Origin of the sequence: Actinoplanes hulinensis (assembly GCF_019429605.1) — a bacterium.
Taxonomy (GTDB): Bacteria; Actinomycetota; Actinomycetes; order Mycobacteriales; family Micromonosporaceae; genus Actinoplanes; species Actinoplanes campanulatus.
The window spans coordinates 1-110,990 of the sequence record NZ_JAHXZI010000028.1 but is presented as its reverse complement, the minus strand read 5'-3'; the positions used below and the strand labels follow the sequence as shown (position 1 = coordinate 110,990).

96 protein-coding genes and 1 riboswitch are annotated in these 110,990 nt (G+C 71.9%); of the genes, 23 read left to right on the top strand and 73 right to left on the bottom strand.

The window, feature by feature from the left end:
• Positions 1 to 474 precede the first annotated feature (474 nt).
• On the bottom strand, positions 475 to 1,731 hold the full coding sequence (gene tyrS, locus KZ829_RS38060; protein WP_220148680.1) for a tyrosine--tRNA ligase: 1,257 nt from the start codon (positions 1,729 to 1,731) through the stop codon (positions 475 to 477).
• A gap of 46 nt (positions 1,732 to 1,777) precedes the next feature.
• Between tyrS and KZ829_RS38055 the strand changes: the two genes are divergently transcribed.
• Both KZ829_RS38055 and KZ829_RS38050 read left to right on the top strand, forming a co-directional pair.
• Positions 1,778 to 2,560, top strand: coding sequence for a polyphosphate kinase 2 family protein (locus KZ829_RS38055; RefSeq protein WP_220148679.1), 783 nt, complete (start codon positions 1,778 to 1,780; stop codon positions 2,558 to 2,560).
• 49 nt (positions 2,561 to 2,609) lie between these two features.
• Positions 2,610 to 3,230 (top strand): hypothetical protein, encoded by a 621-nt coding sequence (locus tag KZ829_RS38050; RefSeq protein ID WP_220148678.1) that lies wholly within the window; start codon positions 2,610 to 2,612, stop codon positions 3,228 to 3,230.
• 31 nt (positions 3,231 to 3,261) lie between these two features.
• Here KZ829_RS38050 and ptsP read toward each other — a convergent pair whose 3' ends face one another.
• From ptsP to KZ829_RS37980, 14 genes are all read right to left on the bottom strand, one after another.
• Entirely contained in the window at positions 3,262 to 4,908 is a 1,647-nt protein-coding gene (gene ptsP, locus KZ829_RS38045; RefSeq protein WP_220148677.1) for a phosphoenolpyruvate--protein phosphotransferase, read from the bottom strand.
• Positions 4,901 to 5,176, bottom strand: coding sequence for an HPr family phosphocarrier protein (locus KZ829_RS38040; RefSeq protein ID WP_220148676.1), 276 nt, complete (start codon positions 5,174 to 5,176; stop codon positions 4,901 to 4,903). Before KZ829_RS38040 ends, ptsP begins: the two co-directional genes overlap by 8 nt.
• Positions 5,158 to 6,228 (bottom strand): zinc-dependent dehydrogenase, encoded by a 1,071-nt coding sequence (locus KZ829_RS38035; RefSeq protein WP_220148675.1) that lies wholly within the window; start codon positions 6,226 to 6,228, stop codon positions 5,158 to 5,160. The genes KZ829_RS38040 and KZ829_RS38035 overlap by 19 nt, the downstream gene beginning before the upstream one ends.
• The gene (locus KZ829_RS38030; RefSeq protein WP_220148674.1) at positions 6,225 to 6,671 is read right to left on the bottom strand and encodes a PTS mannitol transporter subunit IIA; all 447 of its coding nucleotides are present in this window, start codon (positions 6,669 to 6,671) and stop codon (positions 6,225 to 6,227) included. The genes KZ829_RS38035 and KZ829_RS38030 overlap by 4 nt, the downstream gene beginning before the upstream one ends.
• Positions 6,664 to 6,972, bottom strand: a complete 309-nt coding sequence (locus KZ829_RS38025) for a PTS sugar transporter subunit IIBC family protein (RefSeq protein ID WP_220148673.1) — start codon at positions 6,970 to 6,972, stop codon at positions 6,664 to 6,666. Before KZ829_RS38025 ends, KZ829_RS38030 begins: the two co-directional genes overlap by 8 nt.
• A 16-nt stretch (positions 6,973 to 6,988) precedes the next feature.
• Positions 6,989 to 8,092, bottom strand: coding sequence for a mannitol-specific PTS transporter subunit IIC (mtlA, locus tag KZ829_RS38020; protein ID WP_220148672.1), 1,104 nt, complete (start codon positions 8,090 to 8,092; stop codon positions 6,989 to 6,991).
• Between the two features lie 116 nt (positions 8,093 to 8,208).
• Positions 8,209 to 9,144, bottom strand: a complete 936-nt coding sequence (locus tag KZ829_RS38015; RefSeq protein ID WP_220148671.1) for a 1-phosphofructokinase family hexose kinase — start codon at positions 9,142 to 9,144, stop codon at positions 8,209 to 8,211.
• Positions 9,145 to 9,163: 19 nt separating this feature from the next.
• On the bottom strand, positions 9,164 to 9,925 hold the full coding sequence (locus KZ829_RS38010; protein ID WP_220148670.1) for a DeoR/GlpR family DNA-binding transcription regulator: 762 nt from the start codon (positions 9,923 to 9,925) through the stop codon (positions 9,164 to 9,166).
• A gap of 186 nt (positions 9,926 to 10,111) precedes the next feature.
• The gene (locus tag KZ829_RS38005) at positions 10,112 to 10,822 is read right to left on the bottom strand and encodes an NUDIX domain-containing protein (RefSeq protein ID WP_220148669.1); all 711 of its coding nucleotides are present in this window, start codon (positions 10,820 to 10,822) and stop codon (positions 10,112 to 10,114) included.
• A 52-nt stretch (positions 10,823 to 10,874) separates the two neighbouring features.
• Entirely contained in the window at positions 10,875 to 11,528 is a 654-nt protein-coding gene (locus tag KZ829_RS38000) for an adenylate kinase family protein (protein WP_220148668.1), read from the bottom strand.
• A gap of 17 nt (positions 11,529 to 11,545) precedes the next feature.
• Positions 11,546 to 12,127 carry a hypothetical protein gene (locus KZ829_RS37995; RefSeq protein WP_220148667.1) on the bottom strand — a complete coding sequence of 194 codons (582 nt, stop codon included), beginning with the start codon at positions 12,125 to 12,127 and terminating at the stop codon, positions 11,546 to 11,548.
• Positions 12,128 to 12,170: 43 nt separating this feature from the next.
• Positions 12,171 to 12,674 carry a type II toxin-antitoxin system PemK/MazF family toxin gene (locus tag KZ829_RS37990; RefSeq protein ID WP_220148666.1) on the bottom strand — a complete coding sequence of 168 codons (504 nt, stop codon included), beginning with the start codon at positions 12,672 to 12,674 and terminating at the stop codon, positions 12,171 to 12,173.
• Positions 12,675 to 12,725: 51 nt separating this feature from the next.
• Positions 12,726 to 13,478 carry a CAP domain-containing protein gene (locus tag KZ829_RS37985; RefSeq protein ID WP_220148665.1) on the bottom strand — a complete coding sequence of 251 codons (753 nt, stop codon included), beginning with the start codon at positions 13,476 to 13,478 and terminating at the stop codon, positions 12,726 to 12,728.
• Positions 13,479 to 13,606: 128 nt separating this feature from the next.
• The gene (locus tag KZ829_RS37980; protein ID WP_220148664.1) at positions 13,607 to 14,455 is read right to left on the bottom strand and encodes a hypothetical protein; all 849 of its coding nucleotides are present in this window, start codon (positions 14,453 to 14,455) and stop codon (positions 13,607 to 13,609) included.
• Positions 14,456 to 14,686: 231 nt separating this feature from the next.
• Between KZ829_RS37980 and KZ829_RS37975 the strand changes: the two genes are divergently transcribed.
• On the top strand, positions 14,687 to 15,280 hold the full coding sequence (locus KZ829_RS37975) for a DNA-3-methyladenine glycosylase (RefSeq protein ID WP_220148688.1): 594 nt from the start codon (positions 14,687 to 14,689) through the stop codon (positions 15,278 to 15,280).
• Here KZ829_RS37975 and KZ829_RS37970 read toward each other — a convergent pair.
• The 3 genes from KZ829_RS37970 to KZ829_RS37960 form a co-directional block, all read right to left on the bottom strand.
• Positions 15,231 to 17,462 (bottom strand): HelD family protein, encoded by a 2,232-nt coding sequence (locus KZ829_RS37970; protein WP_504739928.1) that lies wholly within the window; start codon positions 17,460 to 17,462, stop codon positions 15,231 to 15,233. The two genes, KZ829_RS37975 and KZ829_RS37970, sit on opposite strands and share 50 nt — an antisense overlap.
• Positions 17,463 to 17,551: 89 nt before the next feature.
• Positions 17,552 to 17,974 carry an HIT family protein gene (locus tag KZ829_RS37965; RefSeq protein ID WP_220148663.1) on the bottom strand — a complete coding sequence of 141 codons (423 nt, stop codon included), beginning with the start codon at positions 17,972 to 17,974 and terminating at the stop codon, positions 17,552 to 17,554.
• 51 nt (positions 17,975 to 18,025) lie between these two features.
• The gene (locus KZ829_RS37960) at positions 18,026 to 18,505 is read right to left on the bottom strand and encodes a ricin-type beta-trefoil lectin domain protein (protein WP_220148662.1); all 480 of its coding nucleotides are present in this window, start codon (positions 18,503 to 18,505) and stop codon (positions 18,026 to 18,028) included.
• Positions 18,506 to 18,653: 148 nt separating this feature from the next.
• Here KZ829_RS37960 and KZ829_RS37955 point away from each other — a divergent pair, with 148 nt between their 5' ends.
• Together KZ829_RS37955 and KZ829_RS37950 are read left to right on the top strand one after the other, a co-directional pair.
• Positions 18,654 to 19,169, top strand: a complete 516-nt coding sequence (locus KZ829_RS37955; RefSeq protein ID WP_220148661.1) for a type I-F CRISPR-associated protein Csy2 — start codon at positions 18,654 to 18,656, stop codon at positions 19,167 to 19,169.
• Between the two features lie 450 nt (positions 19,170 to 19,619).
• Entirely contained in the window at positions 19,620 to 21,041 is a 1,422-nt protein-coding gene (locus KZ829_RS37950) for a pyridoxal phosphate-dependent decarboxylase family protein (RefSeq protein WP_372453999.1), read from the top strand.
• 146 nt (positions 21,042 to 21,187) lie between these two features.
• On the opposite strand, the gene KZ829_RS37945 is transcribed toward KZ829_RS37950, so the two are convergent.
• Complete coding sequence (locus KZ829_RS37945; RefSeq protein ID WP_220148660.1) at positions 21,188 to 22,192, bottom strand: extracellular catalytic domain type 1 short-chain-length polyhydroxyalkanoate depolymerase; 1,005 nt, start codon at positions 22,190 to 22,192, stop codon at positions 21,188 to 21,190.
• 160 nt (positions 22,193 to 22,352) lie between these two features.
• Between KZ829_RS37945 and KZ829_RS37940 the strand changes: the two genes are divergently transcribed.
• Positions 22,353 to 23,387 (top strand): hypothetical protein, encoded by a 1,035-nt coding sequence (locus KZ829_RS37940; RefSeq protein ID WP_220148659.1) that lies wholly within the window; start codon positions 22,353 to 22,355, stop codon positions 23,385 to 23,387.
• Between the two features lie 8 nt (positions 23,388 to 23,395).
• On the opposite strand, the gene KZ829_RS37935 is transcribed toward KZ829_RS37940, so the two are convergent.
• Both KZ829_RS37935 and KZ829_RS37930 read right to left on the bottom strand, forming a co-directional pair.
• Entirely contained in the window at positions 23,396 to 24,241 is an 846-nt protein-coding gene (locus tag KZ829_RS37935; protein WP_220148658.1) for an NAD(P)H-hydrate dehydratase, read from the bottom strand.
• Positions 24,225 to 24,941: a histidine phosphatase family protein gene (locus KZ829_RS37930; protein ID WP_220148657.1), complete on the bottom strand. Its 717-nt coding sequence runs from the start codon at positions 24,939 to 24,941 to the stop codon at positions 24,225 to 24,227. The genes KZ829_RS37935 and KZ829_RS37930 overlap by 17 nt, the downstream gene beginning before the upstream one ends.
• Positions 24,942 to 25,139: 198 nt before the next feature.
• Here KZ829_RS37930 and KZ829_RS37925 point away from each other — a divergent pair, with 198 nt between their 5' ends.
• Positions 25,140 to 26,018: a sulfite exporter TauE/SafE family protein gene (locus KZ829_RS37925; protein WP_220148656.1), complete on the top strand. Its 879-nt coding sequence runs from the start codon at positions 25,140 to 25,142 to the stop codon at positions 26,016 to 26,018.
• A gap of 54 nt (positions 26,019 to 26,072) precedes the next feature.
• On the top strand, positions 26,073 to 28,484 hold the full coding sequence (locus tag KZ829_RS37920) for an EAL domain-containing protein (RefSeq protein ID WP_220148655.1): 2,412 nt from the start codon (positions 26,073 to 26,075) through the stop codon (positions 28,482 to 28,484).
• 117 nt (positions 28,485 to 28,601) lie between these two features.
• Here KZ829_RS37920 and pulA read toward each other — a convergent pair whose 3' ends face one another.
• Positions 28,602 to 33,977 (bottom strand): pullulanase-type alpha-1,6-glucosidase, encoded by a 5,376-nt coding sequence (gene pulA, locus KZ829_RS37915; protein ID WP_308285836.1) that lies wholly within the window; start codon positions 33,975 to 33,977, stop codon positions 28,602 to 28,604.
• Between the two features lie 321 nt (positions 33,978 to 34,298).
• On the opposite strand from pulA, the gene KZ829_RS37910 reads away from it, so the two are divergent.
• Positions 34,299 to 35,342 carry a LacI family DNA-binding transcriptional regulator gene (locus tag KZ829_RS37910; RefSeq protein WP_220148654.1) on the top strand — a complete coding sequence of 348 codons (1,044 nt, stop codon included), beginning with the start codon at positions 34,299 to 34,301 and terminating at the stop codon, positions 35,340 to 35,342.
• A 125-nt stretch (positions 35,343 to 35,467) separates the two neighbouring features.
• On the opposite strand, the gene KZ829_RS37905 is transcribed toward KZ829_RS37910, so the two are convergent.
• The 5 genes from KZ829_RS37905 to argH form a co-directional block, all read right to left on the bottom strand.
• The gene (locus KZ829_RS37905; protein WP_220148653.1) at positions 35,468 to 36,379 is read right to left on the bottom strand and encodes a sugar ABC transporter permease; all 912 of its coding nucleotides are present in this window, start codon (positions 36,377 to 36,379) and stop codon (positions 35,468 to 35,470) included.
• A 1-nt stretch (position 36,380) separates the two neighbouring features.
• Complete coding sequence (locus tag KZ829_RS37900) at positions 36,381 to 37,382, bottom strand: carbohydrate ABC transporter permease (RefSeq protein WP_220148652.1); 1,002 nt, start codon at positions 37,380 to 37,382, stop codon at positions 36,381 to 36,383.
• A gap of 66 nt (positions 37,383 to 37,448) precedes the next feature.
• The gene (locus tag KZ829_RS37895) at positions 37,449 to 38,750 is read right to left on the bottom strand and encodes an extracellular solute-binding protein (protein ID WP_220148651.1); all 1,302 of its coding nucleotides are present in this window, start codon (positions 38,748 to 38,750) and stop codon (positions 37,449 to 37,451) included.
• A gap of 400 nt (positions 38,751 to 39,150) precedes the next feature.
• Positions 39,151 to 42,519: a DUF4132 domain-containing protein gene (locus KZ829_RS37890; protein ID WP_220148650.1), complete on the bottom strand. Its 3,369-nt coding sequence runs from the start codon at positions 42,517 to 42,519 to the stop codon at positions 39,151 to 39,153.
• A 75-nt stretch (positions 42,520 to 42,594) separates the two neighbouring features.
• Positions 42,595 to 44,046, bottom strand: a complete 1,452-nt coding sequence (gene argH, locus KZ829_RS37885) for an argininosuccinate lyase (RefSeq protein WP_183226595.1) — start codon at positions 44,044 to 44,046, stop codon at positions 42,595 to 42,597.
• A 150-nt stretch (positions 44,047 to 44,196) separates the two neighbouring features.
• Here argH and dapE point away from each other — a divergent pair, with 150 nt between their 5' ends.
• On the top strand, positions 44,197 to 45,255 hold the full coding sequence (gene dapE / locus KZ829_RS37880) for a succinyl-diaminopimelate desuccinylase (protein WP_220148649.1): 1,059 nt from the start codon (positions 44,197 to 44,199) through the stop codon (positions 45,253 to 45,255).
• Between the two features lie 158 nt (positions 45,256 to 45,413).
• Here the strand turns inward: dapE and argG are convergent, their stop codons facing one another.
• The 8 genes from argG to argC are packed head-to-tail and all read right to left on the bottom strand — an operon-like array spanning position 45,414 to position 53,181.
• Complete coding sequence (gene argG, locus KZ829_RS37875; RefSeq protein ID WP_220148648.1) at positions 45,414 to 46,646, bottom strand: argininosuccinate synthase; 1,233 nt, start codon at positions 46,644 to 46,646, stop codon at positions 45,414 to 45,416.
• Entirely contained in the window at positions 46,643 to 47,536 is an 894-nt protein-coding gene (locus KZ829_RS37870) for a hypothetical protein (RefSeq protein WP_220148647.1), read from the bottom strand. The genes argG and KZ829_RS37870 overlap by 4 nt, the downstream gene beginning before the upstream one ends.
• A complete protein-coding gene (locus KZ829_RS37865; RefSeq protein ID WP_308285835.1) occupies positions 47,536 to 48,036 on the bottom strand; it encodes an arginine repressor in 501 nt (166 codons plus the stop codon). Before KZ829_RS37865 ends, KZ829_RS37870 begins: the two co-directional genes overlap by 1 nt.
• The gene (gene argF / locus KZ829_RS37860; RefSeq protein ID WP_220148645.1) at positions 48,033 to 48,962 is read right to left on the bottom strand and encodes an ornithine carbamoyltransferase; all 930 of its coding nucleotides are present in this window, start codon (positions 48,960 to 48,962) and stop codon (positions 48,033 to 48,035) included. Before argF ends, KZ829_RS37865 begins: the two co-directional genes overlap by 4 nt.
• Positions 48,959 to 50,107, bottom strand: a complete 1,149-nt coding sequence (locus tag KZ829_RS37855) for an acetylornithine transaminase (protein ID WP_220148644.1) — start codon at positions 50,105 to 50,107, stop codon at positions 48,959 to 48,961. Before KZ829_RS37855 ends, argF begins: the two co-directional genes overlap by 4 nt.
• A 4-nt stretch (positions 50,108 to 50,111) precedes the next feature.
• Positions 50,112 to 51,014 (bottom strand): acetylglutamate kinase, encoded by a 903-nt coding sequence (argB, locus tag KZ829_RS37850; RefSeq protein ID WP_308285834.1) that lies wholly within the window; start codon positions 51,012 to 51,014, stop codon positions 50,112 to 50,114.
• Positions 51,011 to 52,183, bottom strand: a complete 1,173-nt coding sequence (argJ, locus tag KZ829_RS37845) for a bifunctional glutamate N-acetyltransferase/amino-acid acetyltransferase ArgJ (RefSeq protein ID WP_220148643.1) — start codon at positions 52,181 to 52,183, stop codon at positions 51,011 to 51,013. The genes argB and argJ overlap by 4 nt, the downstream gene beginning before the upstream one ends.
• Complete coding sequence (argC, locus tag KZ829_RS37840) at positions 52,180 to 53,181, bottom strand: N-acetyl-gamma-glutamyl-phosphate reductase (protein WP_220148642.1); 1,002 nt, start codon at positions 53,179 to 53,181, stop codon at positions 52,180 to 52,182. Before argC ends, argJ begins: the two co-directional genes overlap by 4 nt.
• 445 nt (positions 53,182 to 53,626) lie before the next feature.
• Here argC and KZ829_RS37835 point away from each other — a divergent pair, with 445 nt between their 5' ends.
• Together KZ829_RS37835 and KZ829_RS37830 are read left to right on the top strand one after the other, a co-directional pair.
• Positions 53,627 to 55,210, top strand: coding sequence for a methyl-accepting chemotaxis protein (locus tag KZ829_RS37835; RefSeq protein WP_281428338.1), 1,584 nt, complete (start codon positions 53,627 to 53,629; stop codon positions 55,208 to 55,210).
• 42 nt (positions 55,211 to 55,252) lie between these two features.
• Positions 55,253 to 56,596 (top strand): ABC transporter substrate-binding protein, encoded by a 1,344-nt coding sequence (locus KZ829_RS37830; RefSeq protein WP_372453997.1) that lies wholly within the window; start codon positions 55,253 to 55,255, stop codon positions 56,594 to 56,596.
• Between the two features lie 144 nt (positions 56,597 to 56,740).
• Here the strand turns inward: KZ829_RS37830 and KZ829_RS37825 are convergent, their stop codons facing one another.
• The 5 genes from KZ829_RS37825 to KZ829_RS37805 all read right to left on the bottom strand — a co-directional run bounded on the left by KZ829_RS37825 (position 56,741) and on the right by KZ829_RS37805 (position 61,548).
• A complete protein-coding gene (locus KZ829_RS37825) occupies positions 56,741 to 57,199 on the bottom strand; it encodes a hypothetical protein (protein WP_220148639.1) in 459 nt (152 codons plus the stop codon).
• Positions 57,200 to 57,238: 39 nt separating this feature from the next.
• Positions 57,239 to 58,195 (bottom strand): L-histidine N(alpha)-methyltransferase, encoded by a 957-nt coding sequence (gene egtD, locus KZ829_RS37820; RefSeq protein WP_220148638.1) that lies wholly within the window; start codon positions 58,193 to 58,195, stop codon positions 57,239 to 57,241.
• Between the two features lie 8 nt (positions 58,196 to 58,203).
• A complete protein-coding gene (egtC, locus tag KZ829_RS37815) occupies positions 58,204 to 58,947 on the bottom strand; it encodes an ergothioneine biosynthesis protein EgtC (RefSeq protein WP_220148637.1) in 744 nt (247 codons plus the stop codon).
• The gene (gene egtB, locus KZ829_RS37810) at positions 58,947 to 60,239 is read right to left on the bottom strand and encodes an ergothioneine biosynthesis protein EgtB (protein WP_220148636.1); all 1,293 of its coding nucleotides are present in this window, start codon (positions 60,237 to 60,239) and stop codon (positions 58,947 to 58,949) included. Before egtB ends, egtC begins: the two co-directional genes overlap by 1 nt.
• An 85-nt stretch (positions 60,240 to 60,324) precedes the next feature.
• The gene (locus KZ829_RS37805) at positions 60,325 to 61,548 is read right to left on the bottom strand and encodes a glutamate-cysteine ligase family protein (protein WP_220148635.1); all 1,224 of its coding nucleotides are present in this window, start codon (positions 61,546 to 61,548) and stop codon (positions 60,325 to 60,327) included.
• A 205-nt stretch (positions 61,549 to 61,753) separates the two neighbouring features.
• On the opposite strand from KZ829_RS37805, the gene KZ829_RS37800 reads away from it, so the two are divergent.
• Both KZ829_RS37800 and KZ829_RS37795 read left to right on the top strand, forming a co-directional pair.
• Complete coding sequence (locus tag KZ829_RS37800) at positions 61,754 to 63,991, top strand: exo-beta-d-1,3/1,6-glucosidase (protein ID WP_220148634.1); 2,238 nt, start codon at positions 61,754 to 61,756, stop codon at positions 63,989 to 63,991.
• Between the two features lie 86 nt (positions 63,992 to 64,077).
• Entirely contained in the window at positions 64,078 to 64,887 is an 810-nt protein-coding gene (locus tag KZ829_RS37795) for a class I SAM-dependent methyltransferase (RefSeq protein WP_220148633.1), read from the top strand.
• On the opposite strand, the gene KZ829_RS37790 is transcribed toward KZ829_RS37795, so the two are convergent.
• Entirely contained in the window at positions 64,863 to 65,582 is a 720-nt protein-coding gene (locus tag KZ829_RS37790) for a GNAT family N-acetyltransferase (RefSeq protein WP_220148632.1), read from the bottom strand. The genes KZ829_RS37795 and KZ829_RS37790 overlap by 25 nt on opposite strands.
• Before the next feature lie 91 nt (positions 65,583 to 65,673).
• Here KZ829_RS37790 and KZ829_RS37785 point away from each other — a divergent pair, with 91 nt between their 5' ends.
• Positions 65,674 to 66,414: a SanA/YdcF family protein gene (locus KZ829_RS37785; protein ID WP_372453995.1), complete on the top strand. Its 741-nt coding sequence runs from the start codon at positions 65,674 to 65,676 to the stop codon at positions 66,412 to 66,414.
• Between the two features lie 115 nt (positions 66,415 to 66,529).
• Here the strand turns inward: KZ829_RS37785 and KZ829_RS37780 are convergent, their stop codons facing one another.
• The 8 genes from KZ829_RS37780 to KZ829_RS37745 all read right to left on the bottom strand — a co-directional run bounded on the left by KZ829_RS37780 (position 66,530) and on the right by KZ829_RS37745 (position 78,435).
• Positions 66,530 to 68,527 (bottom strand): YehQ family protein, encoded by a 1,998-nt coding sequence (locus tag KZ829_RS37780; protein ID WP_220148630.1) that lies wholly within the window; start codon positions 68,525 to 68,527, stop codon positions 66,530 to 66,532.
• Between the two features lie 150 nt (positions 68,528 to 68,677).
• On the bottom strand, positions 68,678 to 69,793 hold the full coding sequence (locus tag KZ829_RS37775) for a VWA domain-containing protein (protein WP_220148629.1): 1,116 nt from the start codon (positions 69,791 to 69,793) through the stop codon (positions 68,678 to 68,680).
• A complete protein-coding gene (locus KZ829_RS37770) occupies positions 69,790 to 72,072 on the bottom strand; it encodes a DUF5682 family protein (protein WP_220148628.1) in 2,283 nt (760 codons plus the stop codon). The genes KZ829_RS37775 and KZ829_RS37770 overlap by 4 nt, the downstream gene beginning before the upstream one ends.
• Positions 72,069 to 73,145, bottom strand: a complete 1,077-nt coding sequence (locus KZ829_RS37765) for an ATP-binding protein (RefSeq protein WP_220148684.1) — start codon at positions 73,143 to 73,145, stop codon at positions 72,069 to 72,071. The genes KZ829_RS37770 and KZ829_RS37765 overlap by 4 nt, the downstream gene beginning before the upstream one ends.
• A 29-nt stretch (positions 73,146 to 73,174) precedes the next feature.
• A complete protein-coding gene (locus tag KZ829_RS37760; RefSeq protein WP_246636949.1) occupies positions 73,175 to 76,462 on the bottom strand; it encodes a DUF4132 domain-containing protein in 3,288 nt (1,095 codons plus the stop codon).
• A gap of 231 nt (positions 76,463 to 76,693) precedes the next feature.
• The gene (locus KZ829_RS37755; protein WP_220148626.1) at positions 76,694 to 77,443 is read right to left on the bottom strand and encodes a GNAT family N-acetyltransferase; all 750 of its coding nucleotides are present in this window, start codon (positions 77,441 to 77,443) and stop codon (positions 76,694 to 76,696) included.
• A 179-nt stretch (positions 77,444 to 77,622) separates the two neighbouring features.
• Positions 77,623 to 77,838 carry a helix-turn-helix transcriptional regulator gene (locus KZ829_RS37750; protein ID WP_246636944.1) on the bottom strand — a complete coding sequence of 72 codons (216 nt, stop codon included), beginning with the start codon at positions 77,836 to 77,838 and terminating at the stop codon, positions 77,623 to 77,625.
• 36 nt (positions 77,839 to 77,874) lie between these two features.
• A complete protein-coding gene (locus KZ829_RS37745; protein ID WP_220148625.1) occupies positions 77,875 to 78,435 on the bottom strand; it encodes a TetR/AcrR family transcriptional regulator in 561 nt (186 codons plus the stop codon).
• A 106-nt stretch (positions 78,436 to 78,541) separates the two neighbouring features.
• Between KZ829_RS37745 and KZ829_RS37740 the strand changes: the two genes are divergently transcribed.
• The 3 genes from KZ829_RS37740 to KZ829_RS37730 all read left to right on the top strand — a co-directional run bounded on the left by KZ829_RS37740 (position 78,542) and on the right by KZ829_RS37730 (position 82,031).
• Entirely contained in the window at positions 78,542 to 79,918 is a 1,377-nt protein-coding gene (locus KZ829_RS37740; RefSeq protein ID WP_220148624.1) for an FAD-dependent monooxygenase, read from the top strand.
• A 113-nt stretch (positions 79,919 to 80,031) separates the two neighbouring features.
• Positions 80,032 to 81,093, top strand: a complete 1,062-nt coding sequence (locus KZ829_RS37735; protein ID WP_220148623.1) for a DUF3616 domain-containing protein — start codon at positions 80,032 to 80,034, stop codon at positions 81,091 to 81,093.
• A gap of 158 nt (positions 81,094 to 81,251) precedes the next feature.
• On the top strand, positions 81,252 to 82,031 hold the full coding sequence (locus tag KZ829_RS37730) for a DUF4253 domain-containing protein (protein WP_220148622.1): 780 nt from the start codon (positions 81,252 to 81,254) through the stop codon (positions 82,029 to 82,031).
• A 78-nt stretch (positions 82,032 to 82,109) separates the two neighbouring features.
• Here the strand turns inward: KZ829_RS37730 and pheT are convergent, their stop codons facing one another.
• The 9 genes from pheT to KZ829_RS37685 form a co-directional block, all read right to left on the bottom strand.
• Positions 82,110 to 84,587, bottom strand: coding sequence for a phenylalanine--tRNA ligase subunit beta (gene pheT, locus KZ829_RS37725; RefSeq protein ID WP_220148621.1), 2,478 nt, complete (start codon positions 84,585 to 84,587; stop codon positions 82,110 to 82,112).
• 4 nt (positions 84,588 to 84,591) lie between these two features.
• Positions 84,592 to 85,653 carry a phenylalanine--tRNA ligase subunit alpha gene (locus tag KZ829_RS37720; protein ID WP_204295437.1) on the bottom strand — a complete coding sequence of 354 codons (1,062 nt, stop codon included), beginning with the start codon at positions 85,651 to 85,653 and terminating at the stop codon, positions 84,592 to 84,594.
• 230 nt (positions 85,654 to 85,883) lie between these two features.
• Positions 85,884 to 86,657: a TrmH family RNA methyltransferase gene (locus KZ829_RS37715; RefSeq protein ID WP_220148620.1), complete on the bottom strand. Its 774-nt coding sequence runs from the start codon at positions 86,655 to 86,657 to the stop codon at positions 85,884 to 85,886.
• 69 nt (positions 86,658 to 86,726) lie between these two features.
• Positions 86,727 to 87,119: a 50S ribosomal protein L20 gene (gene rplT, locus KZ829_RS37710; RefSeq protein ID WP_183226626.1), complete on the bottom strand. Its 393-nt coding sequence runs from the start codon at positions 87,117 to 87,119 to the stop codon at positions 86,727 to 86,729.
• Positions 87,120 to 87,158: 39 nt separating this feature from the next.
• A complete protein-coding gene (rpmI, locus tag KZ829_RS37705; protein ID WP_043528306.1) occupies positions 87,159 to 87,353 on the bottom strand; it encodes a 50S ribosomal protein L35 in 195 nt (64 codons plus the stop codon).
• A 56-nt stretch (positions 87,354 to 87,409) separates the two neighbouring features.
• Positions 87,410 to 88,015, bottom strand: a complete 606-nt coding sequence (gene infC, locus KZ829_RS37700) for a translation initiation factor IF-3 (RefSeq protein WP_220148619.1) — start codon at positions 88,013 to 88,015, stop codon at positions 87,410 to 87,412.
• 326 nt (positions 88,016 to 88,341) lie between these two features.
• Positions 88,342 to 88,788 carry a PH domain-containing protein gene (locus tag KZ829_RS37695; RefSeq protein ID WP_220148618.1) on the bottom strand — a complete coding sequence of 149 codons (447 nt, stop codon included), beginning with the start codon at positions 88,786 to 88,788 and terminating at the stop codon, positions 88,342 to 88,344.
• Positions 88,788 to 89,630: an ATP phosphoribosyltransferase gene (gene hisG / locus KZ829_RS37690; RefSeq protein WP_220148617.1), complete on the bottom strand. Its 843-nt coding sequence runs from the start codon at positions 89,628 to 89,630 to the stop codon at positions 88,788 to 88,790. The genes KZ829_RS37695 and hisG overlap by 1 nt, the downstream gene beginning before the upstream one ends.
• A gap of 43 nt (positions 89,631 to 89,673) precedes the next feature.
• Positions 89,674 to 89,937, bottom strand: a complete 264-nt coding sequence (locus KZ829_RS37685) for a phosphoribosyl-ATP diphosphatase (protein ID WP_183226630.1) — start codon at positions 89,935 to 89,937, stop codon at positions 89,674 to 89,676.
• A gap of 77 nt (positions 89,938 to 90,014) precedes the next feature.
• On the opposite strand from KZ829_RS37685, the gene KZ829_RS37680 reads away from it, so the two are divergent.
• From KZ829_RS37680 to KZ829_RS37670, 3 genes are read left to right on the top strand one after another with little or no spacing between them, the layout of a single operon-like run.
• Positions 90,015 to 90,881: an ABC transporter substrate-binding protein gene (locus KZ829_RS37680; RefSeq protein WP_220148615.1), complete on the top strand. Its 867-nt coding sequence runs from the start codon at positions 90,015 to 90,017 to the stop codon at positions 90,879 to 90,881.
• On the top strand, positions 90,878 to 91,717 hold the full coding sequence (locus tag KZ829_RS37675) for an amino acid ABC transporter permease (RefSeq protein WP_220148614.1): 840 nt from the start codon (positions 90,878 to 90,880) through the stop codon (positions 91,715 to 91,717). The genes KZ829_RS37680 and KZ829_RS37675 overlap by 4 nt, the downstream gene beginning before the upstream one ends.
• Positions 91,717 to 92,457, top strand: a complete 741-nt coding sequence (locus KZ829_RS37670) for an amino acid ABC transporter ATP-binding protein (protein ID WP_281428337.1) — start codon at positions 91,717 to 91,719, stop codon at positions 92,455 to 92,457. Before KZ829_RS37675 ends, KZ829_RS37670 begins: the two co-directional genes overlap by 1 nt.
• On the opposite strand, the gene KZ829_RS37665 is transcribed toward KZ829_RS37670, so the two are convergent.
• From KZ829_RS37665 to ribD, 7 genes are all read right to left on the bottom strand, one after another.
• Positions 92,435 to 93,934, bottom strand: a complete 1,500-nt coding sequence (locus KZ829_RS37665) for a hypothetical protein (protein WP_220148613.1) — start codon at positions 93,932 to 93,934, stop codon at positions 92,435 to 92,437. The two genes, KZ829_RS37670 and KZ829_RS37665, sit on opposite strands and share 23 nt — an antisense overlap.
• The gene (locus KZ829_RS37660) at positions 93,927 to 94,769 is read right to left on the bottom strand and encodes a hypothetical protein (protein WP_220148612.1); all 843 of its coding nucleotides are present in this window, start codon (positions 94,767 to 94,769) and stop codon (positions 93,927 to 93,929) included. The genes KZ829_RS37665 and KZ829_RS37660 overlap by 8 nt, the downstream gene beginning before the upstream one ends.
• Before the next feature lie 5 nt (positions 94,770 to 94,774).
• A complete protein-coding gene (locus tag KZ829_RS37655; protein WP_220148611.1) occupies positions 94,775 to 96,982 on the bottom strand; it encodes a glycosyltransferase in 2,208 nt (735 codons plus the stop codon).
• 100 nt (positions 96,983 to 97,082) lie between these two features.
• Positions 97,083 to 97,559 carry a 6,7-dimethyl-8-ribityllumazine synthase gene (gene ribH / locus KZ829_RS37650; RefSeq protein ID WP_220148610.1) on the bottom strand — a complete coding sequence of 159 codons (477 nt, stop codon included), beginning with the start codon at positions 97,557 to 97,559 and terminating at the stop codon, positions 97,083 to 97,085.
• A 47-nt stretch (positions 97,560 to 97,606) separates the two neighbouring features.
• Entirely contained in the window at positions 97,607 to 98,815 is a 1,209-nt protein-coding gene (locus tag KZ829_RS37645; protein ID WP_220148609.1) for a bifunctional 3,4-dihydroxy-2-butanone-4-phosphate synthase/GTP cyclohydrolase II, read from the bottom strand.
• Positions 98,808 to 99,407 carry a riboflavin synthase gene (locus tag KZ829_RS37640; RefSeq protein WP_183226638.1) on the bottom strand — a complete coding sequence of 200 codons (600 nt, stop codon included), beginning with the start codon at positions 99,405 to 99,407 and terminating at the stop codon, positions 98,808 to 98,810. The genes KZ829_RS37645 and KZ829_RS37640 overlap by 8 nt, the downstream gene beginning before the upstream one ends.
• Positions 99,408 to 99,430: 23 nt before the next feature.
• Positions 99,431 to 100,507 (bottom strand): bifunctional diaminohydroxyphosphoribosylaminopyrimidine deaminase/5-amino-6-(5-phosphoribosylamino)uracil reductase RibD, encoded by a 1,077-nt coding sequence (ribD, locus tag KZ829_RS37635; protein WP_220148608.1) that lies wholly within the window; start codon positions 100,505 to 100,507, stop codon positions 99,431 to 99,433.
• A 131-nt stretch (positions 100,508 to 100,638) separates the two neighbouring features.
• Positions 100,639 to 100,812: riboswitch (FMN riboswitch) on the bottom strand.
• A 128-nt stretch (positions 100,813 to 100,940) separates the two neighbouring features.
• On the opposite strand from ribD, the gene KZ829_RS37630 reads away from it, so the two are divergent.
• Positions 100,941 to 101,534 (top strand): TetR/AcrR family transcriptional regulator, encoded by a 594-nt coding sequence (locus tag KZ829_RS37630; protein ID WP_220148607.1) that lies wholly within the window; start codon positions 100,941 to 100,943, stop codon positions 101,532 to 101,534.
• Positions 101,531 to 102,190, top strand: a complete 660-nt coding sequence (locus KZ829_RS37625) for a lysophospholipid acyltransferase family protein (RefSeq protein ID WP_220148606.1) — start codon at positions 101,531 to 101,533, stop codon at positions 102,188 to 102,190. Before KZ829_RS37630 ends, KZ829_RS37625 begins: the two co-directional genes overlap by 4 nt.
• A gap of 4 nt (positions 102,191 to 102,194) precedes the next feature.
• Here KZ829_RS37625 and KZ829_RS37620 read toward each other — a convergent pair whose 3' ends face one another.
• The 8 genes from KZ829_RS37620 to KZ829_RS37585 form a co-directional block, all read right to left on the bottom strand.
• Complete coding sequence (locus KZ829_RS37620; protein ID WP_220148605.1) at positions 102,195 to 103,199, bottom strand: GGDEF domain-containing response regulator; 1,005 nt, start codon at positions 103,197 to 103,199, stop codon at positions 102,195 to 102,197.
• A 122-nt stretch (positions 103,200 to 103,321) separates the two neighbouring features.
• Entirely contained in the window at positions 103,322 to 103,999 is a 678-nt protein-coding gene (gene rpe / locus KZ829_RS37615; protein ID WP_183226643.1) for a ribulose-phosphate 3-epimerase, read from the bottom strand.
• Between the two features lie 95 nt (positions 104,000 to 104,094).
• Entirely contained in the window at positions 104,095 to 105,564 is a 1,470-nt protein-coding gene (locus KZ829_RS37610; protein ID WP_220148604.1) for an RsmB/NOP family class I SAM-dependent RNA methyltransferase, read from the bottom strand.
• Between the two features lie 127 nt (positions 105,565 to 105,691).
• Entirely contained in the window at positions 105,692 to 106,618 is a 927-nt protein-coding gene (gene fmt, locus KZ829_RS37605) for a methionyl-tRNA formyltransferase (RefSeq protein ID WP_220148603.1), read from the bottom strand.
• Positions 106,619 to 106,622: 4 nt separating this feature from the next.
• Positions 106,623 to 107,195, bottom strand: a complete 573-nt coding sequence (gene def / locus KZ829_RS37600) for a peptide deformylase (protein ID WP_220148602.1) — start codon at positions 107,193 to 107,195, stop codon at positions 106,623 to 106,625.
• 120 nt (positions 107,196 to 107,315) lie between these two features.
• Complete coding sequence (locus KZ829_RS37595) at positions 107,316 to 109,604, bottom strand: primosomal protein N' (RefSeq protein ID WP_246636942.1); 2,289 nt, start codon at positions 109,602 to 109,604, stop codon at positions 107,316 to 107,318.
• 296 nt (positions 109,605 to 109,900) lie between these two features.
• Positions 109,901 to 110,464: a histidine phosphatase family protein gene (locus KZ829_RS37590; RefSeq protein WP_220148601.1), complete on the bottom strand. Its 564-nt coding sequence runs from the start codon at positions 110,462 to 110,464 to the stop codon at positions 109,901 to 109,903.
• 127 nt (positions 110,465 to 110,591) lie between these two features.
• Positions 110,592 to 110,990, bottom strand: a 399-nt coding sequence (locus KZ829_RS37585) for a methionine adenosyltransferase domain-containing protein (RefSeq protein ID WP_220148600.1), incomplete at its 5' end; no start/stop codon positions are given.

The window sequence follows — 110,990 nt, the reverse complement described above, 5'->3', positions numbered from 1 at the left end:
CGTCCCGGCAACATAAATGTTGCCAAAGGAATCTCCCACCCATCGCCTAAACGATGAGCCGGGGTATTGCCATAATTGGCACTGGCTTATCAAGCACCCTGTTGAGTTCTCAAAGAACAACCGCACACCTTCGAACCGCTCCGCTTTCGCGTCTCGGCCCCCCGGGGCACTCGCTCTACTTTACCCGCCGTTTCCGCCGTGTCAAATCCGCGTTTCGCAACCGAATTCGACAAACGGAAACACACCGAATCACACGACCTAGTAGATCGTTTGATCGAAGTTTGGGTTCCTCCAGGACGGCCGCGCCGGGCCCCTGATCGGGTCCCGCTCGCTCGCCCGTCTCCCTGGCGGCTCGGACAACATTACTCGCCGCCCCTCGCAACTCCAAATCGGGGTCCCGCGACGGCCGTCACAGCCTGGAAAGCTCGAGCCCCGGCCCTCGAACCGAGGACCGGGGCTTGGCGGATACGCAGGTCAGGGCAGCAGTTCCACGCCGGCGAAGGTGCGCTTGCCCCGGCGCAGGACCAGGAACCGGCCGTGCAGCAGGGCGGACGCCGGGATCACCGCCTCGCCGTCGGCGATGCGCTCGTTGTTGAGGTAGGCGCCGCCCTCGGTGATGGTCCGGCGGGCCTCGTTGGCGCTGGCCACCAGACCGGCCTCCTTGAGAAGGACGCCGACGGGCGGGAGCTCACCTCGTACCGGATGAAGACCGGCCTCGGCCAGCGCGGCGCGCAACGTGTCCGCGGAGAGTTCGTCCAACGAGCCCCGGCCGAAGAGGGCCTGGCTGGCCGCGACCGCCTGGCGTGCCTCCTCGGCGCCGTGCACCAGTGCGGTGAGCTCCTCGGCGAGGGCTCGCTGCGCGAGCCGGGCCTGCGGCCGCTCCGCGGTCGCCTTCTCCAGCTCCTCCAGCTCCTCGCGGGACTTGAAGCTGAAGTAGCGCAGGTACCGGTTGACGTCACGGTCGTCGCTGTTGATCCAGAACTGGTAGAAGGAGTACGGCGACGTCATGGTGGGGTCGAGCCAGACGGCGCCGCCCTCGGTCTTGCCGAACTTGGTGCCGTCGGCCTTGAGGACCAGCGGGGTGACGAAGGCCTGCACCGGGCCGGCGCCACGACGGCGGACGAAGTCGACGCCGGCGGTGATGTTGCCCCACTGGTCGGAGCCGCCGAACTGAAGCTGGCAGCCGTGCTGGACGTGCAACTGGTAGAAGTCGTTGGACTGGAGCAGCTGGTAGCTGAACTCGGTGAAGCTGATGCCGCTCTCCAGGCGGTTCCGCACGACGTCGCGGGCCAGCATCTTGTTGACCGGGAAGTGCTTGCCGACGTCGCGCAGGAAGTCGATCACCGACGTGGGGCCGGTCCAGTCCAGGTTGTTGACCAGGGTGGCGGCGTTGTGACCGTCGTAGGTGACGAACGGCGACAGCTGGGTGCGGATGCGCTGCACCCAGCTCTCGACCACCTCGGGCGGGTTGAGGCTGCGCTCGCTGGACTCCCGGGGGTCGCCGATCTGGCCGGTGGCGCCGCCGACGAGCAGCAGCGGCCGGTGGCCGGCGAGCTGGAGGCGGCGGGCGGTGCAGACCTGCATGAGGTGACCGACGTGCAGCGAGGCGGCGGTGGGGTCGAATCCCACATAGAACGTGAGCGATCCGCCGTCGAGCTTCTTGCGCAGCTCGTCGGGGTCGGTCGAGTCCTGGATGAGTCCGCGCCACAACAGGTCGTCTACGAGAGTCACGGTACGGATTGTCCCGCACGGCCGGTCGACAGGTGATGCTGGGTGGATGGGTCACCTTGGTAGGGCACATCCCCCGATCGACATCTCGAAGAAGAAGGCCGAGGCCCGGCTGGCGGCGGCGCAGGAGCGGCTGCTGCGGTTGCGGCTGATCCTGGGCGGGCAGATCGGGGCGAAGAAGATCGGTCCGCCGTTGTGCGTGCTGTTCGAGGGGTGGGACGCGTCCGGTAAGGGTGGGGCGATCAAGCGCCTGGTGGCGCCGCTGGACCCGAGACACGTCCGGGTGACGCAGTTCGCGGCCCCCACGTACGACGAGAAGCGGCACCACTACATGCAGCGGTTCTGGAAGGTGCTGCCGGGCCGTGGCGGGATGACCGTGCTGGACCGGTCCTGGTACGGGCGGGTGCTGGTGGAGCGGGTCGAGGGGTTCGCGACGCGTGAGCAGTGGCGGCGGGCGTACGACGAGATCGCGGAGTTCGAGCGGACGCTGGCCGCCGAGGGCATGATTCTGATGAAGTTCTGGATGAACGTGTCGGACGAGGAGCAGTTGCGCCGTTTCGAGAGCCGGCGGGACGATCCGCTGCGGTCGTGGAAGCTGACCGACGAGGACTGGCGGAACCGGGAGAAGCGGGCGGAGTACGCCGCGGCGGTCGAGGAGATGATCGACCGTACCGACCGGCCGCGGGCGCGCTGGCAGGTCATCCCGGGTGACGACAAGCAGTACGCCCGGTTCGCGGTGGTCGAGCACGTGTGCCGGGTGCTGGAGACGAAGCTGGCGAAGCGCGGCTATGACCTGGGGGCCGCGGACGCCCCCGGGAACCCGGAGGCATGATTCGGCGTTTTGGTAATATTGCCCGCGAATGTCCGTTATCGTCGGGATCATGACCAGACGCAGGAACGCTCAGTCCCGCCTGCTCCGCGCGACCGGCCTGCTCGTGAGTCTCGCCGGCATCACGGTGAGCACCGCCGGGCCGGCCGGCGCGGCGGCGGGCGAGGACGCACCGGGTGTGGGAGCCGAACCGGTCGCGGCCCGGACCATGACGACACCCACCATGACAGCACAGACGGCGGTGGACCCGGCGGTGCAGGACCAGACGACGTGGACCGCGACCGACACCCGGCCCGGGTACCGGGCCACCTCGGTGAGCCTGATCCGGAGCGGCGGCGGGCGCGGCCAGCTCTCGATCTCCCTCCAGGGCACCGGTAACGGACACATCGGGCGGATCTACCGTCTCGCCTCCAGCCCGTCCTTCCTGGCGCTGCGCCCGGCCTATGTGCCGGCCAGCAAGTCCGGGAAGGCCCGGTACGAACTGGAGGTCGGCTACCGCAACGGCCGGGAGAAGAAGGTCGTCACCTACACGAACACCCCGGCACCCCAGGTGCTGACCGACATGATCCGCCTGCTCGAGCACATGCCGCCGCCCAAGTTCCCGGCGGGCTTCCCCTTCAGCGGAGGGAACCCGTTCCACAAGGGCTTCCCCTTCGGCGACCGGGGATTCTGATCCAGCGGGCCTCCACGGAGGCCCGCTCTACTCATCCGGCCGCCTCGCGTGCCTCCGCCGGGCCCGGGGCGGCCACCGCCAGCGCCGCCAGCCGCCGGCAGTCCTCCGCGGTATGCGTGGACAGCGCCGCCCGGACCGCCGGGAGCGCCCGCGGCGACATCGACAGGCTGGTCACCCCGAGGCCGACCAGCACCGGCGCGAGCAGCGGATCGGCCGCCGCCTCGCCGCACACCCCGACCGGTCTGCCGGCCGCCCGGCCCGCCTCGCCGCAGAGGCCGATGAGCTGCAACAGCGCCGGCTGCCACGGATCCAGCAGATCGGCCAGGGGACCGCACATCCGGTCCGCGGCGAACGTGTACTGGCTCAGGTCGTTCGTACCGATGCTCAGGAAGTCGACGACCCGCAGCAGGTCGGCGGCCCGCAGCGCGGCGGCCGGCACCTCGATCATCACGCCCGCCCTCGGCAGGCCGGCCTCGTGCACGGCGGCCGCGAAGGCGCTCGCCTCGGCCACCGTGGAGACCATCGGGGCCATCACCCAGACGTCGGCGCCGGTCTCGGCGCGGGCTTCGGCGATCGCCGCGAGCTGGGTGGTGAGCACCTCCGGGCGCTGCCGCGCCACGCGCAGACCGCGCACCCCCAGGGCCGGATTGGGCTCACCCTCCTGGTTCAGGAACGGCAGCGGTTTGTCGGCGCCGGCATCGAGGGTACGGATGACGACCCGCCGCCCGGCCATGGCGCGGAACACGTCCCGGTAGGCCGCGACCTGCTCGCCGTGCCCGGGTTCGGTGGCCCGGTCGAGGAAGAGCAGCTCGGTGCGGAACAGCCCGATGCCCTCGGCGTGCGCCTCGTCGGCGGCCGGCACGTTCCGGGCGGACCCCACGTTGGCGAGCAGCTTGACGGCGTACCCGTCGGAGGTCCGGCCCGGCCCGGTGAGACCGGAGGCCGCCGCGGTGAGCCGGGCCGACGCCTCGATCGCGGCCTTGACCTCCACGTCGTCGACGCCGGTCGCCACCCGCCCGGTGGCGCCGTCGACCAGCACCCGGGCGCCGTCCGGGACGGCGAGCACCCCGGCGCAGGCGACCACCGCGGGCAGGCCCAGCGCCCGGGCCAGGATCGCGGTGTGGCTGGTCGGGCCGCCGATCTCGGTGACCAGGGCGATCACCTGGTCCGGGTCGAGGTCGGCGGTGTCGGCGGGGGCCAGGTCGTGGGCCGCCAGGACGTAGCGGTGGCCGGGCGACGGCACGCCCGGCATGGGCAGGCCGAGCAGCACCGCGACCGCGCGGTCCCGCAGGTCGTCGAGGTCGGCGACGCGCTCGGCGAGATAGCCGCCGGCCGCGGCGAAGATTTCCCGGAACGTCGCGAACGCGCCGTCGATCGCGTGCGGCGCGTCGTGGCCGGTCTCGATGAGCTCTCGTACGCCGTCGCGCAGTTCCTCGTCGCCGGCCATCAGCGCCTCGGATCGCAGCACCTCGGCCACCGTGGCGTCGGCGGCCCGGTCGGCGCGCCGCCCGAGTTCGGCGACCACCTCGGTGAGCGCCGCCCCGGCACGGGCGACCTCCGCCTCGATGTCGGTGACCGTGGTGGGGGCCGGCAGCGCCGGGGCCGCCGCGATCCGCAGCAGCGGGCCGGCGACGGTCCCGGGGCACACTCCGATCCCGGTGAGGACGGTGTCAGGCATGGTCGGCGTCCAGATCCTTCGCGAGCAGCGCGGCCAGGTCGTCCAGGGTCTCGTCGGCGCCGTCGCCCTCGGCTTCGAGGGTCACCTCGGTGCCCTTCTTCGCGCCGAGGGCGAGCACCGACAGCATGCTCCTGGCCGGCACCGGCTTCCGGTCACCGGATCGGATGGTGACCTTGACCGGCGCCTTCGCGGCGGCCTCCACGAAGATCTTGGCAGGCCGGGCGTGCAGGCCGCTCGCGGACCCGATCGTCACCGTGCGCGTGGGCATGGCGTCCCCCTCCAGGGCTCGATGGTGACCTTGATGGCCTCGCCGCGGGCGACGATCCCGAAGGCGTCGATGGCGCTCTCCAGCGGCAGGCGATGGGTGATCAGGTCGGCGACCGGCACCGCGCCGGAGGCGACCAGGTCGAGTGCCTCGGCGTTGTGCGCCGGGCTCGACCCGTTGGCGCCGACGATCGTCAGCTCCCGGTAGTGGACCAGGTTGGAGTCGCAGGTGATGGTCGGCTGGTCCTTGGGCAGGCCGCCGAAGAAGCTGATCCGGCCCTGCCGGGCGGCCATCCGGATGGCCTGCTCCTGCGCCCGGCCGGAGGCGGCCGCCGTGATGATGACGTCGGCGCCGCGGCCGCCGGTCAGCCTCAGGATCTCCTCGACCGGGCCGGTCTCCCCGGCGCGGATCGCGGCGTCCGGCTTGACCAGTTCGGCGGCCGTGTCCAGGCGCCGCCGGCTGAGTTCGACCAGGAACACCCGGGCGGCGCCGCGGGCGCGGGCCAGCCGGACGTGCAGGCAGCCGATCGGGCCGGAGCCGATCACCACCACGTCGTCGCCGGCGCCGACGCGGGCCAGGTTCTGGGCGTTGAGGGCGCAGGCCAGCGGCTCGGCGACGGAGGCCTCGGCGAACGAGACGCCCTCCGGGACGCGGTTGAGGCCGCCGACCCTGAGGACCTCCCGGGGGACCACCATGTACTGGGCGAAGCCGCCCTCGAAGTGGTAACCCATCGAGACCTGGTCGGGGCAGATCGTCATCCGGCCGCGCCGGCACTCGGCGCACTCTCCGCACGGGATGGCGGCGATCACCTGGACGCGGTCGCCTTCCGACCAGCCGTCGACGCCGTCGCCGACCTCGACGATCTCGCCGGCGATCTCGTGGCCCATCACCCGGGGCGGGTGGATGTGGTGGTGGCCGAACTTGGAGATCTTCACGTCGGTGCCGCAGGTGGAGCAGTTCCGGACCCGGATCTTCACCTCACCGGGACCGGCCCCGGGCTCGGGCGCGTCCTCGAAGCGGACGTCGCCGGGAGCGTGGAATCGGACGACCTTCATCGCTTCGTCTCCTCCTGGATCGACCCGAGCAGCCGGATCACGGCGCCGGGATCGGTGGCCTCGCGCAGTTCGCGGGCCCGGTCCTCGTCGAGCAGGATCTCGGCGAGGGAGGTGAGCAGCTCGACGTGCCCGTCGCCCCGGGCGGCGATGGCCACGCACACGGTGACCGGCTCGCCGCCCCAATCGACGCCGTCCGGGAAGCGCAGCACCGCGAGGGCGTCGCGCTCGACCAGGTCCTTGCCGGCGAGGGTGCCGTGCGGGATGGCGACCCCCTCGCCGACGTACGTGGAGATCGACCTCTCCCGGTCGAGCATCGTGTCGACGTAGCCCGGGTGGACGGCGCCGATCTCCACGAGGACCGCGCCGCAACGACGGATCGCGTCGTCGCGGCCGGCGGCGCTCTCGGCGAGCCGGACGGCCCGGGGGTCCAGCAGCTCAGACATTCAGATCGGTGCCCTGCTGGATGGCCTTGACCACGCGGGTCACGGCCGGGTCGCCCAGGAAGATCTGGAACGGCACGATCGGCTTGCCCGGGGCCGCCGAGCGGGCGCGGGCGGCGAGGCCGCTGTGGCAGACCACCACGTCGGCGTCGGCCGGGATCGAGTTCACCGGGGTGTGCTCCACGGTGACACCCGTCTTGCCGAGTTGTTTGCGCAGTGTGCCGGCCAGCATCACGCTGCTGCCCATGCCCGCGTCGCAGGCGACGACGAGCTTGTGGATGTCCTTGCCGTTGATGGTTGCCATCGCGGTCCTCCTGGACTCAGACGTTTTCCTTGCTGGTCTCCGGGGCGGGCTCCTCCTCCGGCTCCTGGTCGGACTTGAGCCTGCCGAACCCGAGCAGCAGCGACGCGACACCGAAGGTCACCGCGGCCGCGATCGTGACGCCGAGGATCATCCCGGCGTGGCTGCCCTTGGCGGTCACCGCGAAGAAGGCGAAGATGCTGCCCGGAGCGGGCGAGGCGACCGTGCCGGCGCCGGTGACCATGAAGGTGGCGACACCGGCCATGCCGCCAACGATCATCGCGAGGATCAGTCGGGGCTTCATCAGGACGTACGGGAAGTAGATCTCGTGGATGCCGCCGAAGAAGTGGATGATCATCGCGGCCGGGGTGCTGGGGCGCAGCGACCTCGGGCCGAAGAAGAGGTACGCCGCGAGCAGGCCGAGACCGGGGCCGGGGTTCGACTCGATCATGAACAGGATCGACCGGCCCTGCTCCGCCACCTGCTGCACGCCGAGCGGGCTGAGCACGCCGTGGTTGACGGCGTTGTTCAGGAACAGCACCTTGGCCGGTTCGACGAGCACCGAGACCAGCGGCATGAGGCTGTGGTCGAGCAGGAAGTCGACCGCGTCGCCGGCCGCCCGGCTGAGCCCGTCGACGACCGGGCCGACACCGACCTTGCCGAGGATCGCGAAGGCGCCGCCGACGATGCCGGCCGAGAAGTTGTCCACCAGCATCTCGAAGCCGGGCCGGATCCGGCCCTCGATCAGGCCGTCGAAGAGCTTCATGGCGTACGCGGCGAGCGGACCCATGATCATCGCGCCGAGGAACATCGGGACGTCCGCGCCGACCACCACACCGGCGGTGGCGACCGCGCCGACGACCGCGCCACGCCGGCCGTGCACCATCCGGCCGCCGGTGTAACCGATCAGGATGGGCAGCAGGTACTTGATCATCGGATCGACGAGTTCGGCCAGATTCTCGTTCGGCACCCAGCCGACCGGGATGAACAGGGCCGTGATCAGACCCCAGGCGATGAGCGCTCCGATGTTCGGCATGACCATGCCGGCGAGGTGTCCGCCGAGTCTCTGGACCCGGGCTCTGAAGCCGGCTCCGGCGACCTCGGGGGTGTACGAAGAGGCCATGAGGGGATCTCCATTTCGGTGACGGAGAGATAGCGAGGGTGTGTGTGGCCGCCTCCGGCTGTCGCGGGGTGGATCGGTGGGTTTCGTACCGGGGCGGGAGCTTGCCGGGGCGCCGGTCAGGTGAGCCGGCGGGCCGGATCGGGGTGGGGGGTCACGCGCACGCTCGTACGGTCGAGATCGGTGGGGCCGGGCATCCGGCTGCCCGGGAGGCTGACCGCGGCCGCGCCCCACGCCAGACCCTCCACCAGCGCGGCGGCGTCGCACACACCGGTCGAGAGGAATCCGGCGAGCAGCGCGTCGCCGGCGCCGACCGTGCTGCGCGGGACGCTGACCGGGGAGGCGCCGGCCAGCACGCCGTCCCCGTCGACCAGCACCGCGCCGTCGGCGCCGAGACTGGCCAGGACCGCGCCGGCGCCGGCGGCCCGCAGCCGGCGGCATCCCTCGACCACGTCGCCGAGGGTCGCGGGCATCCGGCCGACCGCCTCGGCCAGCTCCTCCCGGTTCGGTTTGACCAGGGCCGCGCCGGCCGCGACACCGGCCAGCAGCGCCGGTCCGCTGCTGTCCACCGCGAGCCGGGCGCCCGAGCCGACCAGCCGGGCGCAGAGGTCGCCGAACGCGGCGAGGCTGGGGCCGGGCGGCAGGCTGCCGCAGATGACCACCCAGTCGGCCGCCGGCGCGGCGGTCAGCACCGCGTCGCTGACCTCGGCGAACTCGTCGTCGGAGAGGACCGGGCCGGCTTCGTTGATTTTGGTGACCGTGCCGTCCGGCTCGGCCAGGGTGATGTTGGAACGGGTCCGGCCGGCGATCGGCACGGCCAGCATGTCGACCCCCTCGGCCTTGAGCAGGTCGACCAGTTGCTCGCCCTCGGCGCCGCCGGCCGGCACGACGGCGGTGGATCGCACACCGTTGGCGAGCAGCGCCCGGGAGACGTTGACGCCCTTGCCGCCCGGGTCGATGTGCGAGCCGCCGGCCCGCAGCACCTCGCCGCGGGTCAGCACGTCGACCTCGAGAGCCCGGTCGACGCTGGGGTTGAGGGTGACCGTGAGGATCACGTCTTCTCCCTCCGGTCGCTCACACCTTCACCATCCGGACTCCCGCAGCCTCGACCTCCCCGGCCAGGTCGTGGTCCAGGCCGTGGTCGGTGATCAGCAGGTCGAGATCGGTCAGGGCGCCGAACTTGGCCAGGTAGTCGTTGCCGATCTTGGTGTGATCGGCGAGCAGCACCACCCGGCGGGCCGCGGCGATCATCGCCCGCTTGACCGCCGCCTCGGCCGGGTCGGGAGTGGTCATGCCGCGCTCCACGGTGCATCCGTTCGTGCCCATGAAGGCGACGTCGACATACATGTCGGCGAGTGGGCGCAGCGCCCAGTCGTCCACGGTGGCCAGTGTCCGGCCGCGCACCCGGCCGCCGAGCAGCAGCACGGTCAGGTTCGGCTTGAGACCGAGGGTGGCGGCCAGCACCGGCGAGTTCACCACCACGGTGAGCTCACGGTCGGCGGGCAGCAGCTGGGAGAGGCGTGCCGTGGTGGTCCCGGCGTCCAGGATGATCGCCCCGTCCTCCGGCACCTCGGCGAGCGCCGCCTTGGCGATCCGCTCCTTCTCGCTGATCAGCACGGCGTCCCGAGTGGCCAGGGCCGGCTCGAAGCCGAGCCGCTCCACCGGGATGGCGCCGCCGTGGACCCGGCGCAGCACACCGGACCGCTCCAGCACCGTCAGGTCGCGGCGGATCGTCTCCGCGGTCACCCCGAAGGCCTCGGCCAGCGCGACGACGTCGACCCGGCCCTCGGCGCGGGCCCGTCGCACTATCTCCTGCTGGCGCTCCTCCGCGTACATCCCTGCTCACCCGCCTGGCTCGTTTTGGCTTTGTATTTGTTTACGCCCGGTTCTGCCCGAGCGCAATATGCCGAAGAGATTTCGGTCCCCTTTCAGGACGATGACCTCGACCCGATTTCCCAATGAATCCACTCAATACCGAAAAATTGTCCGCCGCTGGATGCCCGTTTGTGTGGGGTTGGCGGATCAGGCGAGGTGCCGCTCCACCACGACGATGCGGTCCCGCGTGCCGTGCAGCACGAGCAGACCGCCGTCCGGGACGGTCGCCTCCACCGGGACCGGCCCGAGCCGCCGCCGGCACAGTTCCCCGAACAGTTCCTGCACGATCTCGAGTTCGGCGCGGATCGCGGCCGGGCGGCCCGTCTCGAACGATTCCCCGGCGATCCGCAGACCCCATTCCCGGTCCGCGCCCCGCTCCTCGGCGATCCCATAGGCGGAGAGAATCGACCGGGTCGAATAGGACCCGTCACGGACCAGCAGGAAACAGCCGGCCCCGGATGCGGCCCGGCGTTCGAGTCCGTACAGGATCCGTACGTCATCGGGGCGGCTCAGCGCGTCGGCGGCCCGGCACGGGGCGAGCCACAGCAGGTCGTCACGGTCGGGGGCGCCGGAGTCCGCCTCGGCCGCGAAATAGTCGGCACGTTCCGGCCAGCCTTCCCGCGAATAGCTGGTGGAACCGAGCCACGGCCCGAGCCGGACCGCATGACCGGTGGATTCGGAAACCGCCCGCACGGCGGCCGCGGTCATGTGTTCCCCGGGCCGGATCCGCCCTTTCGGAAAACACCACTCACCGGCCGCCGCGCGTATCACGGCGACCTGCCGCGCCTCTCCCGTGCCACGCCACAGGACCGCGCCGGCCGCCATCACGGGCGCGGAGAACGACGGTCCGAGTTCCACCGGCCCACGGTAGGCCGCTGCCCGACTTGATCGGATTGCCCTGTTAGAGGGATCAGTCGTCCGCGCGATACCCCGACAGTCCGAGGGTCTTGCGGATGGCGCTCTGCACCTCGTCGACCGGCGGGCGGCCGTCCACGTCGTGCACGACCTCCTTGCGCCGGAACAGCTCCAGCACCGGGCGGGTCTTCTCGTGGTAGTCGGTCAGCCGGGCCTCCAGGGCCTCCGGCGTGTCGTCCGCCCGGGTGATCAGCCCGTGGCCGCAGATGTCGCAGCGACCCTCCACCTCGGGACGGTCGGCGATCAGGTTGTAGTCCATGCCGCAGTTCGGGCACAGACGGCGGCTGAGCACCCGGCGGCGCACCTCGTCGTCCGGCAGTTCGAGGTGGATCACCGCGTCGATGTCGTAGCTCTCCATGAAGAACTCGGCCTGCCGCCCGTTGCGCGGGAACCCGTCGATGATGAAGCCGTAGTTCCAGTCGTGGATGCCCAGCCGGCGGCGCACCACCTCCTCGACCAGGTCGTCGCCGACCAGCTCGCCGGCCGCCATGGCCCGCTTGACCTGGGCGCCGATCTTGGTGTGCTGACGCACGTGCCAGCGGAAGATGTCGCCGACGCTGATGTGCGCCAGGTCGAGGTCCTCGCGCAGCATCTTGGCCTGGGTGCCCTTGCCGCTGCCCTGAACGCCCATGATCACGTACTTGCGCATGTGCCCTCTCTCAATGATCAGCCGGTGTGGTCCGCCGCGCCGGCGCGCAGCGGGCCGGGCGCGCGCCCGGACAACGTGGTCGGATCGATGCTCCAGGCGCCGGCCACCCGGAAGACATCCCGTTCGGCGACCAGCACGGACGCTTCCGGGTCCAGCTCCCCCGGCAGGCCGGCGTCGCGCTCCGCCGGATCCGGCACGCCGAACCACGACGTCACCTCACCGGTATGCCCCACATATCCGAAGGCGCGCAGCAGGTCACCCTTCACCGCCCGCCGCCAGCGGTGCGACTCGGTGACCCGGTGGGTGGCGAAGAACTGCACCTCGGTGCCCAGCTCGGCGGAGAGGGCGACCACGTCCGGGTCGGAGCCCATCAGCCGGCGGCCGACGGCGAGCACCCAGCGGGTGTCCCGCGCGCCGGGCAGCGGCGGGGTGACCGCCACCCGGTCGTCGGTGAGGTGGGCCAGGTCCAGTCCGGACCGCCAGGGCACGGGGCCGAGGTCGCGGAGCCCGAGAGCGGCCAGGACCGCTTCCGGGTCGCCGCCGGCCACCGCCAGCCACGCCTGTTTGCCCCCGAACCCGGCCATGACATCGAGATCCATGGCAGTAACGCTAGCTTCAGCGCCGGAGGCGGCAACTCCGGCGTCAGGGCCACCCGTAGTTGCGGCGCAGGATGGCGGCGACCCGGTCGAAGCGGGGCCGGTCCAGGATCGCGCCCTCCCGGCGGATCCCGTCCTCCTCGACCTCCAGGACCCGGTCCAGCCGGATCCAGCTCGGACGGGCGGTGCGGTCCCAGTCGCCGGGCCCGAGAGCCATCCAGTGCCGCTGACCGTCACGGTCGCTCTGGCTGGAGAGCATCAGACCGAGCAGGGTACGCGCGTCGCGCCCCACCACCAGGACGGGACGGTCCTTGCCCTGGCTCGGGTCGTCCTCGTAGGGAACCCAGGTCCAGACGATCTCGCCCGGGTCGGCGTCACCGTCCAGATCGGGCGAATAGGCGAGGTGGCGTCCCTGTTGGGGAGCCGGGACGGGACGCGCGGGCCTCGGGGGGCGGGGCGCCGGGGTCTCGACGGGCGGAGCGGTCTCCACCGGCTGCCGTTCCGGCGCGCCCGCGATCTGCCGGAGCCAGGTTCTGAGCAATTCGAGCACCGCGACACCTTACGGCCGAAGGACCTCGGCCGGACAGGGCCATGATCCTCACTATCCTACGAAGTCCTGGGTCATCCAGGTGACGCCTTCGGCGTCGCGCACGATGCTCAGCCCGATACGGGTGAAGGACTTGTTGAGCAGGTTCTTGCGGTGCCCGTCGTTCGGCGGCACCTCGGCCAGCATGGCGTCGGTGAGCCCGTTGGCCGCCCGGACCATCGCCGCGTCGCTGCTGCCACTGGATCCGTAGCCGATGTTCTCCCCGGCCGTGCCCCAGGAGACGCCCTGCGCGCTGAACCGCTCGCCCAGCCCGGCCTCGCCGGAGCACTGGTGCGACAGCCCGCAGCCGTCGATCATCAGCTGGGTGTGCAGGGCCGCGGCCCTGGAGAGTTTCGTGGTCAGGGTGAGCGGCTCGAGCCCCTCGGCGGCCCGGGCCTCGTTGATGTGGGCGAGCACCTGCTCGGCCACCGTCCCGGAGGTCGCGGGCGCGCTGGTCCTCTTCGCCGTGCTCGCCGTCGGGTCACTCGTCCTGCTGCTCGTCTTCTTGACCGTCACCTTGGGACTCGCTTTCCGGGAAGCGGAGGCGGACGGGATGGCAGAAGTGCCGGGAACGGCGCTCGCCGAGGAGGCGGCCGAGGGATCGGGGGATCCGGCGGCGGCGAGTGGGGTGTTCAACGACCGGGGGGCGGGGGCCGGACCGGTGCCACCGTGCGCCAGTCCCGCCACCAGGAAGCCGGCTCCGATCACCACCGCTGTCGATCCCGCTGCCAGGGTGTACCGGAATCGGGCGGCGGCGGAGAGGGGCACGGTGAATTCACCTCGGTGAGCGGGGACGGGACGGACGCCCCCTCACTATGCGGCGGGCACCCGCCCCGAGCGGCCCGGGAAAGGATTCCTTAAGGATCGGCTCACCGACTCCTAAGACACGCCCGGCCTCAGCCCTCCACCCGCGTGCGCAGCACGTCGTACAGTTGCTGGTCCTTGACCGCGCTGTAGAGCGTCGGCCCGGCGCTGGTCAGGATCACGAAGGGGCAGGCCCGGTCACCACCGGTCAGCGCCGCCTCGGCCACCTTGCGGCGGGTGGCCACCTCGTAGACGGTCAGCCGGTACTTCCCCTCCACCAGCGACAGCTTCTCGTCACCCGACTTGCAGGCGCGGATCGGCTTCCCCGGGCCGGTCAGATCGAGGCAGGCCACCAACTGCGCCCGCTGCGGCTCCGGCGCCCACGCCCGGCGCAGCGCGGCGGATCCGCTGTAGGCGATGCGGTTCAGCGTCCGGGTGAACCGGTTCTCCGCGGTCAGCGACTCCCGCACGCTGATCATCGTCGGGTGCGGGCTGTCGCCCCGGTGCTTCGGCGCCGCCGGGAAGAAGGTGCCGCCGCAGACCTGGTCCAGGTCGTCGTCGGCACGCACCGGCTGGTCACTCGCCAGCGGCCCGGTCGCGGCCGGCGCCGGGGCACTCGCCGGCGGGGTGGCCCGCGGCGCCGGCTGCGCGGACCGCGCCGGGCCGGAGAAATCCACGAACCGCAGAACCGCCGCGCCCAGGCAGCCCACCAGAACCACCGCGACCGCCGACGGGATCACCCAACCGCCGCGCCACCAGGCCGTTCTGCCCTTGTCCACCCCATCATCGGTACGCGTGCCGCCCGGCCCGCCGTCGAAGGGCGCCTCCGGACCGGCCGGGATCGCGTCGGCCCGCCCGACGCCGGCCGCGGCCAGTCGCGCGCCCAGCCCCGAGCTCTCCCCCGCCACCGCCGAGTCCGGTGTTTCCCCTGCATGTTGCATCGTTCGCTCCCCGCCCGCTCCCAGGACGACGAACTATATCGATGGAAACCGGAATGCGCACCGCCGCGGCCCGAATCTCCTCCGGGCGACCACCAGGAGGCCCCCGATAGTCTTGACCTCGGTCGACCCGGCCGGTGCCGGACCCACCGATCCGGTGACGGCGCGCGTCGCCCGTACCCCCGAATCGAGATCGAAAGCCACTGGTGAGGCGCTGCCGTGAGCACCGACTGGATGGATCTTCCGGCGTCCGCCGTCGACGAGGCCGCGCGGCGGCTGCTCGGCTGGCGGATCACCGCGAACGGGGTGACCGCGCGGCTCACCGAGGTGGAGGCCTACAGCGGGCTCGGCGAGGACCCGGCCAGCCACGCCCATCGCGGCCGGACCGGCCGGAACGCGGTGATGTTCGGCCCGGCCGGACGGCTGTACGTCTACCAGATCTACGGCATGCACTTCTGCGCCAACGTGGTCTGCGGCGAGGCCGGGCAGGCGGCGGCCGTGCTGCTGCGGGCCGGCGAGGTGGTCGACGGGATCGAGATGGCGCGAGCCCGGCGCCCGGCCGCCCGGCGCGACACCGACCTGGCCGCCGGCCCGGCCAAGCTGATGCAGGTGCTGGCGCTGACCCGGGCGGCCGACGACACGCCGCTGTTCGGCGCGGGCCCGGCCGTGCTGGCCCCACCGGACGCGCCGGTGGGGCCGATCTCGGCCGGGCCGCGGGTCGGGGTGACCTCCGCGCACGACGTGCCGTGGCGCTTCTGGATCACCGGCGATCCGACCGTCAGCGGGTACCGCCGGCACACTCCGCGGGCCCGGTCCGGTAGATCGTGAGCCGCTGGGTGGCGCGGGTCAGGGCCACGTAGAGGTCGTTGACGCCGCGCCGCGACCCGGCCCGGATCTCCTCCGGGTCGACCAGCACCACATGGTCGAACTCCAGGCCCTTGGCCTGCGTCACGGTCAGCAGGACGGCCGGCTCCTCCACGTCCTGGCCCAGGTCCGGGAGCACCGCCGCGACCTCGGCGAACCCTCCGGCTCCGGCGATCACGGCGAGACTGCCGCCGCCGGCCTCCGCGGCCACGATCGCGGCCAGGCCGGACAGGTCGCCGGTCAGCTCACGGGGCTCCACACCGGACGAGCGGACCGGGCGCGGCAGCTCGACCTGGGGGATCATCCGGCCGGCGTACGCCATGATCTCGGCCGGGGTGCGGTAGCTGACGGTCAGCTCGGCCAGCCGCCAGCGGTCCGCCACGTACGGGGACAGCACCTCCGACCACGACTCGGCGCCGGCCCCCGCGCCGGTCTGGGCCAGGTCGCCGACCACCGTCATGGACCGGCTCGGGCAACGGCGCATCAGCATCCGCCACGCCATCGGGCTGACCTCCTGCGCCTCGTCGACGATCACGTGACCGTACGCCCACGACCGGTCCGCCACCGCCCGCTCGGCCGCCGAACGCCACTGCCGGTCGGCCAGGCGCTCGGCGAGCATGTCGGCCTCCATCACGTCGGCGATGTTCGGGATCTCGGCCTCGTCGTCGGCTTCCGCCTCGTACGACTTGGAGCCGGCCGTGATGTCCAGGACCCCCTGCGCGTAGTCGAGCCGGGTCCGCAGCACCCGGGCGGCGGCCGCCCGGGCCGCGCTGTCGTCCGCACCGAGCAGTTCGGCGGCCTCGTCGAGCAGCGGCACGTCGGCCGGGGTCCAGCCGCCGCCCGGCGCCCGGCGCAGATCCGGGTGGTCCGTGGTGGCGTACAGGTCGCCGAGGAACCGCTGCGGGGTGAGGACCGGCCACAACTCGTCGAGCACCGCCCGTACGCCCGGGTCGGCGGCCAGGTCGTCGCGGATGTCGGCCAGGTCCGCGGCGTTCAGCAGGTTCCGTTCGCCGGGCGCGTCGTCCTCGCCCAGCGGGTCGTCCCAGAACGGGTCGTCACCGATCCGCTCGGCGATCTGCGCGGCCAGCACGTCGAGGATCCCGTCGGTGAAGATCGGCCGGGCCAGGTTGTGCAGCCGCCCGGAGGCCCGCGCCCGCCGCCGGGCCGGCTCGCAGGAGGCGGCGTCCAGCCGCAGCACGTGCCGGTCCACCACGATCTCGATCGGCGCCGCCGGCACCCGCTGCCGGTCCCGGACCGCCTCGGCCAGGAACTCCACCATCGCGGCGCGGCCCTTCACCTCGGCCACCGCCGCCGGCTCGGCCCGTCGCGCGGCCACCCCCGGGAACAGATCGCCGGGCGTGGCCAGCACCACCCCGGTCTCCGCGAGCGACGGCAGCACCTGCGAGATGTAGCGCAGGAACGTCGGATTCGGGCCGACGATCAGAACACCCCGGGCGCTGAACTGCTCCCGGTGGGTGTAGAGCAGGAACGCCGCCCGGTGCAGCGCCACCGCGGTCTTGCCGGTGCCCGGTCCGCCCTGCACCACCAGCACGCCACCGGCCGCCGACCGGATCACCCGGTCCTGTTCGGCCTGGATGGTCTCGACGATGTCGCGCATCCGGCCGGTCCGGTGCGCGTCCAGCGCCGCCATCAGGGCGGCCTCGCCGACCAGGGTGCCACTCGCGGCCGCTGCCGCGACGTCCGGATCGAGGACCTCGTCGTCCAGGCCCACGACGGTACGGCCACGCGTGCGGATGTGGCGGCGACGGGCGACGCCGTACGGGGTGACGGCGGTGGCCACGTAGAACGGACGGGCGGCCGGGGCCCGCCAGTCGACGAGCAGCGGATCCTCGGTGTCGTGGATGCCGATCCGCCCGATCCGCAACGGCGTGCCGTCGTGCGGGTCGAGGCGGCCGAAGCACAGCCCGGACTCGACCGCGTCGTACCGGGCCAGGCGCTCGGCGTGACCGCGGGCGGCGCTGTCCCGCTGGGCGCGCGCCTCCGGGGTGCCGCCGGTCCGGCGCCACGTCTCGGCGAGGCGGGTGCGTTCCCGGTCCCGCATCTCGTCGAGCCGGGTGTAGATCATCGTGACGTGGCGTTGCTCCTCGGCGAATTCCGTGGCGGAAACGCTTGACAGACTTGACACCCGTGCCTCCAGGCCCTATTCTGATACTGGAACTCTCTGCTTCGTGTGACAATTCCGCGCAGAGAAGCATCAGAGTACTCCCTCTCGCCTCAGTTCAGCAGCGCCTTCAGCGCCGCCGCGTCCGCGCGCCAGTGCGACGTGTCCAGCAGCGGCGGAGGCGACACCGGCAGCGGGCCGTCGGCGCCCGCGTCGTCCGGGTAGCGGGCGATCACATGGGTGTGCAGATGCTCGCCGGGCCGCCCCAGGGTCAGGTAGTTGAGCGTCGCCGGGCGGAAACAGTCACGGATCGTCCGGGCGACGGTCAGCACCTCACGGTGGTAGAGGTCCGACTCCACCGGGCTCAGATCGATCGGCTCGGCCACGTGCCGGCCACGCCAGACCACGACCGCGTGGCCGCGGACATAGGCCTGCCGGGCGAAATAGGTGTCGGAGACCCGGCCCGACCAGACCCGCAGACCGAACTCGGTCTCCTCCCGCCGCTCACCGCACCAGCCGCACCAGTCCTCCGCCACCCCGGAACCATAAACGATCCTCGATAGATCACGGTGCCCCGCGGGGTCTCATCACAGGGCCTGGGAGCGCCACCTCTGGTTCGGTTTGCCGGTACAGGCCTTCAACCGGACGGTGCCGTGCTCGCCGTCCGCGCTCACGGCGTTCTGGGTGACGCAGCGGCCCTTACGGTCTCCGGACTGGAGAGCCGCGGTGAACCACCAGATCTGGCGGCCGTTCTGCGAGTTGCAGGCCGCGACCCGGATCTTGGCGCCCTCGGCGGTGCTGTCCGGCTGGATGCAGTCCAGGCCCACCCGGAGGATGCCGGTGCTGGTCAGGAACAGGTTCTGGAACCGGTTCGCCCGGTCACAGACCCCGGTGGCCAGGATCTTGCCGACCCCGCCGCCGGTCAGGCACAGGTTCGGGCTCTGAGCCGAGACGAGCAGACCCTGGTGCAGCGGCGGCGGGCCGGGAGCGGCGGCGACCGGGGTGGCCGGCGCGGCCAGTAGCAGGGCAGCCATCACGAGCGGGGCGAACACACGGCGGACGAACATCCTTCCATACTATGACAAAAGGTTCGGCCAGATCGGCGATTCGCCCGGCCGGAAGCCCCTCGCGGGGGACCATCACCCCGGCCCCGATCGCGGGCGGCTGACCGGAAACGGCCCCGGGCCGCGCGGGCGGACACTAGCGTCAGCGGTGATGATCTCGCGTCGCGGCCTGTTGCTGCTGAGTCTGATGTGCGGTGCCGGCGTGCTGTGGTCGGCCGGGCTCATCGGCGCCCTCGCGTTCGGCACCCGTCCGGTGATCATCCCGATCGCGGTCGGGTTCGCGGCGATCCTGACGGTGCCGGCGTTCGCGGCCGGGATCCTGGCGAACCGGCGCGGCTTCCAGACCCGCCAGCCGCGACGCTTCTGGAGTCTGGCGTCGTGGGTGCCGCCGCACGTACCGGTCTGGGCGGCCCTCGCCGCCGCGGTCACGTTCTTCGGATTCTGGGTGGCGCTGGTGGGGGCGTTCGTGGCCCTGGACGGCACGCCCGGGCAGCGGGACGGGAAGTACGTGCTGGAGGAGAACGATCAGGTGATCGAGGTGAGCCGGTCGGTGTACGAGCGGCAACTCGACCACGAGACACAGATCTCGCTGGCGGTGCTGGGGGCGTTCGCGGTCGGCGGGACGTTCCTGTGCGCGGCCCGCGCCACCGCCCACGAGGAGCCCTGAAACCCCCTCCCCCGCGATCTTGAACGCCTCACCACCGCTCCCCACCTCCCCGCGATCGCTCCCCACCTCCCACGATCTTGAACGCCCCACCTCCGCCCCCCACCTCCCCACGATCTTGGGCGTTTTGTCACCTCTGCGAGTCTTCTTCATGGCTGCCCACGGCGGAATCCGCAATCCCTCGCCAGCGGATGCGTCACCCGGAGCGACCTTGAGCGATTTGCCACCGTCTCGGGTGGCAAATCGTCCAAGATCGCCTAACCTCGGCATGCAAAGCGGGCGAAACGGTCGCCTAACTCCGGCGAAAGCCCCATTTCCACCTAGCGCGGCGGACGGCGGCCCCCAATCGGCGATTCGCCCGACCGGGCGCTTGACGTAGAACCGCAAACACCCGAGAAGAAGGCTCCTGCGGGTGGTGAGACGTTCAAGATCGCAGGTGGTGGGGTGCCTGCCGTGCCGGTGGGGCGCCTGCCGTGCCGCTGGAACGCCTACCGTGAGGTGGTGGACGACGACGTGCTCGCCAGGGCCGCGCGGATCGCAGCGGACTGGCTGGAATCGCTGGACGTGCGGCCGGTCGGCGAGACGGCCGGGCTTGAGGAGTTGCGCGAGCGGCTGGGCGGGCCACTGCCGGACGGCCCGGTGGATCCGCTGAAGGTGGTGGAGGAACTGGCCGTGGCCGCCGATCCGGGGCTGATCGGCAGCGCCGGTGGGCGGTACTTCGGGTTCGTCATCGGGGGTGGGCTGCCGGCCGCGGTGGCCGCCGACTGGCTCACCACGGTCTGGGATCAGAACGCCGGGCTCTACGCCTGCTCACCGGCGGCGTCGGTGGCCGAGGAGGTGGCCGGTGAGTGGCTGCGGGAGTTGTTCAGGTTGCCGGCCGGCAGCTCGTACGCCTTCGTGCCCGGCTGCCAGAGCGCGCACCTGACCTGTCTGGCGGCCGCCCGGCACCACGTGCTGCGCCGCGCCGGCTGGAACGTCGAGGAACGCGGGCTGGCCGGGGCGCCCGCCGTGCGGATCGTGGTGAGCGCGCGGCGGCACACCACGATCGACCGGGCGCTGCGGCTGCTCGGATTCGGTACGGCGTCGCTGACCGTGGTGCCCGCCGACGCCGCGGGCCGGATGGACGTGGCGGCGCTGCGGAACGCACTGCACACCGGTGGGCCGGCGATCGTCTGCGCGCAGGCCGGCGAGGTGAACACCGGCGCCTTCGACGACCTGTCCGCGATCGCCGACGCGACCTCGGCCGCCGGGGCGTGGCTGCACGTGGACGGGGCGTTCGGGCTGTGGGTGCTGGCCAGCCCCCGGTTGCGGCACCTCGCGGCCGGGGCGGAACGGGCCGACTCGTGGGCGACCGACGCGCACAAGTGGCTGAACGTTCCCTACGACAGCGGGATCGCCTTCTGCGCCCACCCGGAGCCGCACCGGGCCGCGGTCAGCACCACGGCCGATTACCTGGTGCAGAGCGGTCCGGACGGGCCACGCGACCAGATCGACTGGACGCCCGGGTTCTCCCGGCGGGCCCGCGCCTTCCCGGTCTACGCGGCGCTGCGGTCGCTGGGCCGGCGTGGCGTCGCCGACCTGGTGGAGCGCTGCTGCGGGCACGCCCGGACCTTCGCGGCCGGGCTGGCGGACGTCCCGGGTTGCGAGGTGCTCGGCAAGGTCGTGATCAACCAGGTCCTCTTCCGCTTCGGCGACGACGACACCACCGACCGGGTGCTGCGGCACGTGGTCGACAGCGGCGAGGCGTGGCTGAGCGGCACCATGGCGGGCGGGCGCCGCGCCATCCGCCTGTCCGTGTGCAACTGGCGCACCAGCGCCGACGACATCGAGCGGACCCTCACCGCCTTCCGCCGCGCCGTAGCCGCCACCGGCTGAGCCACCCGCACGACCGCCATTGAAACGCACGAAAACGTCAGCGACGCCGGGCGACCCCACGCCGGAGGGGAAGCGACGGCGGCAAGGCGACCGGAAGCGTGATGACGGGGCCGAGGTGAGCAGGGGCGAGATGACGGGGACGGCGGTCAGGTCAGGGCGGTGAAGAAGTCGGCGATCGTGGCGGTGGCGTCCAGGGCGCCGGAGGGCGGGTCGAGTTCGAGGAGGCGTTCGGCGGCCGCGCCGGGGCGGGTCGCGCCCGGCCACTGGTGACCGGCTCCGGCGACGCTGACCAGCTCGATCACCCGGCCGCCGGGGCAGTCCGCGGTGGTCGTGGTCACCGCGCCCGTGATGCGCTCGGCCGGTGGTGGGCAGCCCGCCCGGTCGCGCCAGCCGGCGACCAGATCGGGCACCGGTGGGCCGTCGATCCGGATCGGGACGCGGCCGGTGCCGTCGTTGTCGCGCTTTCCGGGGCCGCCGGACCACGGCACGCTGTGATCCTCCGTGCCATGTATGTGGATCACCGAGACGGGGGCCGGGGACGGGCAGTCGCCGATCACGATCCCGGCGACCGGGGCGATCGCGGTGACCACGGTCGAGTCGCAGGCCAGGCGGTAGGCCATCATCGCCCCGTTCGACATGCCGGCCGCACGCACCCGGGCCGGGTCGATCGGCACACGCCGGCCGGTCTCCGCGACGACCGCTTCGAGGAAGGCGACGTCATCGACGCCGTCGCGGGTGGCGGGGCCGCAGCAGCCCGGTCCGGCATTCCAGCTGCGGTTCACCCCGTCGGGGTAGACGACCACGAAACCGTCACGGTCGGCGCGGGCATCCCACCCATACGACCTCTCGGCCTGCGCTCCGCTGCCCGCCCCGCCGTGCAGGACCAGCACCAACGGCACCGGCCCGGGGGGAAGGGCGACCGGACGATATGTCCGGTAGGCCCGCTCCCGCCCATCGACCGTGATGGTGTGCGCGTGACTGCCGTCGGGCAGCTCCGGACGGGCCGCCCGGCTGCAGGCGGCGACCGGAAGCAACAGCAGCAGCGCGGCCGACAGCCGCCACGGTTCGGACATGCCCGCATCCTCGGCCGCGAAGGTCTGGATCCGGTAAAGGTGCGGTACGAACCCGGCCAGGATCCGTGGAGTGCTCACGAACGCCGGGTACGGTCGAGGTCCGCGGGTGGCCGCCGAGGGGGAGGCCACCCGCACGCACCCACCCGTGGAGGACCGATCCCGGGTCCAGTCCCGGGGGGTCCACCGTGTCCAGGCGGAGATTCGTTGCCCCCACGGCGGAGACGGTGCAGAGCCTTCGATGAGCGATGAGGGGAAGCGGATCCGCCTTTGGTCCGTCGTCGCCGAGGCCGGGGCGCTCGCCACGGCCGGGCCGCGGGCGAAGGTGCACGGCGAGGCGGGCGACCTGTTCGCCATCGGTCCCGCGGGGACCGTGGTGATCACCGGTGGCGTGCGCACCGCCGAGGACCTGACCGTCACCGGGCCGTTCGCGCGGCTGGTCGAGGGGCGGCTGACCGGCGGCGACGCCCTGCCGGTCCACGTGTTCGCCCGCCTGCCCGACGGCTGTCTGGCGCTGGGCACCGCGCGGGTGACCGAACTGGCCCGCCGCCGGGGTGTGCTCCAGCGGGCCGGTCTGCGGCTCTACACCCCGCTGCCGCAGCACCTGCTGGATCTGGCCCGCCCGGACGGCCCACCGGCCGGGACCGACTGGCTGGACCTGCTGCCCGGCGATCCGGTCGGTGCGCTGCGGGGGTTCGTCGCCGACTGGTACTCGGACGTCCCGCCCGCCGCACCGGAGCCGGCCGACGGGCTGCCCGGGCCGTTGCGCGCGTTCCACGAGGCGGCCGCCGGGCGGCCGGAGGTGTCCGGCGGCGCGCTGCGTGTCCTGCCGGGGCCGCCGGCCGCCGGGCCGGACCGGACGCTGGTGTTCGGCACCGCCTCGGACGGCACCTTCGATCTGCTGATCGAACCCGGCCTGGAGGATCCGCCGGTCTACTACCACGGGCTGAGCGATCAGCCGCTGCGCGAGCGGGAGCGGCTTTCCGCGTACCTCATGATGTCGAGTTTGACCCGTGCGGCGATGGACCGGGGCGGTGGCATGGCGTTCGTCGACCGGGCGCAGGCCCGGCGGATCGTGGCCCCGCTGCGCCGGGTGCCGCTGCGGCCGATGCGCTGGCCGTGCGCCCGGTCCCGGCTGTACGCGGGGCCGGACATGGTGGCGCTGGTCGGCGAGGACGACGCCGACTGGCTGGAGGTCTACGTCGGCGTCCGCCACCGCGAGGCCCTGCGCCGGCTACGCAGGCTGGGCCTGGACTGGGCCTCACTGGAGGACTGAGTCCCGCCTCAGACCGAGGCGATCGTGGATGCGATCTCGTCGACGATCTCCCGGGCCAGGAAGCCGATCCGGCCGTACCGGGGAGCCAGGCGCAGGCCGCTGACCGCGTGCGCGTAGGCGCCCCAGCAGGCGGCCTGCGCCGGATCGGCGCCGCGGCCGAGCAGTCCGGCCACGATGCCGGCGCGGACGTCGCCGCTGCCCGAGGTGCCGAGGCCGGCGTGGCCGCTCTCCTCACGCCAGGCCGGGCCCTGCGGGGCGGCGATGTGGCCGAAGAGCGAGACCACGGCGTGATGGCGTTCGGCCAGCTCGCGGGCGGCCGCGGCCAGATCGTCGCCGGGTTCGCGGCCGAGCAGGTGGGCGGCCTCGACCAGGTTCGGGGTGAGCACGGCACGGCGGCGGTCGAGCAGGCCGGGTTCCTTGCTGAGGGCGCCGAGGGCGTACGCGTCGAGGACCAGGGCGGTCTCCTCGGGCGCCCGGGCCAGGACGGCGCGCATCAGGCGTACGGTGTGGTCGACGTCGTCGAGGCCGGGCCCGAGGGCGATCACGTCCGCGCTGCCGGCCAGCTCGAGGATCTCGTCGGTGGGCGCACCGTCCGGCGCGAGACCCACCACTTTGGCCTCCGGGACCGCGATGCTCAGGGGTACGGCGGACTCCGCGGCCACCGCGAGCTGCAACCGCCCTGCGCCCGCGCGCAGCGCCGCGACCCCGGCCAGCAGGACCGCGCCGGGGGTGCAGCGGGCGCCACCGACGACCAGCACGGTGCCGCGGGACTCCTTGCCCCCCTGGGGATCCGGCAGGGGCCAGTCCCGCAGGAGCGCGGGGGTGACGACCTGTTCCTCAGACCGGTTCGGCATTGACGTCCTCCTGCCGGGTCGGCGGGGCGCCGTGGTGGCGCAGGTGCTCGACCGAGTTGAACAGGACCGGTTCCAGGCGGTCGCCGGTTCGGGCCCAGGTGCTGACCGAGCAGTTGGCGATGGTGGCGCCGTGGGCGATCTCCATGAGCTCCGCCTCGCTGAGCCGCTCGGCCAGGTAGCGCACCATGAGCACGGTGGCCTCGTGGGCGAGGAGCACGACCCGGCCGCCGGGGTGGTCCTCGCCGATCTCGCGCAGCAGGGCGCGCAGCCGCAGCAGCACGTCGGCCCAGGACTCGCCGCCGGGTGGCCGGTAGTAGAACTTGCCGAGCCGTTCCCGGCGGCGCGCCTCGCCGGGCAGCCGGGCCTGTACGCCGCGCGCCGTGAGCAGGTCGAGAACACCGAGCTCACGGTCGCGCAGCCGCTCGTCGACGACGATCTCGGCCGGGATCGAGCCGAGCGCGATCTCCGCGGTCTGCCGGGTGCGCAGGTAGGGCGACACCACGGCGAGCCGCGGTTGCTGCCCGGCCAGCCAGTGGCCGACCGCCTCGGCCTGTTTCCGGCCCTCCGCGGCGAGCGGCACGTCGGCGTCGCGTTCCGGGATGTCGATCAGCTCGGCGCCGCCGGCCTCGGCGTTCTGAGCGGTGACGTTGCCGGTGCTGAGGCCGTGCCGGACGACCGCGAGCCAGTCCAATCGGTGCATGCCGGGGCCTTACCCGGTTTCGGACAGGGCTACCCCCTTCGCCAAGACGGTTGAATGCGGACAAACAGCTCGCCGACGGGTGACCGCTCCGCGCGCTGCCGGAATCCGGCATCGATCCGGTGACAGCCGTGCGAGAAACTCGACAAACTCAACTGATTTAGTAGACAAGGAGGGTGATGGTCCGGCAGGCTGCGCCGCATGGATCCGATCATGGTGCTCGCCGGCCTGGGAGTCGGCATCATCGTCGGGCTCACCGGCATGGGCGGTGGCGCCCTGATGACGCCCATCCTCGTCCTGCTCTTCGGCGTGCACCCGGTCGCCGCCATCTCCAGCGACCTGGCCGCCAGCGCGATCATGAAACCGTTCGGCGGCTGGGTGCACGCCCGCCGCGGCACGGTGAACTGGCGGCTGGTGGCCTGGCTGTGTGCCGGCAGCATCCCGTCCGCCTTCCTCGGCGTCCTGCTGCTGGACATGTTCGGCAGCGACGAGAGCGTCCAGCACGCCGTCAAGATCGCCCTCGGCGTGGCGCTGCTGCTGGCCGCCGGCGGCATGCTGCTCAAGGCCTGGACCGGGCGCCGCAACGCGGACCGCCCCGTCGCCCCGATCACCGTCAAGCCTGTTCCGACCGTGCTGATCGGGATCATGGGCGGCCTGGTGGTCGGCCTCACCTCGGTCGGCTCCGGCTCACTGATCATCGTGGCGCTGCTGGCCCTTTACCCGACGCTGCGCGCCAACGACCTGGTCGGCACCGACCTCATCCAGGCGGTGCCGCTGGTCACCGCCGCGGCACTGGGCCACGCCTTCTTCGGCGACCTCCAGCTCGACATCGCCGGCGCGGTGATCCTCGGGTCCATCCCGGGCGTGCTGCTCGGCTCCCGGATCTCGTCGCGGGCGCCCGGCGGGCTGGTCCGGTCCGCGCTGGTGATCGTGCTGCTGGCCAGCGCCCTCAAGCTGTTCGACCTGCCCACCCTCGTGGTCGGGGTGGTCGCCGGCGTGGCGATCCTGGTGGCCGTCGGCATCGGCCTGCACGGCCGGACGACCCGGCAGAAGGAGCCGGTAGAAGCCGGCATCAGCTAATCCCGCCCCGAGCGGCTGCCGATGTGAGGCGGCGTCGAGTCTCGGGGAGTGCGGATGAACGTACGGCAGAAGCTGCTCGGGGGTTACCTCCTGGTGGCTCTCATGGTGGCGGCCACCGCGCTGATCGGATGGCGGAGCACCACGGTGTCGGCCGAACGGGCCGCCGCCCTGGAGGCCGCCCGGCTGGCTCGGGGCGTCGCCATGGACGTCGCGCTGGGCCTCGCGGCCGACACCGAGGGCGAGGTGATCGCGCCGCTCTACTACAGCCCCGAGGCACTCGACAACTACCTCCAGCGGATGCACGCGACCCAGCACCGCGACGCCGTGGTGGTGGACTCCGGCAAGTACATCCTCGGCGACGTCGTCGAGGAGAACGTCGCGTCGGTCTTCGACCACGATCTCGGCGACGAGGTCGGCAGGACGATCGACGACGGCGAGTCCCGCGTCTTCGTCGAGACCAGCGCCGACTACCCCGGCGGCATCAAGCAGGTCGTGGTGCCGATGAACACCAAGGCCGGCAAGAGGATCGGCGCGGTCATCCTCGAGTACACCCCGATCTACGAGCAGATGATGGCGTCCACCCGGACGTCCCAGATCATCACCATGGTCAGCTCCGCCGTGGTGATCCTGCTGGTGCTGGCCCTCGGCTTCGGGCTGTCCGGTTCGCTGATCCGCCGGATCACCTCGCTCACCGCGGCGGTCCGCACCATCCGTTCCGGGGACTACTCGCTGCGGGTGCCGCCGGACGGCCGCGACGAGATCGGGCGGCTGGCCCGCGCCTTCAACTCGATGGCCGAACAGCTGGAGCTGTCGGCCCGGGAGATCCTGGCCAAGGAGTACACCGACAGCATCCTGGCCAACGCCGGCGAGGGCATCTGCGGCATCGACCCGGCCGGGCGGATCACCTTCGCCAACGACGCGGCCGGGCGGATCACCGGCCTCGGCGCCGGCGGGCTGCTCCAGCGGGCGGCCACCGTGCTCTTCCCGGAGGCGGCCGACGGGCTGACCAGCGGCATCCGGGAGGGCCGCCTGCTGCGCCCGGACGGCACCTCGGTCCGGGTCGAGTACAACGTCAGCTCCCTGGAGAAGGCGGGCCGGCCGATCGGCGCGGTCGTCGTGCTGCGCGACGTCACCCGGCAGCGCGACCTCGAACACGACCTGCGCCACCAGGCCCTGCACGACGGGCTCACCGGGCTGCCCAACCGCAAGCTGCTGCTCGACCGGCTGGACCACGCGCTCAACCGGTCCCGGTCCTCCGGCGAGCACATCGCCCTGCTCTACCTCGACCTGGACGGTTTCAAACGGGTCAACGACAGCCTCGGGCACAACGCCGGCGACCTGCTGCTGCGGACCGCGGCGGAACGGCTGAGCTCCGTCCTGCGCCCGCACGACACGGTGGCCCGGCTCGGCGGCGACGAGTTCGCCGTCCTGCTCGAGGGCGCCACCCCGCCGGTGGTGGAGAGTCTGGCCCGCGCCTGCCTGGACGCCATCGCCCGGCCCTTCGTGGTGCACGGGCGGGAGGCGGTGGTGACGGTCAGCGTCGGCGTGGTCCCGGACGCGGCCCGCTACGCCGACGCCGACGAGGTGGTCCGCAACGCCGATGTCGCCATGTACGCCGCCAAGGACCTGGGCAAGAACCGGTTCATGGTGTTCGAGAACCGGATGCACGAGCAGCTGCTCACCCGGCTCGACCAGGAGAACCGGCTGCGCGAGGCGGTGCACCGCGGCGAGCTGCGGCTGCACCTGCAACCGGTGTACGCGGTGCAGGAGGGTCAGGTGGCCGGCGCCGAGGCGCTGGTCCGCTGGCAGGACCCGTTGCGCGGGCTCCAGCAGCCGGGCTCGTTCATCCCGCTCGCCGAGGAGACCGGAATGATCATCGAGATCGACCGGTGGATCCTCCTCGAGGCCTGCCGGACGCTGCGCCACTGGCAGGTGGAGAACCCGTGGACCGCGCCCGCCTGGGTCAGCGTCAACCTGTCGGCCGCACACCTGGACCTGCCCGACCTCACCGACCACGTGGCGTACGCCCTGGCCACCACCGGGCTCTCCCCGCGCTGCCTGGTCCTGGAGCTCACCGAGACGGTGATGATGCGTGACGTCGCGGTCACCTCGGCCCGTCTCCAGGAACTGCGCGAACTCGGCGTACGGATCGCCATCGACGACTTCGGCACCGGCTACTCGTCGCTCGGCTACCTCCGCGACATCCCGGTCGACGTGCTGAAGCTCGACCGCTCGTTCATCACCGGCCTGGTCGGCAACGGCCGCCAGCAGGAGCTGGTCAGCGCCATCGTGCAGCTCGGGCACACCCTCGGCCTGCGGGTGGTGGCCGAGGGCGTCGAGGACGCCGAGGAGCTGAACCTGCTCACGGCGATGGGCTGCAAGTTCGTGCAGGGCTACCACCTGGGCCGCCCGGAGCCGGCCCACCAGCTCTACGAACGGCTCACCACCCCGGCCCTCAACGGCTGAACCGGCCGGAATGGAATCGGCCACCGCCCACCCGGGCAGGCGGGTGAGCGGTGGCCGTGATCGGGTGCTGAGCCGGGTCGGCGCCAGGGTGGAAGGGGACCGGCGCCGACCCGGGGGTCAGCTCTGCACGAAGACCGAGACGGTCCGTGCGGGGACGGTGAGCGTGCCGGTCGCCGCCGCGAAGGACGCGGAACGGGTGACCGGGTCGGCCGAGGCCCGCTGCACCGGGTGGAGGGCGACCTTCTTACCGGCCAGCGCGGGCACCTTCTGGGTGGCCGCCGTGGTGCCGGCGTTGAAGACGACCGTGATCGACTTCCACTGACGGTCCACGCCGCGGGCGTCGATCGTCATGGTGATCACGCCAGGGGTCTCGTTCAGGCCGGACAGCGGGAACGACACCCGCTGCCGCACCTGCGAGCCGGTGGCCAGACCGAACGCCGGGCTGGACTTCCGGATCCTGAGCAGCTCCTGGTAGAGGTTGTTGGACAGGTTCATCGAGGCGCAGTCCGGCACCAGGGCCGGGTCGGCCAGCAGCGGCTTGGCGTAGGCGTACTTCGACTCGTTGTCCGCCTTGGGCGGCAGACCCCGGCCGAAACCGTTGCCCCGCGTGCAGTCCCAGATGATCTGGTTGAACCAGTCACCCGAGTTGAACGAGTTCCGGTCCAGCGACTTGGAGCGCAGGATCTCGCTGCCCGCGGTCACGAAGCCCGCACCCTGCCCGAGCACCGTGGTGGCCAGCGCCACCGACTGCGCCCGTGCCCGGTCCGCGGCCGTGGTGGCCTGGGGCAGCTTGTACGCCAGCGCGTCGTACAGGATCTCGTTGTCGTGCGCGTCGACGTAGGTGATCGACTCACCGGGGTCGACCGTGTAGCCGGCCGGCGCCCCGTTGTAGTCGACCTGCGAGCCCTTGACGGTCGCGCCGGACGAGTCGGTGAACGTGTAGTCCGCCAGGTTGCCGGTCAGACCGACCTTGATCAGGTCCTGGTAGTGCAGCAGGCGCGCCTTCTGCTCCGCCGCGGTGCCGTTGACCGCGTCGCCGTTCGGGGCGCCGGCCAGGCCGGACGCGAAGCCCTGGATACGCGGGTTGTTGTCGAACGGGCCGCCGCCACGGACCGCGTCCCGGAGCCGGTCGTTGAACACGCCGATCCCGGTGCCGCCCATGTTCAGCTGGGTGGCCTGGATGAAGCGGGCGTCGTTCGCCACCTCACCGAAGTTCCAGCCCTCGCCGTACACGTAGATGTTCTTGCCGTCGACGCCGTCCTTCGCCAGCGTGAGCTTGTCCAGGGCCTTGCGCACCGCCAGGATGTTCTCCTTCGGGTGGTGGCCCATCAGGTCGAAGCGGAACCCGTCGACCTTGTACTGCCTGGCCCACGTGACGATCGAGTCGACCACGAGCTTGCCCATCATCGCGTTCTCCGGCGCGGTGTTGGAGCAGCAGGTGGAGTTGGCGACGGTGCCGTCGTCGAGCAGCCGGTGGTAGTAACCGGGCACGATCTGGTCGAGCACCGACTTGGCGTCGGTCCCGGCCGCCGAGGTGTGGTTGTAGACGACGTCCATGACCACCCGCAGACCGGCCTGGTTGACCCCGGCGACCATGGAACGGAACTCCTTGGTCCGGTCGTCGGGCGACACCGCGTAGCCGCCCTCCGGAACCGTGTAGTGCAGCGGGTCGTAGCCCCAGTTGTAGCCGTCGGTGGCGGCCACCGCGGCGATGCAGGCCTGCTGCTCCTCCGAGTCGGCGGGCAGCGACGCCAGGTCACAGGCGGGCTGCTGCTGGTCGGCACGCTTCTCCGGAATGGTGGCGAAGTCGAACGCCGGGAGCAGGTGCAGGTGGGTGACCCCGGCCTTCGCCAGCTCCTTCAGGTGCTTGGTGCCCTCCGACTCGACGGTGAAGGCGCTGAAGGTGCCCCGCTTCTCGGCAGGCACGGACGCGTCGGCGATCGAGAAGTCCCGGACCGACAGCTCCGAGATCTGGATCTTCGCGGGAGCGGTTGCCGCCGGCTTCCTGAGTCCTGCCCAGCCGGCCGGCGCGAGCGCCGGGTCGGACAGGCTGACGAAACGGCTCCGGGTGGAGTCGGCGGTCAGCGCGACCGCGTACGGGTCGGTGACCGACGCCGTGACCAGCTTCTGCGCGGCCGGCTGCCACGCGGTGACCCGGAACTTGTAGAACCTACCGGCCCAGTCGCCGCGGCCGGACCAGACGCCGGTGCGGTCGTCGCGGGTCAGCGCCACGAGAGCCGGGGAGACCTGGCCGGCGGTGTCGTAGACCTCGAGCTCGACGCTGCGGGCGGTCGGCGCCCACACCGCGACGCTCGCCTTCTTCCCGCTGAGGACCGGGCCGAGGGTGGCGCCGGTCGCGGAGCCGTAGACGTCGTCGAGGACGCCGGAGAGCTGGACGCCGGTGGCCGAGAGCAGCTTGCCTGCGGCGTCGCGTTCGGTCACCACGATCTGGCTCTGGAGAACCTCTGCGAGATCTTTTTTGGAGGTACGGAACGCGCCGTACTGCCAGAGGTGCGGGAACGCCTCACGCTGGGCCTCGGTGAGACCGTTGCGCTGTGCCTGGAGAGACACGGTCTCGTACGTCCCGGTCAGCTCGCCGTCCTTGACGCCGATCCCGCCGGTGGGCGACCAGACCAGGTCGTAGACCTTGCCGTCGGTGCCCGCCCCGACCGGCTCCAGAGTGGTGCCGGTGCCGGTCTTCCAGGCGATCGTGCCCCGGTCCAGCCAGACCGCGGCGGACTTGGTCACGTCGGCCACGCCACCGCCGCCGGCGGTCTTGACCAGCGGCAGCAGGCGGGTCTCCTGACCGGCCAGCAGCCAGACCTCACGGCCGGCCTTGCCGAAGTCGAGGGACTGGTCGCTCGGCAGGTCCTTCTCGTCGCCGCGGTGGATGATGTAGCTCAGCGAGGTCGCCCCGGCCGCGAGCGGCACCTCGAAGACCGCGCCGTAGCTGTCGATCCGGGCCGGGAGCAGCGGGCTCGACCAGTCGGTCGGGTTCGCGGCGCCGGACCAGACGTGCATGCCCCAGCCGTCGTAGTTCCCGTCGGCGCGTTTCCAGTGGACGACCGCCCTGGTGGTGTCCTGCGCCGGGTCGGGCTCGCCGGTGGCGGCCTGCCGGGAGGTGTAGACCTTGGCGTCGCCCTGCTTGACCCAGATCTCCGGGTTGTCGCCGACGTTGATGCTCCGGTCCGCGTCGACGTCCTTGTCGCCGTCGTCGTCGACCACGACGAACCCGACGCTCTTCGCGCCCGGCTTGAGCTTCACGTAGGCGAAGCGGCCGTACGAGTCGGCGCCGGTGAACTGCTGACCGTTGGGCCAGGTGGTGGACATGGACGGGTCGATGTCGCCCCACACGTACAGGTTCTGGTCGTCGTACTCGCCGTCCGGCCGCTGGTAGTGCACGACCGCGTAGCCGGCGGTGGAGGTGGCCTCCGGGGTGCCGACGGTGATGCCCACGGTCGAGGACGCGAGCCGTCCCCTGCTGTCACGCACCACTGCCTTGTACCGCACCGGGGTGTCCCCGGCCAGCCCGGTCAGGTCGTGGTAGACGCGGTAGGGCGCCCGGTCGGCGGTGCCGAGCAGCTTCCATTCGCCGTTTCCGGCCTGGGCCGCGAAGGTCACGGTCGACAGCGGGTCGCCGACGACGTCGGCGACGATCTCGGTGCGGGTGGCGACCGAGGCGTCCGGCTTCGGGCCGCTGATGCTCACGGTCGGAGCGGCGGAGGGTACGGCGATCGCGTTCCCGGCCTTGAGGACGACCGAGGACAGCGCCGGCACCGTGATGGTGATCTTGCCGGTGGCGTCCGAGGTCACCGCCGTGGCGCCGCCGTAGATCCCGGTGAACGTGGCGTTCGGCGTGGACGTGGCGAAGCTGACGGTCTGCGTGGTGGTGGCGTTGTTGGACGCGACCACGTACTCACCCCGCTTCGACCTGTCCAGGCGGGACGCCGCGAAGACGCCCTGGCCCTCGGCCGCGTACCGGGTCATCTGGACGCCGGTGACCAGCGCCGGGTTCGCCTTGCGGAGCTTCGCGAGCGCCGCGATGGTCTGGTAGACCGGGTGCGACGTGTCGTAGTTGTCCACCGCGTGGGTGCTGTCGGTGCCGATCAGGTCGTCGTCCAGGTAGTCCGCGCTCTTGCTCGCGTACATGTCCTGGCGGGCGTCCTTGTCGCCGCCCGGCCCGGTGAAGCCCTGCTCGTCGCCGGAGTAGACGACCGGCTGGCCCCGGGTCAGGAACATCAGCTCGTGGGCGAGCTGGTCGCGCTTGAGCCGGGTGTCGGCGGTCGCCGCGGCGGCGATGAAGGAGCCGATCCGGCCCATGTCGTGGTTGCCGAGGAAGGTGGGCAGCCGGTCGGCGCCGGTGTTGCGGGCGGTGTAGAGGTCGTCCTTGGCGTACAGGGCGGACAGCGCGTCGGCGCCGCTGTTGCCGGTGACGAAGCCGCGCGCCGCCTCCTGGAAGGAGAAGTCCAGCGTGGCCGGCAGCTTGCCCTCGCGCACGTAGGTCGACTGGATCTCCTGGTCGGCGGTGTAGACCTCGCCGAACATGAAGAAGTCGTCCTTGCCGGCCTTCTTGGCGGCCCGCTCGACGCCGGGCGCCCACTGCTGCCAGAACTCCATGTTGGAGTGCTTGACGGTGTCCAGGCGGTAGCCGTCGATGCCGGTGTCGGCGATCCAGTCCGAGTAGATCTCGGTCATGCCCTCGACCACCTCGGGACGCTCGGTGAAGAGGTCGTCGAGGCCGACGAAGTCGCCGTACTCGCTGTTCTCGCCGGCGAAGGTGGAGTCGCCGCGGTTGTGGTACATGTTCACGTCGTTGAGCCAGGACGGCTTCTTGACGGTCCGGTCCGCGGTGCTGCCGAAGACCGGGGTGTACGGGTACGACGTCGCGTCGGTCTCCGGGAACGTCGAGGAGGTCGCGTAGTTGCGGTCCTCGAACGGCTGCCCGTCGGTGTCGGTGTACGGGGAGTCGGCCTTGTCGACGTACGTGTTCGTGTTCTCCGCGTACCTGATGACGTCCGCGGTGTGGTTGACGATGATGTCCAGGTAGATCTTCATGCCCCGCTGGTGCGCGAGCTTGACCAGCCTCTTCAGGTCCGCGTTGGTGCCGAAGTGCGGGTCGACCTGGGTGAAGTCGGTGATCCAGTAGCCGTGGTAGCCGGCCGACACGTCGGCGCCGGCGCCCTGCACGGGACGGTTCTTGAAGACCGGGGCGAGCCAGATCGCGGTGGTCCCGAGGCCCTGGATGTAGTCCAGCCGGTCCATCACGCCTTTGAGGTCGCCACCGTGGTAGAAGCCCTTGTCGGCGGGGTCGAAGCCGGTCGACAGCCGGTCGCCGGAGAGCCCGCCCCTGTCGTTGCGGGCGTCGCCGTTGGCGAACCGGTCCGGGAGCACGAAGTAGAACTGCTCACCGGAGGACGGGTTGTCCGAACCCCACTTCGCGATCACCGCGTCGCTGGGAACGGAAGGAGCCGCGACGGCGGCGGAGGCCGGCACGGCAACGAGTGGGAGGAACAGACTGAGCAGCGCGGCGCCCAGTCGCAGACGGCGGTGTAAAGGTTTTCTCGGTGCCACTGCGCACCCTTCCGATTCGGTGGTATCGGATCGACTGTTATATATTTTCAGGCACCACCCCGGCGTGGACGCCGCCCGATCGACTCCGTAGTGTGATCATGGGACGGCCCGGCGATCCGGGGCACGTTCATCGAACGATCAACTTGTATCGCTCTTGTTGCCGGGACGTTAGCAAGGTCTTGCATCGAATGGAAGACCTTTCAGGACCATGCCGAGCAGACAACAGACCACTAGAGTGGGACCATGCGTGCGCGAATGGCCGATATCGCCAAACAGGCTCAGGTCAGTGAGGCGACGGTGTCGCGTGTCATAAATGACCGCCCCGGCGTCTCGGCTGAAACCCGGCAAGCGGTTCTGACCGCACTCGACGTGCTGGGGTATGAACGACCGGAAAGATTACGCAAGCGCAGCGCCGGCCTCGTCGGCCTGGTCGTCCCCGAGCTCGACAACCCGATCTTCCCGGCCTTCGCCCAGGTGATCGAGTCGACCCTGGCGCAGCACGGCTACACGCCGGTGCTCTGCACCCAGTCGCCGGGCGGCGTCACCGAGGACGAGTACGTGGAGATGCTCCTCGACCGGCAGGTCTCCGGCATCGTCTTCATCTCCTCGCTCGCCGCCGACACCACCTCGGACCGCTCCCGCTATCAGCGCCTGCTCGACCGGCCGCTTCCGATCGTGCTGGTCAACGGCTATGCGAAGGAGCTGGAGGCGCCGTTCGTCTCGTGTGACGACCGGGTCGCCGGCGAGCTGGCGGTCACCCACCTGGTGGCGCTCGGGCACCGCCGGATCGGCATGATCTCCGGCCCCAACCGGTTCATCAACACCCAGCGCAAGCTCGAGGGCTACCGCACCGCCATGAAGCGCGAGGTGGGCCTGAGCGACGCCGAGGTGGACGAGCTGATCTCGCTGACCCTGTTCGGTGTGGAGGGCGGCGAGGTGGCCGCCGACCGGCTGCTGGCCAAGGGCGTGACCGGCATCATCTGCGCCTCGGACATGATGGCGCTGGGCGCGATCCGGGCCGCCCGGCGGCGTGGCCTGCGGGTTCCGGAGGAGGTGTCGGTCATCGGCTTCGACGACTCGGCGCTGATCCCGTTCACCGACCCGCCGCTGACCACGCTGCGCCAGCCGGTCGCCGCCATGGCGGTGGCCGCGGTCCGTTCCCTGGTCGACGAGATCAACGGGCACGGCGCGCCGCACTCGGAGTACCTTTTCCATCCCGAGTTGGTGGTCCGTAACTCGACGGCGGTCGCTCCGATGCGTTCGGAGGTTTCCGTCACCGTCGCCTGACCGAAATCGTGCGGATAGCGCCCGGGCCGCCGTCCGCACGATGAGAGAGCGTTCTCCCGGATGAGGGAAAGACGTCCAGGCGCCTACCGGAATCGGTAGACGCCTGGACGAATTCGTTTTGCGAATCAGCCCTTCGTGCCGCCGGCGGTAAGGCCGGAGACGAGATGCTTCTGGGCGAAGAGGAATACGATTCCGGCCGGGATCGTGACCAGAATGGCCGCGGCGGTCAGGTATTCCCACTGCGGATTGAACTGGGGCACGAACTGGCGCATGCCGTAGGCCAGTGTGAACTTGTTGTCGGTCTGGATGAAGGCCGACGCGTAGGCCACCTCGCCCCACGCGGTGAGGAAGGTGTAGAAGCCGGTCACCGCGATCGCCGGGCGGGCCAGCGGCAGGATCACCGTCCAGAAGGTACGGAACGGGCCGCAGCCGTCCAGCGACGCCGCCTCGTCGAGCGAGTTCGGGATCGAGTCGAAGTAGCCCTTGAGCATCCAGGCACAGAACGGCACGGCGATCGTCAGGTACGCGATGACCAGCGACGGCAGCGTGTTGATCAGGCCCAGGTTCGCCATGATCGTGTAGATCGGCACGATCAGGATGGCCACCGGGAACATCTGGGTGACCAGGAAGACCATCATCAGCGACCGGCGGCCCGGGAAGTTGAACCGGGACAGGGCGTACCCCGTGGTGGCCGAGAAGAAGATGCCGAAGAGCATCGTGAACGCCGCCACCAGCACCGAGTTGAGGAACCAGATCGGGAAGTTGGTGTCGAACAGCACGTACTCGTAGTTGGCCAGGGTCGGGTCCTTGACCAGGGTGAGCTCGCTGCTCTGCACGGCGTACCCGGGCTTGAACGAGGAGAGCAGCACCCAGGCGATCGGGCCGATCGCGATGAGCGACGCCACGATCATGGTGGCGTGCAGCCCGATCGAGGCGGCGATGCTGCGCCGGCCGCGCCGCGGCTTGTTGACCCGGGCCGGCCCGGACGGCGACGCCGGGGCGTCCGCGATCGGCGGAGTGGTCGTCATCTGAGCCATGTCACCAAACCTCGCCTTGCTTGCGCAGCACCCGCCGGTAGAACACCGAGAAGACGAGCAGGATCGAGAGGATCAGCACGCCGTAGGTGGAGGCGAGCGAGTAGTTGCGGAGACCCTCGAAGGCCGCCCGGAACGCTCCGGTCACCAGGATCTCGGTCTGGCCCGCCGGCTGCCCCTCGGTCACCAGGAAGATGATCGGGAACATGTTGAAGGTCCAGATGGTGCCGAGCAGGATCACCGTCATGCTGACCGGCCGCAGACCGGGCAGGGTGATCGCACGGAAGCGCTGCCACGCCGTCGCCCCGTCGATCTCGGCCGCCTCGTAGAGCTCGTCGGAGATGCTCTGCATACCGCCGAGCAGAGCCACCATCATGAACGGGACACCGAGCCAGATGTTGGTGACGACGGCCGTGAACATCGAGGTCCAGCGGCTGTCGAACCAGGCGACCGGATCGACGCCGACCCACCCGAGCATCGAGTTGATCACGCCGAAGCGCTCGTTGAAGAGGAACTTCCAGGCGAAGGCGCTGACGAACGCGGGGACCGCCCAGGGCAGCACGAGCAGCACCCGGTAGAGGCCGCGGAACCGCATCTGCCGGTTGATCATGACGGCCAGGCCGAGGCCGAGACCGTAGTGGAAGGCCACCCCGACCACCGTCCACACCAGGGTGTTGGCGGTCCACATCCAGAACTCGCCGACCTTGCCGGTGAGGACGTTGAGGTAGTTGTCCAGGCCCACGAACGACCAGGCGTTCGGGTTCTCCTTGCAGACCTCGCCACCGGTGATGGACTTGGTGCAGATCTCGGCGAGCTGGTTGGCCTCGGTCTGGTTGGTGAACGAGATCCAGAAGCCGTTGATCAGGGGATAGAAGATCAGAATCGCGAGGACGAGGACGACGGGCATGACCATCGCCCACGCCGACCAGTTCTTGTCCCAGCTCTGCCGCAACTTGGTCGGCAGTCCGACGCGGCCCGGCGCCGGGTCGGCGGTCACAGTGCTCATCAGCTGTGCTCCAGGGGAACGACGGCGGGCGCCGGCCCTCGGAGGGCCGGCGCCTGCTTCAATCGGTCAGTTGGTGGCGTACGAGGGGACGACCTCGGCCTTGTACTTGTTGGCCACGGCGTCCAGCGAAGCCTTGGCGTCCTTGTTCTGGATCAGGACCTCGGTGGCCATCTGGTCGAGCGGGCCGAAGAACTGGCCACCCTCCGGGATCCACGGGCGGCTGACGGCGGCCTCGGCGACCGGCTTGAAGGCCGAGACGACCGCGTTGCTCTTCACCGACGCGACGTCGTAGGCCGACTTGCGGGTGGGCAGCAGGCCCAGCTTGCCGGCGAGGAACGCCTGCGACTCGGCGGAGTTCAGGAACTTGACGAACGCGACGGCGGCGGCGGCCTTCTCCTGCGGAACGCCGGACCAGATCACGTAGTTGTGGCCACCGATCGGGGCGCCGGCCTTCGCCGAACCGGCCGGGACCGGGGCGATGCCGAGGTTCTCGACGCCACCGAAGGCCGGGGCGGTCTTGATGTTGTTGACCTCCCACGGGCCGTTGACGATGAAGGCGACCTTCTTCTCCTTGAAGAGGGTCATCATCGTGCCGTAGGAGTCGGTGGCCGACGGCTTGACCGAGGCGCCGCTGGCGATCAGGTCCTTCGCGACGTTGAGGCCGGCGACGTTCTGCTCGGAGTTGACCACGATCTTCTTGCCCGTGGTGTCGACCAGGTCACCGCCCTCGCCGTACATGAACGGCAGGGCGAAGTAGCCGGCCGCGTTGACGTACAGGCCGTCGACGCCGGTCTTCTTCTTGACGGCCTGGGCCGCGGTCTTCAGCTCGGCCCAGGTCTTCGGGACCTCGATGCCGGCCTTCTGCACCAGCTCCTTGTTGTACATCAGGGCGAGGCTGTCGGTGACCTGCGGGACGCCGTAGGTCTTGCCGTCGAACTTGTTGGACGCCATCGGGGCGGCCAGGTAGTCCGACTCGTCGGCGAGCAGCTCGGAGCCGTCCAGCGAGTACAGGTAACCCAGGGAGGCGAACTCGGGAACCCAGGCGACCTCGGCGCGGAGGATGTCCGGCGCGCCGGTCTTCGCGGCGGCGGCGGTCTTGAACTTGTTCTGCGCCTCGGCGAACGGCACCGACTGGTAGTTGATCTTGACGTTCGGGTACGTCTTGTTGAAGTTCGCGATCAGCTCCTGGAAGGCCGGACCCTCGTTCTTCGCGTCCGAGGTGTCCCACCACGTGAGCTCAGCGGACAGGGAAGCCGGGTCGGCCGCCTTGGTCTCCGTGGAGCCCGACTTCTCCTCGCCGCAGGCGGCGATCGTGAAGGCGAGGGCGACGGAGGTGAGAGCGGCGAGTCCCTTGTTTATGCGACGCATGTTGCGCTCCTTGAATACCTGCTGGGGTTCGACCGGACGGTAGCAAGAAGTTTCGGGCTTAGAAACCCCTTGCGAACGAACTTGCAACACGCCCGCTCGCAAGAACCCGCACGATCCCGACATCGCGGGCGTTGAAGGCGGTTCTAGCTGCTGTTCTGTTACCTACCGGATCGGCTTGGGGAACATGATGGTCATGGAAGCCAGTTACAGGGATCCACCGTCAGGACGGCCTCAGCAGACGGACAAGGGGATGCCTCCGATGCAACTTCTTGCACGATGAACTGAAAGCCCATGCCGGACGGCGACGAGCGACCGTCCGCTCCGGCAAGAAAGACGACAGGCATGTAAAAAGGCGGTGACGGGCATACTGCGCGTCACCGCCTTCACCGGCCACCAGGTGTCAGGTCAACGACTCCAGATCGCGGAGCACCTCGGACACCACCGCCGGATCGAGATCGCCGAGAGCGGCCACCCGGCCGCGGTAGCCCAGCTCGCCGAGCGTCTGCTCCGGGAAGAGGTCCACGGCGCCGGCCGCGATGCCCGGGTCGAGATCCAGAACGACCTCCAGCCCGTCGATCGGCGACACCGTGATCTGGATTTGCACCCCACCGTCGAGCGGTCGCTCCCGCCGCCACCCGCGGCGCTCCAGGCCCAGCACCGCGCCGGTCGGCACCCGGCGACCCCGGAAGCGGGTGATCTTGCAGCCGGCCGCCTCCGCCGGGGTCAGGGCGGCGGTCTCCCGGCCCAGCTGGGCGAACGGCTGCACGATCTGGTAGTCCGTGAAGACCTCCGACCACAGTGGCAGCGCCGCACCCAGGTGGACCGGATGGACCACACCGATGGTCTCGTCACCCGCGATCGTGGTGACGTCGTCGCGCACGTCGGCCAACGTGCCGTCCTCCGCCACCCGGAACCCGCCGATCAGGGCGCCGGACCCGTCGTACCGGCCCCAGAGCAGCCGCCGGGTCAGGTGGCGCACCAGCGGATGCCCGGCGTAGTAACGCCGGAACTCCTCCTCCGGCCAGCGGCGGCCGGTCACCATGGCGCGCTCCAGACGGCGGATCTGATCGGCGGCGAGCGCCCGCACCTCCTTCTTGAGCGCGGTGAAACGCTGGTACGCCGCCGTGGCCCGCTCGGCGTCGTCGCGGGCGCCCGGCTTGGGAAGGTTCTTCAGTCGCTTGCCGGCGCCGTCCACGACGAACGGCTTCAGCTCCTCGTCGAAGCCGACGACGAACCGCCGAGGACCGTAGTCGAGGGTCAGGCTGCCGTCGCCGTCCAGGCCGAGGTCGGGGACCAGGCGGTCGGCGAGCTGCTCGGCGGTGAGGCCCATCGTCTCGGCGACGTGGGCGACCTGCCGCTCGGCCGCGGCCCGGAGACCGTTGAACCGGGACCGCTCGACGATGCGCTGGAGGTGTGTCAACGCGACGTCGGTGCCGATCGCGGCGAGGATCCCGGTGCCGGTGACCGCCCGGGCATGCCCGCTCTGCCCCGGCCACTCCATGATCAGCGGGGTGAGCCGCCGCACGACCTCGTCGTCGCCGACCAGGCCCAGCGCGTCCAGCGCCCAGCCCTGCCGGCCGTTGGCGCCGGCGGCCAGCCAGGCGTCGAACACCCCCCACGCGAACCGGGCGAGGTCCGCCGGCTCGCACGCCGCCTGGACGATCTCCACCCCCGGGTACGGCTCGGTGGGCGGCTGGTGCAGCGCGAACACCATCGCCAACTCCCGCAGCAGACCGGCCGGCAGGACGAGAGCCGGCCCGTCATCGGGCTCGGCCGGCCGCCGGAGGCGGACCGGCGGCAGCAGGGCGGGGTCGAACCACTTGGGGATGGCGGGGAGCTTGCCGGGCAGGATCTCCGTCGGCTCGGTGACGATCAGCGCCTCGACGGCGGCCGCGGCCTCCGGGCCGTGAAACGCGGCGACCGATCGGATCGCCTCGGTGTGACCGGCGGAGACCATGGACACCAGCGTGATCTGGGCCGCTCGCCGGGCGGGACCGTCCGGGCCGAACGCGCGCGGCAGGAGATAGCGCGCGGCGAACTCGGGATGCCGATCGAGCCAGGCCCGCGCCAGCGAGGCGTGCCGGCTCCGGTCGGACGGGCGCGCCTGCATCCGCCAGGCGACGTCCGCGGCGGTGAACGGTTGCATCAGCACCCAGCCCTCGACCCCGTCATTGCGGGCCAGGTGGCGCAGGGGCGGCAGCGCGTCGACCTCGAACCGGGCGACGATCCGCCGCATCCAGGCGCCGCACCCCGGCGTGGGCACCGGCTTCCACTCGGCGAGCAGGGACCGGGCCGTCTCCTCCGGACCGTTGACGAAGAACTCGGCAGCCACACGTTGATCAACCGTCTCGCCACGCCGCAGCCGCTCGGCGACGCCCGCCCAGTCTCCCGGCCCCACCAGGTCGGCTGGGGTGGACAGCCACTCCTCCCGTTCGCCGGACCGCCACACCACGCCGTCCGGCGCATCGAGTGCCGGTAGGGCGAGAACGACGGGTGGGCTCGCCCGCCGCCGGCGCCACGGCGGGTCGGCGAGCAGCGGCGGCAGCGCCTCCGGCGGGGCGGGCACGACGGTGTCCACACTCGCCAGGCACTCCCGGATCCGGGCCGCCGGAGCGCCGGTCAGCCCGGCCACCACCCGCTCGGCGAGCGCCGGGTCGGCCCGCACCCGGCCGGCGAGCAGATCGCTCAGCACGGGCTTGCCGGCCGGGACCGCGAGCAGCCGCAGCGCCCGCTCCGGAAACCGGCCGGTCGCCTCGATCAGTGCCCGGCGCACATCCTGCTGGGCGGCGCGGTCGATCAGGCCGCCGAACGCCGCGTCGTCGGGCAGGACGGCGAGGAGAGCGATCAACTTCCTCCGCTCGGTCATCGGGGGTGTGAGCTCGTCGAGCCTGCGCAGCAGCAGGGGGACCGCGGCCGGCCCGAGACCGTCGACGAGCGTCGCATATCCGCCGGGCCATCCGGCCCCCAGCGCCTCGGGGAGTGCCAGCGCGGTAGCGGCCTGGTCAGGGGTGCCGATCGCGTTCAACAGCAGCGATGCCCGGTAGAAGTCGCTCTTGTCACGGAGGAACCGGATCCGGTCGTCGTACCGGTCGGGCTCGGCGAGCGCCTCGGCCCAGTCCGCCGCCACCCACTCACTCCGCGACGGGACCAGCACCGAGGTGGCGCAGCGCGCGTGCGGGCCGAGAGCACGCAGCGGGGCGAGAGCGGAAACGGTCTCCGCGTGGACGGCGGCCGACGCGGCGGCCAGCGCCGCACGGATCCGCAGCAGCATCAGCATGTGGGGATCGGAGAACAGTGCCCAGGTCCCGCCTTCGCCGACGCGGCGACGGCGCACCCCCATGGTCTCCGTGCCGTCCCGGTGGATCTTGCGGAGCGGGTGTGCGTCGCCCTCGTCCACCACGAACATCGAGAACATCGCCACGACCGCCTCGGCGGCGAAAAGGAGGCCCCGCTCGCTCAGCCAGAGGTCGGCGAACCAGGGATGCCGCTCGTGCTCGTCGGAGTCCAGATGGATGCCGGCGAGGGCGACGACGGCCGCGCCCTCGGCGGGCGCCGCCGGATCCCGGTCGAGCCACGCCCGGCCGGCGGCGGCCAGGGCCGGTTCGGTGAACACGCTGGCGAGCACGCCGGGGATGAAGACGGGCAGCTCCCGCATCTGCCCGTCGACCACCTCACGCGCACGGGGATCCGGAACGACCGGACGGACGCCCGCTCCGCCCCGGCGCGGATGGAGCTGGGATGACCAGGGTTCGGGAAGATCGAACGACATGAACGGCACCGTACCGGCCACCTACGACAGGAACGGGAGCGGCCGATGCCGCTCCCGTTCGGATCGTGAGCCGGATCAGCGGGGAACGACCTTCTCCACCGCCCACTGACGCCATGTGTCCAGCTTGTGCTCCACGACGGCGAGCTGCTCGGCCACCGGGCCCGGACCGGTCGAGCCGGGCGTGGTGCGCGCCGCGAGCGCCGACGACACCGACAGCACCTGCCGCACCGACGGGTCGAGATGCTCGCTGACCGTCTTCAGGTCGTCGTCGGTGAGATCCTCCAGCTCGCACTCGCGGGCCGAGCAGAGCGCCACCAGCTTGCCGGTGATCTCGTGCGCGTCGCGGAACGGCACGCCCTTGCGCACCAGCCAGTCGGCGACCTCGGTGGCCAGCGAGAACCCCACCGGGGCGGCCGCGGCCAGCCGGTCCACCCGGACCGTCATGGTCGAGACCATCCCGGCCAGCGCGGGCAGCAGCAACTCCAGGGTGTCGACCGCGTCGAAGGCCGGCTCCTTGTCCTCCTGCATGTCCCGGTCGTACGTCAACGGCAGGCCCTTGAGCATGGTCAGCACCGCGACCAGGCCACCCACCAGCCGGCCGCTCTTGCCCCGGGCCAGCTCGGCGATGTCCGCGTTCTTCTTCTGCGGCATGATCGACGAGCCGGTGGCGAAGGCGTCGTCCAGCTCCACCCAGCCGAACTCGGTGGAGGTCCAGAGCACCACCTCCTCGCCGAGCCGGGACAGGTGCACGCCGATCAGCGCGGTCACGAAGAGGAACTCGGCCACGAAGTCGCGGTCCGCCACGGCGTCCATCGAGTTCGCCGCCGGGGCGGTGAAACCCAGCTCCTTGGCGACCGCCGCCGGGTCCAGCGGCAGCGATGAGCCGGCCAGCGCACCGGAGCCGAGCGGGCTGATCGCGGTCCGCACGTCCCAGTCGCTCAGCCGCTCCAGGTCACGCAGCAGCGGCTGCACGTGCGCCAGCAGCCAGTGACCGAAACTGACCGGCTGCGCGTGCTGCACGTGGGTGAGGCCGGGCGCCGGGGTGTCGACGTTGCGGGCCGCCTGCTCGGTCAGCGCGTCGGCCAGCTCGATCAGCGCCACGGCCACCCCACGGGCGTGGTCGCGCAGGTAGAGCCGCAGGTCGGTGGCGACCTGGTCGTTGCGGGAACGGCCGGCCCGCAGCTTGCCGCCGAGCGACCCGAGGCGCTCCAGCAGGCCCCGCTCCAGTGCGGTGTGCACGTCCTCGTCCTCGATCGTGGGCCTGAACTCGCCCGCCGCGCAGGCGGACGCCAGATCGTCGAGGGCGGCCAGGATCCGGCCCAGCTCGTCGGCGTCGAGCAGACCCGCGTTCGCCAGGACCCGGGCGTGCGCACGGGAGGCGAGCAGATCATACGGCGCGAGCCGCCAGTCGAACTGGACGCTGACGCTCAGCCGGGCCAGCGCCTCCGCCGGGCCACCGGCGAAACGGCCACCCCACAGCCTCGTCGGCTCGTCGCTCTCCGGCACACCATCTCCTCGTTCGCTCACGTTTCGTTACCTTCCTGGACCCTATCGCTGCACACCGTGCCGCGGCTGGCGGCCCGGCATCGTCGCGGTGAGTGGGACGGCGCGGCGTCTCCGCGGGCGGCCCACGGAGGCGTACGTATAAAAATGCCCTTGATCTGATAAGTTTGCAACATGACCAGCCTCGATCTGACCGGTGATGTCGTCGACCTCACTCGGACCATCTGTGACATACCGTCCGTCAGCGGCGACGAGAAGGCCCTGGCCGACGCCGTCGAGGCGGCCCTGCGCGCATACCCGCACCTCGAGGTGCTGCGTGACGGTGACGCCGTGGTCGCCCGGACGTCGCTGGGCCGCCCGTCCCGGGTGGTGATCGCCGGCCACTTCGACACCGTGCCGATCGCCGACAACCTGCCCTGCGTCATGGACGGCGACATCCTCCGCGGCCGCGGGACGGTCGACATGAAGGCGGGCGTGGCCGTGATGCTGCGGCTCGCGGCCGGGCTGACCGCGCCGCGGCACGACCTGACCTTCGTCTTCTACGACCACGAGGAGGTCGCGGCGAAGCTCAACGGGCTGGGGCGGCTGGTCCGCAATCACCCGGAGTGGCTGGCCGGCGACTTCGCGATCCTCGGCGAGCCGTCCGACGGCACGGTCGAGGGCGGCTGCCAGGGCACCATCCGGTTCAAGATCACCGTGCCGGGCGTGGCGGCGCACGCGGCCCGCTCCTGGAAGGGCAGCAACGCCATCCACAGCGCCGGGGCCGTGCTCGACGTGCTGCGCGCCTATGTGCCGCGGCAGCCGGTCGTCGACGGCCTGCGCTACCACGAGGGCCTCAACGCCGTGAAGATCGAGGGTGGCATCGCCGGCAACGTCATCCCCGACCTGTGCACCGTCTACGTGAACCACCGCTTCGCCCCGGACCGGGATGTGGCCGACGCCGAGGCGCACCTTCGGGAGGTGTTCGCCGGCTTCGAGGTCGAGGTGGTCGACGCCGCGCCGGGCGCCCGGCCGGGGCTGGACCAGGCGGTCGCCAAGGAGTTCGTCGAACTGGTCGGCCTTCCGCCAGCCCCGAAGCTCGGCTGGACGGATGTGTCCCGCTTCGCCGCGCTGGGCATCCCCGCGATCAATTTCGGTCCCGGCGACCCACTGCTGGCCCACACCGACGGCGAGCACGTGCCGGTGCCGGAGATCCGCCGCACCCTCGAGGTACTCACCACCTGGCTGAGCTGACCCCGCTTCCACAGCGATCTTGGACGTCTCGCCACCGATGCGGCTGAGCTGACCCCCACCTTCCGCGATCTTGGACGTTTTGCAACCAGAAGCGGTGGCAAAACGTCCAAGATCGCGAGCTTCGCCGCCGCGCGGGTGCCGCCGCGCGGGTGCCGCCGTCAGTCCGTGGGAGACGCCGCCGCGCGGGCGATCGCGCCCGGCACCGAGTACATGTGGGCGAACGCGCGGGCCTGCTCGCCGGTCCACAGGGACGAGCCGTGGCCGTAGACCACACCGGAGCGGGTCGCGGCGTCCAGCAGGCTGTACGGGCTCTTCGAGCCCAGCAGCACGATGTTGCCCTTGTGCAGCAGCACCCGCACGGTGCCGGTCACCCGGGTCTGGCTGGAGTCCAGGAAGGCCCGGAAGTCGTCCATGATCGGGTCGAAGTAGACGGCCTCGTGCAGCAGGTCGCCGTAGGTGTTGCCGAGCGTCGCCTTGGTGGCCTGCTGCCGGTTGGACAGCACCAGCTTCTCCAGCTCACGGTGCGCCGCGATGAGGATCAGCATGCCGGGCGCCTCGAAACCGACCCGGGCCAGGTTGCCGACCATGGTGGAGCCCATGTGGATGCCGCGGCCGACACCGTGCTCGCCGCCCAGCACGTTGAGCGTGGACAGGATGTCGTAGTTGTTCTCGTTCGGCAGCGGCTCGCCGTCCGCGGTCACCGCCGAGACGACCTCGCCCTTCTCGAAGCTGATCAGCAACTCGACGCCCTTCTCCGGCGCCTCGTCGATCGACTTCGTGTAGGTCCAGGCGGACTCCGGAAGGTACTCCCAGGAACCGTAGGTCTCCTCGCCGCCGATCGAGGTGCCGATCAGGCCCTCGTTGATCGAGTAGAGCTTGACCTTCTCGCTGACCTCGTAACCCCGGCCGCGCAGGAACTCGGTCTCGCCCTCGCGGGTGAGCCGCTCGTCCCGGATCGGGGTGACGATCTCCAGGTGCGGGGCCAGCGCCCGGATCACCGCGTCGTAGCGGACATGGTCCGCCCCGGCGCCGGTCGAGCCGTGCGCCACCGCGTCCGCGCCGACCTCGAGGGCCACCTGGACGACCTTCTCCGCCTGGATCAGCCGCTCCGCGCCGACGCACGACGGGTAGGCGCCGTTGCGCAGGTAGTTCGCCTTGATCGCGTAGGTGACGACCCGCTCGTAGAGCTCGGCGCGGGCGTCGACCACGTGGTGCTCGACGGCGCCCAGCTCCTCGGCGCGCGCCTTGACGACCTCGGCCTCACCGCTGTGCAGGCCGCCGGTGTCGATGTTGGCGGTCACCACGTCCCAGCCCTTCTCGCGGAAGTCCACGAGGGCGTACGAGGTGTCCAGACCACCGGAGAAGGCGAGGACGATCTTGCGCTTGGTCATCGGGGCAGTTCCTTCTCGAGAATCGGTACATATGTCTTACCGTCCCGGCGGACGTGCCCGGGCGGCAGGACATAGAACTCACAGCGGCCCGCTTCGATGTCCTTCTGCATCGCCCGCTGGCGGCTGTAGTCGAACGGATCGAGCAGGAAGGTCGGCTCGGGCAGCTCTCCCCCGGCCGGCAGGGTCAGGTCGCTCTGGTAGACGAACGAGCCCGGCGAGGTGTGGAACGGAACCGTCGCCACCAGGATCTTCAGCGCGCCGAACTCGGTGTGCACCTTGAGCGCGCTGTTGTCGTACTGGGTGACGCCGTCCAGCTTCTGCGCCCGGTAGGCGGACAGGGCCAGCGCCTTCGCCGCCTTGCCGAGACCCACCGCCGGCATCAGCGACCACAGCGACCAGCCCACCCAGCGGCCCGGCTCGGCGGACGGGGCGGCACAGTAGCCGCCCACCGGGACCGGGCCGCGGTAGCCGGAGTTCCGCATGTCCTGCTGCACCTTGCGCAGCAGCCGCTTCACGTCGGTGTCGAACCGGAAGGTGGACCGCTCGACCATGGCCGCGAACTCCTCCTGCGGCAGGCCGGCGATCAGCGCGGCGGCCGGCATCAGGATCAGGTCGACCATCACCCACTGCGGCATCGGGATGCCCCGGTCGCCGAACGCGATGCCGTTGATCACGTTGAAGAAGTTCAGGAAGTCCCGGATCGACCAGTCCTTCTCGGCGGTGTCGGTGAAGTCCAGCCAGGTGAGCTTGTGGCTGTACGGCGTCTCGTTGAGATGTGGCCGCAGCGTCCCGTTGGAGGCCAGGAAGAACTCCACACCGTGCCCGACCAGGCTGTCGGTGTGGTCGGCGAAGTCGGGGAAGCGCGCTTCCACCGCGGGCGGGAACATCATCAGCGGGCCTCCTCGTGGTCCGACCTGCTCCAGTTGCTGAGTTTCTCGGCCAGGGCGGCACCCGAGGTGGGCCCGGAGTCCCGGGCCACCACGAAGATCGTGTCGTCGCCGGCGATGGTGCCGACCACGTCCGACAGCCCGGACCGGTCCAGGGCGCTGGCCAGGAACTGCGCGGCCCCCGGCGGGGTACGCAGAACCGCGATGTTGCCGCTCGAGTCGGTGCCGGTCAGCAGCTCGCGCAGCAGCCGGATGAGCCGGGCCGGGCCGTGGCTGGTGCTCTCCCGCAGCGGCTTGTGCCCGTCCTCCGGGATGTAGTAGATCCCGGAGACCTTCACCGCGTTCAGCTCCTCCAGGTCCCGGGACAGCGTTGCCTGGGTGACCTGGACCCCCTCGTGGGCGAGGATGTCGGCCAGCTCGGTCTGCGACTTGACCTTGCGGGTGCGGATCAGCTCGACGAGCCGGGCGTGCCGTCCCGCGCGGGTAGCCGGGGTGCCATTCACTGATTCGCCGCCAATAGCCATGTCAGCAGGGCCTTCTGCGCGTGCAGACGGTTCTCCGCCTGGTCGAAGACGGCGCTCTGCGGACCGTCGATCACCTCGTCGGTGATCTCCTCGTTGCGGTGCGCCGGGAGGCAGTGCAGCACGATCGCCTCCGGGTCGGCCACCGCGAGCAGCTCCTTGTTCACCTGGTACGGCCAGAACGGGGTGAGCCGGTCCCGGCCGTCGCCCTCCTGGCCCATCGACGTCCACGTGTCGGTGGCGATCACGTGCGCGCCGTCGGCCGCCTCCCGCGGGTCGCGCAGCACCTCCACCGAACCGCCGGTCCACGCCGCGATCTCCCCGGCCCGGCTCACCACGGCCGGCGCCGGGTCGAACCCGGACGGGCCGGCGACCCGCACGTTCATCCCGGCCATGGCGCCGGCGATCAGGTACGAGTGGGCCATGTTGTTGGCCGCGTCCCCGACATACGCCAGGGTCCGGCCGGCCGTCGCGCCGAACCGCTCCCGGATGGTCAGCAGGTCGGCCAGCAGCTGGCAGGGGTGGTAGCCGTCGCTGAGCGCGTTGATCACCGGAACGTTGACGCCGGACGCCAGCTCGGCCAGCCGCTCGTCGCCGTGCGTGCGGTAGACCATCGCCGCGACATAGCGGGCCACCACCCGGCCGGCGTCGGCGAGCGTCTCGCCCCGGCCGAAGTGGGTGTTCTGCGTGTCCACGATGATCGGCTGCCCGCCCAACTCGGCGATGCCCGCCTCGAACGACAGCCGGGTCCGCAGGCTGGCCTTGTCGAAGAAGACGGCGATCGAGCGCGGGCCGGCCAGCGGCGTGTGCCCGAACCTGTTCGCCTTCATGGCGGCGGCCAGGTCCAGGATCTCGGACTGTTCCTCGGGCGTCAGGTCGTCGTCACGGAGGAGGTGGCGGGTGGTCACCGGATACCGTCCAGGGCCGCGATCAGGGCGTCCGCCTGATCGGAGGAGATGATCAGGGGCGGGGCGAGGCGGATCACGTCCGGTTTGGCGGGGTTCACCAGGAAACCGGCGTCACGCAGCCTGGCGGCCACGTCGGCCGAGACCGGCTCATGGAACACGATGCCCAGCAGCAGGCCGGCACCGCGGACCTCCTTCACCAGCGGGTGCACTTCGATGCCCCGCCGGAGCTGCTCCCCCACCCGCTTCACGTGATCGAGCAGGCCCTCGCTCGCGATCGTGCGGATCACCGCGAGACCGGCCGCGCAGGAGACGGGGTTGCCGCCGAAGGTGGTGCCGTGCGCGCCCGGGGTGAACAGATCGGCGGCCCGGCCGAAGCCGATGCAGGCGCCCAGCGGCAGGCCGCCGCCGAGGCCCTTGGCCAGGGTGACGATGTCCGGCTCGACGCCCTCGCTCTGGTGGTGGAACCAGTGCCCGGTCCGGCCGATGCCGGTCTGCACCTCGTCCAGCGCGAGCAGCGCACCCGACGCCGCGGTGATCTCACGTGCTGCCGCGAGATATCCGGGCGGCGGGACCACGACGCCGTTCTCCCCCTGGATCGGCTCCAGGATGACCATGGCGGTCTCCGTGGTCACCGCGGCGGCGAGAGCCTCGACATCACCGAACGGCACGTGCGTGACCTGCGGCGGGAGCGGCTCGAACGGCTCCGATTTCGACGGCTGGCCGGTCAGCGCCAGCGCACCCATGGTCCGGCCGTGGAAGGCGCCCTCGGTGGCCACGATGTGCGTGCGGCCGGTGAGCCGGGACAGCTTGAACGCCGCCTCGTTGGCCTCCGCGCCCGAGTTGGTGAACAGCACCCGCCCCGACCGGCCGGCCAGCGCCAGCAGCAGGTCGGCCAGCGCCACCGGCGGCTCCGAGATGTACAGATTGGAGACGTGCCCGAGCTGCTGGATCTGACTCGTGACCGCGGCGACCACGGCCGGGTGGGCGTGACCGAGGGCGTTGACGGCGATGCCGCCGAGGAAGTCGACGTACTCCCTGCCGTCCTCCGCCGTCAGCACCGCGCCCTCGCCCTTGACCAGGCCGATCGCCGGGGTTCCGTAGTTGTTCATCATCGACTGCTGCCAGCGTTCGACCAGAGTGGTCATGTCCCTATTCCGATCTACGGGTGGCGGGTGGGGCGGCCGGAAGGGACGGGACCACCATCGTTCCGAATCCTTCTTCCGTGAAGACTTCGAGCAGGGTCGAGTGGGCGACCCGGCCGTCCACGACGTGCGCGGCGGGCACCCCGCCGCGGACCGCGCGCAGGCAGGCCTCCATCTTGGGCGCCATCCCGGACTCCAGGGACGGCAGCAGCTTCTCCAGCGCGTCGGCGCCGATCTCCGACGTCAGCGAGGAGGTGTCCGGCCAGTTCGTGTAGAGGCCGGGGACGTCGGTGAGGACGACCAGCTTGCGGGCGCCGAGCGCGACGGCCAGCGCGGAGGCGGCGGTGTCCGCGTTCACGTTGTGCAGCACCCCGTCGGCGTCCGGCGCGACCGTGGCGATGACCGGGATCCGGCCGGCCGCGATCAGGTCGTCGACGGCCGACGTGTTCACCTCGTCGACGTCGCCGACCTGGCCGATGTCCACCGGCTCGCCGTCGATGACCGCCTGCCGGCGGACCGCGGTGAACATGCCCGCGTCCTCACCGGAGAGGCCCACCGCGTACGGCCCGTGCTGGTTGATCAGACCGACCAGCTCCCGGCCGACCTGCCCGACCAGCACCATCCGGACGACGTCCATCGCCTCCGGGGTGGTGACCCGCAGGCCGCCCCGGAACTCGCTCTCGATGCCCAGCCTGGTGAGCATCCGGCTGATCTGCGGGCCGCCGCCGTGCACCACGACCGGCTTGATGCCGACCAGCCGCAGGAACACCATGTCGGCCGCGAACGCCTCCTGCAACGACGGGTCGATCATCGCGTTGCCGCCGTACTTGATCACGACGGTGGTCCCGTGGAACCGCTCCAGCCAGGGCAGCGCCTCGATCAGGATCTCGGCCTTCTTCTGCGCCTTCACGACGAGTACGCCGAGTTCTCGTGCACGTACGCGTGGGACAGATCGGTGGTCCAGATCGTCGCGCCCATCTCTCCCTCACGCAGGTTGATCGTGACGGTCACGTCCCGCCCGGACAGGTCCACCTTGTTGCGGTCCTCGGCCGCGGCGCCGCCCTTGCAGATCCAGACGCCGTTGATCGCCACGTCGATCCGGTCCGGCTCGAAGGCGGCGCTCGTGGTGCCGACCGCGGCCAGGATCCGGCCCCAGTTCGGGTCGTTGCCGAAGAACGCCGTCTTCACCAGGTTGTTGCCCGCCACCACCCGGCCCACCTGCACGGCGTCGGCCTCGGAGGCGGCGCCCTGCACCTCGATGGCGATGTGCTTGGTGGCGCCCTCGGCGTCGGCGATCAACTGCTGGGCCAGGTCGTGGCAGACCTCGGTGACCGCGGCGGTCAGCTCGGCCAGCGTCGGCTCCCGGTCCGAGGAGCCGTTGGCCAGCAGCAGCACGGTGTCGTTGGTGGACATGCAGCCGTCCGCGTCGATCCGGTCGAAGGTGACCCGGGTGGCGGCGCGCAGCGCGGCGTCGAGCACCTCGTTGTCGGCGGACGCGTCGGTGGTGATCACCACGAGCATGGTGGCCAGGGCCGGGGCCAGCATGCCGGCGCCCTTCGCGATGCCGCCGACCGACCAGCCGTCGCGCTGGGCCACCGCGTTCTTCGCCACCGTGTCGGTGGTCATGATCGCCTCGGCCGCCTTCGGGCCGCCGTCGGCGGCGAGCGCCTTGGCCGCCGCGTTGACGCCCGGGAGCAGCTTGTCCATCGGCAGCAGCTCGCCGATCAGACCGGTCGAGCAGACCGCCACGTCGCCGGGGCCGATCATCATCCGGTTGGCGCCGCCGCGCAGCACGGTCGCGGTGTGCTCGGCCGTGGCGTGGGTGTCGCGGAAGCCCTGCGAGCCGGTGCACGCGTTGGCGCCGCCCGAGTTGAGCACGACCGCCCGGACGATGCCGCCCTTGAGCACCTGCTGGCTCCACAGCACGGGCGCGGCCTTCACCCGGTTGGCGGTGAAGACACCGGCCGCCGTGTAGTCGGGGCCGTCGTTGACGATCAGGGCGACGTCGGCGTTGCCGTGGGCCTTGAGCCCGGCGGCGACGCCCGCGGCCCGGAAGCCCTTGGGGTGGGTGACGGTCACGGCGCTACTCCGAAGACACTCAGGCCCGTGGTCTCGGGCAGACCGAACATGATGTTGGCGTTCTGCACCGCCTGGCCGGCGGCGCCCTTGCCCAGGTTGTCGAGCGCGCTCACCACGATGATGCGGCCCGAGTCGATGTCGACCGTGGCCTGGAGGTGACACGAGTTCGAACCGGCGGTGGCCGCGGTGCGCGGCCACGAGCCCTCCGGCAGCACGTGCACGAACGGCGCGCCCGCATAGGCCGCCTGGAGCGCCTCGCGCGGGTCGCCGCCGTTGAGCCGGCGCGCCGTGACGGTCGCCAGGATGCCGCGCGGCATCGGCGCCAGGATCGGCGTCATCGACAGCGAGCCGGCGCCGGTGGCCTGCTTGATCTCGGCGACGTGCTGGTGGGCGCCGACCTTGTAGGGCGACAGGTCACCCATGATCTCGCTGGCCAGCAGGTTGACCTTGGCGTTGCGCCCGGCGCCCGAGGTGCCGGAGCTGGCGACGACCACCACGTCCTCCGGGTCGGCGACACCGGCGGCGATCAGCGGGGCGAGCGCCAGGATGATCGTCGCGGCGTAGCAGCCGGTGTTGGCCACCCGGTCGGCGCTCGCGATCGCGGCGCGCGCGCCCGGCAGCTCGGGCAGGCCGTAGGTCCACGTGCCCGCGTGGCCGCCGCCGTAGTAGCGGGTCCACTGCTCGGCGCTCTCCAGCCGGAAGTCGGCGCCCAGGTCGACGACCTTGACCCCCTCGGCGAGCCGCGCCGCCACGGCCGCCGACTGACCGTGCGGCAGAGCGAGGAAGACCAGGTCGGCCCCGCTGAGCGTCTCGGCGTCGGTGGCGCCGAGGGTCAGGTCGAGCCCGGCGAGCTGCGGATGCACCGCGCTGACCGGCGAGCCCGCCTGGCTGTGCGCGGTCGCCGCGACGAGGTCGAACTCGGGATGCCCGGCGATCAGGCGCAGCAACTCACCGCCCGCGTAGCCACTGGCGCCCGCTACCGCGACCCGGATTCCCATGCTGCCCTCCGCATTACGCACTTCCGCATGAATATGCAAAGTACCGTATCAACTCGCATACTCGGCGGCAACAACATGCCGCCTCTTCCCGCATGCTGAGCCCCGGCACGGCACATCCATCAGAAAACCCCAGATTTGGTACGGGCTGACGCCGCCCCCGACCGCGATTACTCCGTCCCGTCCGCTCCACGCGAGCGTCTGCCCGGTCCCGCCCGTGCCGCGCCCTTCCGGGCTCAGATCGGTGGTCCGGCCGGCTCCCAGCGCTGTATCAACCGCATTGAGACAGCGCTCACGACCAGCCGCGAGCGGTCCGTTCCCGAGGCCGTCGAGCGGCCGCTCTCCGTTTGCACCTCTACTCCCGCCACCGCAACCGTCCGTTTCCTTAGACAGCGCGCGTACCACTCGAACTGAAGCCCGGTACGAACGGGTCGGGGAGGAGTAGAGCATGCGCCGTTGGTGGCGAAACCGAGGTATTCGAACGAAGTTGTTGCTGGTGACCGCGCTGGCCGGGATCGCGACGGCAGCCGTGGGCGCGGGCGCGGTGATCCAGCTGAACTCGGTGGCAGCCACCGCGCGGACCATCACCGACGAGCGCATGCAGCAGGCGTTACGCATCAACGAGGCCCGCACACAGTTGTTGCAGGAGGACGCGACGCTGCTGGAGCACGTGGCGCTCACCGACGAGGTGTCCCGCAAGCGGGCCGAGGATGAGATCAAGGCCAGCGACGCGGCGTACGACAAGGCGTGGGCGGCCTACCGGCAGGGCGACACCGCCCACACGGGCACGCTCTCGGCCACCGAGGGGCTGATCGCGACCTACCGCCACCTGCGCGACGACGCGATGCTGCCGGCCAGTCGCGACCACGACGCCGAAGCGTTCCAGACAAGCCGCTTCACCCAGGGCGGCGCCCTGGTCGCGGCGAGGCAGAACCTGGATGAGCTGGCGGAATACCAGACCAACGCGGTGGCGGAGGGTGGTCGCGCCATCCAGAACGCGAAGTCGCAAGGCCTCCAGATGATCTTCGCCTTGCTGATCGGCGGGCTCACCCTCGCCGGGGCCGCCGCGGTGTACCTGGCCAACGCCATTCTGCGACCGGTCCGCCAGGTCGAGCGGGCTCTCACCGCCATGGCCGAAGGTGACCTGACCAGCCCCGCGGAGGTCGACTCGAACGACGAGATCGGCCGGATGGCGGCCGGGTACGAACGGGCCCGGCAGGCGATGCGAGAGACCTTCGAGGCGCTGCGCCTCACCGCCGAGATGGTGAGCGAGGCGTCCGGCCAGGTGCACGATTCCGGCACCCGGCTCGACGAGTCGACCACCGACACCGCGCGGCAGGCGCGCTCGGTCACCGAGGCGGCCGGAATGGTCTCCGGCAACGTGCAACTGCTGTCCGCCGCCGGCGTGGAGATGGGTTCGTCGATCGAATCGATCGCGCACAGCGCCAACGAGGCCGCCCGGGTCGCGTCCTCCGCGGTCGACGTCGCCGCCGGCACCACAGAGATCGTCACCAAGCTCGGCCGTTCGTCCACAGAGATCAGTGACGTCGTCAAGGTGATCACCGCGATCGCCGAACAGACCAACCTGCTCGCCCTCAACGCCACCATCGAGGCGGCACGCGCGGGCGAGAGCGGCAAGGGCTTCGCGGTGGTGGCCGGAGAGGTCAAGGAGCTGGCCCAGGAGACCGCCCGGGCCACCGACGACATCACCCGGCGGGTCCAGGCCATCCAGGTCGACACCGGCGGAGCGGTCGAGGCGATCGCGAAGATCAGCGAGATCATCGCGCAGATCAACGACTTCCAGCTCACCATCGCCTCGGCGGTCGAGGAGCAGACGGCCACGACCAACGAGATGAACCGCAACGTGTTCGAGGCCGCGAACGGCTCGCAGGAGATCGCCACCACCATCGAGGCGCTGTCGGCGTCGGTGGACAACGCCGCCGGCGACGCGGTCAACACGAAGTCGGCGGCCGGGAACCTGGCGCAGACGGCGCAGCAGCTGCGCGACGCCGTGCACCGGTTCCAGATCTGAATCACACACCTTCTGGCACACCACGACATGCAAGGGATGAAAATGACGAGCTCGTACCGGCGCCGCGGGCTTGCGGCCGGCGTCGCAATCCTGTTGGGCCTGGGCACGACCGCGTGTGGCAATGCCGCCATGCTGGGTGACGACAACCCGGCCGAGGCGAAGGAGTGCGCCCCTTACCAGAAGTATCAGGGGCACAAGGGCACCAAGGTGAGAATGACCGGTTCGAGCCGTGACCTCGAGGCCAATCTGCTGCAACAGGCGTTGCGCCGATTCGGTGACTGCACCGGCATCGAATTCCAGTACGAGGGTGATGCCGCCTTCGAGAACACCATCCGCAAGAACGTGGCGGACGGCGAGACTCCCGACCTGGCCATCTTCGCCCAGCCAGGGCTTCTGAAGGACTTGATCGCCCAGGGCGCGGTCAAGCCCGCCTCGGCCGAGGTCGAGGCCAACGGCAAGAAGGGCTGGAACCAGGACTGGCTGGACTACGGCTCGGTGGACGGCACGTTCTACGCCGCGCCGATGAGTGCCAGCGTCAAGTCGCTGGTGTGGTACTCGCCGAAGACCTTCGCCAAGAAGGGCTATCAGGTGCCGCAGAACTGGGACGAGTTGATCGCGCTCAGCGACCGGATTGCCGCGGACGGGGAGAAGCCCTGGTGTGCCGGAATCGAGTCCGGCGACGCCACCGGCTGGCCCGCGACGGACTGGATGGAGGACGTCGCACTGCGGGTGGCCGGACCCGAGGCCTACGACAGCTGGGTCAGCCACGAGATTCCGTTCAACGACCCGCAGATCGCCGCGGTCACCGACAAGGTCGGATCGATCTTGAAGAACCCAAGGTACGTCAACGCCGGAATCGGTGGGGTCAAGAGCATCGCCACCACGTCGTTCCAGGCTGCCGGCCTGCCCGTGCTGTCAGGTAAGTGCACCATGCACCGCCAGGCGTCGTTCTACGCCGGACAGTGGCCGCGGGGCACCCAGGTGGCTGAGGACGGCGACGTGTACGCCTTCTACTTCCCGGCGATCGACCCGGCCAAGGGCAAACCGACACTGGTGGCGGGCGAGTTCTTGGCCGCGTTCACGGACCGGCCGGAAGTACAGGCCGTGCAGGCGTACATGTCCAGCGGCGAATTCGCCACCAGCCGGGCCTCGATGGGTGGATGGGTGTCGGCGAACAAAAACGTCGACATGAAGGTCTACAGCAACCCGGTGGACCACCTGTCGGCGGAGATCTTGCAGGACGAGAAGACGGTGGCGCGCTTCGACGGCTCGGACATGATGCCCGGCAGTGTCGGCGCCGGCACCTTCTGGGTGGGTATGACGAACTGGATCAAGGGTGCGAGCACGAAGGCCACCCTCAACGCCATCGAGGCGTCCTGGCCGTAGTCCGGCCCGGGCGGGCACCGGGAGGCCCGCCGCGCCCACCGAGCTCAGCCCGGTGGGCGCGGCACGGGCCGGACCGGGCAGTGGATCGCGGGGCTCGGCGGGACGGGATTCATGCTGTCGGATGCGGGGGATGTCCGTACCGGATCAGGGGTTTTGAAGTGATTTTGCCCAGGTGTTCCAGGCGGCGAGCCAATCGTCCTGGGCCGCGGCGATCGCGGAGACCCGGGCGTAGTCGACCGGGCGCAGGCCACGCCGGCGCAGCCAGGCGACCTGGGCGGGACGGCTAGGGACGTCCGGGCCGAGGCGCGTGCCGAAGAGCAGGGTCTCGCTGATCGCGCGCCGCCGCAGTGCCGGGTCGGCGCGGAACCACTCGGCCTCCCGGTCCAGGCGGGTGAGCTGGTCGAGCATGTCCTGGACGGCCCGGCGGGAGGGCACCTCGGGTTCGCCGGTGAAATCCATCTGGCGGACGACGGCATCGCGCCACAGCTGCTGCCAGGCGCGCGGCAGCTGTGGGCGCGGACCGCCCTCGGCCCACCAGTCGGCGTGCTCCCGGGAAGTCCGCAGCACCGCCTCCACCAGAAGAAGGTGCGGTTCGGACGTCATGTGGCACCTCCTCGGTGCCAGGAAAGCACGAAGCGTCAACTACCCCGCCTGGGCGAGCGCCACACCGAACCGGTCGTCCGGATCGGTCCACCAGTGCCGCAACGTGAAACCGGCGGTGGCCAGCTCGGCGGCGAGGCCGGTCCGGCGGAACTTGGCGGAGATCTCGGTGCGCATCTCCTCCCCGGCGGCGAACGGCACGGTGAGATCCAGCTCCGGGATGCGCACCACCTGGTCACGCGACGACCGGAGCCGCATCTCGATCCACTCGTGCCCGGCGTCCCAGAGGGCGACGTGCCCGAACGCCGCGGGGTCGAAGTCGGCGCCCAGCTCCCGGTTGATCACCCGCAGCACGTTGCGGTTGAACTCGGCGGTCACCCCGGCCGCGTCGTCGTAGGCGGGCACCAGGACGGCCGGGTCCTTCACCAGGTCGGCGCCGAGCAGCAGCCACTCGCCCTCGTGCAGCACGCCGCGCAGAGCGGTCAGGAACGCGGCCCGCTCCGGCGGTGTCAGGTTGCCGAGCGTGCCGCCGAGGAAGGCGACCACCCGGCTGTCGCCGTCCGGGAGGTACGCCAGATGCCGGGCGAAGTCGCCGACCACCCCGGTCACGGTCAGCTCCGGATAGGCCGCGGTCAGCTCGCCGACCGCGGCGGTGAGGGCGCTCGCCGACACGTCCAGCGGCACGAACGAGCCGAGCGTGCCGCGCCGGAGCATCGCGTCGAGCAGCAGACGTGTCTTCTCGGAGGAGCCGGAGCCCAGCTCCACCAGGCATTTGGCCTCGGTGATCCGGGCGATCGCGGGAGCGTGCCCGGCCAGGACCGCCCGTTCGGCGCGGGTCGGGTAGTACTCCGGCAGCCGGGTGATCTCCTCGAAGAGCTCACTGCCGCGGGCGTCGTAGAACCATCGGGGCGGCAGCCACTTCGGGGTCACGGTCAGGCCGGCGAGCACGTCGGCGCGGAGCGTCCGGGCCAGATCCCGGTCGTCGATCAGCGTGAGCATGGTTCTCCTCAGAAGGTCGGTGTCATCTCCAGCGCGGTGGTGGTGGCGACCACCAGGTGGCCGTCCGGGACGGGCCGCCAGGCAGGGGAGGCGTCCAGGGGTTCCGAGCCGATCAGGACCGAGCCGCGGCCGGGGTGTACCGACAGGGCGTGGCCGTGGGCCGTCGCGATCAGCTGCGTGCCGTCGGTGAGCAGCAGGTTCAGCCGGGATCCGGGGGCCGCCGCGGCCACGTCGGCGACCAGCGCGGCGACCGCCTTGGGTGCCGGCTCGCCGGCTCGCAGCCGGGCTCGCAGCAGCGCCCAGAGGGTGGCCGAGTCGGTCGGCGCGTCCATCGTGAGCAGGTCCTCGACCGGCAGGTCACCGGCGAGTCCGGCGACCGCCGACGGCCAGCCGCGGACCACGCCGTTGTGACTGAACAGCCAGCGCCCGTCGGTGAACGGCGCCGCCGCGGTCTCCACGACCGGCAGGCCCACGGTGGCCGAGCGGACCGCGGCGAGGACCGCCCCGGACCGGGTGGCGGCCGCCAGCGACGGCAGGGCGGCGTCGGTCCAGATCGGCATGGCGCTGCGGTACCGCACCGGCTCGGCGGCGCCCGGGGGCCACCAGCCGACCCCGAAGCCGTCGGCGTTGATGGTGCCGCCGCCGCGCATGTCGCGCGGCGCCCACGCCTGCGTCACCAGCGCGTGCGGCGGATCCAGCAGGAGACTCGACAACGGTACGGGCGGGCCGAGATATCCCAGGTGGCGGCACATCAGGCGGCTCGGGCGCAGCGGAAGCCGGAGAAGATCTGCCGCCGGATCGGGTGGTCCCAGTTGCGAAAGGTGCCCCGGCAGGCGGCCGCGTCGGTGCCGAACGAGCCGCCGCGCAGCACCCTGTAGTCGCCGCCGAAGAAGACCTCCGAATACTCCCGGTACGGAAAGGCCGTGAACCCCGGATAGGGCTCGAAACCGCTGGACACCCACTCCCAGACGTCGCCGATCAGCTGGTGCACGCCGAGCGGGGAGGCGCCGTCCGGGTAGGCGCCGACCGGGGCCGGGCCGAGGTGCCGCTGCCCGAGGTTGGCGTGCCGGGCCTCGGGCGGGTCGTCGCCCCACGGGTAGCGGCGGGAGCGGCCGGTCGCCGGGTCGTGGCGGGCCGCCTTCTCCCACTCGGCCTCGGTGGGCAGGCGTTTACCGGCCCACGCGGCGTAGGCCTCGGCCTCGTACCAGCAGACGTGGACGACCGGCTCGTGCGGGTGCACCGGCTCGACGCGGCCGAACCGCCGGTAGTGCCAGCCGTCGTGGTCGCGCAGCCAGTGCAGCGGCTTCTCCAGGCCGGCCCTCATCCGGTGGGACCAGCCGCGTTCGCTCCACCAGCGCGGGTCGTCGTAGCCGCCGGCGTCGATGAACGCGGCGTACTGCTCGTTGGTGGTGGGGGCGGCGTCGATCCAGAACGCCGGGACGTCGACGGCGTGGGCGGGGCGTTCGTTGTCCAGGGCCCAGGGCTCGGTGTCCGTACCCATAACAAATTTTCCCGCTTTTATCAGGATTTCTCCGGTGATTTCTCGCCCGGGTGGCGGCGGCGGGGCGGACAGCACCGGCGTTCCGGTCCGCAGCTGGTGGGTGGCCAGCATGGTCTCGTCGTGCTGCTGCTCGTGCTGGACGATCATGCCGAACGCGAACCCGTCGTCGACCAGCCGCCGCGACGGCTCGAACCGCACCCGGTCGAGCACGTCCAGGACCTTGTCGCGGACCGTCGCCGTGTACGCCCGGGCCTCCGCCGGGTTCAGCAGCGGCAGAGCCGGCCGGTCCCGGCGGGCGTGCTTGAAGGCGTCGTAGAGCTCGTCGATGTCGTGGCGCACCGGGTCCCGGCCGCCGACGTCCCGGACCAGCCAGAGCTCCTCCTGGTTGCCGATGTGCGCGAGGTCCCACACCAGCGGGGACATCAGCGGCGAGTGCTGGCGTATCAGGTCGCCCTCGTCGACCGCGTCGGTGAGCAGCGTGGTCCGTGCCCGGGTGCGCTCCAGCTCGGCGGCGATGGCCAGCCGCAGGTCCTGGGTCGTCATGCTGTGCCCTCCCTCGCATCCCCTCCCGGCCCTCGCCGGCCACGTCCGTCGTCTGCCGCGGCCGGGTGCCGCTCGGTGCAGTCGGTCATGCGGAGATCCCCTCTCGGTGGCGGTGCAACCGGCGCTGGACGGCCTCGACGATCTCCTCCCGGACGGCGGCCGGCAGCCCGGTCCGGTCCAGGTGGCGGCAGGCCAGGCCGGCCAGGTCGGCGGCGGACCGGCGGACCGGGCCGTCGGCCAGGCCGAGTCGCGCGGCGGCATGCCAGCGGCCGGCTCCGGCGGCGGCCAGTTCGCGGGCCCGGTCGGTGAGCGTGTCGGAGTCGAGCAGGGTGACCAGCACCGCGGCCGGGACGATCCACTCGTCACCGGGCTGGGTGTCCAGGTAGCGGACCTCGAGGTAGCCCCGCGGCCGGACCGGCGGGAACAGGGTGCCGAGGTGGTACTCGAGGTCGGCAGGCGTGGGTGGACGGCCGACCGGTTCGGTGGGCGGCGACGGCCGGCGCGGGCCGATGCCGCCCGCCTCGATCCAGTCGGCGAAGGTCACCTCGGGTGGGACGTCCCAGCGGCCGTCCGGCCGGGGCACGCACAGCAGCGGGGCGCGGACCGCGTACTCCGCCCAGGCCCGCGCCGGGTCCGCGGCGGCCGGGACCGGGGCGGTACGCCGGGGGTCGATCCCGTACCAGGAGGCCATCCGCCGGGACGCCCAGCCGTCGGCCGGGGAGTTGGCGAACAGGGCCAGCAGGGCCGGGCCCATCTCGTGCAGGGCCGCCCATCGGGGCAGGATCTGGTGCGGCTCGCCGGCGTCGAGGCAGATCTGGAGGCCGGCGGTGGCGGTCATCATGGTGTGGCCGGAGCTGTCGAACGCCCTCTCCATGGCGGCGTACCGCGGAGCGTCGAGGAGCCGGCGGCGCCGCCCGTACGGGTCGAGGCCCCGCTCCCCCAGCACGATCCCGGCATCGGCCAGCAGGGTGGTGAGGACGTCGCGGTCGGCGGTGACCGCGGTGTGCAACTCGGCCAGGGAGCCGGCCGGGGCCGAGGAGATCTCGACCTGACCGCCCGGTTCGACGGTGACGGCGCCGCCGCAGGGCAGCGGCACGGGGTTCGGGTTGCCGAGGGTGACGGGCGCATGCTCGCCCAGTGCCCCGGCCAGGTCGCCGGCCCGCAGGTACGCGGACGGATCGGCGGCGCGGTGTGTGGTCCACTCCAACTCGGCGCCGACCTGCCCGGGCGGGCCGGTCTTGAAACAGATTCCGGCGATGTGCTCGATCGCCTCGGCGGTCCGACGCAGGACCCGGTCAGCCGAACCCATGACCCCCCTTGAGTCACCATGCGTGATCAATAGACTCCACTGAGTGCGTTGCGGTATGGACCATACCGGCATCGCGGCGAATTCGCCTCCCCCTCGGATCGGTGGAACGATGAAGTTCCGGAACCGTGGCGGGGTGCCGGAACCGGTTCCGGACTGGAAGACTCCGAACCGTTCGTGTTCGGTACACCCCCTTGGGAGCGACGCCATGCCCATGCCATATCAGGACTCCACGCTCGGAGTTGCGGAGCGCGTGGAGGATCTGCTGGGCCGGATGACGCTGCCCGAGAAGATCGGCCAGATGCTCCAGCTCGACGCCCGCCAGGACCTGTCCGAGCTCGTTCTGGAGAAGCTCGCCGGATCGATCCTGCACACCTCACCGGCCAAGCTGGTCGAGGCGGCCGAACTCGTCGCGCGTACCCGCCTGCGGATCCCGCTGATCACCGCCGAGGACTGCATCCACGGCCACGGCTTCTGGCCCGGCGCCACGGTCTTCCCCACTCAGCTCGGCATGGCCGCCACCTGGGACCCGGAGCTGGTCGAGAAGGTCGGCCGGGCCACCGCCGTGGAGGCCGCCGCCACCGGCGTGCACTGGACCTTCTCACCGGTGCTCTGCATCGCCCGGGACCTGCGCTGGGGCCGGGTCGACGAGACGTTCGGCGAGGACCCGTACCTGATCGGCGAGCTGGGCGCCGCGATGATCCGCGGTTACCAGGGCGAGGGCCTCACCGACCCGACCGCGATCCTGGCCACCGCCAAGCACTTCGCCGGCTACTCAGAGACCCAGGGCGGCCGGGACGCCAGCGAGGCCGACATCAGCCGGCGCAAGCTGCGGTCCTGGTTCCTGCCGCCGTTCGAGCGGGCCGCCGCCGAGGGCTGCCGGGTCTTCATGCTCGGCTACCAGTCGATGGACGGCGTGCCGATCACCGCCAACAAGTGGCTGCTCAACGACGTGCTCAAGGGCGAGTGGGGCTTCACCGGCACGCTCGTCACCGACTGGGACAACGTCGGCCGGATGGTCTGGGAGCAGAAGGTCTGCGCCGACTACGCCGAGGCCGCGGCCCTCGCCGTCAAGGCCGGCAACGACGTCATCATGACGACCCCGGCCTTCTTCGAAGGCGCCCAGGAGGCGATCCGGCGCGGCCTTCTGGGTGAGGACGACATCGATGCGGCGGTACGGCGGATCCTGCGCCTGAAGTTCGAACTGGGCCTCTTCGAGAACCCGCGTACCCCGGATGCCGCCCGGCAGCGTGAGGTGATCGGGTGCACCGCGCACACCGAGCTCAACCTCGACGTGGCCCGGCGGTCGCTGGTGCTGCTGCGCAACGACGGCGTACTGCCCCTGCCGTCCGCGCCGTCGAAGCGCATCGCGCTGCTCGGGCCCAACGCCCACGACGTGTCCGCGCAGCTCGGCGACTGGGCCGGCGACTCCGGGCAGGTCGACTGGATGCCCGACGGCCACCCGCGGGAACTGACCACGACGGTCCTCGACGGGCTCCGCTCGCTGCTGCCCGACGGCTGGGAACTGGACTTCGACCCGGCCGTGGAGATCGAGCGGCTCGTGCCGGACCCGGAGGGCGAGACGTTCCCGGACGGGCAGCCCCGGCCGCCGATCTCGGAGGCGGTCCCCGCCTCCCCGTCGCGTCTCGCCGCCGCGGCGGCGACCGCGGCCGCCGCCGACTACGCGATCGTCGTCGTCGGTGACACCGTCAACCTCAACGGGGAGCACAAGTCCACCGCCACGCTGGAACTCCAGGGCGGGCAGATCGCGCTGCTCGACGCGGTCGCGGCCACCGGCACCCCGATGATCGTCGTGCTGATCGACGGCAAGCCGCTCGCCCTGCCGCCGTCGGCTCTCCGGGCGGCCGCCGTCGTGCAGGCGTTCAACCCCGGCATGCGGGGCGGGCAGGCCATCGCCGAGCTGCTGCTCGGGCTGATCGAGCCGAGCGGGCGGATGCCGATCTCGGCGGCCCGGCACGCCGGCCAGCAGCCGATCTACTACAACCAGCTGCGCGGCCAGCACGGCACCCGGTACGCCGACCTCACCCAGGACCCGCTGTTCGCCTTCGGGGAGGGGCTCAGCTACACCACCGTGGTCTACGACGGGCTCAGCATCGAGGAGCCGGACGTCGCGGCGGACGGGACGGTGCGGGCCACCGTACGGCTCACCAACACCGGGACGCGGCCGGCGCTGGAGACCGTCCAGGTGTACGTCAGCGACCTCGTCACCAGCGTCACCTGGGCCGGCCGGGAGCTGAAGGCGTACCGGCAGGTGACCGTCGAGCCCGGGGAGAGCGTCACCGTCACCCTGGAGGTGCCGGCCGCGGACTGCACGCTCGTGTCGGCGGACGGCGTGCGGATCGTCGAGGCCGGCGACTTCGAGCTGCTCGTCGGTCCGAACTCGCGGCCCTCGGCGTTGCAGTCCGCGAAGTTCCGCATCTCCTGAAACCCGGGGCGTCCGTCCGGAAGCGGACAGTCGGGTACGCATCGTGTACCCGGCCGACCGCTTCCGGGACACCTACCGTCAGTGACATGACGAATCCAACCGTGAAACAGAAGCACCGCGCCATGTGGGCCTCCGGCGACTACCCGGCACTGGCCGCCGACCTCGTCGCCCCACTCGGGCCGGTCCTGGTGGCCGCCGCGGGGATCGGTCCCGGACAGACCGTCCTCGACGTCGGCGCGGGCACCGGCAACGCCGCGGTCCCGGCCGCCCTCGCCGGCGCCACCGTCACCGCCAGTGATCTCACTCCGGAGCTGCTGGCGGTCGGCGAACGCAACGCCGCCACCCTCGACGCCAAACTCAACTGGGTCGAGGCCGACGCCGAGGCTCTGCCCTTCGAGACCGGCTCGTTCGACACGGTCATCTCGTGCATCGGCGTCATGTTCGCCCCGTTCCACGAGACCGCCGCCGGCGAACTGCTCCGCGTCTGCCGTCCCGGCGGCACGATCGGCCTGATCAACTGGACGCCGGAGGGCTTCATCGGGCAGATGTTCGCCACCATGAAGCCGTACGCCGCCCCGCCGCCGGCCGGCGCCCAGCCCCCACCCCGCTGGGGCGACCCGGCCCACCTGGAGTCCCTGTTCGGCGACGGCGTCTCCGGGATGACGGTGGAACGCCGCAACCTGCGGGTGACCCACTTCGGCACGCCGGAGGAGTTCCGCGACTACTTCAAGCGCGTCTACGGCCCGACCATCGCCGTCTACCGCAACATCGCCGGCGACCCGGACCGCGTCGCCGCCCTGGACGCCGACCTGGCCGCCCTGGGCACCCGATTCGACCAGGGCGGCGGCACGCTGGACTGGGAGTACCTGCTCTACACCGCCACCCGTACGGCCTGAGATCGCCGTGCCGCGGCCACCCGCCGGGTCGTGAAGCCGAGCCGGGTGTAGGTGGCCAGCGCAGCGGTGTTCCAGTAGTCGACCAGGAGCGCGACCCGCTCCCGGCCGGGCAGCAGCTCGTCGGCGACGAACGCGCAGATCGCCGCCCCGAGCCCGCGGCCCCGGGCCGACGGACGGGTCGCCACCCCGGACATGAACCCGGTCTCCGCGGTCGACCACGCCTCGGCGGCGACCGTGAGCAGGGTTCCGTCGGCGTCCCGGATGCCCGCCCACCGCCGGACCCCGGCGCCACCCGGCCGGGCGTACGACTCCGGGTAGGCCTCGTCGATCAGCGCGGTCACCTCGGCCCGGTCCTCGTCGCCGAGCCAGGCGGCCACACCCGTCGCCCGGCCGACCGGCTCGGTGGTCTCCATCCAGGCGAAGGTCGCGCTCACCTCCAGCCCGGGAAGCCGCGCGACCACCTCGGTGACCAGCTCCTCCGTCCCGAACGGCCGGAACGTCTCCCCGGTGCCCGCCAGCGCCTCCGGCAGCAGTGCCGCCACCGCGCCCGGATCGCCGTTCATCACCAGCCGGTCCCAGTGCGACAGGTCGGGACACGCCACGACGACCGCGCCCGGCCGCCGCCAGACACGGGCGCCGGGCGCGTGCAGCGCCCACCGGACCAGCGGATCCCCCTCCACGGCAATATCGATCATGGGCCCCATGCTGCCATCGACGGCATTCCGCTCCCCGCTGCCCGCACCCCGCGGCAGGCATTGGTTGACCGTATTTGCCATCCTCGGTCGCGTGCCGAAGCGTTCCCTGTTCCGCAGCTGGTTCCCGTCCGACGGCGAGCGGCGTCCGCCGTCGCTCCGCGCTCTTCTCCAGGGCCGGCGGCTGCGCCGCCTGCTGGTGGCGGGCGCGCTGAGCGCGATACTCGCGGTCGCCGTCGCCGTCGGATGCACCACATGGGTACGCTCCGCGGCCGACGGTCACCTCTACGACGCCGCATCGGTCCCCGCCGCACCCGTCGCGCTGGTCCTCGGCGCCCAGGTCGACAACGGCCAGCCGTCGGCGTTCCTGGCCGCCCGCCTGGAGATCGCCCGGCAGCTCCTGGAAGCCGGCAAGATCAAGGCGATCCTGGTCTCCGGCGACCACGGCGAGTGGGCCTACGACGAACCGGGCGCCATGCAGGCGTGGCTGGTCGCCCGCGGTGTCCCCGCCGACCGGGTGGTGCTCGACCACGCCGGCTTCGACACCTACGACTCGTGCGTCCGGGCCCGCAAGATCTTCGGCGTCCAGCAGGCGATCGTCGTCACCCAGAACTTCCATCTCCCCCGGGCCGTGGCCCTCTGCCGCGAGCAGGGCATCGACGCCACCGGCGTGGGCGACGACACGGCCCGCGCCTACAAGGACCTGTGGCTGCGGGGCGAGGTCCGCGAGTACGGCGCCGCGGTCAAGGCCGCCGCCGACGTCCTCACCGCCCGCGACCCGGTCTTCCTCGGCCCGCACGAGACCGGCGTGGAAACCGCCGTCCGCAACGGCTGACCCACCCGTCGGCGCCTCCCACCACCGTCCGGCCGCACCGCCGAGGCGGCCGCCAACGGAGGTCAACGGCACCACCAAGGCTGCCGCCAGGGCAGCCGCACCGCCGAGGCGGCCGTCAGCGGAGGTCGGCGGCCAGGCTGACGCGTAGGTAGGCGTCGACCCAGGCCCGGGTGGCCTCGGCACCCGGGTCGGGGCCGAGACGGGCCACCATCTCGTCGAGGGACGCCGCCACCCGGTGCAGCCCGACCCGGGCGAGCGCGGCCCGCGCCCACCGCAGACGATCGGTATGGGCGCCGGGCAGGTGGGCGAGCCCGCTGTGCGCCACTTCGGCGAGCACGTCGCGGGCCGCCGCCACCGCCTCGGCCAGCGGATCGCCCGGGTCGGCGGACCCGGCGGGCCCGGCGGCGCTCCCGAGACCCTGACCGGTGGGTGGCACGGCCAGGTCGGGGACGACCGGCGGACCGTCGGCGGCGATGGCGTACGGATCGATGACCACCCGCCCGCCGATGCGGTGCACACTCCCGGCCACGAATCGCGGCCGGCCCCGGCGCCCGTCGAGTGCCGCCGCGACCGCGTCGAGACGGCCGGGAGCGACCGCCGCGTGGGTGGCCTCGACCGTCGCCGTGACGCCGGAGCCGTCCCGGATCTCGACAGTGAGCCGCTGGGCCCCCGGCGCGTACCAGCTCTCGCCCACCTCGGCGACCGCCAGCACCCGGACCAGTTCGGCGCGGACCCGGGCGCGGACCGGGCGTGGTGGCATGGCGTCCAGTTCGGCGGCGAGTTTCGCGTAGTCGTACGCGAGCAGCCCCGGTGGCAGCCCTTCCCAGGCGCCGTTGGACACCGTGACCGTGGACTTGGCGATCCGGCCGGCGCCGAGCCGCACCGTACGACTGGCGCTACGGATCGCGGACTCGGTGACCAGCGTCCCGGAGGCGATCGCGTCGACGGTGGCTCCGGCGATCCGCCGCCGGCCGAGGGCGGGACCGTCCTCGTCCGTCTCCCACTGCCGGTGCGACACCAGGACGACACCGCTGGCCGCCTGCCCGTGGAAGATCTCCACCCGCCGCTGGCCGTCGACAGCGGCGACCCGGGCGCCGAGGCCGTCCAGCCGGACCCGGCGCAGTGGTGTCTCGGCCGCCTCCTCGGAACCGAGCACCCGGGCCCGGTACCCGGCGCCGCTGTCGGCGCTGACCGCGCGATGCCGGGCGAAGAGTTCCGCGATCAGGTCGGCGAGCCGCTCGGGCGTGTACCGGGCGCTGCGGTCCCGGTACGCGGTGAGCTGGTCGGCGAGTTCGGCGGTGGCGTCGAGGGGCCACCGCAGCCCGGCCCGGTCGAGGGTGGCCAGGTGCCCGGCGGCGGCCGCGACGAGGCCCGGACCGGCGTGCACTGCCCCGGCCCGCAGCACCTCGGCGGCGAACTCGACCACCGCCTCGAGCCCGGAGCCGGTGACGGCGGCGCCCGGCGCCCCGCCGACGTCGACGGAGCACTCGTCGATGTCGGGACACTGCTCGTCGGCCGCCCGGAAGGCCCAGACGGCCAGGGCGATGACGTCGTCGCGGACGCCGGCGCGGGCGTCGGTGTGCACATAGCCCAGGTCGCCGGGCACCAGGAACCGCACGGTCGCGGCGGGCAGCTCGGCCACCGGGACGGCGCCGCGCCGGATCCGGGCCGTGTACCCGCCCCGGTGGGTGCGGCGGGCGGTCTCGACCAGCCGGCTCCCGATCCGGGTGACCAGGTCCTCGTCGGTGAACCCACCCGGCGACCAGGCTGTCACCTCGGCGGGCGGCTCGTCCGGGGACGGCGCGGTCTCCGGCAGCGCGGCCTGGTAGGCGAAGATCAGCCCGAGCAGATGCCGGCAGGCCCCGGTCGCCCCGCACGTGCAGCGGCCCTGTTCCAGGCCGCCCTCCGGGAGTTCGGCGCGGACCCCGTCGGCGAACTCGGCGACGACCGTGACACCGCCCCCGGCCGACAGCGCGGGTGGTTCCCGTTCGGCCTCGCGGGCGGCCCGTTTCACCAGGCCGCGGTTGGCGAGGGCGGCCAGCGCGTCGGCGTCGAGCGCCCGCAGGTCGGCCCGCACCGGCAGGCTCACCGATCCGCTCGCAAGCTCGCTCATTGCGCCACCTCCGCTGCGCTCCGGCGTCGCAATGAGTTCAAAACTGAGCACAATGATTCGCTCGCAAGCTCACTCATTGCGCCACCTCCGCTGCGCTCCGGCGTCGCAACGAGTTCAAAACTGAGCTGGATGATTCGCTCGCAAGCTCGCTCATCGGCCCACCCGCTCGGCGACGAAGGCGGCCAGTTCGCCCGGTGTCATGGCGCCCACCCAGGCGCCGACGTTGGCAAGCTTCTGCGCGCACACCCGGTCGTACGCCGGATCCGCCTGTTCGTCCAGGGCCGCCAGCCCGAGCACGATGGTCCCCTGTTCGACAAGTCCCCGTACGCCGCGCACCAGGTCGGCCTCCGATCCGCCCTCGAAGAAGTCACTGATCACCGCGACGATCGTCCGGCGTGGCTGCTCGACCAGCTGGGCCGCGTACCGGACCGCGCGGGCGATGTCGGTGCCGCCGCCGAGCTGCGACTTCATCAGCAGCTCGACCGGGTCGCTGACGTCCGACGTCAGATCCACCACATTGGTGTCGAAGGCGATCAGATGGGTACGCACGCCGGGCAGCCCCCACAGGCAGGCCGCCGTGACCGCCGAGTGGATCACCGAGGACAGCATCGACCCGGACTGGTCGACCAGCAGGATCACCTGCCACTGGGAGAGCTGCCGCCGGGTGCGCGACATGAAGTACGGCGTCTCGACATACACCCGCTGCTCCTCCGGCCGGTAGTTGCCGAGGTTGGCGCGGATGGTGCGCCGCGCGTCGAAATCGCGGGCCTGCTTGAACCGGCTGGACCGCCGGGACCGGGCGCCGGAGAAGCTCTGCCGCACCTCGGTGGCGAGCCGTTCCATCAGCTCCCGGACGACGGCCTCGACGATGCGCCGGGCCAGCCGTAACACCTCCGGGTTCATCAGATGCTTGGTCCGCAGGACGGCCCGCAGCAGGGACGGGTTGGGTTCGATGCGCTGGAGCACGTCGGGGTCGGTGACGATGTCGTCGATCTCGTACCGTTCCACGGCGTCGCGCTGCAACCGCTCGACCGTCTCCTTCGGGAAGAGCCGGGTGATGTCGTCCAGCCAGTCGACGGTGGTGAGCTGGGACGGTCCGGTGCCGCCCTGACGGCGGATGTCGCGCTGGTCGAGCTGCTCGTCGCGCCCGTACAGCCAGTCGAGGGCCGCGTCCTGGGCGGCCGCGTCGCCGGAGAGGCCGCCCAGACAGCTCCCGGCCGGCTCGCCGAGGATGAGCCGCCAGCGTTCCAGTCCGATGTCGGTCATCGGGTCTCCCCCGCACTGATCAGCCCGGCCTGGGCCAGGCGCCGCTCGACGTTCTCGTCCAGGGCGAGCCCGGCCGCCACGATCTCGGCCGGCACGGTGGTGCGCAGCAGGTCCCGGGCGTAGCCGTCGACGCCACGGTGGGCCATCAGCCGTTCGCCGATGGTCTCCCGCTCGCGGGGCGGGAAGTACTCGAAGGCCTGCCGCAGCGCCGGGAGCGCCACCAGGAAGTCCTCCGCGCCGAAGCCGGTGACGAGTTCGTCGAGCAGGCCGAGGATGCCGCCGGGGGCGAGCACCGGCTCGCGGGCCACACCGAACAGCCCGGCCAGCCAGTCGCCGGCGGTCCCGGCCGCGAACGCGCCGCGGACCGCCTGCGCCGGATCCTCCAGGAACGACTCGGCGAGGACGTGACCGAGCCCGTAGAAGGCGCCACGCAGGTCGGGTGGCGCGGCCCGGTCGGCGGCCACCCGCGCGGCGACCTCCACGGCGGCGACCCGGTCGACGCCCACCGCCGCGGCGTGCAGCACCGCGTCCCGGACCGCCGCGACCGCCGCGATCCGCCCGCGGTCGGCCGGGGCGCCGGCGGCGTGCCAGCCCTCGGCCAGCCACAGGATGCGGCGGGTCGCGGCCGCCACGACCACGGCGAGCGCCTCGCTGCCGGCGGTGCCGAGGAGCCGGTCGTGCCGCCACAGCGCCAGCGTCACGGCGAGAACCCGGCCCAGGACGGGCAGGTCGCTGCCGGCCGAGACGCCCTGGCGCAGCCGCTCGGGCACGTCCTCGCCGAGGTCGGTGACACCGCAGAGGGCCGCGTCGAAGAGGGTGCCGGCCAGCGCGCCCAGATCACCGGCGGCCTGGTCGATGCTCTCCGCGATCCGGGCGGCGGCCGCGGTCTCCAGGGTCGGGCCGTACCCGCCGGCCTCGATGAGGGCGGTCAGCCGCTGCTCGTGGTTCTGCACCGTCCAGCGTTCGGCGAGGACCGGGTCGATGCCGGTGGCCGGGCCGGTGATCCGCCGGAAGCCGGGCACCGCGAGCACCCGGAGCCGGTGCAGCACCCGGCTGATCTCGCGCCCGCGCGGGTCGAGCAGGTCGGCGCCGTGCTCGCCGGCCCGGTCGAGGCCGTGCCGCTCCAGTTCGGCGGTGGCGGCGTGCACGAGCGGCGGCAGGGGTGTGTCCGGGTGCAGGCGACCGTGCCGGTCGCCGCTGAGGGCGGCGGTCATCTCGATCACGGCCGGGTGCTGCCCGGCCGTGACGGTGCCCCGCACGGCCCACGGCAACGGCACGTCGAGGGCTTCGCTGACCAGTGCGGCGGCGAGGCCGTCGAGCACGTCCACCCGGGCCGGGCAGGAGTGGCCGCGCAGCCGGGCGAGCGCCTCGGCCCCGGCCCGCGCGGCGATCAGGTCGGCCGTGGAGACCGCCTGGCCGCGTTTGCGGAGCCGCTCGGCGACGGCGGTCACCAGATGGCGGGCGGCCTGTTCCGGGCCGCTCTCCCAGAGCTGCTGGTAGTACTCCGGCGACGGCATGCCGGACTGGTAGCCGCCGAACGCGTCGAGCCGCCGGAACGAGTAGGGCACCAGGTAGCTGCGCGCGGTGGCCCCGTCCGGCGGTTGCGGGATCTCCGGCCAGCCGGGGCCGGCGTCGGCAGGGGCGGCGGCGAGGCGCAGCAGCGCGGGCCGGTGGAACCCACCCACCACCGCGACGACCGGCCGCCCGGCGGCGTCGGCGACCGCCGCCCGGATCCACCCGGCCATATACGCCTCCCGGGCGGTGTCCGAGGTCCCCGCCTCGGCATCGCCCCGGATCACGTCGAAGTAGGCGGTCAGCCGCTCCGCGAGCCCCTCGTCGGGCCCCATCTCGACCACGTGATCCCACAGCGCGTCGCTGTTGTCCACCCCGAAGGACTCGCACAGCCGCCCGACCGCCTCGGCGTACCGCAGCTCGGCGTCGGCGTACCGGTTGTCGCGGTCGGCGAACGCCTCGTGCCAGGCCGGCAGGTCGATGAACCGGGTCTCGGCCCCGCACTCGCGGGCGGCCCGCAGCGCCTCCCACTCCGGCGAGTACTCGCAGAAGGGCGCCCACGACCCGTGCCGGCGCCGCTCGTCGGCATAACTGGTGAAGATCGCGACCGGCAGCTCGTGGCCGAGCAGCAGCTCACCGATCCGCTGGTTCATGTCGGCCGGCCCCTCGATCAGCACGTGGGCCGGCCGCAGTGCGGCGATGGTGGCGCCGACCAGGCGAGCGCAGGCGGGGCTGTGGTGCCGGACCCCGATGACGGTGAGGCTCATCCGCCGGGCAGTTCCCGCCGGGCGTCACGCAGCTCCCGCCACTGCGCGCCGTCCCGCCAGCCGGTGTGCTGTTCCAGGTAGCGGCGCAGTTTGGCGAGGTCCTCCGGGTTGTCCTTGGCGGCCGTGCCGGCGAGGCAGGAGGCCAGATCGGCGGCGCTGCCGGCGGTGCCGCGCAGGAACCAGCCGCGCAGCCCGACGGCGTGCGCCACCGCGACCGCCTCGGCGGTGCTCATCACGCCGGACAGCCGGTCCATCTCGTCGCCCCGCGCGGTCCGCCCGGTACGCAACTCGCGGAACGCCGTGACCAGCACCTCCAGCACGTCCCGGCGGGGTGCGACGGTCACCCCGGAGCGCCGCAGCAGCGCGCCCGCCTCGGCTTCGACGAGCGCCAGCTCGGTGTCGAAGTCGGCGATCGGGAAGACCGTCTCGAAGTTGAACCGCCGCTTCAGCGCCGAGCTCATGTCGTTGACCCCACGGTCGCGGGTGTTGGCCGTGGCGATGATGTTGAAGCCCTCCTTGGCGAACACCATGCCGGCCCCGCCGGGCAGCTCCGGCACCGCGAGGACCCGGTCGGAGAGCGGCGAGAGCAGGCAGTCCTGCACTTCGAGCGGGCACCGGGTGATCTCCTCGAACCGGACGGTCCGGCCCTCGGCCATCCCCCGCAGCAGCGGCGCCGGCACCAGCGACCGCTCGCTGGGCCCCTCGGAGACGAGCAGCGCGTAGTTCCACGAGTACTTGATCTGGTCCTCGGTGGTGGCCGCACCGCCCTGGACGGTGAGCGTCGAGTCTCCGCTCACCGCGGCCGCCAACAGCTCGGACAGCAGCGATTTCGCGGTGCCCGGCTCGCCGACCAGCAGCAGCCCCCGGTTGGTGGCGAGGCTGACCAGCGCCCGGTCGATCAGCGACGGGTCGCCGACGAACTTGCGGGTGACGCCCAGCGCGTCGTCACCGACGACGAAGGCGCGGGCGGCGCGCAGGCTGAGCGCCCAGCCGGGCGGCGTGGGCGCGTCGTCGGCGGCGCGCAGGCGGGCCAGCTCGTCCGCATACCGAACCTCGGCGGGCGGGCGCTGCATGGCGTCGGCGGGGATGGTGACGGACAGGGTCAAGAGAGCACCTCGGTCAGGTCGCGCAGCGCCTCGGCCGCGGTGATGGGGTCGAGTTCGGAAAGCCGGTCGTCCTGGTCGCCGCGGCGCCAGTGGTAGCCGGACGCCGGGGCCAGGAAGACGGCGGTGACGGTCTGGTCGCCGAGGACGTCGACGGCCCCGACCGCGATGCCGGGGGAGATCGCCAGCACCAGATGCCGGTTGTCGGGCACGTCCCGCTGGAACCAGCCCTGCACCCCGCCGTCCTGTGGGGCGCCGCGCCGCCAGCCGCGGCGCTCCAGCCCGAGCAGCCGGGTGCTGGGCACGGTCACACCGGTGAGGGCCGCGGCCCGCTCGGAGGTGAGCGGCTCGGTCCCCCGGGCCAGTTGGGGGAACGGCTGGGTGATCTCGTAGTCGGCGAACACCCCGGCCCAGGCGGCCAGATCTGCGCCGAGGTGGACGGGGTGGGCGATGCCGATCCGCTCGTCGTCGCCGAGGGTCACCGTCTCGTCGGTGACGTCGGCGAGGCTGCGGTCCTCGGCCAGGCGCACCCCGCCGGCCGGGGCGCCGGTGGCGTCGAACCGCATCCAGACCAGGCGGCGGACCAGGTGCCGGAGCAGCGGATGGCCGGCGAAGAACTGCCGGAAGTCCTCGCCGGTCCACCGGCGCTGGGCGGTCATCGCCGCTTCCAGCCGGCGGACCTGGTCGGCGGCGATCGCCCGGACGTCCTTCTTCAGTGCGGTGAACCGCTCATACGCCTCCGCCGCCGGCACCGCGTCGTCCTGGGCGCCCGGTTTGGGCAGGGCCTTGAGGCGGCGGCCGGTCGCGTCCGTGACGAACGGCATCAGCTGCTCGTCGAAGCCGACCGTGAAGGAGCGCCGCCCGTAGTCGAGGACCATGCCGCCGTCGGCGTCCAGCCCGAGGTCGGGCACGAGCCGGTCGGCCAGTTCGTCGGCGGTGAGCCCGAGTTCCGCCGCCAGTTCGGCGATCTTCTCCTCGGCCCGTTCCTTGAGCCCGCGGAACTTGACCTTCCGTGCGATGCCGTTGAGATACATGAGGGCGACGTCGGTGCCGATGGCGGCGAGCACGTCGAGGCCGGTGACGGCACGGGCGTGCCCGCCCTCGCCGGGCCAGGCCCGGATGACCGGGGACAGCCGCCGGACCGTCTCGTCGTCGCCGAGCAGGCCGAGCGCGTCGAGCGCCCAGTTCTGTTTCGCCGGGTGCCCGGCCGCGCGCCAGGCCTCGAACAGCGCCCACCCGAACCCGGCCAGGTCGGCCGGCTCGCACTCGGTCACCACCACGCCGACGCCGGGGTAGACGCCGTCGAGCCGGGAGAGGGCGAGCATGGTGATCAGGTTGCGGACGGCGCCTAGGGGCAGCTCGCCGCGGTCACCGGTGAGCCGGACCGGCGGCAGCGTCGCCGGGTTCGCCCAGTCCGGCAGCACCGGCATGGTCTTCGGCAGGACGGTCAGCGGGTCGACGGCGAGGATCTCCTCCACCGAGGCGACCGCCTCGGGGCCGTGCCGCCCGGCGGCGGCGAGCACCTCGTCGCGCGGCAGCAGGCGCAGCGCGGCCTCGGCGTCGGTGCGCGCCGTGCCGGGCCGGCCGACCGCGACCGGGACGAGGGCGCGTGCCGCGAAGGCGCTGTGCCGGGCGAACCAGGCGGCGGCCACCCGCCGGACCGGCCGGGACCGCGCGTGCCAGCCCGCCATCAGCGCCGCCACCTCGGGGTCGGTGACCGGGGCCAGCACCGGCGCGCCGGCCAACGGCAGCCGCCGGGCGATGTCGGCGAGCGCCGGGACGGCTGCCGCCTCGAACCGGGCCAGCAGCTCGGGCCCCCAGTCCTCCAGGTCGTACGAATACTCCGGCCGCCAGGCGGACACCCGGGAACGGGTCAGCTCGTCGGGGCCCTGGAGGAAGAAGAAGATCGTGTCCCAGGCGGGCGGGTCGCCGTTGTCGAGCCGCTCGGCGATGGCGGCCCAGCTGTGTGAGCCGCCGTGGCGGGCGGCCCAGGAGCCGTCCGCCCAGCTCTCACGCTCGCCCTCGGCCCAGACCACCCGGGACGGTTCGTCGCTGCTCAGACCGGCGGCGATGATCGGTGTCCGCGCCACCGGTTTCGACCAGGGCGGGTCGAGCAGGATGTGCGGCACGTCCGCGGCGGCGGCCTTGACCGTGCCGGCGGCGGTAAGCACGGCCTCCGCCTCGTCCAGGCGGGCGGCGGCCTCGGCGGCGAGCAGCGGCCGGACCTCGGCGGCGAGGCCCCGGTTGCCGGCCAGGTGGTCGGCGAGCAGCCGGACGCCGTCCGGTGTCGCGGCCATCAGGCGCAGCGCGCGGGCCGGGTAGCGGGCGGCCGCGTCGGCCAGTGCGGCCGGGACATACGGCTGGGCGCGCCGGTCGAGCAGGGCCTGGAACGCCCGGTCGCCACCGATCACGGCGAGCATGCCGAGCAGTCTCTGCCTGCTCTGGGCGTCGCCCTGGCGTGGCGAATCGAACCAGCCCGCCAGGGCGGGCGCGGCCGCCGGGCCGAGCGTGCCCACGAAGGTGTGGATCACCTCGCTCCAGCCGAACGCCGACCAGTGGTCGACCTGCGCGGCGAGCGGGGTGGCGATCTCCTCCCGGTCGACGACGGTGAGCAGCATCTGCTTGATCATCTCGAGGCCGGGCAACGCCATCGCCTCAGCGCGGATCTCCGCCGCCCAGCCGGACTCGTCGGGCGCCATCACCGAGATCACCGCGCGCTGGGCGAGCGACGGCCCGCGCACCGCGGCGAGCGCCTCGATCACCCGCTCGTACTCCTCCGGGCGGGCGGCCACGACGGCCCGGCGCAACCGGTACGCCAACCGCTGGGCGAGAACCGTGGTGTAACCGATCGCGTCACGGTCGGGCACACTGCGGGTGGTCGCCCCGCCGGTGGTGAACTCCCCGGGGTGGATCGCGGCCAGCTCGGCGACGGCCGCCGCGGCGAACGGGAGACCGTGCCGGGAGCGCCAGTAGCCCAGGAGGGCCGGCAGCTCCTCGTGCCGGTCCCACTGGAGCACGCTCGCGACCACCCGGGTGACGGCAGCGGCCCCGAGCGGTGGTGCGGCCGGATCGCCGGACAGGTAGGCACGCCCGGCCGCGGCGATGTCCTCCGGCGTCAGCCGGTTGGCCAAGGACGCCCGCGCCTCGCCCTCGAACGCGGTCAGCAGCGCCTCGGCGGCTGTGACATCGGTCGCTTTCACGCTCGGCGAGGCGGGTGCCGACGACCGGCGGGGCAGCACGAACCGCTTCCACCCCACCGGAACGACGAACGTCTCCACGCTCGGCATCTCGCTCACCGGCCACTCCCCAGGGTTCGGCTCCATCGATCGGCTGCACCCTAGCGACTCCCACCGACAAAAACCGGGGCGGGCGGCGCCCGGCATCGACTCCCATGGACTTCTCGACCACGGTGCACCAGAGTGTCTGGCAGGACCGGCGCGGGCCGCGCAGGCGGCCGGCCCGCGCCGGTGCTCCTCAACGGCGCTCGTCGAAGGCGCCCGTCAAAGGCAGGAGCCGGATCAGCCGAGCGAGATGTAGAGCCGGTGACCGGCCGGGACGAAGCCGACCCGCTCGTAGACCCGCCACGAGTCGTCCCCGCCCGCTTCCAGCCAGGCGATCTCCAGGCCGCGGGCGAACATCCGGCGGGCCGCCTCGGCGGTGATCGCCGCGGCCAGCCCACGCTTCCGGAAGGGCTCCCGGACGCCGATGCCGCCCACTTCGCTGAGCCGGTCCTGCGGCGGGCCGGCCTGTCCGCCGCCCGCGCACTCGCCGCCGTCGGTGAACGCCGCCAGCGCGATCCCACCGCGGTCCTGGCCGCGGCGGATCCGGGCGATGTCGGCGTCGGTGGCCCACGACTCGCCGAAGGCCTCGCCGACGGCCGCGGCCATGGCGGCCCGGTCCGGGTCCGTGCCGGGTTCCACGAGGCGCAGACCTTCCGGTACGGGACACGCCGTCAACGATTGCGGAGTGCAGATCAGGTACTGATGCCGGGCCTCGATGGTGAACCCGGCCGCGAGCAGCAGCTCCTCCAGCTTGGGGGCGCTGCTGCACACATACTCGAACCGGGGTTTGCGCCCCGCCGACCGGAACGCGCCGATCAGGGCCGTGACGTCGGCCTCGGTGATCGGCGCGCCCGGCACCGGTGACGCGTAGTTGAGGTAGGGACTGGTCGTGTCCGGGTCGAGACCGGCCACGAAGGGGCCGATCTCGAGAACCCGCGGACGGGTACGGAGGTTGGACACGACGGAGCGCTGGATGCGCAGATCCATGGTGAGGAAAGCCTTTTCAGAGTGAAGGAACACCTGCGGGAATGGGGCATGCAGGGCCGCCGCGGGCGGAGAATGCTCAGCGGCGGCCGTGGGGCCAGGCCGTGATCATTGGCTTCACTCTTTCAGGAAATCGGGATCGCACACCCTCGGCGCGATCACGGGCCGACATTGTCACGAACTCACGGCGGGCGCAAGTCACCCCCCTCAGTGGACTGCCGCGTGGCGAGCCAGGCCTCCACCTCCTCCACGAGCCAGACCTTGCCCTGGGCCAGCACGGCCACCGGTTGGGGGAAGTCCGGGCGGTTGACGAGCAGGTAGGCCTGCTGGCGGCTGAGGTCTCCGATGCGGACGCGGATCTCGTGGACGCCCATCAGGCGGAAGGTCGACGACTCCATGCCTCCCACTCTAGCGCCATGACAATCGTCATGGCGCTAGAGCGAATCGGGCTCGGTGAGGTACCGCTGGACGGTCGGACCGAGCCAGGCGACCGCTTCCTCCCGCTCCAGACCGACCATCGGGGGCAGTCGCAGCACGTACCGGCAGAGGGCGAATCCGAGCATCTGGGAGGCGACCAGACCGGCCCGGAGGGGGGCCTGACCCGCCTCCGGGGCCAGCCGGGCGGACAGCGGCCCGAGCTGCCCGGCGAAGATCGCCCGCATCCGTTCGGCGGGCCCCTCCTGGGTGACCGCGGCGCGCAGCAGCGCTAGCAACGTGTCATCCCCCTCCCAGCGCTCCAGGAAGTGCCTGACCAGCACTTCTCCGACCGAAGTCGGCTCGGCGCCGGCGAGGTCCGGCAGCCGCAGATCGAACTCGGCGGCCGCGGCGAACAACCCCTCCTTGTTGCCGTAGTAGCGCATGACCATCGATGGATCTATGCGAGCGTCGGCGGCGATGGCGCGGATGGTGGCACGCTCGAACCCGTCGGCGGCGAAACGCTCCCGCGCGGCGGCCAGGATCGCGGCGCGGGTGGCGTCGGAACGACGGGGCGTCATGCATCGCACTCTATGCCAACCACCGTTTGCCTACAACTGTTGACTACACCGGAGAGTGACACCTATGGTTTTGCCAACACCTGTTGGCAAGCGAGCGGAGGACACCATGCACACCACCGTCGCGATCATCGGCGCCGGCCCGACCGGGCTCCTTCTCGCCGGCGACCTGGCCCACGCCGGCATCCCGGTCACCGTCTTCGAACGCCGGTCCGGGACGTCCAACCTGACCCGGGCCTTCGGCGTGCACGCCCGCACCCTGGAGATGCTCGACGCCCGCGGTCTCGCCGACGACCTGATCGCCGAGGGCGCCCGGGTGCGGCGGCTGCGGCTGTTCGACGGGATCGAGCTGGACCTCTCCCGGCTGCCGTCCCGGTTCCCGTACCTGTTGATCACCCCGCAGTACCGGGTGGAGAACGCCCTGGCCGAGCGGGCACTGAAGGCCGGCGCCGAGTTCCGGCACGGCGCCCGCCTCACCGGCCTGCGGCAGGACGACGGCCTGGTCACCCTGGAGTTCGAGGACGGCGACACGGTCACCGCCGACTACGTGGTCGGCGCCGACGGCCTGCACAGCACCGTCCGGCAGAGCCTCGGCCTGCCCTTCCCCGGCAGGGCCGTGCTCACCTCGATCATGCTGGCCGACGTGCGGCTGGACACCCCGCCCGGGGACGTGCTGGCGGTCGACGCGGTCGGCGACGCCTTCGCCATGGTCGCCCCCTTCGGCGACGGGTGGTACCGGATCTTCGCCTGGAACCGCGACAACCAGGTCGACGACCGCACCCCGGTGACGCTCGACGAGATCCGCGCGGTCACCCGCCGGGTCCACGGCACCGACTTCGGCATCACCGAGACCCGGTGGATGTCCCGCTTCCACAGCGACGAGCGGCAGGCGCCCCGCTACCGGGTGGGCCGGGTGTTCCTCGCCGGCGACGCCGCCCACGTGCACTCACCGGCCGGCGGCCAGGGCATGAACACCGGCCTCCAGGACGCCGCGAACCTGTCCTGGAAACTCGCCGCCATCGCACAGGGCCGGGCCCCCGAGGGCCTGCTCGACACCTACGAGGCCGAACGCCACCCGGTGGGCCGGATGGTCCTGCGCAGCAGCGGCACGCTGATCCGGGCCGCCATGATCCGCTCCGCGGTGGGCCGCCGGACACGGAACACCCTCGGCCGGATCCTGCTCGGCCTGCCGCGGGTGGCCCGCCGCGCCGCCGGGATCATCTCCGGCGTCGGCATCTCCTACCCGGGCACACCGCGGGCCGCCGACGTCACCCTGCGCGACGGCGGGCGCCTCTACGAGGCACTGCGCGACGGCCGGCACGTGCTCCTCACCGATCAGAACCTCGAGGGGTACGAGGACCGCGTGCTCGTGGCGGCCCCCGGGTCCACCGACGGCACGGCGTGCCTGATCCGCCCGGACGGCTACGTGGCGTGGCGTGGCCCGGCCGGCGAGGCCCCCGCCGCCGTGGCTCGCCTCCTCCCCTGATCGGCCCGGTGCGGCAGCCGGATCGCGATCGGGTGGGCGTACGAGAAAAAGGAAGCGTAAGGCTGACGCCAAGATCTCCACCGGGGGTGTGCGGCGGTGGGAGCATGTGCACCATGACGGTCGACTACCGGGTGCGGCTGCGGTTCTCCGACGAATCGCAGGACGCGGCCACCCACACCAACCTCTCCGCCGTCCGTCTCGACGGGCGCGCGCTCTGGATCGCCGGGGACGAGACCGCCACGATCGAGCGGCTGATCGCCGACGATCCGGCCAAGCCCACCGAGTTCGGCGACGAGACCCGGTTCCGCCTCGCCGACTTCGTCGCCCTGCCCGGCGCGGACGCCGACGAGGAGGCCGACATCGAGGGGCTGACCCGCAGCGGCCGGTTCCTCTGGGCGGTCGGCTCGCACAGCCTGCGCCGCAAGCAGATCAAGGACCGGCACGAAGGCCCCAAGGCGCTGCGCCGGCTGGGCCGGGTGGAGGGTCAGGCCAACCGCCAGATCCTGATCCGGCTGCCGATCGTCGACGTGGACGGGGTGCCCACGCCGGTCCGGGAGATCGAGTCCGGCGGGCAACAGCACCGGGCGGCCGCGCTGTCCGGCCGCGACGATCTGCGCCGGCTGTTGCAGGACGACGAGCACATCGGCCCGTTCCTGCCCATCCCGGGCAAGGACAACGGGCTGGACATCGAGGGCATCGCGGTCCGCGACGACCGGATCTACCTGGGACTGCGCGGGCCGGTGCTGCGCGGCTGGGCGTTCGTGCTGGAGCTGCGCCCCTACGTCACGCCCGACGACCCGGGCCGGCTGCGGCTGCACCGGTTCGACGACGGGCGGCTCTACCGCAAGCACGTGCTCGACCTGGACGGTCTCGGCGTGCGCGACCTGTGCCCGGCCGGCGACGACCTGCTGATCCTGGCCGGCCCCACGATGGACCTGGACGGGCCGGTGCGCGTCTACCGGTGGCACGATGCCTGCCGGGCCGAGATCCCCACCATCGTGCGGCACGACCAGATCACCCGCGAGCTGGAGCTCACCTACGGCGAGGGCGACGACCACGCCGAGGGCCTGAGCCTGATCGGGACCGACCGGGTGCTGGTCGTCTACGACAGCCCCGCCAGGCACCGGCTCACCCCCGACGGCGCCGTGATCGCCGACGTGCTGCGCCTGCCCTGAACCCGGCGACGGTGGGCGTCCACGGTCACCCGCCGGTGGCCGCCCACGCGTGCCATGACCCCGGCGATCGCACACGCGGCGACTTCCGTGTGCGGCCACCCCACCGTCGGAGCCCGGGGTGAAGGTTCTTGTCGTACCCGGGGTCTAGCCTCGGGCGCATGTCAGCTCCCCGGCTCGAGACAGATCCCACCGGCGGCGGCTGGGAGCCGTCCCCCGACGGTCGCCTCTGGATCAGCGCCGGCCCACCGGAGCCCGGCTGGTGGCGGGTCCTGCACGAGCAGCACGAGCGCACCGGCCTGTGGCCGCTGCTGCTGGGCAGCCTCTCCGAGCGCGACCCGGACCGGCCATGGCGTGATCCGGATGACCGCCGGCCGGGGCAGATCCGTTCCGCGCCGGGCGACCACTATCCCGGGGCGCTCCTGGGGGGCTGGTGGTCATCGGTCGAGCCCGAGGAGGAGGACGGCGAGGAGGAGCTGATGGCGAGCATAGGCCCGTTCCGCGCCGGCTGGCCCGGCCTGGCCCGCCGTGGCCGGTTGCGGGCCGATCCCGGCGAGCGCGCATCCGAGATCGCCGACCTGGTCTCGGCCGAGGGCTGGCTCATCACGCCGCGGCTCGGCCTGATCAGCTCTTCCCGTGGCGCCGACTCGCTGACCGATGCGGCGTGGACCGGTCCCACCAACCACGAGAACGACACGGCCAAGATCTCGTGCGTCCTGGGGAACTGGGAGGACCGTTTCGGCGTGCGCGTCGTGGCGGCGAGTTTCGCCAGCCTCTATCTGAGTGTCGCCGCCCCACCGCTCGACGCGGATCACGCGATGGAGATCGCCGCGGAGCATCACGCCTTCTGCCCGGACAACGTCCTACAGGGTTGCGGCTCGCTGTCGGAGTACGCGGCGTCGCTGGTCGACGCCCCACTCTGGTCGTTCTGGTGGGACTGACCCGCGGAAAAGTCCGGGCCGGCGGGGAGATTCCGGGCCGGCGGGGAGATCCCCACCGGCCCGGCGTGAGCGGAGCGGTCAGGCGCCGCGGAGGGTGGCTCCGAAGCGGGAGGCGGTCACGGCCACCGCGGCGTCGCGGGCCGTGATGGTCTCCTCCGAGGTGAGCGTGCGGTCGGTGGCGCGGAAGGTCAGCTTGTAGGCCAGCGACCGCTTGTCCTCGCCCAGCTGCGACGACTCGTAGACGTCGAACAGGGCGACCGACTCCAGCAGCGGGCCCGCTCCCTCGGTGAGAGCGGCCTGGACCTCGGCGGCCGGGACGGTGCGGTCGAGGACCAGGGCCACGTCGATCAGCGCCGGCGGGAAGGTGGAGATCTTCACCGCCTCGACGACCGGGGCGTCCGGCAGGGCGTCCAGGTCGATCTCCGCGGCCGACGTGCGCTTGGGCAGGTCGAGGGCCGCGAGGACGGCCGGGTGCAGCTCACCGGCGTGACCGACGACCGCGCCGTCGACCAGGATCTCGGCGCAGCGGCCGGGGTGCCAGGGCGCCTGCTCGCCCGCCCGTACCGTGACGAGGTCGTCCGGAACGCCCGCCGCGGAGAGCGCGACGCGCGCCGCCTCGATGGCGTCCGCCCAGGTCGCGGCCCGGCCCTGACCCCACCAGCCGGCCGGCTCGATGTCGCCGGCGAGGACCACGGCCAGGTGCCACGGCTGCTCGGGGACGATCGCGTTGGCGGCCGCCCACTCCGCGTTGGTGGGACGCCGGTCCACGCCCAGCGTGGGCGGCGCGGTCGAGGTGAGGTGTGGCAGGAAGACCGTGCCGGCCTCGTAGAGCGCGACGTCCCGCCGGCCGCGGCCCAGGTTGCGCTTGAGCGTGCCGAGCAGCGGGCCGAGCAGGGTGGTCCGCAGCAGCGGCTCCTCCTCGGACAGCGGGTTGGTGAGCCGCACCGCGCTGCGCCGCGGGTCGGCCGCCGGCAGTCCGAGGGTGTCGGCCAGCCCGGGGCCGACGAACGGGTAGGACAGCACCTCGACGTAACCGTTCTCGGCGAGCGCCCGGCCCACCGACCGGCGCCGTTTCTGCGCCGGGGTGAGCCCGTTGCTGCTGCCGGCCGGCGGCAGCACGCTGGGGATCTCGTTGTAGCCGCCGAGCCGCGCCACCTCCTCTATCAGGTCGATCGGGGCCACCAGGTCGGGCCGCCACGTCGGCGGTACGACGCTGAGCACCTCGTCCCCGGTGACCTCGCAGCCGACCTTCCGCAGCAGGCCGGCGATCTGCTCCGCCGAGTACGGCAGCCCGACGATCCGGGCCGGCGCGCCGGCGGGCAGGGTCAGCGGAACCGGCGCGACCACGTGGTCGATGTCGAGGATCCGCTCGTCGACGGTCCCGCCGGCGTGCTCGGTGAGGATCTGGACGGCCCGCTCCAGGGCGACCAGCGGCAGGGCCGGGTCGACGCCCCGCTCCCACCGCTTGGCGGCCTCGCTGAAGAGCCTGTGCCGCCGCGCGGTCCGGCCCACCATGACCGGGTCCCAGTGCGCGGCCTCGAGGAGCACGTCGACCGTGCCCTCCTGCCACTCGCTGGTCTCGCCGCCCATGACGGCGGCGAGCGAGATCGGCCCGGTCTCGTCGCAGATCACCATGTCCTCGGCGTCGAGCGAGCGCGCGACGCCGTCCAGGGTGGTCAGCTTCTCCCCGGCCCGGGCGCGGCGCACGACGAGGCCGCCGTTGAGCCGGTTCAGGTCGAAGACGTGCATCGGCTGGCCGAGTTCGAGCATCAGGTAGTTGGTGATGTCGACGGGCAGCGAGATGGCCCGGATGCCGGCCGCGATGAGCCGCCGCTGCATCCAGGCCGGCGACTGCGCGGCCGGGTCGATGCCGCGGACCACGCGGGCCGCGAACCGGTCACAGCCGACGGTGTCCTCGACGGAGATCGCATGGGGCACATCGGTGGTCCCACCCGGCGCGGCAGCAAGACCCGGGTCGGTGAACGGCACGCCGAAGTACGTGGACAGCTCCCGGGCGATGCCGCGGACGCTCATCTCGTAGCCCCGGTCCGGGGTGATCTCCACCTCGATCAGCACGTCGTCCAGGCCGACCACGGCCCGCCCGTCGGCGCCCGGCTGAGCCGAGTCCGCGGGCAGCACGATGATGCCCGAGTGGTCACCGGACAGGCCCAGCTCGGCGGCGGAGCAGATCATGCCGTGCGAGTTGCGCCCGTACGTCTTCCGCGCCCCGATCTTGAAGCCGCCCGGCAGCTCGCCACCCGGGAGGATGACCACGACGAGGTCGCCCTCGGCGAAGTTGCGCGCCCCGCAGACGATCTCCTGCGGCGCGTCCCGGCCGACGTCGACCGTGCAGAACCGGATCGGCTTCTTGAAACCGGTCAGCTCCTCGATGGTCAGCACCCGGCCGACGACCAGGTCACCGAGGATCGTGCCGGCCTGGTCGACGATGGACTCGACCTCCATGCCGAGGTTGGTCAGCGCCGCGTCCAACTCCGAAGCGGTGATCCCCGCGGGCAGCTCGACGTACTCGCGCAGCCACGACAGTGACGTCTTCATCGCTTCAGGACTCCATTCCGAAGTTCGTGGTGAACCGCACGTCGCCCTCGACCATGTCGCGCATGTCGGAGACGCCGTTGCGGAACATCAGGGTCCGCTCGACACCCATGCCGAACGCGAAACCCGAGTAGACCGCCGGGTCGATGCCGCAGGCGGTGAGGACCCGCGGGTTGACCATGCCGCAGCCACCCCACTCGACCCAGCGCGGCCCGTCCCGGTGCTCGGCGAACCAGACGTCGAACTCGGCGGACGGCTCGGTGAACGGGAAGTAGTGCGGCCGCCAGCGGGTCTTCGCGTCCGGGCCGAACATCGCCTTGGCGAAGTGGTCGAGCGTGCCCCGCAGGTGGGCCATGGTGATGCCCTCGTCGATGACCAGGCCCTCGATCTGGTGGAACACCGGGCTGTGCGTGGCGTCCAGCTCGTCGGTCCGGTAGACGCGGCCGGGGCTGACCACGTAGATCGGCGGCTGCCGGTCCAGCATGGTGCGCACCTGGCCGGGCGACGTGTGGGTCCGCATGACCAGGCCGGGCAGGTCGACGAAGAACGTGTCGGAGGCGCCGCGGACCGGGTTGTCCGGGCCGATGTTGAGCGCGTCGAAGTTGGCCCACTCCAGCTCGAGCTGGGGACCGTCGACGATGTCGTAGCCCATGCCGACGAAGATGTCGCCCATGTGCTCCATGAGCGTGGTCAGCGGGTGCCGGGCGCCGCGCGGGCGGCGGGTCCACGGCAGGGTGACATCGACGCGTTCCTCGACCAGCACCCGGGCGGCGCGATCGGCTTCCAGCTCGGCCTGGCGCGCGTCGTAGGCGGCCTGCACGGCCTGCCGGGCGATGTTGACGCGCTTGCCGGCGTCGGACTTCGCGGCCGGCGGCAGCGAGCCGATCTCCCGGCGCGCGAGCGACACGGGCGAGCGGTCGCCCAGGTGGGCCGGCTTCAGAGCGTGCAGCGCGTCGAGGTCGGCGGCGGCGGCGAACGCCTTCTCGGCCTCCGCCACCGCGGCTTCGAGCGACGCGGGATCGAGCAGGGCGGCCTGCTTCGGATCGTACGGATCGTTGCGGTAGGACATGATCGGGCGAGCTCCCTTATACCGGATTTGCCACGTGGCAAGTCGGGACTGAGTGCACCGAGCGCAGCGAGGGCCGCGAAGGGGCGACACAGTTGGCACAGTCTACGGAGGCACGGCTGGGCCGCGGCCCGCCGGTCAGGGAGTGCGCGCAGAAGTGTCAGATCCGGCGCCCGCGACCAGCGGGCCGGATAAACGAAAGCCGGGGACCTGACATGCCGCCGAGCATACCCTCAGCGCTGCGCGCGGGCCGAGGCATATAGGCAGACGGCGGCGGCCGCGGCCAGGTTGAGGCTTTCGGCGCCGCCATAGATGGGCACGCGCACACGCCGGTCGGCCGCGCTCAGCACGGAGGCGGGCAGCCCGTGCGCCTCGGAGCCGAACAGCCAGGCCGTCGGAAGAGCGAGCTGACCGCCGTCGAGCAGGGAGTCCACGTCGTCCTCGCCGGTGCCGCTGGTGGCGAGCACCTGGAGGCCGCTGTCCTGGAGCAGGTCCACGACGCTCAACGGGGACCGGACGACATCGACGTGGAACAGCGAGCCGGCCGACGACCGTACACATTTGCCGTTGTAGGGGTCGACGGCGTCGCCGGCGAAGATGACCGCCCCGGCGCCCGCGGCATCCGCCGTGCGCAGCACGGTCCCGGCGTTGCCGGGGTCCCGGATCTCGGCGACCACCGCCACCAGCCGGGGGTTCTTGGCGAGGGCCTCGCCGATCGGCACGTCCGGCTGCTCGCAGACGGCGACCAGGCCCTGCGGGTGCACGGTCTCGGCGAGCGCCGCCAGGGCGTCGTCGGTGACCGGCGACAGCTCCGGGGCCTGCGCGGCGAGGTCGGCGTACCGGTCCAGCGCGGCCGGCGTCCCGAACAGTTCGATCACCGCCCCCGCGGCCAGCGCCTCACGCACGGCCTGCGGGCCTTCGGCCAGGAACCGGCCGCTCTGATCGCGATCCTTACGGCGCTGCAGACGCCGGGCCGCGACGATCCTGGGGGTACGGGGTGTGAACATCGCTCCGACCTGACGAAATGAGGACGCCCCCCGGCAAAGGGGGGCGTCCGAAACGTTCTACGCGTTAGCTCAGGCAGCCTGCGCGGCGGCGCCGCCGGTGCCCTCGGCCGCAACGGCCGCGCGAGCGATCTCGACGATGGCCGCGAAGGCAGCCGCGTCGTTCACCGCGAGGTCGGCCAGGATCTTGCGGTCGACCTCGACCTCGGCCAGCTTGAGGCCCTGGATCAGGCGGTTGTAGGTCATACCGTTCGACCGGGCCGCCGCGTTGATACGGGTGATCCACAGCTGGCGGAAGTCGCCCTTGCGGTCACGGCGGTCACGGTACGAGTACTGCATCGAGTGCAGCACCTGCTCCTTGGCCTTGCGGTACAGGCGGGAGCGCTGACCGCGGTAGCCGCTCGCGGTCTCGAGCAGGGTGCGGCGCTTCTTCTGGGCGTTTACCGCCCGCTTGACGCGTGCCATTCTCAGTTACTCCTTACAGGGGTACGGGTCAGGCGCGCGTCAGCGGCCCAGAAGCTTCTTCACTCGCGCGGTGTCGGCCTTGGCCACAACGACCGTTCCGGTCATCCGGCGGGTGACGTGGGAGCTCTTGTGCTCCAGCAGGTGACGCTTGCCGGCCTGCTCGCGCACGATCTTGCCCTTGCCGGTGACCTTCACCCGCTTACCCATGCCGGTGTGGCTCTTCATCTTCGGCACTTGACGCCTCTTTCTGATCTTTCCCCGCAACCGGGGGGTTGAGGGAAAAAGCTGGTCTATTCGACGACGGTGGTCTCGGCAGGAGCGGCCGGCGCAGCGCCCTCGTCCTCGCGCGGCTCACGGCCGGGCTTGGCGCCCGCCGCGGTGGCAGCAACGGCGGCGGCCTTGGTGGCCCTGTGCGGGGCCAGCACCATGATCATGTTCCGGCCGTCCTGCTTCGGGCTGGCCTCCACGAAGCCCAGCTCCGAGATCTCCTCGCTGAGCCGGCGGAGAAGCCGGAAGCCCAGCTCGGGGCGGCTCTGCTCACGACCACGGAACATGATCGTCACCTTGACCTTGTCGCCCGCCTTGAGGAACCGCACCACGTGACCCTTTTTGGTCTCGTAGTCGTGCGGGTCGATCTTCGGCCGCAGCTTCATTTCCTTGATGACGGTCTGCTGCTGGTTGCGCCGTGCTTCGCGGGCCTTGAGTGCGCTCTCGTACTTGAACTTGCCGAAGTCCATGAGCTTGCACACCGGCGGCCGCGCCATCGGAGCAACCTCGACCAGATCCAGATCGACATCCGCGGCCAGCTGGAGAGCACGCTCGAGCGGCACGATGCCGACCTGCTCACCCTCCGGACCGACCAGGCGGACCTCACGAGCCCGGATCTGTTCGTTCACGCGTGGTTCGACGCTGATGGGGCCTCCTCAGTTGATACCTCACCCGGCCGGGTGGGCCGGGTGCTGCCAATGTCGGTCGGCCCCGAGTGTCCCGCTGGCCGCGGGACGCCGGGAAAGCAGAAGGCCCCGCCTGCGATCTCGAAAGAGCGCAGGCCGGGGCCCGCTCGACCGGTCATCGGCGCCCAAAAGAGGACGCGCACCCAGCAGGGATCAACCCCTGCCAGGGAGACCGGACCCGGCCACTGATGTGACTCGGGTGGGAACCAGCGGGCTCCTCTTTCGCGCCCCTGAACAAGCAAGGGCGTGGTCGACTGCCCGCAATCCTATCAGGCCCGGTGAGAGGCGGAATGCAGAGCCCGCAGGCTACGGACCCCGTCGACCGCGTAGTCCTTGTCGACGGCCTGCAACGCGTGGACCGGCACCTGCTCGTCGTTCTCCAGCTCCAGGTGGGCCCACGCCGAGTTCCGGTCGAACCGGACGGCACGCACCACGGTCCACGGCAGGTCGTAACCGCCGATCACGTTGCGCACGTGCACACCCTCGTCGTCGGCGGTGACCCGAGGCCGGCAGAACGCCAGGACGCCCAGGCCGAGCAGCACACCCAGCCCGATCATGGCGAGCTGGTCACCGCGCTGGAAGCTGGCGTTCGAGTTCTGGAAGCCGGCCGAACCGGTCAGCCCGAAGCTGATCACCGTGAAGAAGAGCATCAGACCCACGGCCAACGGTACGGCCACCCAGCGGATCTTCTTGGGGCGGTAGAGGACGGCGGTCATCAGAGCCTGCAATTCGCGATGTCGGTGACGAGGATCGCCCGGGCGCCCAGGTCGTACAGCTCGTCCATGACCCGGTGCACGTCACTGCGCTGGACCATGGCCTCGACCGCGACCCAGCCCTCCCGGTGCAGCGGCGACACGGTCGGGGACTCGATCCCCGGGGTCAGGCTGATGGCCTGGTCGAGCAGGTCGGCGCGGACGTCGTACGCCAGCATGACGAAGTTGCGCGCGACGAGCACACCCTGGAGGCGCCGCAGAAGCTGGGCGGCGCCGTTGGGCACCTGCTCCTCGCGTCCGATGAGGATGGCCGACGACTTCATGATCGGCTCGCCGAGCGTGACCAGGCCGGCCTGGCGCAGCGTGGCGCCGGTCTCCACGACGTCGGCGATCAGGTCGGCGACGCCGAGCCGGACCGCGTTCTCCACCGCGCCGTCGAGGCGCACCACGTCCGCCTTGAGCTCGTGCTCGTCCAGGTAACGGCCGACCACCCCGGGATAGGCGGTGGCGATGCGGCGGCCACCGATCTGGCCGACGTCGGTCAGCGTCCCGGCCGGGGCCGCCCAGCGGAACGTGGCCCGGCCGAAGTTCAGGTCGAGCAGTTCGGCGGCCGGAACGCCGGAGTCGACCAGCAGGTCCCGGCCGGTGATGCCGAGATCCAGATCGCCCGAGCCGACGTACGTCGCGATGTCCTTCGGCCTCAGGTAGAAGAACTCGACGTTGTTGGCTTCGTCACGGCAGATCAGGTCTTTGGGATCGGTGCGCTGGCGGTACCCGGCGTCCCGCAACATCTGTGACGCCGGCGCGGAGAGGGTGCCCTTGTTCGGTATGGCGATGCGCAGCATGGACGTGCTCCTTCGATCAGTGAACGGGTCTGGCGGACGCGTGTCACAGATGTCGGTAGACGTCCTCGAGCTCCAGTCCGGAGGCGATCATCAGGACCTGGGCCTGGTAGAGCAGCTGGGAGATCTCCTCGGCAGCGCGTTCCGGCCCCTCGTGCTCGGCGGCCATCCACGACTCGGCCGCCTCCTCGACGACCTTCTTGCCGATGAAGTGGACTCCGCGTTCGAGCGCCTCGACGGTGCCCGAACCGGGTGTCTTGTCCGCCGCCTTGCGTTGCAACTCGGCAAACAGTTCTTCGAACGTCTTCACGAGTAGCGATTGTGGCAGCTCATCACGTCTTGACGACGAACGGCCCCAGCACATGGGACGTCTTCTAAGCTCCCGTCATGTTCAGCCGAACCCCTCTGGCCCTGGGTGGCGCAGCGTTCCTGCTCGCCGCAGTGACGGCCTGCTCCCCCGTGGAGGAGAACAACTCCGCCACCACCCCCTCGGCATCCTCCGACACCTGCGCGCCCGCCTCCCTGGCGACCAAGACCGCCGGCAAGCTCACCGTCGGCACCGACAACCCGGCCTACGAGCCGTGGTTCAGCGAGAACAAGCCGGACAACGGCAAGGGGTACGAGTCGGCCGTCGCCTACCAGGTGGCCGAGCGGCTCGGCTATCAGAGGTCCGACGTCGTCTGGACCGGTGTGATGTTCAACAACGCGATCGCGCCCGGCCCCAAGGCGTTCGACATCGACGTCAACCAGTTCTCGATCACCGACGAGCGCCGGGCCGCGGTGGACTTCTCGTCGCCGTACTACCTGGTCCGGCAGACCGTGATCACCACCAAGAAGTCCAAGATCGCCGGAGCGAAGTCGCTGGCCGACCTCAAGGACGCCAAGCTCGGCGCCCAGGTCGGCACGACCAGCTACCAGGCGATCACCGACGTGATCAAGCCGACCGCCGGCCCGGCCGTGTTCAACAACAACGACGACGCCAAGAAAGCGCTGGAGAACGGCACCGTCGACGGCATCGTGGTGGACCTGCCGACGGCGTTCTACATGACCGCCGCCGAACTGGAGGACGGCGTCATCGTCGGCCAGCTGCCCCAGGTCGGCGTGCCCGAGCAGTTCGGCATCGTGCTGGACAAGGGCTCCCCGCTGACCGGATGCGTCAGTAGGGCGGTCGACCAGCTGCGGCAGGACGGCACCCTCGCCGTACTGGAGAAGACGTGGCTCGCCGGCAGCTCCGGAGCCCCGGAACTCCAGTGAGCCACACGCCGAGCACCCGGCAACAGGAACGGATCGCCTACCGTCGCGGACGGGCGGTCCGTTCCGTTCTGCTGGCCGCCGCCTCGACCGCCGTCGTCGGCACGGTCCTCACGGTGGGCATCACCGGGGCGCCCGGCTGGGAGCGGGTCAAGGAGTCGTTCTTCGACCCGGAGACCGCCGTCGAGTACCTGCCGGAGATCCTCCGGGGGCTCTGGCTCAACGTGAAGCTGCTGGTGGTCTGCGCCACCCTGGCCATGGTGCTGGGCCTGCTCATCGCGGTGCTGCGCACGCTGCGGGGCCCGGTCTTCTTCCCGGTACGCGCCATGGCCACCACCTACACGTACTCGTTCCGCGGCCTGCCCCTGATCATCGTGATCTACCTGTTCGCGTTCGGCATCCCCGGGCTACGGCTCCAGGGCACACCGGACGTGCTGTGGCTGGGCGCCGCGGCGATCACCGTGACGTACGGCGCCTACCTGGCCGAGGTGTTCCGGGCCGGCATCGAGTCGGTGCACCCGAGCCAGATCGCGGCGGCCCGTTCGCTGGGACTGAGCTACCGCCAGGCGATGCGGCACGTGGTGCTGCCGCAGGCGGTCCGCCGGGTGGCGCCGCCACTGCTCAACGACACCGTGGCGCTCCAGAAGGACGTCGGCCTCATCTCGCTGGCCGGCCCGGTCGACGCCATCCGGGCCGCCCAGATCGGAGTGGCCCAGTCCGCCGACTTCACCCCGTACGTGGTGGCCGGTGTCCTGTTCGTCCTGCTCGCCCTGCCGCTGATCGCGGTCACCGACTGGGTGACGCTGCGGGCGGCCCGCCGTCAGAACGCGGGGTCCTGATGCTGCTGGCCATCGACAAGGTCCGGAAGGTCTTCGGCGACCACGTCATCCTCGACGACCTCAGCCTGGACGTGGCCGAGCACGAGGTGGTGGCCCTGATCGGCGCCTCCGGCTCGGGCAAGTCCACCCTGCTGCGCTGCGTCAATCTGCTCACCGAGGTCGACGACGGCGCGATCCACCTGGACGGCGAGGAGATCACCGACCCGCGTGCCGACCCGGACCTGGTCCGGCGGCGGATCGGCCTGGTCTTCCAGTCGTACAACCTGTTCCCGCACATGACGGTGCTGGAGAACATCATGCTCGCGCCGGTCCGCGTACACCGGAGGTCTTCGGACGAGGCGCGAGCGCAAGCGATGCAGTGGCTGGACCGGGTCGGGCTGGCGGAGAAGGCGGGCGCCTACCCGGACCGGCTCTCCGGCGGCCAGCAGCAGCGGGCCGCCATCGTCCGGGCCCTGGTGAACAGCCCGCGCCTGCTGCTGCTCGACGAGGTCACCTCGGCGCTCGACCCGGAGCTGGTGGGCGAGGTGCTCACCATGATCCGCGAGTTGAAGAGCGACGGCATGACCATGGTGCTGGCCACCCACGAGATGGGTTTCGCCAAGCAGGTGGCCGACCGGGTGGCGTTCCTGGACGGCGGCCGCGTCCTCGAACAGGGGCCGCCCGAGCAGGTGCTGGGCGACCCCGTCGAACCGCGGACCCGTCAGTTCCTGGCCCGGATCATCGAAGCAGGAAGGCTTTAGCGCGCCGCTTGACCGCTCCGGCGAGGCGTTTCGGGTCGCGCAGCCGGGTCACCCGCCCGACGAACGACACGGCCCGGACCGCCCGCCCGTTCTTGAGCCGGCGCAACTCGTCGCGCAGGGTGCGCAACTGCTGCTCCCGGGTGCGCAACTGCTGGTCACGGAAGCGCATGGTCCGCTCCAGGCCGAAGATGTGCCCGGCCTGCTCCTTGATCTTCTGCTCGGCGGCGGCCGCGCCGGCCAGGGCGCCACGCAGGTCGGTCCGCTCCTCCGCCGGGCCGGCCGGCGCCCGGCCCGCTTCGAGGATCTCCGCCGTCGGCTCGACGCCGGACATCGCGAGCCAGGTCTTCACCAGGTCGTCGCCGTCGGCCATCCACGGCGGCCACGGATGCCGCCGGCGCCCGCCGGCCAGCCGGTCCCGGAAGCGGAACCAGGCGGCCGCGAGCGGGATCTCCGGTCCGGCCGGCACGGCCACGAAATCGTGGATCTCGTCGAAGAACGCGCCGCCACCGGACTCGCCGAGCTTCGCGGCGTAGGCCCGGAAACCCGGCACGTCCTCGGCCGCGGCCAGCCGGAACAACACGGTCTCCGCGTTCTCGGCGTCCGGCACGATCCGGGCGCCGATCCGCCAGCCGTCCGCGCCCAGGTCCGCGGTCAGGGAGCCGGTGTAGGCGGTGTGCGCCGGTCCGGCCGGGCCGAGGACCACCAGCCATCCGGGCGCGACCGCGTCGAGCATTCCGGCGCGTGCCGCGGCTTCGGCGGCATCGGTCACCGGCGCGAGGAGCGGCGTCGCCGAGGCCTCTGCCGCGATTCCGGCCAGAGCGAGACGCGCTCCAGGAAAACCAGGCCTGGTACGCCGCAGAGCACCCGAATCCAGCAGGGTGTGCGTCGCGAACCGGGCGTACCGGTGGGTCACCGGGCCGAACACCGCCTCGATCTGCGCCGGCGAGGTGGGCCGCCGCGGGTCGTCGCGCAGCGGCCGCCACTCGTCGTCGGAGTGCCGCTCGTGGGCCGGCCGCCGGTCGAGCAGCCCGGTGATCGAGAACGCGTTCTCCACCGCGATGACGACCAGCGCTCCCGGTGCGGCCAGCCCGCGCAGCAGATCCGCCCGTTCCGTCCAGTCCAGCGCCGGCGAGTCCGGTCCGAGCAGACGGTCCAGTCCGTCGGCCGCGATGATCACGTCGTACCGGGTGGGGTTCTCGGCGGCCAGACCGTCGAGCGCGCCGTTGACGACGGTGCCCCGGTCCCGCAGAGCCGCGGCGTCGCCGACCGACCGGACCAGGACGGTCAGGTCCTCGCTGCGCCGGGCCAGGAGGTCCAGCACGCCGGCGTCGTGCGGCCCGGCGACCAGCGCCCGGCCGATCCGGACCGGCAACAGGTCGGCCAGCAGGGCGGTGAGCGCCGGCCCGCCGGCCGGGTTCTCATCGGTCCACGGCTGGAGTTCGCCACGGACGACGGGCGGCGGTTCGGTCTCAGTCACGGGGGTTCCAATCGAAGAGCATGCGCATCTCGGCCGCCGGCATGAGGTGGGCCCGGCCCAGTTCGACGTCGGTGGTGGCGCGGGCGGCGGCCAGGTCCACGTCCTTGCCGAGCATCTCCGGCCAGAGCCGGGCGATCCGGGCCTGCCCGCCGAAGACCGGGTTGTCGCCCTCCAGCTCCATGGCGTCGCCGTACACCGCGGGTTCGCAGCCGGCCGCGACACCGAAGAAGACCGCCGTGCTGAGCCGGTTGGCGGCGACCCGCTTGAACCGCCGGAACGTCTCCAGCTGCCGGTAGAGGAACCGGCGGTCGGTGCCCTCGTAGTTCCAGCCGCGCTTACCGAAACAGATCACGTCGAAACCGGCCTTCTCGTACGCCCGGCGCACCTCGGCCCGTTCGAACTCGGTGTAGTAGAGGCTGATCGTGACCGGCTCGGTCTCGGTCTCCCTGATCTCGGAGATGAGCCGGGCGTGGTCGCCCTCGATCCGGCCGCCCTTGCCGCCGCCCTCCCAGCCGTGGAAGAGGAACCACAGCGTGCCGCGGCGCTCCCGCTCCGGCACCACGCCGAGGTCCGGCTCCAGCTCCATCAGGTAGAGGAACGGCGCGCCGACCACGTGGTGGTTCCGCCGCCCGAGCGCGTGCCCCCGCCGCCGGTTGGCGTCCGCCCAGGTGTATCGCCACGCCCCGTCGAAGAACTCGTGCACCGGGTTCCAGCCGCAACCGACGTTCCACCCGTGCTGGAGGTAGCCCCGGATCCGCGGCGGGTGCTCGTCGTCCAGGCCGCAGTACCGGGCCAGGATGTGGGCCTGACCGTAGTAGTGGTTGTGGTGATGCATGCCGATCAGCTCGTCTCCAGGTGCAGGGTGCCGGCCCGGGTGCAGAGGAGGTGACGGGCCAGGTGCCGGGGCAGGCTGGTGAGGGCGAACGTCTCGGCCTGCACCGCGTGGTCCCCCGCGAAGAGCGTCCAGTCGGCCTCGTCCGCCGGTTCCAGGGACGCGGCGTCCAGGCGCGCCGCCCAGCGGCCCCCATCGAGCGTCATGGCGCAGGGTGCGTCCACGGCGTCGTCGGAGTTCGGCTGGAACCGCCGCCACACGATCCGCCGGTAGTCGACACCGTCCCAGCGCGGGCCGGAGACGGTGATCACGTCACCGTCCACGGTGATCGCGGAGGCGCTCACCCGGGCCGGCGCCTCGACCAGGTTCAGGTACTGCCCGGGTGAGCGGGCGATGCTGAGCACCCGGTCGCCGTAGGGCACGCTCACCGCCCCGGACAGGCCGGTGATCAGCAGCAGCGAGTCGCCGATCTTGGGGATCAGCAGGGTTCGGCCGAGAAACGGGTCGTCCGGGCTGGTGGCGTCGACCACCGCACGCACCGGGATCCGGGCGGTGAACGTGCCGTCCGGGCCGGTCTCCAGTGGCACCCGCACGTCCCGGGCCGCCCGCGACAGCACCAGCTCCCGGGCCGCCGTGCCGGACGGCAGCCGCCCGCTCAGCACCAGCGCGTCACCGTCCGCCACGGCGCCGGTCAGCTCGGCCGCACCGGCGATGCGCCGCAACCGCATGCGGCCGTCGGAGGCGCGAGCCGGCTGAAACCAGGCGTCGCCGATCCGGGCCCCGACCGGGTAGACCGCCTGTAGCCCGAGCAGGCTCCGGCGGCGGACCGGGCCGCTGCGCATGGTGGCCATCAGGCGTACCGAGCCACGCTGCCGGGGGATGGCGGCGAGCACGCTGCGCGGCACCCGCGTCTCGAAGCCGGTGACCCGCTCGTCGCCGCCCGGCACCGGGATCCGCCGAACTCGCAGCGGGGTGGCCCGCAGGCCGGCGAGCAGCGTCATCCGCAGCGTCGCGTCGTCGTCCGCCGGCATGTGCAGGATCTCCGCCGTGCCGCGCAGCACGAGCGCGTCGTCGGCCCATTCCAGGTGGGTGGCGGCGGCCCGCAGCTCCAGCTCCTTGCGCGCCAGCCGGTAGACATCGGCCGGCACGCCGGTGGCGTCCCGCGAGCCCGGGTAGGCGCTGCGGTACCGCCAGGGCAGGATCGGGTGCCGGTCGGCGCGGACCCCGGCCGCCAGGCCGCCGTCGGCGCGGAACCGGGCCAGGCGCTGGAGCAGCTCGACGTCGCCGGACCGCAGCGCGTAGTACTCCAGCCGCTGGAACGCCGGAATCCGCTCCAGCACCTGTTCGTCGAGCCGTCCGGTGAGCCGCCGGCCCAGCCCGAGCAGGGCCGGCACCTCGTGCTCGGCGGCCGCGGCGAACGCCTGCACCACCGTGGTGAGGTCGATCTGGGCCAGATGGTGGTGCACCTCGGGGCGCAGCCCGGGCGCGCGGCGGTCCACCATGTCCAGCACCATCTCGGCCGAGACGACCCGGTCCTCGAGGTTGCCGAACACGAACTTCTGCTGGGTGATGGACTCGCCGGACTCCCGCTCACGCCAGTAGTAGGTGGGCGCGGCGAGGCAGTCGACGGTGACCGCGTCGAGGTGGGCCTTGAGCGTGACCGGGTAGTCCTCGTAGCGGATCGCCGGGAACCGGTACGCGAACTGGTCCCAGAAACGCCGCCGGTAGACCTTGTTCCACACCATCCGGTCGATGGCCAGCCCGGGGAACTCGAGCACGTGGGTGGCGGGCCGGTCGGCGGCGAAGGCGAGCCGGTGGACGTACGACTGGCGTACCCCGGCGGTGTTGTTGAACCGCCGGGCGTTGCCGCCGGCCAGCGACGAGGAGGTGCGGTCCAGCGACCGGATCAGCATCTCGTAGGCGTGCCGCGGCACCAGGTCGTCGCTGTCGACGAACGTCAGGTACTCGCCCTGGGCGTGCTCGACACCCAGGTTGCGGGCCGGGCCGAGGCCCTGGTTCTCACTGGTGACCAGCCGGAACCGCGGATCCGCCGCGCAGAACGCCCGGGCGATCTCGGCGCTGCCGTCCCGTGAGCCGTCGTCGACCAGGACGACCTCGAAGTCCCGGAAGGTCTGCCGGGCCAGCGAGTCGAGGCACGCGGCCAGGTAGCGCTCGACGCCGTAGTACGGCACGACGATGCTGAGCCGAGGGAACACCGTGGGACACCAGTCTCGGAATAGGGCTGCGGACCGGGGAAGCATCCCGGCGCCGGGCACCTATTCCGAGAACGGAGGGTGTCCTCAGGGTGAAGACGCTCTATTGCTTGGAGACCTCACGGATCGTGAGTGCGGCGTCGAGCACCGCCACCGTGCTCTGCCAGCCCTTGTCCTCGATCGAGTCCTCCAGGCCGGCCCGGTCGCGGGCCTGGCCCAGGCTGTGCACGGTCAGCACGCCGTGCGCCACCGGAGTCTCCTCGTCCAGCGCCACCCGGGTCAGGCCGGTGGTCACCGCGTCACACACGTACTCGAAGTGCTGGGTCTCGCCCTTGATCACCACGCCCAGGGCGACCACCGCGTCGACCCGGCGGGCCAGTGCCTGCGCCACCACCGGCAGCTCCACCGACCCGGCCACCCGGGCGGTGATCACCTCCGTGACGCCGCACGCCTCCGCGGCGGCCTGCGCCCGGCGGATCATGTGACCGACCAGGTTGTCGTGCCACCGGGAGCCGACGATGCCGAGCCGGAGCCCGGCCGCGTCGACGGTGTGCAGGTGCGGATCACCGAAGCCGGCCATGTATGTCCCCCTTTTTCATTGCATCATCACCCGAATCGGGACGGTTCTCAGCCTAGTGCTTCGAAGAGGTGGCCCATCCGGTCCCGCTTGGTACGCAGATACCGGACGTTCTCCGGGTGCAGCCGGACGGGCAGCTCCTCCCGCCCGGTGACGCGCAGACCGTACCCCTCGAGGCCTGCTCTCTTGGCCGGATTGTTGGTGAGCAGCCGCATCGACCGGATGCCGAGATCCGCGAGGATCTGCGCGCCGGTGCCGTAGTCACGGGCGTCGGCCGGCAGCCCCAGCTCCAGGTTGGCGTCGACCGTGTCGAGACCGCGGTCCTGCAGCTGGTACGCCTGCAACTTGTGCAGCAGGCCGATGCCGCGGCCCTCGTGACCGCGCATGTAGAGCACCACCCCGCGCCCGGCCGCGGCCACCCGTTCCAGCGCGGCGTCCAGCTGCGGGCCGCAGTCGCAGCGCCGGGAGCCGAAGACGTCCCCGGTGAGGCACTCGGAGTGCACCCGGACCAGCACGTCCTCGCCGTCGGCCAGGTCGCCGTAGACCAGCGCCACATGCTCGCCCTGGTCGGCCTCGGTGCGGTAGCCGACCGCCGTGAAGACCCCGTGCTCGGTCGGCAGGACCGTCTCCACCACCCGCTCCACCTGGCTGCCCTGACGGTGCCGCAGGTAGGCGACGAGCTCCTCGATCGAGATCAGCACCAGGTCGTGCTCGGCCGCGAACTTCTCCAGGTCCGGACGGCGCTGCATGGTGCCGTCGTCGTTGACCATCTCGCAGAGCACCCCGGCGGGCCGGCAGCCGGCGAGCACCGCCAGGTCGATGGAGGCCTCGGTGTGGCCGGGGCGGCGCAGCACACCGCCCGGCTTCGCCCGCAGCGGCACGATGTGGCCGGGCCGGGACAGGTCTCCCGGCTCGGTCTCGGCCGAGGCGAGCAGCTGGATGGTCCGTGCCCGGTCGGCGGCCGAGATGCCGGTGCTCACGCCGTGCTTGGCGTCCACGGTGACGGCGTACGCGGTACCGCGCTTGTCCTGGTTCGTGTGGAACATCGGCGGCAGGTCGAGCCGGTCGGCCTCCTCCTCCGGGAGGGGCACGCAGATGTACCCGGACGTGTAGCGGACCATGAAGGCGACCAGCTCCGGCGTCGCGTGCTCGGCCGCGAAGATCAGGTCTCCCTCGTTCTCCCGGTCCTCGTCGTCCACCACGATGACCGCTTTACCGGCCGCTATGTCGGCGATGGCGCGCTCGATGCTCTCAAACATTGCGGCTCCCCAGCATCTTCTCGACGTACTTGGCGATCACGTCGACCTCGAGGTTGACCGGATCGCCGATGGCCTTGCTGCCCAGCACGGTCAGCTTCGAGGTAGCCGGGATCATCCCGATCGCGAAGCTGTCCCCGTCGACCGCCATGACGGTGAGCGAAACCCCGTCCACGGTGATCGACCCCTTCTCCACCACGTATTTCGCCAGCTCGGGCGGCAGCGAGAAACGCACCACCTCCCACTGGTCGGCGGGCTCGCGGGCGATGATCCGCGCCACCCCGTCCACGTGCCCCTGCACCAGGTGGCCGCCGAGGCGGCTGCCCAGGGCGGCGGCCCGCTCCAGGTTCACGTTGCTGCCCGTCCGGAGAGCTCCCAGCGAGGTCCGCCGCAGCGTCTCGCCCATCACATCCGCGGTGAATACCCCGTCGACGTTGTCGATCACGGTCAGACAACAGCCGTTCACCGAGATCGAGTCGCCGTGCCGCGCGTCCGAGGTGACCAGCGGGCCCCGGACGGCGATGACCGCCGAGTCCTCGCTGCCCTCGGTGAGGCGCACGACCTCGCCTAGCTCTTCCACGATTCCGGTGAACATAAGTGAATGCCTTTCAATCCGATTTACGGGTGGAGGGCGGGGTGGTCGGAAGGCTTGGGGCGCGGGGTCGCTATGAAACGCAGATCGCCACCGATCGGCGTGATGTCGGTGATGTCCAGCTCGACGGCGTCGGTAATGGTTCCGACGCCGGCGTCGACCAGGGCGGTCCGGCCCGCCCCGAGCAGCTTCGGCGCGACGTAGCCGATGACCCGATCGACCAGTCCGGCGCCGAGGAAAGCTCCGGCGAGTGTGGGCCCGCCCTCCAGCAGCACGTTGCGGACGCCCTTCGCATACAGCCCGGCGAGCAGCGCGGACAGGTCGACGCGGCCGTCCGGCCCGGCGCCGACCGCGGCCGTCGTGACGATCCAGGTGGGCGCGGCCGCGTCACGCACGCGGGCGTTCTCCGGGGTACGCCCGGCGGAGTCGACGACCACACGCAGCGGCTGCTTGATGGCGAGGGTGCCGTCCCGCAGGTCACGGACGGTCAACTGGGGGTCGTCGGCCAGCACCGTCCCGACGCCGGCGACGATCGCGTCCACGGTGCCGCGCAGCACGTGCACGTCGGCCCGGGACTCGGCCGAGGAGATCCACTGGCTGGTGCCGTCCGCCGCGGCCGACCGCCCGTCCAGGGTCGCCGCGTACTTCCAGGTCACGTAGGGCCGGCTCCGGCGCACCGCGGTCAGCCAGGCGACGTTCCCCTTCTCCGCCTCGGCCCGCCGCACCCCGGTGACCACCTCGATGCCGGCCGCCCGCAGGGTCGCCGCGCCGCCCGCCGCCACCGGCGTCGGATCGTCGACCGCGATGACCACGCGGCGCACCCCGGCGCTGATCAGCGCCTCCGAGCACGGCCCGGTCCGCCCGGTGTGGTTGCACGGCTCGAGCGTCACCACGCAGGTGCCGCCCCGGGCCCGCTCCCCGGCCTGGGCCAGCGCCACGATCTCCGCGTGCGGACCGCCGGCATACGCGTGGAAGCCCTCGCCCACGACGTCGCCGTCCGGGCCGAGCAGGAGGCAGCCGACCACCGGGTTCGGGCTGGTGGTTCCGAGGCCCCGGGCGGCCAGCGCGACAGCGCGGCACATCGCCTCGTCCTCGGTCACCATCTCCGGGTCCTCTCACGCGGAACGGTCACGCGCCGAGAAGAGTGGGAGAAAACGACAAGAATCGAACAGCGAGGGTACGCTTCGCGCACCCCGGCCGCATCGCGCCGACAAGGGCACGACCGTCCGATTCCGCGCGCTGTCTCCCATCCGGACTGTCTGACCAGCTTTCGCCGATCAACCGTCGGCCCTGGAGTCACACCAGGTCCACCGGCTGCCGTGGTGCGGGCAGCCGGGTCGCGGGCTTACCGGCACGGGTGTGCCGGATCACCGCCGGTTCGGAATTTCACCGAGTCCCGCCAGCGCGTGGTGGGTCAACCCCGAGTCTTGCACGATGACGAGATTTTGCCACCTCCCCCGCGACCTACTTCACATCGCAGCGCTCACCGCCGGAGCTGGGGTAGACACTGTCTACCGGTCTTGGTAGACAGTGTCTATGGACCTGGACCAGGGACTCCGCGCCCGGCTGGTGGAGGTCGGCGTGGAGCTGTTGCAGGCCGAGGGACACACCGCCCTGTCGCTGCGGGAGATCGCCCGGCGGGCCGGCGTGTCGCACGGCGCCCCCCGGCGCTACTTCCCGACCCACCTCTCACTGCTCTCCGCGATCGCCCGGGCCGGCTTCACCGCCCTGGCCGCCGAGGTCGACACCGCCCTCACCGCGGCCCCGCCCGAGCCGCGCGCCCGCATCGTCGCGCTGTCCCGGGCGTACACCGGCTTCGCCGCGACCCGGCGCGGCATGTTCGAGCTCATGTTCCGGCACGACCTGCTCCAGAGCGGCTACCTCGGGCTGCGCGAGGCCGGCCTGCCGCTGTTCCGGCTGCTCACCGGCCTGGTCTCGGAGGCCCGGCCGGGCGGCGGCCAGCCGCCCGAGGTCACCGCCGGTGTGCTCTGGGCGGCCCTGCACGGCATGGCCGAGCTGCGCAACTGGGGCAGCCTCCAGCTCGCCACCGGCGCCTCCGACCCCGCTCCGTTCCTCGACGCCATCCTCACCGCCCATCTGGGCCCCGACTCGGGAGATGACCCGGCATGACCCGCACCCCGCCGCTGTACGCGCTGACGAAGGGCACCCTCGGCGCCCTCGCCCGGACCGTGTGGCGGCCCACCGTCACCGGGCTGGAGCACCTGCCCCGGGACACCGGCGCCATTCTCTGCCCCAACCACCTGGCCATCGCCGACCAGATCTTCCTGGGCGTGAGCACACCGCGGCACATCACGTTCTGGGCCAAGGCGGAGTATTTCAACACCCCCGGCCTGCGCGGCGGACTGAACCGGCGCGTGGTGTCCGGCATGGGCGCCATCCCGGTCGAGCGGGCCGGCGGGCGGGCGGTGCTGGACGCCTTCGCCTCCGCCGTACCGGTGCTGCGCTCCGGCGGCCTGGTCACCGTCTTCCCCGAGGGCACCCGCTCGCCGGACGGCCGGCTCTACCGGGGCCGCACCGGCGCGGTCCGGCTCGCCGCCCAGGCGGGTGTGCCGATCATCCCGGTCGGCATCACCGGCACCGACCGCATCCGGCCGCCCGGCTCCCGGCTCCCCCGGCCCGTCCCGATCACGATCACCTTCGGCCCCGCCCTGCCGGAGGCCGGGCACGCCACCGGACCCCGCGACTTCCGGGCCCACACCGACGAGGTGATCCGCCGCATCCAGGCGCTGACCGGCCAGGAGTACGTGCCCGCCTACGCCCGCTGACCCGTCACTCCGCCTCGCTGCGCCGGCGGTCGATCGCCACGTACGACCCCGGCTGGGACTTCGCCACCTTCTTCATCTCCGAGGCGACCCCGATCACCACCCGCGGGTCGGCGAACCTGCGCCCGTCGTTGGTCGCCTGGGCCACCCCGATGGAGAGCGTGACCAGCGCGGCCTTCTGCTTGTTGCCCCGCCGGTCGGGCACCTCGATGTAGCCACGCCGGGCGTCCTCCGGCTCGTACAGCCGGTCGGCGGCGGCCTCGAAGTCGGTCACCGTCCGCTGGGTGAGCGGCAGCACCTGGTCCGGATGGCAGATGAAGACGAAGTCGTCACCGCCGATGTGGCCCAGGAAGATCGACGGCTTGCCGGTCTGCGCGCTGGCCCGTTGCAGGCTGCGGGCCAGGGCGATGATGAACTCGTCGCCACGGTCGAACCCGTACACGTCGTTGACGCTCTTGAACCGGTCGACGTCGATGTAACCGACCGAGTAGTCGCCACCACTGCGCATCCGGTCGCCGATCTCCCGGCGCACCCGCGCGTTGCCGGGCAGGCCGGTCAGCGGCGACACCTCCCGGGCGTCCTTGTTGCGCCGCAGCGTGGTGGTCACCCGGGCGAGCAGCTCGGCCGTGTCGAACGGCTTCACCAGGTAGTCGTCGGCGCCCGTGGTGAGCCCGAAGACCTTGTCCACGGTCATGCTCTTGGCGGTCAGCATGATCACCGGAAGGGCCGAGGTGAGCGGCTCGGCGCGCATGTGCCGGATCAGCTCGACGCCGTCCATCCGCGGCATCATCCAGTCCACCACGGCCAGCGCCGGCCGATGCTCCTCCAGCAGCTCGAGCGCCTCCTGCCCGTCCCGGGCCCGGATCACCTCGAAACCGTGCACCTTGAGGTTGAACTCGACGAAGCTGGCGATGTCCTGGTCGTCGTCGACGACCAGGATCAGGTCGGGACCCTCCTCCGGGTCGAGCTCCGGGTCGGGGCTCTCGGGGAGTCGCGACTCAGCCGTGCTCATCGCGCCACCTCCGCTGCGCTCCGGCGTCGCGATGAGCTATCAACGATGCCTGCCGGTTCGCTCGCAAGCTCGCTCACTGAACCCGTCCTGCCATGCGTTGCATTCTGGCCACAGGCGGCCGATCACGCCAGCCCCATCCGGCCCGCGGCCAGACCGCGCAGTTTCCGGATCGCCTCGGCCGGGTCGGCGGCGCCGTAGACCGCGGTGCCCGCCACGAAGGCGTCCGCACCGGCCTCGGCGGCCTGCTCGATGGTGTCGGCCGCGATGCCGCCGTCCACCTCGATCCGGATCTCCAGGTCGTTGACCTCGGCCCGGCGGCGCACGTCCCGGACCTTGTCCAGCATCTCCGGCATGAACGCCTGACCGCCGAAACCCGCCTTGATCGTCATGATCAGGATGGTGTCGAGGTACGGCAGCAACTCCAGGTACGGCTCCACCGGGGTGTCCCGGTCGATGGCCAGCCCCGCCTTGGCGCCCGCCGCCCGCAGTGTCTTCGCCAGCGCCACCGGGTCGTCGCACGCCTCGGCGTGGAAGGTCACGTTGTAGGCGCCCGCCTCCGCATACCCCGGCGCCCAGCGCTGCGGGTCGGCGATCATCAGGTGCACGTCGAACGGGATGGTCGTCGCCTTACGCAGGCTCTGCACCACCGGCAGGCCGATCGTGAGGTTCGGCACGAAGTGGTTGTCCATGACGTCCACGTGCACCCAGTCGGCCGCTCCCTCGATGGCGTGCACCTCCTGCCCGAGGCGGGAGAAGTCGGAGGCGAGGATGCTCGGCGCGATGATGGGCGATCGTTCCACGGCACGAAGTCTATGACCTGCGCCCGCCACCGGGTGCGGGCCGGGCCGATCACCGGCCCGGCCCGGGTCCTGTCCCGCGGGACAGGACCCACCCGTCAACTGGTCCGGCGAAGAACCGCCAGGAACATGGCGTCCGTCCCGTGCCGGTGCGGCCACAGCTGCACGGTCGGGCCCGAGCCCAGCCCCGGCATGCCCGGCGGCAGCAGCGGACGGGCGTCCACGAAGTCGACCTCGACGCCGCTGCGCCGGGCCCCCTCGCTCACCGTCACCTGGGTCTCCACCATGTGCGGGGAACACGTCACGTACGCCACCACACCACCCGGCCGGACCGCCCGCAGCGCCGCCACCAGCAGCTCCCGCTGGAGCCGGGTGAGCGTCGGCAGGTCGGACGGCTGACGGCGCCAGCGCGACTCCGGCCGCCGCCGCAGCGAACCCAGCCCGGTGCACGGCGCGTCCACCAGCACCCGGTCGAACGACTCCTCCGGCAGATCCGGATCACGGCCGACGGACCGGCCGTCCATCGGCAGCACCGTCACCGGCATGCCCTCGGTGGCGATGTCCACCAGACGGGCCCGGTGCTCGGCCACCTCGACCGCGGTCACCTCGGCGCCCCGCCCCGCCGCGATCGCCCCGATCAGGCCGGTCTTGCCGCCCGGGCCGGCGCACAGGTCGAGCCAGCGGGTGTCCTGGCCCTCGATCGGCGCGGCCAGCAACGCGGCGGCCACCAGCTGCGAACCCTCGTCCTGGACGTGGGCGCGACCGTCGCGGATGGCGGCCAGGTCGCGCGGCGCGCCACCGTGCAGATAGACGGCGTACGGCGAGAAGGCGCCCGGCACACCGTCCACCTCGTCGGCGAGGTCCACCGCGTCGGCCCGCCCCGGACGGGCGCACAGGTGCACGGCCGCCGGCTGGTTGTCCTCGATGAGCAGCCGGGCGGTCTCCTCCAGATCGCCGCCGAGCGCCTCGGCGAACGACCGGATGATCCACTGTGGGTGGTGGTGGATGACCGACAGGTTGCCGATCGGATCGTCCTCGTACGACGGGGCGACCCGCTCCAGCCAGCCCTCCAGCGGGGTCTCGGTGACCGTGCGCATCACCGCGTTGGCGAACCCGGTCGCGCCGGGCGCCACCGAGCGGACCAGGTCGACGGTCTGGTTGACCGCGGCGTGCGGCGGCACCCGGGTGTAGAGCACCTGATAGACGCCCAGACGCAGCGCGTCCCGCGCGGGCGGGTCGATCCGGGCCACCTCCCGCTCGGCGGCCGCCGCGATGATCAGGTCGAGGGTGCCGAGGGCACGCAGGGTGCCGTAGGTCAGCTCGGTCGCGAACGCCGCGTCCCGCCCGTGCAGGCCCATCCCGTTCAGGATGTCGGCGAGGACCAGGTTCGCGTACGCGTCGTCGCGGTGGACGGCGGCGACCGCCTCGTACGCCGCCTGCCGGGCCGGATCCGCCGGCGGCCGGCCGGCGCGCGGTGCCCGGCCGCTGCGGTCGTCCCGTGAATGGCCGGGACCGCTCGGCCGGCTCGGTCGTCCGCCGTGCGGGCGGGACGCCCTGTGCTCCGTCACGCTGTTTCTCCTTCGGCGTGCTCTACTGGCTCGTGTCCGGCTGGCTCCCAGCGCTGTCTCGAAGCGCTTGAAACAGCCCTCACCGCCAGCTGGATCTTTTCGGCTCGCTTCGCTGCGGTGCAGTCGATCACGCCAGTTGTTCCCCTGCTTCGATTCGCATGCCGCGCGCCCAGTCGGTCGCCGACATCGCCTTCTTTCCAGCCGCGCGCACCTCACCGAGTTGCACGGGCGTCGTGGCCGTACCGGCCAGCACCTGCTTGCGCTCCACCAGCAGCTCGCCCGGTCGCAGCGCCGGCGCGTTCGCCACCGGGCGCACCGGGCCCAGCTTGAGCCGCTCGTCGCGCAGCGTGGTCCAGGCGCCCGGGGCCGGGGTGCACGCCCGGATCCGGCGGTCCACCGCGAACGCCGGGTCGGTCCAGCGGACCCGGGCGTCCTCGACGGTCAGCTTCGGGGCGAGCGACACCCCGTCGTGCGGTTGCGGGTGCGCCCGGGCGGTGCCCGCCTCGATGGCGTCGAGCACCGCGACCAGCAACCCGGCGCCCTCCACGGCAAGCCGCTCCAGCAGCGCGCCGGAGGTGTCGTTGAACCGGATCTGGTCGGTCAGCGTGCCGTAGACCGGGCCGGTGTCCAGCCCGGCCTCCAGCTCGAACACGCTGGCCCCGGTCACCTCGTCGCCGTGCAGGACGGCGTGCTGCACGGGGGCCGCGCCACGCCAGGCGGGCAGCAGCGAGAAGTGCAGGTTCACCCAGCCGTGCTTCGGGATCTCCAGTGCGGTGGGCGGGACCAGTGCCCCGTACGCCACCACGGGCACACAGTCCGGCGCGAGCCCGCGCAGCCGCTCCTGGAACTCGGGGTCCCGCGGCCGCTCCGGGGTGAGCACCTCGATGCCGCGCTCGTCGGCCCACGCGGCGGCGGGCGAACGGACCAGGCGGCGGCCCCGGCCGGCCGGCGCGTCCGGGCGGGTCACCACGGCGAGCAGCTCGTGCCCGGAGGCGGCGATCGCGTCCAGGCTGGGCACCGCCACGGCCGGGGTGCCGGCGAAGATCAGGCGCATCGGCTCACCTGCCCGGACTGAACAGGCCGGACCCGAAGACGCCCCGGCCGTGCGGGCTGTCCTTGACGGTGGGGGGCTTGGCGGCGTCGTACCACTCCGCGGAGCGGATCTGCTTCATCGCCTCCTTGCGGGCCGTGGCGTCGAGCCGGTCCAGGAAGAGCACGCCGTCCAGATGGTCGGTCTCGTGCTGCACGCAGCGGGACATCAGGCCGGTGCCGACCAACTGGACCGGGTCGCCGAACTCGTTGAAGCCGTTGGCCACCACGTTCTGCCGGCGTTTGGTGTCGATGTAGATCCCCGGGATGGACAGGCAACCCTCCGGGCCGTCCTGCTCCTCCTCGTCGGGGAAGGAGAGCACCGGGTTGACGATGTGCCCGACCACGTCGTCCACGTCGAAGCTGAACACGCGCAGACCGACACCGAGCTGCGGGGCGGCCAGACCGGCGCCGCCCTCGTCCTGCATGGTCTCGATCAGGTCCTTCACCAGATTGCGCAGTTCCTTGTCGAAGTCGACGACGGCATCGGCCGGGGTGCGCAGCACCGGATCACCGAAGAGACGGATGGGCTGGACGGTCACGCGCGGAGACTCCTGACTCTGGTGGGCAGCACCTGCCCAGTCTACGGAGTGACGCGCGCAACTCCGCGCGTGACAGTGGCCCGCGTTCGCGCCCTCCGGACCATCGGTGGCTCGCCGGGGTCAGAAGAGGTCGGCCGGGTCCACCTGGATGCGAACCGGGAGGGCGGCCTTACGGGCGCTGCGCACCCCGGCCGCCTCGTGCAGGGCGTGCGCCAGGTCGGCGGCTCGCGAGCGGGACACCCGCAGCAGCATCCGTTCCTGCTCCTCGGGCGCCGGGACCGGGCCCAGGATCTCGGTCTCCTCCGGCAGCCGGGCCAGCGACAGCAGCTCGGCCACCGCGGCCGCCTGGCCGGTCACGCTCGCCATCCGCGCGGCCGGCGGAAAGCCCAGGTCGCGGCGCTCGGCGAGCTCACGGGCCGCGAACCAGCCGGGATCCCAGCGCAGCAGCGCCTGCACCGGGGCGAGCGCCCCGTCCGCCACCACCACGACCCGGCCGCCGTCCGGGGCGGACCGGGCCAGCGCCGCCGCGTTCAGCCAGCGGCGCATGGTCTCCTCGGCGGCGCGCAGATCGGCCCGGCTGAGCAGGGCCCAGGTGTCCAGCAGCAGCACGGCGCCGAAGCCGCCATCGGCCACCGGCTCGGCCCCCGGGGTGGCCACCACCAGGGCCGGCGCGGCGGGAACCGTGTCCAGCACCTCGTCCCGCCCGGAGGTCCGCACCGGGACCCCGGCGAACGCCCGCCCCAGCTCCTCGGCGGTCCGCCGGGCCCCGATCACCGAGGCGCGCAGCCGTTGCTCGCCGCAGGCCGGACAGCGGAACGCCGCGGCCGCTCGCGCGCACCAGTGGCAGATGGGGACGTCCCGCGCCCCCTGCAGGCCCAGCGGCCCGGAACACTTCGGGCAGCGTGCCGGGGTGCGGCACTCGGCGCACGCCACCGAGGGAAGATAGCCACGGCGGGGCACCTGCACCAGCACCGGAAAGCCCGCCTGCAACGCCTGCCGGGCCGCCTGCCAGGCCAGGCTCGGCAGGCGAGCGGTGACCGCCCCGGGGTCACGGGCCAACTGCGGGTCGTCGCCGGTCGGCGAGATGATCGGCGAGCGGCGCCGCAGCGTCATCCGCTCGGCGGCGATCTCCCGCGCCCAGCCGGTCTCCAGCAGCAACTGCCCTTCACCGGTACGCGCGAAGCCCGCCACCAGCGCCGCACAGTCCGCCAGCCGCGCCCGGGTGAGCAGCACGTCCCGCGCGTGCGGGTAGGGCGCACGCGGCTCGGCGTGCAGATCGTCCCCGTCGTCCCAGATGACCACGAGCCCCAGGTCGGGCACCGGCGCCCACATCGCGGCGCGGGTGCCCACCACCACCGGCACCTGATGACGGCCGGCGGCGAGGAATCGCCTGTAACGCTCGGCGGGCCCGAGCGCCGCGTTCAGCGCGACGTGCCGCCCCTCGCCCAGCACCGCGAGTAGCGCCCGGTCGACCCGCTCCAGGTCACGCGCGTCGGCGACGACGATCACCACGCCACGGCCGCCACGGACCGTCGCCGCGGCCGCCTCCGCGATGCGAAGCGCCCAGTCCTCCCCCGGCAGCGCCGACCAGACCGCCCGCGCGGGCCGCCGGTCCGTCAGCGCCCGCAGATAGGCCGGTCCGGCCGGATACGCATCCCACCCGCCCACCACGGGCTCCCGAATCCCGGCCCACCCCCGCGCCGGAATCTCCGCGGCCTGCTCCGGCGCGCTCTCGTCCGCGGCCGGCCCCCGCTCGGACGGCACGTCACCGCCCGCCTCCACCTCAGCCGCGGCGGTCGGACCGGCCACAACTCCCGCCCCCACCTCAGCCCCGGCGGTCGGACCGGCCACAACTCCCGCCCCCACCTCAGCCCCGGCGGTCGGACCGGCCACAACTCCCGCCCCCGCCGACGAACCCGGCACAGGAACGGGTGAAGCGGGTGAAGCGGGTGAAGGTGGGGCGGACGGAGACGAGGCCGGCGCGGCAGGCGCGGGTGGGGTCGCTGGGGTTCGAGAGGGCAGCGCCTGGCTCTCCACCCGGGCGTGGCGGGGTGGCACCGCGAGCCGGAGGACATCAGCCAGATTGCCCGCGTAACGATCGGCCACCGCGCGGGCCAGCCGGGCGATCTCCGGGTCGAGCACCCGCTCGGGGGACACCACCTTCTCCAGGTAGGCCAGCTTGCCGTCGTGCTCGGAGGACTCGGCCCGGCCCAGCAGGAAGCCGCTCACCAGCTGCCCGGCGAAGCGGACTTTGACCCGCACACCGGGCTGGGCCGCCTCGTCGTCGGCCGCGGAGACCAGATAGTCGAACGGGCGGTCGAGATGCGCCAGCGGCATGTCGACGCACACCCGTGCGATCGGCAGCCGCTCAGCCGGCTCCCGATCGGCACGCACTCCCCTGGTCCCCATCGCCGACCATTCTGCCCGGACCCCCTGACACTTCCGGCCGTCGCCGGGCCCGGCGTGCGGAACCACTCGAGCGGCACGGCCGGAACCGAGCGGCTCCCGGCATGAGGGACCACTCGAGCGGCCCGGCCGGAACCGAGCGGCTCCCGGCATGAGGGACCACTCGAGCGGCACGGCCGGAACCGAGCGGCCCCCGGCGTGAGGGACCGCTCAAGCCCGGCGGCCGTGGCACGACCGGGACGGCGCGGCGAGATCAGCCGGCTCCCACGGCGCCCGGCTCCGGCGTACCGGAAGAATGGTCAATGGGTGAGGCAGCTGACGGTCTGATGCCGGAGGTCGATCTCGACGATGTCCGGGAAGCGCAGATCCGCCCAGAAGCGGGCCGGATCGGTCGCCAGCTGGTAGCGGCTGGCCATCCACACGGTCGGGGCGAGGCCGTGGGTGCCGATGACGAGTGTCCGGTTCTGTTCGGCGGCGGCCGTCGCATGCCGCACCACGGCCGCGTCGAAACGCTCGATCACCTGGTCGCGCGGCTCCCAGCCGTCGGGGCACTCGCCGCGGGCGTAGGCCAGCGCCGCCGAGTGGTAGCCCTCGTCGGTGAACCAGACGTGCGGCCGGTGCACCTCGGCGAGGCCGGGGTCGGTCGCCACCCGCTGCGCCCCGGCGATCTCCTGCACGGTCTGCGCGGCCTTCGGCTCGGGGCTGGCCACGTAGTACGCCGGATGACACACGTGCAGCCGCATCAGGCGGGCCGCCACCCGGCTCTCCTGTGCCAGCTGCCACTGCTCCGCAGGCACGTTCGGATCGACCGCCGGCATCGCGTGCCGGACGACGATGACCCGCTCACCCTTGACGGCCGTCATCACGGAAGAGTAGCCGCCAGAACCACCCATGACTCTCATGCGAACGAACACGCAAAACAGGCCTCGGCGGATCAAGCAGAACGGCGCCCTCCCCGAAGCGGGAAGGACGCCGTTCGATGAAACCGGGTCAGGACGCGGCGTTCTTCAGGTCCTGGGCGCGGTCGGTGCTCTCCCACCGCAGGTCCGGCAGTTCGCGGCCGAAGTGGCCGTACGCGGCGGTCTGCTGGTAGATCGGGCGGAGCAGGTCGAGGTCGCGGATGATCGCGGCCGGGCGCAGGTCGAAGACCTCGTTGATGGCCTTCTCGATCCGCTCGACCGGCACGTTCTCGGTGCCGAACGTCTCGACGAACAGCGAGACCGGGTGGGCCTTGCCGATCGCGTAGGCGACCTGGATCTCGCAGCGCTCGGCCAGACCGGCGGCCACCACGTTCTTGGCGACCCAGCGGGTGGCGTACGCCGCCGACCGGTCCACCTTGGACGGGTCCTTGCCGGAGAACGCGCCGCCACCGTGACGGGCGTAACCACC

Bases quoted from the DNA above. Each gene is read 5' to 3' on its own strand.
- egtD (WP_220148638.1), bottom strand. From the start codon at position 58,195: ATGCTCACGCTGATCGACGACCGGGATCTGGCCCGGACGCTCCGCGCC.
- KZ829_RS37995 (WP_220148667.1), bottom strand. From the start codon at position 12,127: ATGGATCTCGATGTCATGGCCGGGTTCGGGGGCAAACAGGCGTGGCTG.
- KZ829_RS37695 (WP_220148618.1), bottom strand. From the start codon at position 88,788: ATGACCGCCGTCCTCTACCGCCCCAAGAAGATCCGCTGGGTGGCCGTA.
- KZ829_RS37895 (WP_220148651.1), bottom strand. From the start codon at position 38,750: ATGCGTCGCATAAACAAGGGACTCGCCGCTCTCACCTCCGTCGCCCTC.
- KZ829_RS37760 (WP_246636949.1), bottom strand. From the start codon at position 76,462: ATGCCGAGCGTGGAGACGTTCGTCGTTCCGGTGGGGTGGAAGCGGTTC.
- KZ829_RS37940 (WP_220148659.1), top strand. From the start codon at position 22,353: ATGAGCGATGAGGGGAAGCGGATCCGCCTTTGGTCCGTCGTCGCCGAG.
- KZ829_RS38040 (WP_220148676.1), bottom strand. From the start codon at position 5,176: ATGCCCACGCGCACGGTGACGATCGGGTCCGCGAGCGGCCTGCACGCC.
- egtB (WP_220148636.1), bottom strand. From the start codon at position 60,239: ATGACGACCCAGGACCTGCGGCTGGCCATCGCCGCCGAGCTGGAGCGC.
- KZ829_RS37930 (WP_220148657.1), bottom strand. From the start codon at position 24,941: ATGCACCGATTGGACTGGCTCGCGGTCGTCCGGCACGGCCTCAGCACC.
- ribH (WP_220148610.1), bottom strand. From the start codon at position 97,559: ATGGCCGGCTTCGGTGATCCGCACCTGCACACCGTCGACGCGGCCGGG.
- KZ829_RS37855 (WP_220148644.1), bottom strand. From the start codon at position 50,107: ATGACCACTCTGGTCGAACGCTGGCAGCAGTCGATGATGAACAACTAC.
- KZ829_RS37775 (WP_220148629.1), bottom strand. From the start codon at position 69,793: ATGACCGACATCGGACTGGAACGCTGGCGGCTCATCCTCGGCGAGCCG.
- KZ829_RS37910 (WP_220148654.1), top strand. From the start codon at position 34,299: ATGCGTGCGCGAATGGCCGATATCGCCAAACAGGCTCAGGTCAGTGAG.
- mtlA (WP_220148672.1), bottom strand. From the start codon at position 8,092: ATGGCCTCTTCGTACACCCCCGAGGTCGCCGGAGCCGGCTTCAGAGCC.
- KZ829_RS37800 (WP_220148634.1), top strand. From the start codon at position 61,754: ATGCCCATGCCATATCAGGACTCCACGCTCGGAGTTGCGGAGCGCGTG.
- KZ829_RS37870 (WP_220148647.1), bottom strand. From the start codon at position 47,536: ATGATGTTCCCGCCCGCGGTGGAAGCGCGCTTCCCCGACTTCGCCGAC.
- KZ829_RS38055 (WP_220148679.1), top strand. From the start codon at position 1,778: ATGGGTCACCTTGGTAGGGCACATCCCCCGATCGACATCTCGAAGAAG.
- KZ829_RS37670 (WP_281428337.1), top strand. From the start codon at position 91,717: ATGCTGCTGGCCATCGACAAGGTCCGGAAGGTCTTCGGCGACCACGTC.
- KZ829_RS37890 (WP_220148650.1), bottom strand. From the start codon at position 42,519: ATGTCGTTCGATCTTCCCGAACCCTGGTCATCCCAGCTCCATCCGCGC.
- KZ829_RS37620 (WP_220148605.1), bottom strand. From the start codon at position 103,199: ATGAGCACGGCTGAGTCGCGACTCCCCGAGAGCCCCGACCCGGAGCTC.
- KZ829_RS38010 (WP_220148670.1), bottom strand. From the start codon at position 9,925: ATGTACGCGGAGGAGCGCCAGCAGGAGATAGTGCGACGGGCCCGCGCC.
- KZ829_RS38025 (WP_220148673.1), bottom strand. From the start codon at position 6,972: ATGGCAACCATCAACGGCAAGGACATCCACAAGCTCGTCGTCGCCTGC.
- KZ829_RS37780 (WP_220148630.1), bottom strand. From the start codon at position 68,527: ATGAGCGAGCTTGCGAGCGGATCGGTGAGCCTGCCGGTGCGGGCCGAC.
- KZ829_RS37830 (WP_372453997.1), top strand. From the start codon at position 55,253: ATGACGAGCTCGTACCGGCGCCGCGGGCTTGCGGCCGGCGTCGCAATC.
- KZ829_RS37745 (WP_220148625.1), bottom strand. From the start codon at position 78,435: ATGACGCCCCGTCGTTCCGACGCCACCCGCGCCGCGATCCTGGCCGCC.
- dapE (WP_220148649.1), top strand. From the start codon at position 44,197: ATGACCAGCCTCGATCTGACCGGTGATGTCGTCGACCTCACTCGGACC.
- KZ829_RS37805 (WP_220148635.1), bottom strand. From the start codon at position 61,548: ATGGGTTCGGCTGACCGGGTCCTGCGTCGGACCGCCGAGGCGATCGAG.
- argG (WP_220148648.1), bottom strand. From the start codon at position 46,646: ATGACCAAGCGCAAGATCGTCCTCGCCTTCTCCGGTGGTCTGGACACC.
- KZ829_RS37825 (WP_220148639.1), bottom strand. From the start codon at position 57,199: ATGACGTCCGAACCGCACCTTCTTCTGGTGGAGGCGGTGCTGCGGACT.
- KZ829_RS37640 (WP_183226638.1), bottom strand. From the start codon at position 99,407: ATGTTCACCGGAATCGTGGAAGAGCTAGGCGAGGTCGTGCGCCTCACC.
- KZ829_RS37960 (WP_220148662.1), bottom strand. From the start codon at position 18,505: ATGTTCGTCCGCCGTGTGTTCGCCCCGCTCGTGATGGCTGCCCTGCTA.
- KZ829_RS37765 (WP_220148684.1), bottom strand. From the start codon at position 73,145: ATGCAGCGCCCGCCCGCCGAGGTTCGGTATGCGGACGAGCTGGCCCGC.
- KZ829_RS37645 (WP_220148609.1), bottom strand. From the start codon at position 98,815: ATGTTTGAGAGCATCGAGCGCGCCATCGCCGACATAGCGGCCGGTAAA.
- KZ829_RS37900 (WP_220148652.1), bottom strand. From the start codon at position 37,382: ATGAGCACTGTGACCGCCGACCCGGCGCCGGGCCGCGTCGGACTGCCG.
- KZ829_RS37625 (WP_220148606.1), top strand. From the start codon at position 101,531: ATGACCCGCACCCCGCCGCTGTACGCGCTGACGAAGGGCACCCTCGGC.
- KZ829_RS37920 (WP_220148655.1), top strand. From the start codon at position 26,073: ATGAACGTACGGCAGAAGCTGCTCGGGGGTTACCTCCTGGTGGCTCTC.
- KZ829_RS37790 (WP_220148632.1), bottom strand. From the start codon at position 65,582: ATGATCGATATTGCCGTGGAGGGGGATCCGCTGGTCCGGTGGGCGCTG.
- KZ829_RS37755 (WP_220148626.1), bottom strand. From the start codon at position 77,443: ATGGATCTGCGCATCCAGCGCTCCGTCGTGTCCAACCTCCGTACCCGT.
- KZ829_RS37980 (WP_220148664.1), bottom strand. From the start codon at position 14,455: ATGCAACATGCAGGGGAAACACCGGACTCGGCGGTGGCGGGGGAGAGC.
- KZ829_RS37750 (WP_246636944.1), bottom strand. From the start codon at position 77,838: ATGGAGTCGTCGACCTTCCGCCTGATGGGCGTCCACGAGATCCGCGTC.
- fmt (WP_220148603.1), bottom strand. From the start codon at position 106,618: ATGCGCCTGATCTTCGCCGGCACCCCGGCCGTGGCGGTGCCCAGCCTG.
- hisG (WP_220148617.1), bottom strand. From the start codon at position 89,630: ATGCTGCGCATCGCCATACCGAACAAGGGCACCCTCTCCGCGCCGGCG.
- KZ829_RS38050 (WP_220148678.1), top strand. From the start codon at position 2,610: ATGACCAGACGCAGGAACGCTCAGTCCCGCCTGCTCCGCGCGACCGGC.
- KZ829_RS37715 (WP_220148620.1), bottom strand. From the start codon at position 86,657: ATGTTCACACCCCGTACCCCCAGGATCGTCGCGGCCCGGCGTCTGCAG.
- KZ829_RS37925 (WP_220148656.1), top strand. From the start codon at position 25,140: ATGGATCCGATCATGGTGCTCGCCGGCCTGGGAGTCGGCATCATCGTC.
- KZ829_RS37975 (WP_220148688.1), top strand. From the start codon at position 14,687: ATGGATCTTCCGGCGTCCGCCGTCGACGAGGCCGCGCGGCGGCTGCTC.
- KZ829_RS38030 (WP_220148674.1), bottom strand. From the start codon at position 6,671: ATGTCTGAGCTGCTGGACCCCCGGGCCGTCCGGCTCGCCGAGAGCGCC.
- KZ829_RS37735 (WP_220148623.1), top strand. From the start codon at position 80,032: ATGACGGTCGACTACCGGGTGCGGCTGCGGTTCTCCGACGAATCGCAG.
- KZ829_RS38000 (WP_220148668.1), bottom strand. From the start codon at position 11,528: ATGCGCAAGTACGTGATCATGGGCGTTCAGGGCAGCGGCAAGGGCACC.
- KZ829_RS38035 (WP_220148675.1), bottom strand. From the start codon at position 6,228: ATGAAGGTCGTCCGATTCCACGCTCCCGGCGACGTCCGCTTCGAGGAC.
- rplT (WP_183226626.1), bottom strand. From the start codon at position 87,119: ATGGCACGCGTCAAGCGGGCGGTAAACGCCCAGAAGAAGCGCCGCACC.
- KZ829_RS37630 (WP_220148607.1), top strand. From the start codon at position 100,941: ATGGACCTGGACCAGGGACTCCGCGCCCGGCTGGTGGAGGTCGGCGTG.
- KZ829_RS37660 (WP_220148612.1), bottom strand. From the start codon at position 94,769: ATGCATCACCACAACCACTACTACGGTCAGGCCCACATCCTGGCCCGG.
- KZ829_RS37720 (WP_204295437.1), bottom strand. From the start codon at position 85,653: ATGTCCTACCGCAACGATCCGTACGATCCGAAGCAGGCCGCCCTGCTC.
- KZ829_RS37680 (WP_220148615.1), top strand. From the start codon at position 90,015: ATGTTCAGCCGAACCCCTCTGGCCCTGGGTGGCGCAGCGTTCCTGCTC.
- ribD (WP_220148608.1), bottom strand. From the start codon at position 100,507: ATGGTGACCGAGGACGAGGCGATGTGCCGCGCTGTCGCGCTGGCCGCC.
- KZ829_RS37835 (WP_281428338.1), top strand. From the start codon at position 53,627: ATGCGCCGTTGGTGGCGAAACCGAGGTATTCGAACGAAGTTGTTGCTG.
- KZ829_RS37955 (WP_220148661.1), top strand. From the start codon at position 18,654: ATGATCTCGCGTCGCGGCCTGTTGCTGCTGAGTCTGATGTGCGGTGCC.
- argC (WP_220148642.1), bottom strand. From the start codon at position 53,181: ATGGGAATCCGGGTCGCGGTAGCGGGCGCCAGTGGCTACGCGGGCGGT.
- pheT (WP_220148621.1), bottom strand. From the start codon at position 84,587: ATGAAGACGTCACTGTCGTGGCTGCGCGAGTACGTCGAGCTGCCCGCG.
- KZ829_RS37905 (WP_220148653.1), bottom strand. From the start codon at position 36,379: ATGGCTCAGATGACGACCACTCCGCCGATCGCGGACGCCCCGGCGTCG.
- KZ829_RS37770 (WP_220148628.1), bottom strand. From the start codon at position 72,072: ATGAGCCTCACCGTCATCGGGGTCCGGCACCACAGCCCCGCCTGCGCT.
- KZ829_RS37730 (WP_220148622.1), top strand. From the start codon at position 81,252: ATGTCAGCTCCCCGGCTCGAGACAGATCCCACCGGCGGCGGCTGGGAG.
- KZ829_RS37590 (WP_220148601.1), bottom strand. From the start codon at position 110,464: ATGACGGCCGTCAAGGGTGAGCGGGTCATCGTCGTCCGGCACGCGATG.
- KZ829_RS37935 (WP_220148658.1), bottom strand. From the start codon at position 24,241: ATGCCGAACCGGTCTGAGGAACAGGTCGTCACCCCCGCGCTCCTGCGG.
- KZ829_RS37740 (WP_220148624.1), top strand. From the start codon at position 78,542: ATGCACACCACCGTCGCGATCATCGGCGCCGGCCCGACCGGGCTCCTT.
- KZ829_RS37795 (WP_220148633.1), top strand. From the start codon at position 64,078: ATGACGAATCCAACCGTGAAACAGAAGCACCGCGCCATGTGGGCCTCC.
- egtC (WP_220148637.1), bottom strand. From the start codon at position 58,947: ATGTGCCGCCACCTGGGATATCTCGGCCCGCCCGTACCGTTGTCGAGT.
- ptsP (WP_220148677.1), bottom strand. From the start codon at position 4,908: ATGCCTGACACCGTCCTCACCGGGATCGGAGTGTGCCCCGGGACCGTC.
- KZ829_RS37595 (WP_246636942.1), bottom strand. From the start codon at position 109,604: ATGGGGACCAGGGGAGTGCGTGCCGATCGGGAGCCGGCTGAGCGGCTG.